Origin of the sequence: Terracoccus luteus (assembly GCF_003635045.1) — a bacterium.
Classification (GTDB): domain Bacteria; phylum Actinomycetota; class Actinomycetes; order Actinomycetales; family Dermatophilaceae; genus Terracoccus; species Terracoccus luteus.
Window position 1 is genome coordinate 1,824,976 of the sequence record NZ_RBXT01000001.1, and the last position, 115,343, is coordinate 1,940,318.

Annotated in this window: 96 protein-coding genes and 3 rRNA genes (1 of these 99 running past the window's edge); 38 read left to right on the plus strand and 61 right to left on the minus strand. The window is 72.9% G+C overall.

Annotated elements, in window-relative coordinates:
• On the plus strand, positions 1-654 hold the 3' portion of the coding sequence (locus DFJ68_RS08350; RefSeq protein WP_121032337.1) for a glycosyltransferase family protein. The gene continues 147 nt to the left of window position 1, outside the view; 654 of the gene's 801 nt are visible here — the last part of the coding sequence; its start codon lies beyond the left edge, outside the window; its stop codon occupies positions 652-654.
• Positions 655-719: 65 nt separating this feature from the next.
• Entirely contained in the window at positions 720-1,670 is a 951-nt protein-coding gene (locus DFJ68_RS08355; RefSeq protein ID WP_211333295.1) for a glycosyltransferase, read from the plus strand.
• 72 nt (positions 1,671-1,742) lie between these two features.
• On the opposite strand, the gene DFJ68_RS08360 is transcribed toward DFJ68_RS08355, so the two are convergent.
• From DFJ68_RS08360 to efp, 3 genes are read right to left on the minus strand one after another with little or no spacing between them, the layout of a single operon-like run.
• Positions 1,743-2,699, minus strand: a complete 957-nt coding sequence (locus tag DFJ68_RS08360) for a 2-hydroxyacid dehydrogenase (protein WP_245963542.1) — start codon at positions 2,697-2,699, stop codon at positions 1,743-1,745.
• A 45-nt stretch (positions 2,700-2,744) separates the two neighbouring features.
• Entirely contained in the window at positions 2,745-3,176 is a 432-nt protein-coding gene (gene nusB / locus DFJ68_RS08365; RefSeq protein ID WP_121032340.1) for a transcription antitermination factor NusB, read from the minus strand.
• Between the two features lie 5 nt (positions 3,177-3,181).
• A complete protein-coding gene (gene efp, locus DFJ68_RS08370; RefSeq protein ID WP_121032341.1) occupies positions 3,182-3,745 on the minus strand; it encodes an elongation factor P in 564 nt (187 codons plus the stop codon).
• Between the two features lie 238 nt (positions 3,746-3,983).
• Here efp and DFJ68_RS08375 point away from each other — a divergent pair, with 238 nt between their 5' ends.
• A complete protein-coding gene (locus tag DFJ68_RS08375; RefSeq protein ID WP_245963543.1) occupies positions 3,984-6,182 on the plus strand; it encodes a HelD family protein in 2,199 nt (732 codons plus the stop codon).
• Positions 6,183-6,196: 14 nt separating this feature from the next.
• Here the strand turns inward: DFJ68_RS08375 and aroQ are convergent, their stop codons facing one another.
• The 15 genes from aroQ to DFJ68_RS08450 form a co-directional block, all read right to left on the minus strand.
• Positions 6,197-6,634 (minus strand): type II 3-dehydroquinate dehydratase, encoded by a 438-nt coding sequence (gene aroQ, locus DFJ68_RS08380; RefSeq protein WP_121032342.1) that lies wholly within the window; start codon positions 6,632-6,634, stop codon positions 6,197-6,199.
• A 57-nt stretch (positions 6,635-6,691) separates the two neighbouring features.
• A complete protein-coding gene (gene aroB / locus DFJ68_RS08385) occupies positions 6,692-7,819 on the minus strand; it encodes a 3-dehydroquinate synthase (protein WP_211333297.1) in 1,128 nt (375 codons plus the stop codon).
• Positions 7,816-8,418, minus strand: a complete 603-nt coding sequence (locus tag DFJ68_RS08390) for a shikimate kinase (protein ID WP_121035222.1) — start codon at positions 8,416-8,418, stop codon at positions 7,816-7,818. The genes aroB and DFJ68_RS08390 overlap by 4 nt, the downstream gene beginning before the upstream one ends.
• Positions 8,415-9,635: a chorismate synthase gene (aroC, locus tag DFJ68_RS08395; RefSeq protein WP_121032343.1), complete on the minus strand. Its 1,221-nt coding sequence runs from the start codon at positions 9,633-9,635 to the stop codon at positions 8,415-8,417. Before aroC ends, DFJ68_RS08390 begins: the two co-directional genes overlap by 4 nt.
• A gap of 248 nt (positions 9,636-9,883) precedes the next feature.
• Positions 9,884-10,606 (minus strand): A24 family peptidase, encoded by a 723-nt coding sequence (locus tag DFJ68_RS08400; protein ID WP_121032344.1) that lies wholly within the window; start codon positions 10,604-10,606, stop codon positions 9,884-9,886.
• A gap of 9 nt (positions 10,607-10,615) precedes the next feature.
• Positions 10,616-11,494 carry a shikimate dehydrogenase gene (locus DFJ68_RS08405; protein WP_338067414.1) on the minus strand — a complete coding sequence of 293 codons (879 nt, stop codon included), beginning with the start codon at positions 11,492-11,494 and terminating at the stop codon, positions 10,616-10,618.
• Positions 11,488-12,723: an endolytic transglycosylase MltG gene (gene mltG, locus DFJ68_RS08410; RefSeq protein ID WP_121032345.1), complete on the minus strand. Its 1,236-nt coding sequence runs from the start codon at positions 12,721-12,723 to the stop codon at positions 11,488-11,490. The genes DFJ68_RS08405 and mltG overlap by 7 nt, the downstream gene beginning before the upstream one ends.
• On the minus strand, positions 12,720-13,310 hold the full coding sequence (ruvX, locus tag DFJ68_RS08415; RefSeq protein WP_121032346.1) for a Holliday junction resolvase RuvX: 591 nt from the start codon (positions 13,308-13,310) through the stop codon (positions 12,720-12,722). The genes mltG and ruvX overlap by 4 nt, the downstream gene beginning before the upstream one ends.
• The gene (gene alaS, locus DFJ68_RS08420) at positions 13,307-15,979 is read right to left on the minus strand and encodes an alanine--tRNA ligase (RefSeq protein ID WP_121032347.1); all 2,673 of its coding nucleotides are present in this window, start codon (positions 15,977-15,979) and stop codon (positions 13,307-13,309) included. The genes ruvX and alaS overlap by 4 nt, the downstream gene beginning before the upstream one ends.
• An 862-nt stretch (positions 15,980-16,841) precedes the next feature.
• Positions 16,842-17,939: an ABC transporter ATP-binding protein gene (locus DFJ68_RS08425; protein ID WP_121032348.1), complete on the minus strand. Its 1,098-nt coding sequence runs from the start codon at positions 17,937-17,939 to the stop codon at positions 16,842-16,844.
• Positions 17,936-19,006, minus strand: a complete 1,071-nt coding sequence (locus DFJ68_RS08430) for an ABC transporter ATP-binding protein (RefSeq protein WP_121032349.1) — start codon at positions 19,004-19,006, stop codon at positions 17,936-17,938. The genes DFJ68_RS08425 and DFJ68_RS08430 overlap by 4 nt, the downstream gene beginning before the upstream one ends.
• On the minus strand, positions 19,003-19,989 hold the full coding sequence (locus DFJ68_RS08435) for an ABC transporter permease (RefSeq protein ID WP_245963544.1): 987 nt from the start codon (positions 19,987-19,989) through the stop codon (positions 19,003-19,005). Before DFJ68_RS08435 ends, DFJ68_RS08430 begins: the two co-directional genes overlap by 4 nt.
• Positions 19,990-20,117: 128 nt before the next feature.
• Positions 20,118-21,872 carry an ABC transporter substrate-binding protein gene (locus DFJ68_RS08440; RefSeq protein ID WP_121032350.1) on the minus strand — a complete coding sequence of 585 codons (1,755 nt, stop codon included), beginning with the start codon at positions 21,870-21,872 and terminating at the stop codon, positions 20,118-20,120.
• 71 nt (positions 21,873-21,943) lie between these two features.
• Complete coding sequence (locus tag DFJ68_RS08445) at positions 21,944-22,954, minus strand: ABC transporter permease (RefSeq protein ID WP_245963545.1); 1,011 nt, start codon at positions 22,952-22,954, stop codon at positions 21,944-21,946.
• A 338-nt stretch (positions 22,955-23,292) separates the two neighbouring features.
• Complete coding sequence (locus DFJ68_RS08450) at positions 23,293-24,780, minus strand: replication-associated recombination protein A (RefSeq protein WP_420823655.1); 1,488 nt, start codon at positions 24,778-24,780, stop codon at positions 23,293-23,295.
• A 17-nt stretch (positions 24,781-24,797) separates the two neighbouring features.
• Here DFJ68_RS08450 and DFJ68_RS08455 point away from each other — a divergent pair, with 17 nt between their 5' ends.
• Together DFJ68_RS08455 and DFJ68_RS08460 are read left to right on the plus strand one after the other, a co-directional pair.
• Positions 24,798-27,053: an MMPL family transporter gene (locus DFJ68_RS08455; protein ID WP_245963546.1), complete on the plus strand. Its 2,256-nt coding sequence runs from the start codon at positions 24,798-24,800 to the stop codon at positions 27,051-27,053.
• Positions 27,050-27,895, plus strand: a complete 846-nt coding sequence (locus tag DFJ68_RS08460) for a GNAT family N-acetyltransferase (protein WP_121032352.1) — start codon at positions 27,050-27,052, stop codon at positions 27,893-27,895. The genes DFJ68_RS08455 and DFJ68_RS08460 overlap by 4 nt, the downstream gene beginning before the upstream one ends.
• Positions 27,896-28,173: 278 nt before the next feature.
• On the opposite strand, the gene DFJ68_RS08465 is transcribed toward DFJ68_RS08460, so the two are convergent.
• From DFJ68_RS08465 to aspS, 3 genes are all read right to left on the minus strand, one after another.
• Positions 28,174-29,586: an NAD(P)/FAD-dependent oxidoreductase gene (locus DFJ68_RS08465; protein WP_121032353.1), complete on the minus strand. Its 1,413-nt coding sequence runs from the start codon at positions 29,584-29,586 to the stop codon at positions 28,174-28,176.
• Positions 29,587-29,632: 46 nt separating this feature from the next.
• Positions 29,633-31,384: a peptide-N4-asparagine amidase gene (locus DFJ68_RS08470; protein WP_211333298.1), complete on the minus strand. Its 1,752-nt coding sequence runs from the start codon at positions 31,382-31,384 to the stop codon at positions 29,633-29,635.
• A 96-nt stretch (positions 31,385-31,480) separates the two neighbouring features.
• Complete coding sequence (gene aspS / locus DFJ68_RS08475; RefSeq protein WP_121032355.1) at positions 31,481-33,280, minus strand: aspartate--tRNA ligase; 1,800 nt, start codon at positions 33,278-33,280, stop codon at positions 31,481-31,483.
• A 187-nt stretch (positions 33,281-33,467) separates the two neighbouring features.
• Between aspS and DFJ68_RS08480 the strand changes: the two genes are divergently transcribed.
• The 3 genes from DFJ68_RS08480 to DFJ68_RS08490 are packed head-to-tail and all read left to right on the plus strand — an operon-like array spanning position 33,468 to position 36,417.
• On the plus strand, positions 33,468-34,619 hold the full coding sequence (locus tag DFJ68_RS08480; RefSeq protein WP_121032356.1) for a transcriptional regulator: 1,152 nt from the start codon (positions 33,468-33,470) through the stop codon (positions 34,617-34,619).
• Positions 34,616-35,605: an ABC transporter ATP-binding protein gene (locus DFJ68_RS08485; protein WP_121032357.1), complete on the plus strand. Its 990-nt coding sequence runs from the start codon at positions 34,616-34,618 to the stop codon at positions 35,603-35,605. Before DFJ68_RS08480 ends, DFJ68_RS08485 begins: the two co-directional genes overlap by 4 nt.
• Positions 35,605-36,417 carry an ABC transporter permease gene (locus tag DFJ68_RS08490; RefSeq protein ID WP_211333299.1) on the plus strand — a complete coding sequence of 271 codons (813 nt, stop codon included), beginning with the start codon at positions 35,605-35,607 and terminating at the stop codon, positions 36,415-36,417. The genes DFJ68_RS08485 and DFJ68_RS08490 overlap by 1 nt, the downstream gene beginning before the upstream one ends.
• A 136-nt stretch (positions 36,418-36,553) precedes the next feature.
• On the opposite strand, the gene DFJ68_RS08495 is transcribed toward DFJ68_RS08490, so the two are convergent.
• Positions 36,554-37,393, minus strand: coding sequence for a lipase family alpha/beta hydrolase (locus DFJ68_RS08495; protein WP_170165725.1), 840 nt, complete (start codon positions 37,391-37,393; stop codon positions 36,554-36,556).
• Between the two features lie 140 nt (positions 37,394-37,533).
• Between DFJ68_RS08495 and DFJ68_RS08500 the strand changes: the two genes are divergently transcribed.
• The 3 genes from DFJ68_RS08500 to DFJ68_RS18250 are packed head-to-tail and all read left to right on the plus strand — an operon-like array spanning position 37,534 to position 38,962.
• Positions 37,534-38,022, plus strand: coding sequence for a VOC family protein (locus DFJ68_RS08500; protein ID WP_121032359.1), 489 nt, complete (start codon positions 37,534-37,536; stop codon positions 38,020-38,022).
• Between the two features lie 59 nt (positions 38,023-38,081).
• The gene (locus DFJ68_RS08505; RefSeq protein WP_147431531.1) at positions 38,082-38,801 is read left to right on the plus strand and encodes a class E sortase; all 720 of its coding nucleotides are present in this window, start codon (positions 38,082-38,084) and stop codon (positions 38,799-38,801) included.
• A complete protein-coding gene (locus tag DFJ68_RS18250; RefSeq protein ID WP_170165726.1) occupies positions 38,801-38,962 on the plus strand; it encodes a hypothetical protein in 162 nt (53 codons plus the stop codon). The genes DFJ68_RS08505 and DFJ68_RS18250 overlap by 1 nt, the downstream gene beginning before the upstream one ends.
• Before the next feature lie 27 nt (positions 38,963-38,989).
• Here DFJ68_RS18250 and DFJ68_RS18685 read toward each other — a convergent pair whose 3' ends face one another.
• The 10 genes from DFJ68_RS18685 to DFJ68_RS18690 form a co-directional block, all read right to left on the minus strand.
• Entirely contained in the window at positions 38,990-39,280 is a 291-nt protein-coding gene (locus DFJ68_RS18685) for a BldC family transcriptional regulator (protein ID WP_121032361.1), read from the minus strand.
• 149 nt (positions 39,281-39,429) lie between these two features.
• A complete protein-coding gene (locus DFJ68_RS08515; protein ID WP_121032362.1) occupies positions 39,430-39,831 on the minus strand; it encodes a YchJ family protein in 402 nt (133 codons plus the stop codon).
• Positions 39,828-40,529: an NUDIX domain-containing protein gene (locus tag DFJ68_RS08520; protein ID WP_121032363.1), complete on the minus strand. Its 702-nt coding sequence runs from the start codon at positions 40,527-40,529 to the stop codon at positions 39,828-39,830. Before DFJ68_RS08520 ends, DFJ68_RS08515 begins: the two co-directional genes overlap by 4 nt.
• A 3-nt stretch (positions 40,530-40,532) precedes the next feature.
• Positions 40,533-42,323, minus strand: a complete 1,791-nt coding sequence (locus tag DFJ68_RS08525; protein WP_121032364.1) for a CTP synthase — start codon at positions 42,321-42,323, stop codon at positions 40,533-40,535.
• Between the two features lie 62 nt (positions 42,324-42,385).
• Complete coding sequence (gene recN, locus DFJ68_RS08530; RefSeq protein ID WP_211333301.1) at positions 42,386-44,272, minus strand: DNA repair protein RecN; 1,887 nt, start codon at positions 44,270-44,272, stop codon at positions 42,386-42,388.
• 122 nt (positions 44,273-44,394) lie between these two features.
• Entirely contained in the window at positions 44,395-45,318 is a 924-nt protein-coding gene (locus DFJ68_RS08535; protein ID WP_121032365.1) for an NAD kinase, read from the minus strand.
• Entirely contained in the window at positions 45,315-46,103 is a 789-nt protein-coding gene (locus DFJ68_RS08540) for a TlyA family RNA methyltransferase (protein WP_121032366.1), read from the minus strand. The genes DFJ68_RS08535 and DFJ68_RS08540 overlap by 4 nt, the downstream gene beginning before the upstream one ends.
• Positions 46,100-46,465 carry a hypothetical protein gene (locus DFJ68_RS08545; protein WP_121032367.1) on the minus strand — a complete coding sequence of 122 codons (366 nt, stop codon included), beginning with the start codon at positions 46,463-46,465 and terminating at the stop codon, positions 46,100-46,102. The genes DFJ68_RS08540 and DFJ68_RS08545 overlap by 4 nt, the downstream gene beginning before the upstream one ends.
• A 64-nt stretch (positions 46,466-46,529) precedes the next feature.
• Positions 46,530-47,660, minus strand: a complete 1,131-nt coding sequence (locus tag DFJ68_RS08550) for an HAD-IIA family hydrolase (RefSeq protein ID WP_245963547.1) — start codon at positions 47,658-47,660, stop codon at positions 46,530-46,532.
• Entirely contained in the window at positions 47,653-48,705 is a 1,053-nt protein-coding gene (locus DFJ68_RS18690; protein WP_147431532.1) for a tetratricopeptide repeat protein, read from the minus strand. Before DFJ68_RS18690 ends, DFJ68_RS08550 begins: the two co-directional genes overlap by 8 nt.
• Here DFJ68_RS18690 and DFJ68_RS08560 point away from each other — a divergent pair.
• Positions 48,694-49,278 (plus strand): hypothetical protein, encoded by a 585-nt coding sequence (locus DFJ68_RS08560; protein WP_121032370.1) that lies wholly within the window; start codon positions 48,694-48,696, stop codon positions 49,276-49,278. The genes DFJ68_RS18690 and DFJ68_RS08560 overlap by 12 nt on opposite strands.
• 195 nt (positions 49,279-49,473) lie before the next feature.
• Here the strand turns inward: DFJ68_RS08560 and rrf are convergent.
• From rrf to DFJ68_RS08610, 10 genes are all read right to left on the minus strand, one after another.
• A 5S ribosomal RNA gene (gene rrf / locus DFJ68_RS08565) occupies positions 49,474-49,590 on the minus strand.
• A gap of 208 nt (positions 49,591-49,798) precedes the next feature.
• A 23S ribosomal RNA gene (locus DFJ68_RS08570) occupies positions 49,799-52,927 on the minus strand.
• A gap of 437 nt (positions 52,928-53,364) precedes the next feature.
• A 16S ribosomal RNA gene (locus tag DFJ68_RS08575) occupies positions 53,365-54,895 on the minus strand.
• Together the 16S, 23S and 5S rRNA genes form the textbook arrangement of a ribosomal RNA operon.
• A 476-nt stretch (positions 54,896-55,371) precedes the next feature.
• Entirely contained in the window at positions 55,372-56,661 is a 1,290-nt protein-coding gene (locus DFJ68_RS08580; RefSeq protein ID WP_121032371.1) for a thymidine phosphorylase, read from the minus strand.
• A gap of 170 nt (positions 56,662-56,831) precedes the next feature.
• Positions 56,832-57,296, minus strand: a complete 465-nt coding sequence (locus DFJ68_RS08585; RefSeq protein WP_121032372.1) for a cytidine deaminase — start codon at positions 57,294-57,296, stop codon at positions 56,832-56,834.
• On the minus strand, positions 57,293-58,573 hold the full coding sequence (locus DFJ68_RS08590) for an ABC transporter permease (protein WP_245963548.1): 1,281 nt from the start codon (positions 58,571-58,573) through the stop codon (positions 57,293-57,295). The genes DFJ68_RS08585 and DFJ68_RS08590 overlap by 4 nt, the downstream gene beginning before the upstream one ends.
• Positions 58,570-59,688 carry an ABC transporter permease gene (locus DFJ68_RS08595; protein WP_121032376.1) on the minus strand — a complete coding sequence of 373 codons (1,119 nt, stop codon included), beginning with the start codon at positions 59,686-59,688 and terminating at the stop codon, positions 58,570-58,572. Before DFJ68_RS08595 ends, DFJ68_RS08590 begins: the two co-directional genes overlap by 4 nt.
• Entirely contained in the window at positions 59,685-61,292 is a 1,608-nt protein-coding gene (locus DFJ68_RS08600; protein ID WP_211333302.1) for an ABC transporter ATP-binding protein, read from the minus strand. Before DFJ68_RS08600 ends, DFJ68_RS08595 begins: the two co-directional genes overlap by 4 nt.
• 273 nt (positions 61,293-61,565) lie before the next feature.
• A complete protein-coding gene (locus DFJ68_RS08605) occupies positions 61,566-62,633 on the minus strand; it encodes a BMP family lipoprotein (RefSeq protein ID WP_121032380.1) in 1,068 nt (355 codons plus the stop codon).
• Positions 62,634-62,745: 112 nt separating this feature from the next.
• Positions 62,746-63,936, minus strand: a complete 1,191-nt coding sequence (locus tag DFJ68_RS08610) for an amidohydrolase (protein WP_245963549.1) — start codon at positions 63,934-63,936, stop codon at positions 62,746-62,748.
• A 138-nt stretch (positions 63,937-64,074) separates the two neighbouring features.
• Between DFJ68_RS08610 and DFJ68_RS08615 the strand changes: the two genes are divergently transcribed.
• The 5 genes from DFJ68_RS08615 (at position 64,075) to DFJ68_RS08635 (ending at position 70,666) form a co-directional block, all read left to right on the plus strand.
• Positions 64,075-64,815 carry a (2Fe-2S)-binding protein gene (locus DFJ68_RS08615; RefSeq protein ID WP_147431533.1) on the plus strand — a complete coding sequence of 247 codons (741 nt, stop codon included), beginning with the start codon at positions 64,075-64,077 and terminating at the stop codon, positions 64,813-64,815.
• A 77-nt stretch (positions 64,816-64,892) separates the two neighbouring features.
• Positions 64,893-66,743, plus strand: a complete 1,851-nt coding sequence (locus DFJ68_RS08620) for a methylmalonyl-CoA mutase family protein (protein WP_121035231.1) — start codon at positions 64,893-64,895, stop codon at positions 66,741-66,743.
• Positions 66,740-68,962, plus strand: coding sequence for a methylmalonyl-CoA mutase (scpA, locus tag DFJ68_RS08625; protein ID WP_121032384.1), 2,223 nt, complete (start codon positions 66,740-66,742; stop codon positions 68,960-68,962). The genes DFJ68_RS08620 and scpA overlap by 4 nt, the downstream gene beginning before the upstream one ends.
• Positions 68,959-69,966 carry a methylmalonyl Co-A mutase-associated GTPase MeaB gene (gene meaB, locus DFJ68_RS08630; protein WP_121032386.1) on the plus strand — a complete coding sequence of 336 codons (1,008 nt, stop codon included), beginning with the start codon at positions 68,959-68,961 and terminating at the stop codon, positions 69,964-69,966. Before scpA ends, meaB begins: the two co-directional genes overlap by 4 nt.
• 61 nt (positions 69,967-70,027) lie before the next feature.
• Positions 70,028-70,666: a mycothiol transferase gene (locus DFJ68_RS08635; protein ID WP_121032388.1), complete on the plus strand. Its 639-nt coding sequence runs from the start codon at positions 70,028-70,030 to the stop codon at positions 70,664-70,666.
• 16 nt (positions 70,667-70,682) lie between these two features.
• Here the strand turns inward: DFJ68_RS08635 and DFJ68_RS08640 are convergent, their stop codons facing one another.
• Entirely contained in the window at positions 70,683-71,249 is a 567-nt protein-coding gene (locus tag DFJ68_RS08640) for a GbsR/MarR family transcriptional regulator (RefSeq protein WP_245963550.1), read from the minus strand.
• Here DFJ68_RS08640 and DFJ68_RS08645 point away from each other — a divergent pair.
• Genes DFJ68_RS08645 through DFJ68_RS08655 form a run of 3 tightly spaced genes read left to right on the plus strand, consistent with a single transcriptional unit; the run spans position 71,248 to position 74,949 of the window.
• A complete protein-coding gene (locus DFJ68_RS08645) occupies positions 71,248-72,219 on the plus strand; it encodes an ABC transporter ATP-binding protein (RefSeq protein ID WP_121032392.1) in 972 nt (323 codons plus the stop codon). The two genes, DFJ68_RS08640 and DFJ68_RS08645, sit on opposite strands and share 2 nt — an antisense overlap.
• The gene (locus DFJ68_RS08650; protein WP_121032394.1) at positions 72,216-73,817 is read left to right on the plus strand and encodes an ABC transporter permease; all 1,602 of its coding nucleotides are present in this window, start codon (positions 72,216-72,218) and stop codon (positions 73,815-73,817) included. The genes DFJ68_RS08645 and DFJ68_RS08650 overlap by 4 nt, the downstream gene beginning before the upstream one ends.
• A 31-nt stretch (positions 73,818-73,848) precedes the next feature.
• Positions 73,849-74,949, plus strand: coding sequence for a mannose-1-phosphate guanylyltransferase (locus DFJ68_RS08655; protein ID WP_121032396.1), 1,101 nt, complete (start codon positions 73,849-73,851; stop codon positions 74,947-74,949).
• 52 nt (positions 74,950-75,001) lie between these two features.
• Here DFJ68_RS08655 and DFJ68_RS08660 read toward each other — a convergent pair whose 3' ends face one another.
• Complete coding sequence (locus tag DFJ68_RS08660; protein WP_121032399.1) at positions 75,002-76,165, minus strand: nucleotide sugar dehydrogenase; 1,164 nt, start codon at positions 76,163-76,165, stop codon at positions 75,002-75,004.
• A gap of 218 nt (positions 76,166-76,383) precedes the next feature.
• Here DFJ68_RS08660 and DFJ68_RS08665 point away from each other — a divergent pair, with 218 nt between their 5' ends.
• The 5 genes from DFJ68_RS08665 to DFJ68_RS08685 all read left to right on the plus strand — a co-directional run bounded on the left by DFJ68_RS08665 (position 76,384) and on the right by DFJ68_RS08685 (position 83,187).
• Positions 76,384-77,586: a glycosyltransferase family 4 protein gene (locus DFJ68_RS08665; RefSeq protein WP_121035232.1), complete on the plus strand. Its 1,203-nt coding sequence runs from the start codon at positions 76,384-76,386 to the stop codon at positions 77,584-77,586.
• 233 nt (positions 77,587-77,819) lie between these two features.
• Positions 77,820-78,473 (plus strand): succinate dehydrogenase cytochrome b subunit, encoded by a 654-nt coding sequence (locus tag DFJ68_RS08670; RefSeq protein WP_121032401.1) that lies wholly within the window; start codon positions 77,820-77,822, stop codon positions 78,471-78,473.
• Positions 78,474-78,476: 3 nt separating this feature from the next.
• Complete coding sequence (locus tag DFJ68_RS08675) at positions 78,477-80,531, plus strand: fumarate reductase/succinate dehydrogenase flavoprotein subunit (RefSeq protein ID WP_221186054.1); 2,055 nt, start codon at positions 78,477-78,479, stop codon at positions 80,529-80,531.
• A 61-nt stretch (positions 80,532-80,592) separates the two neighbouring features.
• Complete coding sequence (locus tag DFJ68_RS08680) at positions 80,593-81,336, plus strand: succinate dehydrogenase/fumarate reductase iron-sulfur subunit (protein WP_121032403.1); 744 nt, start codon at positions 80,593-80,595, stop codon at positions 81,334-81,336.
• 156 nt (positions 81,337-81,492) lie between these two features.
• Positions 81,493-83,187, plus strand: a complete 1,695-nt coding sequence (locus tag DFJ68_RS08685; RefSeq protein WP_121032405.1) for a D-alanyl-D-alanine carboxypeptidase — start codon at positions 81,493-81,495, stop codon at positions 83,185-83,187.
• Here the strand turns inward: DFJ68_RS08685 and DFJ68_RS08690 are convergent.
• Together DFJ68_RS08690 and DFJ68_RS08695 are read right to left on the minus strand one after the other, a co-directional pair.
• Complete coding sequence (locus DFJ68_RS08690) at positions 83,162-84,313, minus strand: YihY/virulence factor BrkB family protein (RefSeq protein WP_121032407.1); 1,152 nt, start codon at positions 84,311-84,313, stop codon at positions 83,162-83,164. The genes DFJ68_RS08685 and DFJ68_RS08690 overlap by 26 nt on opposite strands.
• Positions 84,310-84,849, minus strand: coding sequence for a 2'-5' RNA ligase family protein (locus DFJ68_RS08695; protein WP_121032410.1), 540 nt, complete (start codon positions 84,847-84,849; stop codon positions 84,310-84,312). The genes DFJ68_RS08690 and DFJ68_RS08695 overlap by 4 nt, the downstream gene beginning before the upstream one ends.
• Before the next feature lie 103 nt (positions 84,850-84,952).
• Between DFJ68_RS08695 and DFJ68_RS08700 the strand changes: the two genes are divergently transcribed.
• Entirely contained in the window at positions 84,953-85,312 is a 360-nt protein-coding gene (locus DFJ68_RS08700) for a GntR family transcriptional regulator (protein WP_121032411.1), read from the plus strand.
• On the plus strand, positions 85,305-86,267 hold the full coding sequence (locus tag DFJ68_RS08705; RefSeq protein WP_121032413.1) for a DUF1648 domain-containing protein: 963 nt from the start codon (positions 85,305-85,307) through the stop codon (positions 86,265-86,267). The genes DFJ68_RS08700 and DFJ68_RS08705 overlap by 8 nt, the downstream gene beginning before the upstream one ends.
• A gap of 47 nt (positions 86,268-86,314) precedes the next feature.
• Here DFJ68_RS08705 and trpS read toward each other — a convergent pair whose 3' ends face one another.
• On the minus strand, positions 86,315-87,343 hold the full coding sequence (trpS, locus tag DFJ68_RS08710) for a tryptophan--tRNA ligase (RefSeq protein WP_121032415.1): 1,029 nt from the start codon (positions 87,341-87,343) through the stop codon (positions 86,315-86,317).
• Between the two features lie 66 nt (positions 87,344-87,409).
• Between trpS and galK the strand changes: the two genes are divergently transcribed.
• On the plus strand, positions 87,410-88,582 hold the full coding sequence (gene galK / locus DFJ68_RS08715; protein WP_121032417.1) for a galactokinase: 1,173 nt from the start codon (positions 87,410-87,412) through the stop codon (positions 88,580-88,582).
• A gap of 87 nt (positions 88,583-88,669) precedes the next feature.
• Positions 88,670-89,806, plus strand: coding sequence for an LCP family protein (locus tag DFJ68_RS08720; RefSeq protein WP_121032419.1), 1,137 nt, complete (start codon positions 88,670-88,672; stop codon positions 89,804-89,806).
• Positions 89,807-89,866: 60 nt separating this feature from the next.
• Here DFJ68_RS08720 and DFJ68_RS08725 read toward each other — a convergent pair whose 3' ends face one another.
• Both DFJ68_RS08725 and rfbA read right to left on the minus strand, forming a co-directional pair.
• Positions 89,867-90,478 (minus strand): dTDP-4-dehydrorhamnose 3,5-epimerase family protein, encoded by a 612-nt coding sequence (locus tag DFJ68_RS08725; RefSeq protein WP_121032421.1) that lies wholly within the window; start codon positions 90,476-90,478, stop codon positions 89,867-89,869.
• Positions 90,478-91,368 (minus strand): glucose-1-phosphate thymidylyltransferase RfbA, encoded by an 891-nt coding sequence (gene rfbA / locus DFJ68_RS08730; protein ID WP_121032423.1) that lies wholly within the window; start codon positions 91,366-91,368, stop codon positions 90,478-90,480. The genes DFJ68_RS08725 and rfbA overlap by 1 nt, the downstream gene beginning before the upstream one ends.
• A gap of 79 nt (positions 91,369-91,447) precedes the next feature.
• Between rfbA and rfbB the strand changes: the two genes are divergently transcribed.
• Both rfbB and rfbD read left to right on the plus strand, forming a co-directional pair.
• A complete protein-coding gene (rfbB, locus tag DFJ68_RS08735) occupies positions 91,448-92,458 on the plus strand; it encodes a dTDP-glucose 4,6-dehydratase (protein WP_121032425.1) in 1,011 nt (336 codons plus the stop codon).
• Positions 92,455-93,306 carry a dTDP-4-dehydrorhamnose reductase gene (gene rfbD, locus DFJ68_RS08740; protein WP_276330698.1) on the plus strand — a complete coding sequence of 284 codons (852 nt, stop codon included), beginning with the start codon at positions 92,455-92,457 and terminating at the stop codon, positions 93,304-93,306. Before rfbB ends, rfbD begins: the two co-directional genes overlap by 4 nt.
• Positions 93,307-93,477: 171 nt before the next feature.
• Here the strand turns inward: rfbD and DFJ68_RS08745 are convergent, their stop codons facing one another.
• The 3 genes from DFJ68_RS08745 to DFJ68_RS08755 all read right to left on the minus strand — a co-directional run bounded on the left by DFJ68_RS08745 (position 93,478) and on the right by DFJ68_RS08755 (position 97,216).
• Positions 93,478-94,689: an O-antigen ligase family protein gene (locus DFJ68_RS08745; RefSeq protein ID WP_147431534.1), complete on the minus strand. Its 1,212-nt coding sequence runs from the start codon at positions 94,687-94,689 to the stop codon at positions 93,478-93,480.
• Positions 94,690-94,787: 98 nt separating this feature from the next.
• Entirely contained in the window at positions 94,788-95,981 is a 1,194-nt protein-coding gene (locus DFJ68_RS08750; protein ID WP_121032429.1) for a glycosyltransferase family 4 protein, read from the minus strand.
• Positions 95,978-97,216 carry a lipopolysaccharide biosynthesis protein gene (locus DFJ68_RS08755; RefSeq protein ID WP_121032431.1) on the minus strand — a complete coding sequence of 413 codons (1,239 nt, stop codon included), beginning with the start codon at positions 97,214-97,216 and terminating at the stop codon, positions 95,978-95,980. Before DFJ68_RS08755 ends, DFJ68_RS08750 begins: the two co-directional genes overlap by 4 nt.
• A gap of 210 nt (positions 97,217-97,426) precedes the next feature.
• Here DFJ68_RS08755 and aqpZ point away from each other — a divergent pair, with 210 nt between their 5' ends.
• The 4 genes from aqpZ to DFJ68_RS08775 all read left to right on the plus strand — a co-directional run bounded on the left by aqpZ (position 97,427) and on the right by DFJ68_RS08775 (position 100,869).
• Positions 97,427-98,242, plus strand: a complete 816-nt coding sequence (gene aqpZ, locus DFJ68_RS08760) for an aquaporin Z (protein ID WP_121032433.1) — start codon at positions 97,427-97,429, stop codon at positions 98,240-98,242.
• Positions 98,243-98,287: 45 nt separating this feature from the next.
• Entirely contained in the window at positions 98,288-98,974 is a 687-nt protein-coding gene (locus DFJ68_RS08765; protein WP_121032435.1) for a SatD family protein, read from the plus strand.
• Positions 98,975-98,984: 10 nt separating this feature from the next.
• Entirely contained in the window at positions 98,985-99,803 is an 819-nt protein-coding gene (locus tag DFJ68_RS08770) for a hypothetical protein (RefSeq protein ID WP_121032437.1), read from the plus strand.
• A gap of 64 nt (positions 99,804-99,867) precedes the next feature.
• Positions 99,868-100,869 carry a malate dehydrogenase gene (locus DFJ68_RS08775; protein ID WP_121032439.1) on the plus strand — a complete coding sequence of 334 codons (1,002 nt, stop codon included), beginning with the start codon at positions 99,868-99,870 and terminating at the stop codon, positions 100,867-100,869.
• 213 nt (positions 100,870-101,082) lie between these two features.
• Here the strand turns inward: DFJ68_RS08775 and DFJ68_RS08780 are convergent, their stop codons facing one another.
• The 4 genes from DFJ68_RS08780 to DFJ68_RS08795 all read right to left on the minus strand — a co-directional run bounded on the left by DFJ68_RS08780 (position 101,083) and on the right by DFJ68_RS08795 (position 104,202).
• On the minus strand, positions 101,083-101,409 hold the full coding sequence (locus DFJ68_RS08780) for a DUF3017 domain-containing protein (protein WP_121032441.1): 327 nt from the start codon (positions 101,407-101,409) through the stop codon (positions 101,083-101,085).
• 39 nt (positions 101,410-101,448) lie between these two features.
• Complete coding sequence (locus DFJ68_RS08785) at positions 101,449-102,309, minus strand: bifunctional methylenetetrahydrofolate dehydrogenase/methenyltetrahydrofolate cyclohydrolase (RefSeq protein ID WP_121035235.1); 861 nt, start codon at positions 102,307-102,309, stop codon at positions 101,449-101,451.
• A gap of 65 nt (positions 102,310-102,374) precedes the next feature.
• Complete coding sequence (locus DFJ68_RS08790) at positions 102,375-103,655, minus strand: NAD(P)/FAD-dependent oxidoreductase (RefSeq protein WP_121032443.1); 1,281 nt, start codon at positions 103,653-103,655, stop codon at positions 102,375-102,377.
• Between the two features lie 58 nt (positions 103,656-103,713).
• Positions 103,714-104,202 (minus strand): MarR family winged helix-turn-helix transcriptional regulator, encoded by a 489-nt coding sequence (locus DFJ68_RS08795; RefSeq protein WP_147431535.1) that lies wholly within the window; start codon positions 104,200-104,202, stop codon positions 103,714-103,716.
• Positions 104,203-104,287: 85 nt separating this feature from the next.
• On the opposite strand from DFJ68_RS08795, the gene DFJ68_RS08800 reads away from it, so the two are divergent.
• Entirely contained in the window at positions 104,288-105,511 is a 1,224-nt protein-coding gene (locus DFJ68_RS08800) for an aminoglycoside phosphotransferase (protein ID WP_121032447.1), read from the plus strand.
• 54 nt (positions 105,512-105,565) lie between these two features.
• Here the strand turns inward: DFJ68_RS08800 and DFJ68_RS08805 are convergent, their stop codons facing one another.
• On the minus strand, positions 105,566-107,533 hold the full coding sequence (locus DFJ68_RS08805) for an ABC transporter ATP-binding protein (protein ID WP_121032449.1): 1,968 nt from the start codon (positions 107,531-107,533) through the stop codon (positions 105,566-105,568).
• Entirely contained in the window at positions 107,530-109,557 is a 2,028-nt protein-coding gene (locus DFJ68_RS08810; RefSeq protein ID WP_211333303.1) for an ABC transporter transmembrane domain-containing protein, read from the minus strand. Before DFJ68_RS08810 ends, DFJ68_RS08805 begins: the two co-directional genes overlap by 4 nt.
• A 64-nt stretch (positions 109,558-109,621) precedes the next feature.
• On the opposite strand from DFJ68_RS08810, the gene DFJ68_RS08815 reads away from it, so the two are divergent.
• Positions 109,622-111,130, plus strand: a complete 1,509-nt coding sequence (locus tag DFJ68_RS08815) for a uracil-xanthine permease family protein (RefSeq protein WP_245963551.1) — start codon at positions 109,622-109,624, stop codon at positions 111,128-111,130.
• 14 nt (positions 111,131-111,144) lie between these two features.
• Here the strand turns inward: DFJ68_RS08815 and DFJ68_RS08820 are convergent, their stop codons facing one another.
• Positions 111,145-111,384 carry a DUF6458 family protein gene (locus tag DFJ68_RS08820; RefSeq protein ID WP_121032453.1) on the minus strand — a complete coding sequence of 80 codons (240 nt, stop codon included), beginning with the start codon at positions 111,382-111,384 and terminating at the stop codon, positions 111,145-111,147.
• 218 nt (positions 111,385-111,602) lie between these two features.
• Here DFJ68_RS08820 and DFJ68_RS08825 point away from each other — a divergent pair, with 218 nt between their 5' ends.
• On the plus strand, positions 111,603-112,592 hold the full coding sequence (locus DFJ68_RS08825) for a helix-turn-helix domain-containing protein (protein ID WP_121032455.1): 990 nt from the start codon (positions 111,603-111,605) through the stop codon (positions 112,590-112,592).
• 2 nt (positions 112,593-112,594) lie between these two features.
• Here DFJ68_RS08825 and DFJ68_RS08830 read toward each other — a convergent pair whose 3' ends face one another.
• Both DFJ68_RS08830 and purH read right to left on the minus strand, forming a co-directional pair.
• Complete coding sequence (locus tag DFJ68_RS08830) at positions 112,595-113,548, minus strand: DMT family transporter (RefSeq protein WP_121032457.1); 954 nt, start codon at positions 113,546-113,548, stop codon at positions 112,595-112,597.
• Positions 113,549-113,620: 72 nt separating this feature from the next.
• A complete protein-coding gene (gene purH, locus DFJ68_RS08835) occupies positions 113,621-115,258 on the minus strand; it encodes a bifunctional phosphoribosylaminoimidazolecarboxamide formyltransferase/IMP cyclohydrolase (RefSeq protein ID WP_121032459.1) in 1,638 nt (545 codons plus the stop codon).
• Positions 115,259-115,343: the final 85 nt, after the last annotated feature.

The window sequence follows — 115,343 nt, forward strand, 5'->3', positions numbered from 1 at the left end:
CCGTCGTCCGCCACCGGCGTGGAGCGGTACCGACCCGGCCGCAACCTGCGGTGGATCGGCAGCACCGACTGGGCGCTGCGCACCGCCGCCGCCGAGGGTGTCGACGCGTGCGTCGTGCTCAACAACGACGTCCGGCTCTCGCGCCACTTCCTCGACGCACTGGTCGCACCGCTGCTCGAGCCCGACGTCGTCGTGACCGCGGCCTGCTACGACGACTTCTGGCTGCACCAGCGGGCCGGCGTCATCCCCCCGGCGGCCGAGCAGTACGAGCCGGTCGACCGCGTCCGGGACGTCCCCTTCTGCGACGGCACCGCCATCGCCTTCGCGGCCGCCGAGGTCGTGGCCCTCGGCGGGCTCGACCTGGACGCCTTCCCCCGACACGGCTACGGCTCGGACATCGACCTCGCGCTCCGGGTCCGCGCCGCCGGCCGACGCTGCGTCGTCACCGAGCGCGCGTACGTCTCGCACCTGCGCCGGGCGACGATGGACCGCGTCGGGGACAGCGCCGAGGGCAACCGCGCCGAGATCCTCACCGGGCTCGACCGGCTGTGGGGCGACACGTGGCGGGCCCGGGCCGGCCTCGGCCCGGGGGCGTTCCCGGCCCACAACACCGGCAGCGCCCGGTCGTGGTACCTCGACCCCGACCGGTGGTGACCTCCCCCGGGCGGGTCGTCTACGCCGGCTTCGCCACACCGAGGCACAGCGGCGGGGTGCACGTCATGACCGAGCACGTGCGGATGCTGCGCGCGGCGGGTCACGAGGCCTGGCTCTGGCTGCCCGTGAGCGGCGACGCGCCGGCCTGGATGGGGACCGACCTGCCGGTGCTGACCGGCGCCACGACCGACGTGGGGGCCGACGACCTGCTCGTCCTGCCGGAGGCCCCGGTGGTGCCCGGACGCGACCCGGCCCCGGGCGCCCGCAAGGTGGTGCTCAACCAGAACCACTTCTACACGTTCGCAGCCGGGCGACCGGACCCGGCCGGCGGTGCCTTCCCGGGCTGGTCGCCCCCGCCGCCCGTGTGGGCGGTGTCGGCCGAGAGCCGCGACGTCCTCGCCGCCGCCCTGCCGCACCTGCGCGTCAGCCTGGTCCCGAACGCGGTCGACGGGTCGCTCTTCGCGCCCCGCCCGACCGACCGGGCCCGCGTGACGTGGTTCCCCCGCAAACGCCCGCGCGAGGGCGCACTGCTGCGCGCCGTGCTGGCCGCGGACGACCGCACAGCGGACCTCGACGTCGTCGAGCTCGTCGACGCGACCCGCGCGGAGGTGGCCGCCACGCTCGCCACGACGACCGTCTTCGTCGCGCTCGGGCACTCCGAGAGCTTCGGGCTGCCCGTCGCCGAGGCCCTCGCCGCCGGGTGCCTCGTCGCGGGCTACGACGGCGGGGGCGGACATGACCTGTTCACGGCCCCGGGCGCGTGGGCCGTGCCCGAGCAGCGACCCCTGCTGCTGCGCGACCGGGTGCTCGACCTGCTCGCGCGGGCCGACTCGCTCGGGCCGGTCCGGGCCGCCAACCGGGCCTGGGTGCTCGAGCGCCACTCCCCCGAGGTCGCCCGGACGGCGTTGCTCACCGCCGCGTCGGCCGCCTTCGACGGGCCCGGTGGTCGCTCGGTCGCCACCCACCCCGCCGCGTGGCTCGACACGCTCGGGCCGAGCTTCACCGCCTGGGCGTGATCCCCGGTTCCGTCGTGACCGGCGCGACGGATGCCGACGCGAGGGATGCCGGGGCGACGGATGCCGGCGCGGTCAGTAGTCGCCCTCGACAACGTTCTCGAGCGGCTCGCCCTCGACGAACCGGCGCAGCTGCTCACGCACGAGCGCGAAGGCGCGCGGCCCGGCCGCGCTGACGTGGCCGGCGGCGTGGGGGGTCAGGACGAGACCCGGCGCCGACCACAGCGGGTGCCCGGCCGGCAGCGGCTCGGGCTCGACGACGTCGAGCGCGGCGCGCAGCCGCCCGGACTCGAGCTCGGCGAGCAGCGCCGCCGTGTCGACGACCTTGCCGCGGGCCACGTTGACGAGCAGGGCACCACGCGGCATCCGGGCCAGGAACGCGGCGTCGACGAGGCCGGTCGTCTGCGGGGTAAGCGGCAGGGTCAGCACGACCACGTCGGCCTCGGGCAGCAGCTCGGGCAGCTCGTCGGTGGAGTGCACCCCGTCACGGGCGGTGCGGGCCACGAGGGTGGGCACGGCGTCGAAGGCCTCCAGCCGCCGGGCGGTCTGCTCCCCGAGGTCACCGGCGCCGACGACGAGCACCCGCTTGTCGCGCAGGTCCTCGCCCTGCACGAGGCTCCACTCCCCCTCGCGCTGGGCGTCGATGAAGTGCGGCAGCCGGCGGTAGGTGGCCAGCACGAGCGCCAGCACGAGCTCGGCGACCGAGCTGCCGTGCACGCCCCGCGCGTCGCAGAGGCGCACGCCGTCGGGCACGTGGCCGACGACGTCCTCGACGCCCGCGCTCGTCAGCTGGACGACCTCCACACGCGGCATGGCCTCGAACTTCGCCTCGAGGTCGTCGGAGTCCTCGACCTGCGGCACCCAGAACGTCGTGTCGGCCAGACCGTCGGGGTGCGGCCCGGTGCCGTCCCAGACGACGACGCGCACCCCGTCGGGCACGTCACCGAGGAGGTCGACGGCGTTCTCATCCGGCAGGCAGACCGTGGCCCGCACGGAGTCGTCGCGGGAGGGGGCGGGGGCGTCGGGAGTCACCCGACCACCGTAGGCCGCCGCCCCGCCTGCGCGTCGATCGGACGGTCAGACGATGGTGGCCTTGACCTCGGCGATGCGGCCGAGCAGGCCGTTGACGAAGGTGGGCGAGTCGTCGGTCGACAGGTCGGTGGCCAGGGCGACCGCCTCGCTGATCGCGACGGCATCCGGCACCTCGTCGTTGTAGAGGACCTCCCACGCGCCGAGTCGCAGGATGGCGCGGTCGACGGCGGGCATCCGGTCGAGCGTCCAGCCCTGGCTGTAGTCGGTGAGGGCGGCGTCGATGTCGTTCCAGCGCGCGACGACCCCACGCACGAGGTCGGCCGTGTAGGGGTTGTTGCCCGCCCGCGACTGCAGCCCACCGGGCTCGTCGGCGTCACCGAGACGCTGGTCGAGCAGGGTCTCGGCGTTGACGCCGCGCTGGTCGGCCTCGAAGAGGATGTCGAGGGCCCGCGAACGGGCCTTGGTGCGGGCAGCCACGGTCGTCAGTCGTTGACGCGGCCGAGGTAGCTGCCGTCGCGCGTGTCGACCTTGATGCGGGTGCCCTGCTCGAGGAAGAGCGGCACGTTGATCTGCGCGCCGGTCTCGAGGGTGGCCGGCTTCGTGCCACCGGTCGAGCGGTCGCCCTGGAGGCCCGGCTCGGTGTACGTGATCTCGAGCGTGACCGAGGCGGGCAGCTCGACGTAGAGCGGCGCGCCGTCGTGGGTGGCGACGATGGCGTTCTGGTTCTCGAGCATGTAGTCGGCGGCGCCGCCGACGACCGTCTCGGACACGTTGAGCTGGTCGAACGTGTCGGTGTCCATGAAGACGAAGTCGTTGCCGTCCTTGTACAGGTACTGCATCGTGCGCTTGTCGACGTTCGCCGTCTCGACCTTGGTGCCGGCGTTGAACGTCTTGTCGACGACCTTGCCCGACAGCACCGCCTTGAGCTTCGTGCGCACGAAGGCGGGGCCCTTGCCCGGCTTCACGTGCTGGAACTCGACGACGGACCAGAGCTGCCCCTCGAGGTTGAGCACGAGGCCGTTCTTCAGGTCGTTGGTCGTTGCCATGTGGCGCAGTCGCTTTCGTCGTCGGTCGGTCGGTGGGCGCAGCACGCCGCCGACGTGCAGGAGCGTGCTTGGACGTGCGGCGGGGCCCTCGACGACCGGGTGTCAGGGGTGCCGGCAGAGTCTATCGGTGGCCCCTGCCGATCGAGGAATCGCCGGATGCCGGCGGGCTCGGTGGGCGTGTAGCCTCGACCCCTTTGGCGTCCTCGCGACGCGGCGGCGAGAGGTGGGGGTGGGGGCGGTGGGAGCGACCACGGGCGACGAGGCGCGGGACCTGCAGGACGAGCTGGCGTCGGAGCAGGCGTACCTCGACCACGCCCGGGCCGAGCTGGCCCGGATGCGTGAGCTGGCGGAGTCGCTCGACGCCGCCAAGGCCAGCGACGCCGTCTCGGCCGAGGCCCTCGGCGTGGTGCTGGCCAGACGGATCGCCTCGCTGCAGGACGACCCCCGCACCACGCTCTTCTTCGGGCGCATCGACGTCGGGGTGGGCTCCCCGTGGGTCGGTGACGACGCCGGCGTCCCCGGCGCCGCACCCACGGCTCGGGTGCCCGACCTCGCCCCCGGTGCCGTCGCCGCCTTCCACGTCGGCCGTCGTCACGTCGGCGACGAGTCGGGCGACCCGGTCGTCGTCGACTGGCGAGCACCGGTGTCGACGGCCTTCTACCGCGCCTCCCCCGCCGAGCCCCTCGGCGTCGTGCGTCGCCGGCGGTTCGGCGTCGACCGCGGCCGTCTGACGGCCATCGAGGACGAGCGCGTCGGCGGCCCGGACGGCCCGGACGGCCCGGACGGCCCAGACGGCTCAGGTGGCGACACGCCTCGGGACGTGACCGAGGGTGCGGGCGACCCGGCATCCACCGGTGGCTCCCTGCTCACGGCCGAGATCGAGCGCCCGCGCACGGGGCCGATGCGCGACATCGTCTCGACGATCCAGCCGGAGCAGGACGAGATCGTGCGCAGCGACCTCGGGGTGACGGTGTGCGTGCAGGGTGCGCCGGGCACGGGAAAGACCGCCGTCGGGCTGCACCGCGCCGCCTGGCTGCTCTACTCCTTCCGCCGCCGGCTCGAGCGCACCGGCGTGCTCGTCGTCGGCCCGAACGCCGCCTTCCTCGACCACATCGGCGCGGTGCTCCCGGCCCTCGGCGAGGTGCGGGTGCGGCACGCGACCATCGAGACCCTGCTCGCCCACGGGCGCGTGCGCGCCGTCGACGAGCCGGCCGTCGCGACGCTCAAGGGCGACGCCCGCCTCGCCACGGTGCTCGGACGTGCCGTGTGGTCGCACGTGGGGCGCCCGGACGAGGCCCTCGTCGTGCCGCGCGGCGTGCGCCGCTGGCGGGTGCCCGCCTACGAGGTGGCCGGCGTCGTCGACGACCTGCGCCGGCGCGACGTGCGCTACGGCACGGCACGGGACCTGCTGCCGCAGAGCCTCGCCCACCACGTCCTGCTCGTCATGGAGCGCGCGGGTGAGATCACCGACGACCGGGTACAGGACGCGGTCGCCCGATCGGCACCGGTCAAGGCGTACGTCAAGACGATCTGGCCGGCCCTCGACGCGGCCGGCGTGCTGCACCGGCTGCTGTCCGACGCCGACGCCCTGGCGTCGGCGTCCGACGCGGTACTGACCGACGAAGAGCAGCGGATGCTGTTGTGGGACAACCCTGCTCGCACGAAGGGGGCCGCCAAGTGGTCGGTCGCCGACCTCGCCCTGCTCGACGAGCTCGTCGACCTCATCGGTCGCACCCCCGGCCTCGGCCACGTCGTGCTCGACGAGGCCCAGGACCTCTCGCCCATGCAGCTGCGGGCCGTGGGGCGTCTGGCCGCGAACGGCTCGCTGACGGTGCTCGGCGACATCGCCCAGGGGACGACGCCCTGGGCCACGCCCTCGTGGGAGGTGGCGATGGGCCACCTCGGCAAGACCGAGCACGACCTCGTCGTGCTCGACCGCGGCTTCCGGGTACCCGCCGCCGTCATCGACTTCGCGGCCCGGCTGCTCCCGCAGGCCGCGCCCGGCCTCGGCGCCCCGGTGTCGGTGCGCGACGACCCCGGCCGGGTCGTGCTCGAACGCGTGCCGGCCGACGACCTCCCGGGCGCGGTCGCCCGCGCCGCCACGAGGGCATCCACGTCGCCAGGCTCGGTCGGGGTGATCGCCCCCGACGCGATGGTCGACGCTCTCTCGCGCGCCCTCACGGCGGCGGGCGTCGGCCACGGCCGCCTCGACGCCGGCCACGGCGACGACGAGGACCACCAGGTCGAGCTCGTCCCCGCGACCGTGGCGAAGGGCCTCGAGTTCGACCGCACCGTCGTCGTCGAGCCCGCCGCCATCGCCGCGGCCGAGCCCGACGAGCGCACGGGCCTGCGACGGCTCTACGTCGTGCTCACGCGAGCGGTGTCCGAGCTGACGGTCGTGCACGCCGAGCCGCTGCCCGACGCGCTGCAGGGGTAGGCGCCCGACCGGCCTCAGACGAGGGCGCGCAGGGCCAGCAGGTACGACTGCAGGCCGAACCCGGCGACGGTGCCCGTCGCGACGGGGGCCACGACCGAGACGTGCCGGAACTCCTCGCGCGACGCGGGGTTGCTCAGGTGCACCTCGACGAGGCTGCGCCCGCTCGTCGTGACGATGGCGCACGCGTCGCGCACCGCGTACGAGTAGTGGGTGAACGCGCCGGGGTTGAGCACGACGTCGGCGCCGGCGTCGACCGCCTCGTGAAGCCAGTCGATGAGCTCGCCCTCGTGGTTGGTCTGGCGACAGTCGGCCACGAGACCGAGCTCGTGCGCCTCGCGCTCGACCGCGGCGTGCACGTCGTCGAGGGTGTCCGACCCGTAGACCTCCGGCTCGCGCGTGCCGAGCCGGTTGAGGTTCGGGCCGGAGAGCACGAAGACCGTGGGTGCCGTCATGCGCCGGAGTCTAGTGACGCCCGCCGGGGTGGGCCGGGTGCCGCCGCCCCCACGCGCTCAGCCGCTGACGAGGGCGTAGGCCCGCTCGAGCAGGTCGTCGCCGGGCCCGGTGAGTCGGGCCGGTCGGGCCGGGCCGTCGAGCACGACGAAGCGCAGCTGGGAGCCGCGCGACTTCTTGTCGCGGCGCATCGCCGTGAGCAGCTCGGGCCACCGGCCCCCGTCGTAGCGCGTCGGGAGCCTGAGGGACTCGAGGATGCCGTGGTGCCGGGCCACGAGGGCGTCACCCTCGGCGCCCGTGAGGTGACCCGCGAGCCGGGCGAGCTCGGCGACGTAGACCATGCCCACGGAGACGGCCTCGCCGTGCCGCCAGGAGTAGCGCTCCACCTGCTCGACGGCGTGGCCGAACGTGTGGCCGTAGTTGAGGATCTCGCGCAGCGAGCTCTCGCGCAGGTCGGCGGCGACGACCTCCGCCTTGACCCGCACCGCCCGCTCGACCAGCTCGCGCAGGCTCGGGTGGGTGGCGGCGTCGGGGCCACACAGACCCGCGGGGTTGGCCTCAACGAGGTCGAGCACGACCGGGTCGGCGATGAAGCCGCACTTGACGACCTCGGCGAGCCCGGCGGTCAGGTCGGCCGGCGGCAGGGTCGCGAGCACGTCGAGGTCGCACAGCACCCCGGCCGGAGGGTGGAAGGCACCGACGAGGTTCTTGCCCTCGGCGGTGTTGATGCCGGTCTTGCCACCGACGGCCGCGTCGACCATGCCAAGCAGCGTCGTCGGGACCTGCACGACAGCCACGCCGCGCAGCCACGTGGCGGCGACGAACCCCGCGAGGTCGGTCACCGACCCGCCCCCCAGGCCCACGACGGCATCCGTGCGGGTGAACCCCTCGCGGCCGAGCCGGCCCCAGAGGCGGGCGGCGACCTCGGCGGTCTTGGCCGCCTCGGCGTCGGGGACCTCCTCGGTGACGACGGTCAGGCCGCGGCGCTCGAGGGCCGCGGTGAGGCGCTGCGTCAACGCGTCGATGGTCGGCGGGTGCACGAGCAGGACCCGCTCGACCGCCTCGCCGAGCAGGCCGCCGAGCCGGGCGTCGGCGTCGGCGCCCGAGATGAGCCCGTGGCCGACGAGGACGTCGTAGTCGTCGCCGACGGGGATGCGGGTGGCCGACTGGTCGATCGAGTCGCTCATGCGGGGGCGTTCGGGGCGTCGGGGGCGTCGGGCGTCGCCGTGAGCCCGAGGGCCGTGAGGACGGCGTCGACGACCTCGTCGGGGGTGCGGCCTGCGGTGTCGACGCGGTGCGTGGCGACCTGCTGGTAGGTCGGGCGGCGCGTGTTCATCATGGCCGTCCACGACGCCCGGGGGTTGACCGACAGGAGGGGCCGCGAGCGGTCGAAGCCGATGCGGCGGCTGGCGTCGGCGATGGTGACGTCGAGGAAGACGACGACGTGGCCCTTGAGCGCCTGCTGCGTCTCGGGCGTCATGACCGCACCGCCGCCGAGGGCGAGCACGCCCCGCTGCTCGGCGAGGGCGCGGGCGACCTCGTCGCGCTCGAGCTCGCGGAACACCGGCTCGCCGTCGTCGACGAAGATGTCGCTGATCGACCGGCCTTGCTGCTGCTCGATGGCGAGGTCGACGTCGTGGAACGGAACCCCGAGCCGGTCGGCGAGCGCCGCCGCGACGGTGGTCTTGCCGGCGCCGGGCGGCCCGACGACGACGGCGACGGGGCGCGGGGCGGTGGCGGCGTCGGTCGCGTCGGCGCTGGTCGGGTCGAGGGCGTCGCTGGTCACCACGAGCGCAGCCCCTCACGGATGCCGTCGAGGTAGCCGCGGTGGTTGCGCGCGGTCTCGGTGACGGAGTCGCCGCCGAACTTCTCGAGGCAGGCCTCGGCGAGCACGAGCGCGACCATGGCCTCGGCGACGACGCCGGCGGCGGGCACGGCGCACACGTCGGAGCGCTGGTGGATGGCGGTGGCGGCCTCCCCCGTCGCGACGTCGACGGTGGCGAGCGCCCGGGGCACGGTGCTGATCGGCTTCATGGCCGCGCGCACGCGCAGCACCTGGCCCGTCGACATGCCGCCCTCGGTGCCGCCGGCGCGCCCGGTGCGACGGGTGATGGTGCCGTCGACGAGGTCCATCTCGTCGTGCGCCTGTGAGCCGCGGCGGCGGGCGGTCTCGAAGCCGTCGCCGACCTCGACCCCCTTGATGGCCTGGATGCTCATGAGGGCGGCGGCGAGACGCGCGTCGAGCTTGCGGTCCCAGTGGACGTGCGAGCCGAGGCCCGGGGGCAGCCCGTAGGCGAGCACCTCGACGACCCCGCCGAGGGTGTCGCCGTCCTTCTTCGCGGCGTCGACCTCGGCCACCATCGCGGCGGAGGCCTCGGCGTCGAAGCCGCGCACGGGGTCGGCATCGAGGGCCTCGACGTCGTCGGGAGTGGGCAGGGCCGTGCCGGGCGCGACCGCGGCCGTGCCGATGCTGACGGTGTGTGACACGAGGCGGATGCCGTACGCCTGCTCGAGCAGGCGGGCGGCGACCTCGCCGAGCGCCACCCGGGCCGCGGTCTCGCGGGCGGAAGCGCGTTCGAGCACCGGTCGGGCGTCCTCGTAGCCGTACTTCTGCATGCCGACGAGGTCGGCGTGCCCGGGGCGGGGCCGCGTCAGGGGTCGGTTGCGGGCCACCTCCTTGTCGGCGTTGACGTCGTTCGCGGCCGCGTAGGCCTCGTCGCTGACCGCCTCCGGGCTCATGACGGTCTGCCACTTCGGCCACTCGCTGTTGCCGACGCGCACCGCGAGGGGCGAGCCCATCGTCACGCCGTGGCGCAGCCCGCCGAGGAACTCGACCTCGTCCTGCTCGAACTTCATGCGTGCCCCGCGGCCGTAGCCGAGCCGGCGGCGGGCGAGGGCGGCCTGCAGGTCCTTGGCCGACACCTCGACCCCGGCCGGAACCCCTTCGAGCATCGCCACGAGGGCGGGACCGTGCGACTCACCGGCGGTCAACCAACGCAACATGCCCGCAGTCTCCCACGCAGGGCAGGAGCGCCTCCGGGGCGTCCCACGCCAGCGGGCCACCCGGCATCCGGCCGCCCTTCGTCCCGCCACGGCCCGATCCTGGACACGTTCCCGGCCGAGAACCCCCCTTTTTCCCGCCACGGCCCGATCCCGGACACCGCCCCGGCCGAGACCCCGCCCCTTTTCCCGCCACGGCCCGATCCCGGACACTCCGCCGGATGCCGGCTGGCCGGCGCCCGCACGCGCCCTCAGAAGAGCGGCGGGACCTCGACGAGCAGGGCGACGTGGGCTCCGGCCAGCAGCCACGGACCGAACGCGATCGCCGTCCGGCGGCCCGCACGCCGGGTCAGCAGCCGTCCGAGGGCCCACAGGCCGCCCAGCCCGAAGGCGGCGTAGACCGCGACGACGGGACCCCAGACCGAGACGTGGCCGGTCACGAGCCCGAGCAGCAGGCCCAGCCTCACGTCGCCGAGACCGAAGGCCGACCCGACCACGCTCGCCGCCAGGGCCAGCGCGAGCAGGACACCGGCGAGCGCGACCCCCGCGACGACCCCGCGCACGAGCGGCCCGGCGTCACGGGTGACCACGGCCGAGAGCACGAGCTGCGCGGCGACGAGCGCCGTGGCCGGCGTCAGCAGACCGGTCGGCAGCCGGTGGACGTCGGCGTCCATCCAGGTGAGCGCCACCGAGACGGTGGTGAAGGTGAGCAGGGCCGGCAGCAGCGTCCACTCCGCGGTGCCCCCGACGCGCCAGGCGAGCAGGGCCCACAGCGCCGCGGTCACGACCGGCACCACGACCCGGCCGCCGGCCGCCCACCGTGGCGCGCGCCGGTCGTGCTCCTCGTTGAGCCGGTAGCCGAGGCCGACCAGTCGCGGTGCCAGCAGAGCCCCGACCACCGCCCCGGCGACGCCGATGACGACGACCGCCCACCACGGTGCGGCCGGATCGCCGAGCCCCTGCGACCACCCCATCGCGAGCCCTCAGCCGCGCCGGGCCAGCTCGGCCCGCAGCGCCTCGCGCATGGCCTCGACCGGCGCCTCGGACCCGGTCATGAGGCGTACCTGCTCGGTCGCCTGGTGCAGCAGCATGTCGACCCCGGGGGCGACGGACCACCCCGCGGCCGCGGCGGCGTCCTCGAGCGGGGTGCGTCCGCCGCCGTAGACGACGTCGAGCAGCACCGTGCCCGAACCACCGGCCGGGGGCATGCGGTCGAGCCCGCCCACGGCAGGCGGCGGGACCGTGCTGACGACGACGTCGGCCCGGCGCCAGTCGCCCAGCGTGACGACGTCGACCGTCAGCCCGGACCGTCGCGCCTGCTCGACCGTCTCGGGTCGGGGCTGCGCCCGCACCATGAGGGTCACCCGTCGCACGCCCATCGTCGCGAGCGCCGCCACCGCGGAGCGAGCCGTGGCGCCGGAGCCGACCACGACGGCATCCGTCACCTCGCGCGCACCGGCGTCGGCCAGCGCACGCACGATGCCGACGACGTCGGTGTTCTCGGCCGCCCAGCGCCCGTCACCGCCGGAGCCACCGCCGGAGCCATCGCCGATCCGCACGAGCGTGTTGGCGGCACCGGTCGCCCGCGCCGTCCCGCCGACCGTCTCGGCGGCCGCGAGGGCGGCCTCCTTGAGGGGCATCGTCAGGGACAGCCCGCGCCACGAGGCGTCGAGGCCCGCGAGGGCGGCGTCGAACCCGTCGACGTCGACGTCCCGACGCTCGTAGCCCCACCCCGGCAGACCCAGGGCCGCGTAGGCGGCACGGTGCAGCACCGGTGAGAGCGAGTGCGAGACGGGATGACCCCACACCGCACACCGGTGCGGGTGGGTGCCCCCGGCATCCGGTGGGGCGTCGCTCAGCACTGGCCCTTGTTGGCCTGGCACCAGGCTTGGAACTCCTTGACGTTGGCGAGGTGCTGGTTGTAGTCGTTCGTGAACTTCGTCGCGCCGGACGACGGGTTGACGGTGACGAAGTAGGTCCAGTTCCCCGCGGCCGGCTTGGCGGCGGCCTCGATGGCGCTCTCGCCCGGGTTGTCGATCGGCCCGGCCGGCAGCCCGTCCTTGAGATAGGTGTTGTACGGGTTGTCGTCGGCCCGCTCGGCGTCGGTCGTCGTCACGCTGCGACGCCCGACCCCGTAGCTGACGGTCGAGTCGAACTGCAGCCGCATGCCGTCGGCGAGCCGGTTCTCGACGACCCGCGCGACCTTGGGCCGGTCCGCGTTGTCACGCGACTCCGCCTCGACGAGGCTGGCGATGATGACGACCCGCTCCATGTTCGCGGGGCTGACGCCGAGGGCCTCGAGGCGCTTGACCGACTCGGCCACCATCGTCTTGAGCTGCTCGGCGGCGGTCGTGTCGGAGTCGAACTCGTAGCTGGCCGGGAAGAGGTAGCCCTCGACGTTGCCCTTGGCCGACGGCGGCAGGCCGAGCGCGGAGGCGTTCTTGGCGGCCGCCGTGTACTGGGCGACGGGGACACCGGTCGCCTGCGAGAGCTTGGCGTAGATCTCCTTCGCCCACAGGCCCTCCTGGATCGTCACGCGGGTGACGTCGCGGTTCGCGGGGTCGACGAGCACCGCGAGGGCGTCGGAGGCCTTCATCTGCTTCTTCAGCGTGTAGCTGCCGGGCTGGATGCCGGCGCTGCGCGGGTCGTTGCTCGCGGCCTCGTTGAAGGCCTTGGTCGACTTGATGACGTCCTGCGACAGCAGCTGACGCGCGATGGCCGAGCCGTTCGCGCCGGTCGCCACCTTGATCACGACCTCCCCCGAGCCGGGGCCCGGGTAGTCGTTCGACTCCAGCGCCCCCTCGACGACGGGCCGCAGCACCGTGAAGGCGGCGAAGGCGCCGCCGCCGACGACGGCGAGGGCGAGCACGATGACGAGCAGCCGGCGCCACAGGGGCGGCTTGGTCCGACCGTGGCGCCGCTCGGCGCGACGCTCGCGCCGGCTCAGCGGCCGGCGGTCGTCGTGCCCGTCGTGGTCGTGGTGCCCTCGGTCGTCGTGGCCGTGGTCGTCGTGGTCGGGATACCCCGAGCCGCCCCCACGGTGGCTCCGGTCGGTGTCACCGAAGATGGATGACTCGAGGTGGTCGGTCATCGGTGGCGTTCCTTCTTTGTGCGCGGTTTGCGGGTGCCCGGCACGAGCTCTCCGGGTGGCCGGCCCGACGTCCCCTCCGCGTCGAGTGCCGTCTGCAGGATCAGGACGGCGGCAGCCTGGTCGACGACGGCCCGCTGTCCCCGACCGGGCACGCCGCTGTCGCGTAGTCTGCGGTGCGCATCGACCGTGGTCAAGCGCTCGTCGACGAGACGCACCGGTGTCGGGCCGAGCGTGCGGGCCAGCCGACGGGCGTAGTCGCGGGCCTTCTCGGCCGCCGCACCCTCCAGACCGGACAGCAGCCGGGGCAGCCCCACGACGACCTCGAGGGCCCGTCGCTCGGCCACGAGGGCCGCCAGCTCGGCCACGTCGGCGTCCCCGTCGGCGTCGCGGGCGAGCGTGGCGACGGGGTGCGCGAGGATGCCGGAGGGGTCGCTGGCGCTCACTCCCACACGGACGTCACCGACGTCGACCCCGACCCGCACCCCGGGACGCCGGGTGGGCGGCTCGACGTCGGGGTCGGGAGCCGAGGTGGTCGACCGCTCGGCGGGTGTGCCGGTGGTCGGGATGCCGGTGGGCGGCTCGGTCATGCCCCGCGCGTGCGCAGGGCGTCCTCGACGGCACCCAGGGCCGCCGGGACCGCGGTCGCGTCGCTGCCGCCACCCTGCGCGAGGTCGTCCTTGCCGCCGCCACCGCCGCCGAGGGCGGTCGCGGCCAGCTTGACGAAGGCCCCGGCCTTGAGGCCCTGCTCGCGGGCGCGCTCGTTGGTGGCGACGACGACGACCGGACGCCCGTTGGCGACGGCCGACATCGACACGAGGCTGGGTCGGTCGTTGCCGAGGCGGTTGCGCACGTCGAGGACGAGGGCCCGCAGGTCGTCGGGGGTCACGCCCTCCCCCGCGTCGTGGCTGACGAAGCTGACGCCGCCGAGGTCGCGGGCGGTCGCGACGAGCGCCGTTGCGGCGCCGAGCACCTGACCCTGACGCACGGTCGCGATCGCCTTCTCGGCCTCGCGCAGACGCGCGACGAGACCGGCGATGCGCTCGGGGAGCTCTTCGGGCCGGACCGCGAGGGTGTCGGTGAGCTGGCTGACGAGCGCCGCCTCGCGCGCGAGGTGCTGGTAGGCGTCGGACCCGACGAGGGCCTCGACCCGGCGCACGCCGGAGCCGATCGAGCTCTCGCCGAGCAGCTTGACGACGCCGATCTGCCCCACCCGGGGGGTGTGCGTGCCGACGCACAGCTCGCGCGACCAGTCGCCGATGGAGACGACCCGCACCCGCTCGCCGTACTTCTCGCCGAACAGCGCCATCGCCCCGGTCTTGCGGGCGGCGTCGAGCGACATGATGTCGGCGGTGACCGGCAGGTCGTCGAGCAGCACCGCGTTGATGCGGGCCTCGATCTCGGCCATCGCCGCGGCGGGCACGGCCTGCAGCGACTTGAAGTCGAAGCGCAGCCGGCCGGGCGAGTTCTCCGAGCCCGCCTGCGTCGCGGTGGGGCCGAGCTCGTCGCGCAGCGCCTGGTGCACCATGTGCGTCGCCGTGTGCGCCCGCGAGATGGAGCGGCGGCGGGTGACGTCGACCTCGGCCTCCGCCGTCTCGCCCGTGCGCACCTCGCCCTCGAGCACCGTCGCGCGGTGCACGACCAGGCCCGTGATCGGGCGCTGGACGTCGAGCACCTCGAGCAGCGCGCCGTTCTGCAGGCGGATGCGGCCGTGGTCGGCCTGCTGGCCACCGGACTCGGCGTAGAGGGGCGTGCGGTCGAGCACGACCTCGACGGTGTCGCCGACGACCGCGTGGTCGACGACCTCGCCGTCGCGCACGAGGCCGCGCACCGTCGCCTCGGTCGCGACCTGGTCGTAGCCGGTGAACTCGACGTCACGACCGAGCGCGTCGGCCAGCCCGCGGTAGACGAGCGTGTCGCCGTGCGCGGCCTTCTTCGCCTTCGCGTCGGCCTTGGCGCGGCCGCGCTGCTCGTCCATGAGCCGGCGGAAGCCCGCCTCGTCGACCTGAAGGCCCTGCTCCGCCGCCATCTCGAGGGTGAGGTCGATCGGGAAGCCGTAGGTGTCGTGCAGCGCGAACGCCTCGACGCCACCGAGCCGGCTCGAGCCCGACTGCTTCGCCTTGGCCACCGACACGTCGAGGATCGTCGTGCCTGCCGCGAGCGTGCGTCGGAACGCGTCCTCCTCGCCGTAGGCCACCTGACCGATGCGGTCGAAGTCGCGCTCGAGCTCGGGGTAGCTGCTCTTCATCCGGCCCATGCTCACGGGCAGCAGGTGCTCGAGGGAGGGCGCGTCGACACCGAGCAGGCGCATCGAGCGGACGGCGCGACGCAGCAGCCGGCGCAGCACGTAGCCGCGGCCCTCGTTGCCGGGGGTGACGCCGTCGCCGATGAGCATGAGCGAGCTGCGCACGTGGTCGGCGACGACCCGGAAGCGGACGTCGTCGCCGTGGTCGGCGCCGTAGTGCCGCCCCGAGAGCTCCTCGGCCGCCTCGATGACGGGGTAGACCTCGTCGGTCTCGTAGATGTTGTCGACGCCCTGGGTGAGGAACGCGACGCGCTCGAGGCCCATGCCGGTGTCGATGTTGCGCTTCGGGAGGTCGCCGACGATGTCGAAGTCCTCCTTGCTGCGCACGTTCTCGAGCTCGTACTGCATGAAGACGAGGTTCCAGAACTCGAGGTAGCGGTCGCCCGCCTCCCAGTCGCCGTCGGCGCCGAACTCCGGGCCGCGGTCGAGCAGGATCTCGGAGCACGGACCACCGGGGCCCGCCACCCCCATGTGCCAGTAGTTGTCCTTCTTGCCGAGGCGCACGATGCGGCTCTCAGGCAGCCCGGCGACCTTGCGCCACAACGAGATCGCCTCGTCGTCGTCCTGGTAGACCGACGCGTAGAGGTCCTTCTCGTCGAAGCCCAGACCACCGTCGCGCTGGCTCGTCGTCAGCAGCTCCCAGGCGAGCTCGATGGCGCCTTCCTTGAAGTAGTCACCGAAGCTGAAGTTGCCCTGCATCTGGAAGAAGGTGCCGTGACGGGTCGTCTGGCCGACCTCCTCGATGTCGAGGGTGCGCACGCACTTCTGCACGCTCGTGGCCCGCTGGTAGGGCGGGGTCTCCTGCCCGAGGAAGTACGGCTTGAAGGGCACCATGCCGGCGTTGACGAAGAGCAGGTTGGGGTCGGCGTGCACGAGCGGCGCGCTCGGGACGACGGTGTGACCGCGCTGCTCGAAGAACGCGAGCCAGCGACGCCTGATCTCGGCGGTTTCCATCCTGGTGTCCTTGCCTTCCATGGTGCGGCGCCCCTCGGATGCCGCGTGCTGCCGCGGGTGCCCGCGCGCCGGTGGCGGTGGGGTGTCGCGGGTCGTCTGAGCCCGTCAACCCTAACCGCTGGGACCGGGACCGCGCCCGCAGGTATCCACGGACCCCGACCCGGCCGGCATCCCACCCCGCCCACGCCCGCCACGGCTGGCAAACGGACAGGCCCAACCGGCATCCGACGTCTCGACGCCCGCCACGGCTGGCAAACGGGCAGGCGCGACCGGCATCCGACGTCTCGACGCCCGCCACGGCTGGCAAACGGACAGGCCCAACCGGCATCCGACGTCTCGACGCCCGCCACGGCTGGCAAACGGGCAGGCGCGACCGGCATCCGACGTCTCGACGCCCGCCACGGCTGGCAAACGGGCAGGCGCGACCGGCATCCGACGTCTCGACGCCCGCCACGGCTGGCAAACGGGCAGGCGCGACCGGCATCCGACGTCTCGACGCCCGCCACGGCCGGGAAACGGGCAGGCGCGACCGGCATCCGACGTCTCGACGCCCGCCACGGCCGGGAAAGGAGCGGGCGCGACCGGCATCCGACGTCTCGACGCCCGCCACGGCTGGCAAACGGGCAGGCCCGACCGGCATCCGATCAGCCAGACCCCCGCCACGGCTGGCAAACGGACAGGCCCAACCGGCATCCGGCCCCCCTACCGCGCGCCACGGCTGGGAAAGCAGCACGCGCCGCGTCCGAGATCGGGCCGCGGCGCGGTCAAGGCCCGCCACCACAGAGATCTGCGCCCACCCGCCCGGGTGTCCCCGGTCGGGTGGGCGCAGGTAGGGCGCAGGTACGACGCGCGGAGCCTCGGCTCAGGCCTCGGCCGGCACCTCGGCGACGAGGTCGGTCTTGGCCTCCGGGAAGTGGCAGGCCTGCAGGTGCAGGCCGCCCTCGCGGCGGCGGCGGGTCGCGACGTCGGACTCGGCCGCCACGAGGGGCGGCTCCTGCTGGGCGCAGATCTCCTGTGCCTTCCAGCAGCGGGTGCGGAATCGGCAGCCGCTCGGCGGGTCGATCGGGCTCGGCACGTCACCGACGAGGCGGATCCGCTCCTTCGGCGCGACCCCGCGGGCGACGTTGATGTCAGGGGCGGCCGACAGCAGCGCCTGCGTGTACGGGTGCTCGGGCGCCTCGTAGATCTTCTTCTTGTCGCCGTACTCGACGATCTTGCCGAGGTACATGACCGCGACCTGGTCGCAGAAGTGACGCACGATACCCAGGTCGTGGGCGACGAAGATGAACGCGAGGTCGAGCTCGTCGCGCAGCTTGGCGAGCAGGTTCATCACCTGCGCCTGGATCGACACGTCGAGGGCCGAGACCGGCTCGTCGGCGATGATGAGCTTCGGCTCGACGGCGAGGGCCCGCGCGATGCCGATGCGCTGGCGCTGACCGCCCGAGAACTCCGACGGGTAGCGGTTGATGTGCTCAGGGTTGAGGCCGACGAGCTCGAGCAGCTCCTGGACCCGCTGGCGCTCCTTGCCCTTGTGCAGCCCGTGCACGCGCAGCGGCGTCGTGAGAATGGCACCGACCGTCTGGCGGGGGTTGAGCGAGCTGTACGGGTCCTGGAAGATCATCTGCACGTCACGCCGGATGCCGCGCAGCTGGCTCTCCTTGAGGTGCGTGATGTCGCGCCCCTCGAAGGTGATCGAGCCGCCGGTCGGCTCGTCGAGGCGCGTGATGAGCCGCGACGTCGTCGACTTGCCGCAGCCGGACTCGCCGACGAGGCCGAGCGTCTGGCCCTGACGGACCTCGAAGCTGATGCCGTCGACGGCCCGCACGGTGGCCGAGACCATCTTCAGGCCCTGCACCTCCCGGAACGGGAAGTGGCGCTGGAGGTCCTTGACCGTGAGCAGCGTCTCCGCCGAGCTCGCCCCCGTCGGGGTGCCGGGTCGGGTGTCGGTCGCGGTGCTCATCGAGCCCCCTCGTCTGCCTGGAGCGTCGCCACCGGGTCCTCGAGGTGGCAGCGGATCTGTCGGTTGGCCATGCCGGGGGTCGGGCGCCACTCGGGCAGCACGGTCCAGCACGCGTCGCCGTCGACCTGCGTCTTGAAGTCGCAGCGCGGGTGGAACGAGCAGCCGGGAGGCAGGTTGAGCAGGCTGGGCGGGGCGCCTTGGATGGCCTTGAGCTCGTCGAGGTCCTCGGAGTGCGAGGGCAGCGACTGCAGCAGGCCGTACGTGTAGGGGTGCGACGGCTGGGCCAGCACCTCCTTGGCGTAGCCCTTCTCGACACCACGACCGGCGTACATGACGACGATGTCGTCGGCCGTCTCGGCCACGACCGCGAGGTCGTGGGTGATGAGGATGACCGCGGAGCCGAACTCCTTCTGCAGGTCGTTGACGAGGTCGAGGATCTGCGCCTGGACCGTCACGTCGAGCGCGGTCGTCGGCTCGTCGGCGATGAGCAGCTTCGGGTTGTTGACCAGGCCCAGGGCGATCATCGCGCGCTGGCGCATGCCGCCCGAGAACTCGTGCGGGAACTGGTTGGCCCGCCGCTGCGGGTTGGGGATGCCGACGAGGTCGAGCATCTCGACGGCCCGCTTCTTCGCGACGGCCGAGCTGACCGAGTTGTGCGCCCGGTAGGCCTCGGCGATCTGCTTGCCCACCTTGTGGAACGGGTGCAGCGAGCTCTGCGGGTCCTGGAAGACCATCGCCGCCTTGCTGCTGCGGATCTTCTGGAAGGTCGACTGCGGGGCGCCCACGAGCTCGATGCCGTCGAGCTTGATGCTGCCGGTGATCTGGGTGCGCTTCATGTTGTGCAGGCCGAGGACGGCCATGCTCGACACGGACTTGCCCGACCCCGACTCGCCGACGATGGCGAGGGTGCGCCCGAGGCGCGCCTGGTAGGTGAGGTTGGAGACCGCGCGGACCTCGCCCTCCTCGGTCGGGAAGACGACGCTGAGGTCGTCGACGTCGAGGACGACGTCCCCGGCATCCTTCGCCTCGGCGCCCTGGGAGGCGATGCGGTCGCTCGTGACGGTCATGACAGCCTCACTCGAGGGTCGATGTAGGAGTACAGGATATCGACGACCAGGTTGGCGATCACGACGGCGGCGGCGGCCACGAGGACCGTGCCGAGGATGACGGGCAGGTCGTCGGCGCGAAGCGCGTCGAGCGCCTGCTTGCCGATGCCGTCGACGTTGAAGATGCGCTCGGTGACGAGCGTGCCGGCGAGCAGGCCGGCGATGTCGAGGCCGAGGATGGTGACGATGGGGCTCAGCGCGGCGCGCAGGCCGTGCTTGAGCAGCACGCTGCGCTCGTTGATGCCCTTCGAGCGCGCGGTGCGCACGTAGTCCATCGACAGGGTCTCGATCATCGAGTTGCGGGTGTAGCGCGCGTAGGACGACGCGTACACGACACCGAGGATGATGGCCGGCGCCAGCATGCCTGCGAGGTACGTGACGGGGTTGCTCCCGAACGGGACGAACGCCGGTAGCACCGGGTAGAGCACGACGAGGTAGAGCGAGAAGAGCAGCGCCAGGATGTAGTACGGGATGGCCCCGAGCACCTGCGAGCTGCCGATGAGCACGCGGTCGGTCTTGCTGCCGCGGCGGGTCGCGGCGATGATCCCGACGGTCACGCCGATGACGACGAAGATGACGGCCGCCATGAGGGCGAGCACGACGGTGTTGGGGAACCGGGTGAAGATCATCTCGCCGACGGGCAGGCGGGTGCGGAACGAGAACCCGAGACACGGGGCGCCGCAGTCGATGGTCTGGCCGGCGTACTCGTACCGGCGGCCGACGAACAGCCCACCGAAGTAGTCGGTGAACTGCTGGGTCAGGGGTTTGTCGAGGCCGAGGCTCTTCGTAATCTGCGCGAGACGCTCGGCGTTGCACCGGGTCTCGGGACACATGGCCTGGGCCGGGTCGGACGGTCCGGCGAAGAAGAGCAGGAACGTCGACACCAAGGTGGCGAGGATGACGCTGAGCGCCAGCGCCAGCCGCCTCAGGATGTAGATGAGCACGTACGGGGACCTTCCACGGGGCGGGGCGAGCGGCGGCCCGGCTGCCTGCGAGAGCGTGCAGCCGGGCCACCACCACCGATGACGGGCGCGTGCGGTGACGCCGTCACGAGGACGGCGTCACCGGTACGTCACTGGTCGATCCAGATCTTCGTGATCTCGGGCATGCCCTTGTTGGGGTTGTTCATGACGTTCTTGACCTTGGTGCCGAACACCGAGTTGCCCTTGTCGTAGTACGCGGGCATGGCGTAGAAGTACTTCTCCGTGAGGAGCTTGTCCATCTTGCCCCACTCGGCACCCTGCTCCTCGATCGGGAGCTGGAGGACGCGCTTGATTTCGTTGTCGATCTCCGGCGTCGAGGTGTTGCCGAAGGTGGTACCACCCTGCGACAGCGCCGTCGTGCCGAAGGTCGGCGGGATGATCGAGTCGGCCGACGGCCAGTCGAAGCACCAGCCGGCGGGGCTCTGGAGCATGTTGTACTTGCCGTTGGGCTTGCCGACGATGGCGCGGCGCTCCTTGGCGGGGGCACCGATGTCGTTCACCTTGAAGCCGGCCGCCTCGAGGGCCTGCTTGCGCACCTGGTTGACCTTCTGCGCGGTGTCGTCGTCGTTGGTGTAGTAGTACGACAGCTCGAAGCCCTCGGCACCGGCGGCCTTGAGCATCTCCTTGGCCTTCGCCGGGTCGCCGTCGCCCTGGCCGTTGAAGTTCTCGAACGTGTAGTCGAGACGGCCCGCGATCTGCGGCGGGATGACGGTGCTGGCCGGGGTGAACGAGTGCGAGGTCTCGCCGGCGGCCTTGTGGATGGACTCGAAGGGCCAAGCCGTACCGATGGCCTTGCGGACGTTGATGTCCTTGATCTTGGTCGCGTCGAAGTTGATCATGAAGACGCACGAGGAGGGGCCCTCCTCGAACTGCGCCTTCTTGTCGCCCTCGATCTGCGGCACGAGCGAGGAGTCGATCGCGTCCCAGTTCAGCGTCGTGGCGTCGTCACCGTTGCTGGCGAGGATGGCCGTCTGGGTCTTGATGATGTCCTGGCCGAAGTTGAACTTGAACGCGTCCGGGTAGGCGTTGCGCGCCGGGTCGGTGTTGGGGTCCCAGTTCGGGTTGCGCTTCATCGTCAGCGAGGTGCCCGGGATGTACTGGTCGAACATGTAGGGGCCCGTGGCCAGCGGGTGACGCTGGTACTCGCCCTTGGTGTCCTTCGCCTCGGGGATGGGCGTGAACTGGTTGAACGACACGAAGTAGGGAAGCGTCTCGAAACGCTTGGCGAGCTTGAAGACGACGGTCTTGTCGTCGGGAGCGGAGACGCCGTCCCAGTTCTTGTCACCCTTGAACGGGCCCTGGTACTCGGCGCCGCCCTTGAAGAACTCGCGCTGGTAGGTCGGGCCGTTGGCGGCGAGGTCGGGGTCGAACGAGCGCTTGGCGGCGTGGACGATGTCGGCGGCCTTGACCTCGGTGCCGTCCTCGTACTTGATGCCGTCCTTGAGCTTGAACGTCCAGGTGAGGCCGTCCGCCGACGCGGTGCCGAGGTCCTCGGCGAGGTCCGGGACGAGCACCATCTTGCCGTCCTTCATGGTGAAGGTCGTCAGGGCGCGGTGCGACAGCGTGAAGATGACCGCGGTGTCCTGGTAGAACTGGTCGCTCGGGTCGAAGTTCGCGGGGGTCGTGTTGTACGACACCGTGAGGGTGCCGCCCTTCTTGGCCCCCTCGACCTCGGGCGCCGGACCCTTGGCGGTCGGGTCGAGGCCGGCCTCGGCGCCGGCGATCTGGCCGTTGCCGCTCTGGCCCGGCGTGTTGTTGCCGGGGTTGCTCGCAGGCGCGCCGCAGGCGGTGACGAGACCCAGGGAAGCCACGGCTCCGAGGGTCAGGGCTTTGGTCCAGCGCATTGTGTTGCTCCCTATTTGTGCGTGACCCGGCGGTCTTGCCGGGTACATCTGGTGGGCCGTAGCAGGTTGGGCTAGCGGCGGCTGGTCGGGTCGAAGGCGTCGCGGATCGAGTCACCCAGCAGGCTGAGGGCGAGCACGAGCGCCGAGAGCGCGATGACGGAGGGCCACAGCCACAGCGGGTAGATCGCGAACGAGTTCTGCGCGTCCGAGATCGTGCGTCCCCACGACGCGGTGGGCTCGACGAGCCCGGCACCGAGGTAGCTGAGGGTGGCCTCGAAGGTGATGTAGGCCGGCACGGCGATCGACGCCGAGACGATGATCGGGCCCACGAGGTTCGGCAGGATCTCGCGGAAGAGGATCTGCCGGGTCGGCACGCCGATGGCGCGCGCGGCCTGGACGAACTCGCGCTCGCGCAGGCTCTTGACCTCACCGCGGACGAGACGGGCCAGACCCATCCAGCCGAAGGCGACGAGGACGGCGATGATGACCCAGAAGCGGATGTTCGAGGTCGCCTCGGCGGAGAGGTCGCCGCCGCTCGCGGCACGCTCCTGCATGATCGGCACGATCGCGATGACGAGCAGCAGCAGCGGGAGGCTGAGGAAGAAGTCGGTGAACCAGGAGATCACCTTGTCGACGACGCCACCGAGGTAGCCGGCGAGCAGGCCGAGGGTCACGCCGATGATCGTCGACGCCGCCGCGGCGACGAAGCCGATGACGAGTGACGGTCGCGCCCCGTAGGCCCAGCGGGCGAAGAGGTCACGGCCGAGACGCGGCTCGACGCCGAGCCAGTGCGCGGCGCTCGTGCCGATGGTCGGACTGCCGTTGATGTCGACGAGCTTGGTGTTCGTCGTCGACGGGTCGGCCTTGAGGCCGGTCGTGGGGTCGACCGACTGCAGGGAGACCCAGAGCGGTGCGAAGAGAGCGATGAGGACGAAGAAGAGGACGATGGCGAAGCAGACGATCGCCAGCTTGTCCTTCTTGAGCCGGTCCCACGCGACGCGACCCGGCGAACGACCGGTGCGCCTGTCGGTGTGGACGGGACCCTTCTCGACGACATCCTCCCTCTCCAGGGCCTCGCTCAAGGGCTCGGCCGTGGGCCCGGGCACTGCGTTCAACGCGTCGTCTCCATCTACGAATCGGGTACGCCAAGGCCGGCTTCGTTGCGTCGACCCTCCCGGGGCGGGTGGCGCGGCACTCGTCCGCGCCCCTCCCCCGCCGGGACGTCGTCACCCTGCCACACGATTTCGACGTGTCCAAGCAACGAGACGGCCATGGATGACAAATCGTTACCGTCACCGGTCGTTCATCCAGAATTGCCCGCCGAAGCGCAACACGACCGAAACATTTGCCCACGGATGCCGCCCTCCCGCCGTCATCGGGTTGTCACACGGACGGGGCGGGAACTCGTGTCCCGCAGCCGCTATGAGGGGGTCTCGGCGGGATCGTCCGCCTCGGCCGGGGAGGCCCCGGTGTCGGCCGTCGCCTCGTCCTCCGTGCGCCGGACCCGGCGCCCCAGCCGCTCGTCGAGCCACCGCAGGCGCGCCTGCAGCCGCTGCTCGAAGCCGTTGCCGGTGGGGCGGTAGTAGACCGCGCCGGTGAGGTCGTCGGGGAGGTACTGCTGGCGGGCCACGGCATCCGGCTCGTCGTGGGCGTAGACGTAGCCGCGGCCGTGACCGAGGCGCTCGGCACCGGCGTAGCCGCTCCCCCGCAGGTGGGGCGGCACGGCCCCCCCGCGGCCGGCGCGGACGTCGGCGATGGCGGCGTTGACCCCGCCGTAGGCCGCGTTCGACTTCGGCGCCGTCGCGTTGTGCACGACCGCCTGCGCGAGGATGATCCGCGCCTCGGGCATCCCGATCTGGGCCACGGCGTGCAGCGCCGCGACCGCCGTCTGCAGCGCGGTGGGGTCGGCGAGACCGACGTCCTCGCTCGCCGAGATGACGATGCGACGGGCGATGAACCGCGGGTCCTCCCCCGCCTCGAGCATGCGGGCGAGGTAGTGCAGGGCGGCGTCGACGTCGCTGCCGCGCATCGACTTGATGAGGGCGCTGGCGACGTCGTAGTGCTGGTCGCCCGCCCGGTCGTAGCGCACGGCCGCCTGTGCCACCGCCTGCTCGACGTGCGCGAGGGTGATGGCGACCGGGCCGTCGACGTCGGCCCCGGGGGCGACGGCGTCGAGCGACACCCCCGCGGCCGCCTCGAGCGAGGTGAGGGCCCGGCGGGCGTCGCCGCCGGCGATGCGCACGACGTGCTCGAGGGCGTCGTCGTCGATCGTGTGCGCGCCGGCCAGCCCTCGCTCGTCGACGAGGGCGGAGCGCACCACCTCGCGCACCTCGGCGTCGCCGAGCGAGGTGAGGGTGACGAGCACCGACCGCGAGAGCAGCGGCGCGATGATGCTGAACGAGGGGTTCTCGGTCGTGGCCGCGACGAGGATGACGGTGCGGTTCTCGACACCGGGCAGCAGGGCGTCCTGCTGGGCCTTGGTGAAGCGGTGGATCTCGTCGAGGAAGAGGACGGTCTGGCGGTCGTACAGCTCGCGGTCGCGCACGGCCGCCTCCATGACGGCGCGCACGTCCTTGACGCCGGCCGTGACGGCCGACAGCTCGACGAAGCGGCGGTCGGCCGCCGTCGCGACGAGGTGCGCGAGGGTCGTCTTCCCCGTGCCGGGCGGCCCCCAGATGATCGCCGAGAGAGGGCCGGCCGCGCCGCCGGCGCCCTCGATGAGCCGTCGCAGCGGGCTGCCGGGCCGCAGCACCGAACGCTGACCGCGCACCTCGTCAAGGGTGCGGGGGCGCATGCGCACCGCCAGGGGCGCACCACCGGATGCCGGTACGCCACCGGCGCGCCCCACGGCGCCCCCGGGTTCGGCCACGGCCCGCGCGGCGGCACCGAAGAGGTCGTCACTGGTCACTGTGGAAGGCTAGTCGGGTGCGTTCCCCCTCCTCCGCCGCGGCCACCGACCGCGGCTCGGCACCCGGTGCCGCCCCCGACGCGTCGGGCTCCCCCTCCCCTCGTGGGCCGCTGACCCGGCTCGGCGGCACCATCGGCCGCCACCCGCTGCGGTGGGTGCTCGCCTGGGTGCTCGTGGCGGTCGCGTCGTTCGCCGTCGCCGTGGGCGGCGTGACGGGCGAGTCGCTCTTCGACCGGCTGCAGTCGGGCGCACCCAGCGTCGACAGCGAGGCCCAGCGGGCGAACGACGTCATCGCGTCGGTCGAGCCGACCCTGTCGACCCTCACCCTGCAGGTGAGCGGCGCCGACCTCACCGACCCGGCCGAGGTGCGCGCGGGCGCGCAGGCCACGGCCGCGATCCGCGACATCCCCGGCGTGGCCGGCATCCAGTCGCCGCTGCTCGCGCAGGGCGGGCCCGACGACCCGTCGGTGCGCAGCCTCGTCGGTGACGGCCGGGTCGACTCGGGCAGGTTCGCCACCGTCGTGCAGTTCGACGAGGGGCTCGACGCCGACCGGCAGGCGACCGCCGAGGCCGAGGCCGAGAAGGCCCTCCTCGGCGTCGCCGACCGCATGGGCGCCGAGGGCCAGGTCGGCGGCCTCGGCAAGGTGCTCGACGCCATCACGAGCACGATCGAGCGCGACCTGGTCCGCGGCGAGGGCATCGCCCTGCCGCTGACGTTCGTCGTCATGTTCTTCGTCTTCGGCGGCTTCGTCGCCGCAGGCATGCCGATCGTCGGGGCGGTCGTCTCGATCGGCGGAGCGCTGCTGTCGCTCTTCGGCTTCTCGCACCTGCTCGACCTCGACGCGACCGTCGTCAACATCGTCACGCTGCTCGGCCTCGGGCTGTCCATCGACTACGGGCTGCTCACGGTGAGCCGGTTCCGCGAGGAGCTCGTCGCGGTGCGCCGCCACCGCGTGCCCGACCGCGACGACGTCGTGCGCGCCGCCGAGCGCACGGTGGCGACGGCCGGGCGCACCGTGCTCTTCTCCGGCCTCACCGTCGCCATCGCCCTGTCGGGGCTGCTCGTCTTCGAGGCCGACATCATGAAGGCCCTCGGCCTGGCCGGCGTCAGCGTCGTCGTCGTCGGCATGGTCGTCTCCGTCACGCTCGTCCCCGCCCTCGCCGTGCTGGGAGCCAGGCGCCTCGCCCGCAACGCCACCGTGACGGCATCCGACACGGGGGTGTTCTCGCGGCTGGCCCACGGGGTGCAGCGACGTCCGGTGCTCGTCATCGTCGGCTGCGTCGCCGTGCTCGTGACGCTCGCGCTGCCGACGCTCGGCATCAAGCTGACGTCGTCGGGCACCGAGCTGCTGCCCCGCGACGCCCAGATGCGCGTCTTCTTCGACCGGCTCGAGGCCGACTACCCGGCGCTGTCGGCGCCCGCGGTCACCGTCGTCGCCGAGACCGCCGACACCGCCGCCGTGACGCGCTGGGCCCAGGACGACCTGCGCGACCAGCCTGGCGTGACCGGCGTGACGGTGCGCCCGCTCGGCGGCCGGTACACCCTCGTCGGGGCGCAGGTGCAGGGCGAACCGCTCTCTCAGCAGGCGCAGGACGTCGTGCACCACGTGCGCGAGACGCGCACCGACTTCCCCACCCTCGTCACCGGCCAGGCCGCCGGGCAGATCGACTTCCTCGAGTCGATGGGGCACCGCGCGCCCTACGCGGTGCTGCTCGTCGTGCTCGGCACCTTCGTGCTGCTCTTCCTCATGACGGGGTCGGTCGTCGTGCCCGTCAAGGCCCTGGTGCTCAACGTCATCTCGCTCGGGGCGGCGCTCGGCATCGTCGTCTGGATCTTCCAGAGCCCACACCTCGAGGGGCTGCTCGCGTTCTCGTCGGTCGGTGCCGTCGAGTCGCTCGTCCCCTTCCTCGTGCTCGCCTTCGGCTTCGGCCTGTCGATGGACTACGAGGTCTTCCTGCTCTCCCGCATCACCGAGTACCACCACCAGGGGTTCGAGAACGACCGCGCCGTGTCGCTCGGGCTGCAGCGCACCGGGCGCATCATCACGTCGGCGGCCCTGCTCATCGTCATCGTCTTCGCCGGGTTCATCGCCGGCGACATCCTCATCATCAAGGAGATGGGTCTCGCCCTCGTCGCCGCCGTCGTCGTCGACTCGACGATCGTGCGCATGCTGCTCGTGCCCGCCACGATGACGCTCCTGGGCAGCTGGAACTGGTGGGCTCCCGCGCCGCTCAAGCGGATCCACGCCCGTTTCGGGATCAGCGAGACGTGAGCGACGGCACCACCCCGGCGGCGGGCACGGCCCCGTTCGTCACGCGGCACGGCCACGCCGCCCTGCTCGAGGCCACCGGCGACCACCCGTTCGTGCGCTACGACGTCCCCTCGGCGCTGGCCGAGACGTGGTGGCAGAGCGCGGAGGCCGGTGGGCCGGGTGCCGGCGCGGGTGGTCGTCCGGGCGCGGTGGCGTTCCGTCGGACGCGGCACACGGGTCGGCACCTCGTCAGCCTGCTCGGCGACGACGCGGGCGTCGCCCGCCTCATCGACGCGCTGCCCGAGCTGGCGCGCGAGGCCCGGCTCTCGCCCGACGGGCGGGGCGCGGTCGGGGTCAGCGTGCCCCAGCACTTCGAGGCGCTGCTGACCCGTCGCTACCGGGTGCTGCCCGGGGGTGACTGGGAGTGGTTCTGGACCGACTCGCCCCCGCCGCCGGACGGTCGCGCGGCTGCCCGGGTCGTCCCGCTCGACGACGTCGCCCGCCGGGACGAGGTCACGGCCTTCCTCGCTGCGCACTCCCCCACCGCCGACACCGCGCCCGGGGGCGGCGAGCGGTGGTTCGCCGTGCTGTCGGGCGCCGGGTCGCTCGAGGCGGTCGCCGCGCTGGGACGCACCTCCGCCGGGGCGCCGCACGTCTCGTCGGTCGCGGTCGACGGTGCGCTGCGCGGGCGAGGCCTCGGCCGCGCCGTCGTCGCGGCGGTCACCCGGGTGGCGGTCGAGGAGTCGGGCGTCTGCACCCTCGGCATGTACTCGCACAACGTCGTCGCCCGAGGTCTCTACCGGTCGCTCGGCTACCACGACGCGTGCGCCTGGGCCGGGCGGTCGGTCGTCCTGCCCGACTGAGCGCTGACCGGCATCCGGCCCGCTCGTCTCCGTCAGCGGCGCGCGCGGTACCGGTCCGTCAACTGGCCGATCAACTGGCAGACGCTGCTGCCACGACGACACCGGATGCCGGTTGATCCGCCAGCTGATCGCAGGCGCCGACTGATGTCGCATTTCATGTCGCACGTCATGTCGCGCCGTCCGGCGTCAGAACCCCACCCACCGCGACATGACCCGCGGCATGACCTGGGACGTCACGCACACCGGGCCAGGGCCCGACACCGGACAGACGCGGTCGGTCAGGCGTGCTCCTGCCGGCCGCCGAGCGGCTCGGCGCCGGTGACGCGCGCCTCCTGGCGGTCGACCATGCCGAACGAGACGTCGTCCGGATGCCGGCCGGCGAGCGCCCAGTCGGTCAGCAGCCGGGCGCGGCGCTTCGCCGTCGGGAGGGCGTACCAGTGGTAGCCGACCGTGACGAGCTTGGCCAGCCGGCCCTTGAGCGCGATCCCCAGCGGCCGGGCCGCGGCGTCAGGGCCGCCGAGGTCGACGACAAGGCCGAGGTCGCGGTGCCGGTAGGGCGTGCGCAGCTGTCCGGCGAGGTCGGCGAGCACGTTGCGGGCGACGGCGTTGCCCTGCCGCATGGCGTGCTGGGCCGTCGGGGCGCAGAGCGGGCGCTTGCCGTCGTCATCGCGGTCAGCGGTGACGTCGGGCACGGCCGCCGCGTCGCCGATGGCGTAGATCTCGGGGTGGCCGGGCACGCCGAGGTCGGTATCGACGACGAGGCGGCCCTTGGTCGTCGGCAGCCCGAGCGTCGCGACGAGGGGGTTGCCGGTGACCCCGGCGCACCAGACGACGGTCGAGCACTCGAGGGTCGAGCCGTCGGTGAGGTCGACGGCGTCCTCCCGGACGTGGGCCAGGCTCGTCTCGAGCCGCACGTCGACCCCGCGGCGCTCGAGCAGGGCGAGGGCGTCGTCGCCGAGGTGCTGGCCTAGCTCGGGCATGACCTTGGGCGCCATGTCGAGCAGCACCCAGCGCACCTCGTCGTCGCCGATCATCGGGAACACGGGGCGGAGCCCGTCGGTGAGCAGCGCCATCTGGGCGACGAGCTCGGTGCCCGCGTAGCCGGCTCCGACGACGACGAAGGTCAGCAGTGCCCGGCGCTCGTCGGGCGTGCGCAGCTCGCTCGCCGCCTGCAGCCGGCCGAGCACGTGGTCGCGCAGGAACATCGCCTGGGCGACGGTCTTGAAGCCGATGGCGTGCTCCGCGAGGCCGGGCACGTCGACGAGCCGCGACACCGAGCCGGGGGCGAGCACGAGGATGTCGTAGTCGACCTCGGTGCGCTGGCCCGAGGCCGCCTCGACGACGAGACGCCTGTTCTCGACGTCGACCTCGGTGGCGAGTCCCCGACGGACCCGCACACCGTCGAGCGTCGTCGTCAGGGGCACGGCCACCGTGCGCGGCTCGACATTGCCGACGGCGACGTCGGGCAGCAGCGGCTGGTAGAGCATGGCGTCGCCCTCGCTGACGAGCTCGACCACCGCGTCGTGCTCGCGCGCCTTGCGGCCGAGGCGCCGGGCGGCGAAGTAGCCGCCGAAGCCACCGCCGACGACGACCACCCGCCGGCGCCGGGTGGCCTCGGCAGCGGAGGTGCCGACGGCCACGGGGGCGTCGTCATGGTCGGGCTCGGGCGAGGTGCTGCGCTCGTCGGTCACGGTCCGGTCGTACCCGCCGGACCGTCCGACGGGTCGGCCCGTCTCGTCAGGGGCGCAGCGTGTCGGCGACGAACACGCCGTTGACCGAACGCAGCCGACGGTCGTAGGTCGACGTCGTCCCGTCGGCCGAGCGCGTCACCACCCGCGCCTGGCTCCTCGTGTCCGCCGTGGCGTGCCGCTCCTCGCGGGGGCCGCCGTAGATCCACGCGGCCTCACCCGAGTACCAGCTCGTCTCGAGCCGCGAGTCGACCAACGCGCCCGAGCGACGGCTCTCGGCGCTCTCGCGCCACAGGATCGTGAGGTCCCCCGTCACGTCGTAGGCCCCGTCGATGCCGGGGTGCGGGTGGAAGCCGAGCGTGCCGTCCTTGGTGTAGCGCCGCTCGACCCGCTCCACGACCGGGGCGCCGCCCCCGGTGCGCGTGCTGACGGTCTGGCGGTCGAGCCACGAGGCCTTGAGCACGTCGTCCTCCTCGCCCGCCGTCCACGTGTGGTCGGAGCGGTTCTCGAGCGACCGCTGGACCGACGTGGTGACGACACCGGCGCTCGTCGAGAGGGTCCCGATGGCGGTGAACGCCCGGGTGCCGGTCAGCGCGACCGAGCCGCCCGAGCCCGCCTCCCCCGTCACCGTGGCGTCGACGCGCGGGTCGGCGGGAGGCGCGACGGCGGTCGTCCCGGTGACGACGCGGCTGCCGGCATCCCGCCACACCTTGAAGCGTGGGCTGAGGGTCCAGCCCGACTGGCCCTCGGGCAGGCCGACGACCGACACCCGCACGTCGTGCGCCCGGCCGTCGTTGAGCCGCGCGAGGAACGGCGTCAGGTCGTAGCCCAGCGGCGGGATGTCGAACGCCTTCGGCGATGGCGTCGTGTACCAGAGGAAGGGGTTGCTCCACCCGCCCGTGTAGACGACCGGGTAGGGCGCGGCGACCCCGGCCAGCTGCCCGTCGATGCTGACGTCGACCTCGCGGTACGGCAGGCCGTCGGCGCACGAGTAGCCCGTGCCCGCAGGCGCGCTCGTGTCCCAGAACTCCTCGCACCCGCCGCCCGACCCGGTGGCGAAGACCTCGGCGACGAGTCGCGTCGAGTTGCGCGGGACGGTGACCCTGCCGGTGAGGTCGGTGCCGTCGCGACCCTGGTCGGCCAGCGGCAGCACGCGGTCAGCCGTCTGCGCCTTCGGAGCGCCGCGGCCGGTGACGTAGAAGTCGAGGTCGACGGTGACGTCGAGCACGCCCGTGTACGTGTCGTCGACGACGTTGCCGATGAACATCGACACCTGCTGCGGCGAGCGCAGCAGCGGCACGAGGTCGGTGACGTCCTTCTCGACGTCCCACGTGATCCCGGTCGGGCTGGGCTCCGGGGTCGAGAGGGTGAGGGCGCGCACGCCGCCGATGTCGAGGTAGCCGAGCCGGTCGAACTGACGCCCGGCCACGGACCCCTGCAACCGCATGACGACCTTCGACCACCCGCCTGCGCACGCCGCCGGCGGGGTGAAGTCCTGCGTGAAGACGTCGAAGTTCGTGAAGGCGTGGTCGACGATGCGCACCGTGCACCTCCGCGTGCCCGGCACCGCGACCGGCGGCTCCGGCGTGCGCGGGTCGTCCCACGCCGCCGCGTACTCCGGTGGCGGGGTGACCCGAGCCGAGGATGCCGGGTGGCCCGGCGCCGTCGCCATCGCGTTCGGCGGTGGGCTTGAGTCGGACGGCGCCGCGCTGGCCGCAGCGGGCACCAGGCCGGCGGCGGCCACGACCGCAGCGGCAGCGACGACCAACGACGACAACCGGACCCGCGCGCTTCGACTCACGGTCGCAACGTAGACCCGACCGGCGACACCCGCGACCCGAGCGGCCGCGGGTGTCGTGACCCGACCTCAGCCGGCCTGAGCCGACCTCAGCCGACGTCAGCGGGCGTCGGGCTCCGGCGACGGCGCCAGCTCCGGCTTCGCGTCGACGCCGGCCTCCTTGCGCTGCAGCGGCGTGATCGGCGCCGGCGCGGCGGTCAACGGGTCGTAGCCGCCACCCGACTTCGGGAAGGCGATGACCTCGCGAATCGAGTCGGCCCCGGCCAGCAGCGCCGTGATGCGGTCCCAGCCGAAGGCGATGCCGCCGTGCGGCGGGGCGCCGAAGGCGAAGGCCTCGAGCAGGAAGCCGAACTTCTCCTGCGCCTCCTCCTCGGACAGGCCCATGACCTTGAAGACCCGCTCCTGCACGTCGCGGCGGTGGATACGGATCGAGCCGCCACCGATCTCGTTGCCGTTGCAGACGATGTCGTAGGCGTAGGCGAGCGCCGGGCCCGGGTCGGTGTCGAAGGTGTCCATGAACTCGGCCTTGGGCGAGGTGAAGGCGTGGTGCACGGCGGTCCACGCCCCGGCCCCGACGGCGACGTCACCGGAGGCCACGGCGTCGGCGGCGGGCTCGAAGAGCGGCGCGTCGACGACCCAGAGGAAGCTCCACGCGCTCTCGTCGATGAGGCCGCAGCGGTGGCCGATCTCGAGGCGGGCGGCCCCGAGCAGCGCGCGCGAGGCCTTGGCGCCCCCCGCGGCGAAGAAGATGCAGTCGCCGGGCGCCGCGCCGACGTGGGCCGCGAGACCCGACCGCTCGGCATCCGAGAGGTTCTTGGCGACGGGGCCGGTCAGCTCGCCGTCCTCCTGCACGAGCACGTAGGCCAGGCCGCGGGCGCCGCGCTGCTTGGCCCACTCCTGCCACGCGTCGAGCTGCTTGCGCGGCTGCGAGGCGCCGCCCGGCATGACGACGGCACCGACGTACTCGGCCTGGAAGACGCGGAACGTCGTGTCCGAGAAGAAGTCCGTGCACTCGGTGAGCTCGTGGCCGAAGCGCAGGTCGGGCTTGTCGGAGCCGAAGCGGGCCATCGCGTCGGCGTACGTCAACTGCTGGAACGGCGCGTCGAGCTCGACGCCGATGAGCTTCCAGAGGGCGCTGACGATCTCCTCGCCGAGGGCGACGATGTCGCTCTGCTCGACGAAGCTCATCTCCACGTCGAGCTGGGTGAACTCGGGCTGGCGGTCGGCGCGGAAGTCCTCGTCGCGGTAGCAGCGGGCGATCTGGTAGTAGCGCTCCATGCCGGCGACCATGAGCAGCTGCTTGAACAGCTGCGGGCTCTGCGGCAGGGCGTACCAGCTGCCCGGGCGCAGGCGCGCGGGGACGAGGAAGTCGCGGGCGCCCTCGGGCGTCGAGCGCGTCAGGGTCGGGGTCTCGATCTCGACGAAGTCGTGGCGGCCGAGCACCTCGCGGGCGGCGGCGTTGACCTTCGAGCGCAGGCGGATGGCGGCGCCCTGCTCGGGGCGGCGCAGGTCGAGGTAGCGGTACTTGAGGCGGGCCTCCTCGCCCACCGTCACGCGCTCGTCGATCTGGAACGGCAGCGGCGCCGACTCCCCCAGCACCTCGAGGGCGCTGACGACGACCTCGACCTCGCCCGTGGGCAGGTCGGGGTTCGTGTTGCCCTCGGGGCGCACGCGCACCTCGCCGGTCACCTTGACGCAGTACTCGTTGCGGACGTCGTGGGCGCCGCCCTCGGCGAGCACCTCGTCGCGCGCGACGACCTGGGCCACGCCCGAGGCGTCGCGCAGGTCGAGGAAGGCCACCCCGCCGTGATCGCGGCGACGCGCCACCCAGCCGGTGAGCGTGACGGTCTGGCCGGCGTGGTCGGCACGCAGCGTGCCGGCCTCGTGAGTGCGGAGCACGGGAGGTCCTTCGGTTCTGGCGGGGCGGTGGTCGGTGCCGGTCGCGCGGGCGGCCGAGCGCCCCCAATAGTACGGACGCCCACCGGCCCCCACGAACCGCGCGGCGCCCGCTCACGAAACGCTCACGATCGTGGCCCCGCGTCGGTCGCCGGGCGGTCGCGCGCCGGCCCTGACGTAGCGTGCCGACATGGAGCGCGCGTGGCGGTGGGGCGTCGTGGCCGCCGTCGTCGCGGCCCTCGTCGCGCTGCCGTCGGCCGTCGGCGCGTGGCCCGCTGGACAGGGTGAGCCGGATGCCGGCCGCCTCCTCGAGCGCGTCCGCGCGGCCTCGGGCTCCCCCTACGAGGGCCTGGCCGAGACCACCGGCGCCCTCGGGCTGCCCGTCACCGACGGCCTCGCCGACGTCGCCTCGCTGCTCGGCGGGCGGACGCAGCAACGGGTGTGGTGGCGCTCGGCCGACGACTGGCGCAGCGACGTGCTGACCCCCACGGGCGAGGAGAGCACGCGCGAGACCGCGACCGGTCGCGTCGTCTGGGACTACGAGGCGAACCGGGCGGTGGTCGGCGACGGCGTCGGCAGTGGGGGCACTGCGGGCGGCCGGGGCTCCCCCGGCACCGCGTCGGTTCGGCTACCCCGCGCGGCCGACACCCTGCCGCCGTCGCTCGCCGCCCGGCTGCTGTCGGACGCGACGGCCGGGCAGGTGGGCACGCTGCCGTCGGCGTTCGTGGCCGGCCGGGCCGCCGACGGGCTGCGCCTGACGCCCGGCGAGCCGCTCGGCAGCGTCGACCGGGTCGACGTCTGGGCCGACCGCGCGTCGGGCGTGGCCGTGCGCGTCGAGGTCTACGGCCGGGGTGCCGACCGCCCCGCCCTCGCCTCGACCTTCCTCGACTTCTCCGACGCGCGACCCGCTTCCGCGACGACGGCCTTCACCCCTCCCCCCGGCGCTCGGGTCCGCCAGGCCGTCGACACCGGCCTGTCCGACCTGCTCGGGTCGAGCTACGGCTGGACCCGGGGCGGCGAGCTGCCCGAGCGGCTGGCCGGCTTCGCACGCGTGACCTCGACCGGCGGTCTCGAGCGGGTCGGCGAGTACGGCCGCGGCGTGACCCGGTTCGCCGTCGCCCTGCTGCCCGACCCGCAGGCGTCGTCGCTGCGGCGGCAGCTGCTCGCCGTCCCCGGTGCCCGCCGGCTCGAGGGCGGGGTGGCTGTCACCGTCGGCCCGGTCGGCCTCTTCCTCGGTGCCTCGAGCGGGTCCGGCGAGTCGCCCGTCATCACCGGCACCCTGACGCCCGAGGGCCTGGCCCGCGCGGCCGCCGAGCTGGCCGACCGCGTGGCGTCGTCGTGAGCGCCGCCCCGCCCGACGGCACGCTTGACGAGGGTGCGACCACGCCCGGCGATAGCGTCGTCCGCACCACCGGCCTGACCAAGCGGTACGGCGCGCTCACCGCCGTGGATGCCGTCGACCTCGACGTGCGGGCGGGCGACGTCTACGGCTTCCTCGGGGCCAACGGCTCGGGCAAGACGACGACGGTGCGGTGCCTGCTCGGCCTCGTGCTGCCGACGTCGGGGCGGGTCGAGCTGCTCGGGCGCGCCATGCCCAGGGCGGCCGCCGAGGTGCTCCCCCGGGTCGGCGCCCTCGTCGAGGGACCCGCCGCCTACGGGCACCTGTCGGGCCGGGCCAACCTCGAGCTGTCCGACGCCTCCGGTCGCCGGTCCGGGGGCGAGGGCGGGCGGCGGGCCCGACGCAGACGGGCCGACGAGGCCCTCGACCGGGTGGGGCTCGGCGCCGTGGGCCGTCGGCCGGTGCGCGCCTACTCGCTCGGCATGCGCCAGCGGCTCGGCCTCGCCGCGGCCCTCATGCGCCGGCCGCGCCTGCTCGTGCTCGACGAGCCGACGAACGGCCTCGACCCGCAGGGCATCCGCGAGATCCGTGAGCTGCTGCTCGAGCTCAACCGCACGGGCACGACCGTCTTCCTGTCGAGCCACCTCCTCGCCGAGGTCGAGCAGCTGTGCACCCGCATCGGCCTGCTCGACCGGGGCCGCCTCGTGCTCGAGGAGCGGCTCGACGTGCTGCAGGCCCCGACCGGTCGGGTCGCCGTCGAGACCACGGACGCCGAGGGCGCCGACCGCGCCGTCACCCTGCTCGGCGACGCGGTCGTCTCGCGTACCGGGGTGCGCCTGCTCGTCTCCGGCGCCGACCCGGCCACCGTCACCGAACGCCTCGTCGGGGCGGGCGTGCGCGTACAGGCGGTGGGGCCCGAGCGGCGCTCGCTCGAGCAGGTCGTGGAGGAGCACACCCGGGCGCGCGCGGCGCAGGAGGTACCGACCTGATGCTCGTCGAGCTCGGCAAGCTCTTCGGCCGCCGCCGCACGTGGGCCGCGGTCGTGCTGCTCAACGTCCTGCCCACCATCGTCGCGGTGACCCTGGCCTGGACCGGCATCGCGCCGCGGCCCGGCTCCGGCCCGGCGTTCCTGTCGGCGGTGCTCGCCGACGGCACCCTCTTCGCCATCGCCGCGCTCGCCATCGTGCTGCCCCTCTTCCTGCCCGTCGCCATCGCCGTCGTCGCCGGCGAGTCGATCGCGGGCGAGGCGCAGGCCGGCACCCTGCGCTACCTGCTCGTGCGGCCCGTCGGGCGCACACGTCTGCTCGTGCGCAAGCTCGGCGCCGTCGTCGCCTTCACCCTCGTCGCCGTGCTGTCGGTCGCCGGTGTGGGCTACGTCGTCGGGCGGCTGCTGCTCGGTGACGCCCCGGCATCCGGCTCGTTGCTCTCGCTGTCGGGCACCGCACTGACCCCGACCGAGGTCGCCTGGCGCACGGCCGTCGCCATCGGCTACATCACCGTCTCCATGCTCGGCGTCGCCGCGCTCGCCCTCTTCCTCTCCACCCTCACCGACTCACCGCAGTCGGCGAGCCTCGGGGCGATGGCCTTCCTCATCGGCAGCTCGCTGCTGCTCACGGTCGACGCCGCGCGGCCGCTGCAGCCGTACCTGCCGACGCGGTACTGGCTCTCGTTCGTCGACCTCTACCGCGACCCCGTGCTCTGGAGCGCCATCGAGCGCGGCCTCGCGCTGCAGGCGGTGTACGTCGGCGTGTTCCTGCTCGCGGCGTGGGCCAACTTCACGACCCGCGACGTCACGAGCTGACGGATGCCGTGGGGCGGGTGCCGCCTCCGGGTGGCCGCCTCCGGGTGGCCGCCTCCGGGTGGCCGCCTCCGGGTGGCCGCCCGCGAATGGCCGCCCGCGGCCGGGCGGCGCAGCGAGGTCGCGGCGGTGCGTCGGCTCAGGCGGCGCGCAGCCGGGCGCAGTCGACGGGTCGCCAGTCGGGCACCGGCCCGGCGCCGAGCGCCCCGGCGACCATCCCCTGCACCTGCCGGTCGGCCGGCAGGCCACCGTGTCGCACCCGCGACGAGGGGCAGATGCTCTGCAGCGACGGGCTGTCCGCGCCGTCGACGACCGCCGTGCTGGGAGGGACGACGACCTCGTCGGCGTTCGACCACAACGACACGAGCACGGTGCCCTCGGGCAGCGGCTCGCGGTCGAGCCGGGTCAGCAACGGGCTGTCGGGCACGAGCTGCCGGCAGGCCACCCCGCAGCTGTCCCCTCCGACGAGCGCACCGAGAGCGGCGAGATCGGTGCCGTGGTGGGGCGTGCCGAGGGTGACGAGCCGGCGCACCCGGCCCGCCCCCTCGCCGACGGTCCAGAGCCGGGCGACGACGCCGCCGGCCGAGTACCCGACGAGGTCGACGGTCGCGGCGGCCGTGCGGCTGCGCACGGCGTCGACGGCCCGCCCCAGGGCGACCGCCTGCTGCTCGAGGTCGTCGAGGGCGTCGTCGGGTAGCGCCACGACCGTGACGTCCTTGCCCTCCGCCCGCAGCGACCGGGCCAGCGGCTCGACCGACTGGCGTGACCCGCCGTAGCCGGGCAGGAGCAGCACCGGCCCCGGCACGACCCGGTCGCTCGTCGGCACCGCCGCCACTCCGGTCGGGCCGGTCGGGCCGGTCGTGCCGCCGCGCGAGGCGTTCACCGCCACGGCCACGACGATCGCGACGAGGGCGGCCACGAGCAGGGCGACGACACCGACGACGAGGCGGCGCCGGGCGGGGGCGAGGTGGCCGAGCACCCCTCCATCCTGCGCCACCGTCGGCGCCGAAACGGCTGGCGCCCGCCCGGCCGGGTGCGTCATGCTCGTCGGTGCACACCGCACCGGGACCCGGTCGCCGCCGCGTCCGCGCCGGTGCCCGCCCGTCCTGGAGGTGCCCGATGCCGTCGTTCGCCGGAGTCAACCACGTCGCCCTGACCGTCACCGACCTCGAGCGCAGCACCCGGTTCTACGCCGACGTGCTCGGGCTGCTGCCCGTGCTCGACCTCGGCCACGGCCGGGTGCTGCTCGACCGACGCAGCGGGTTCAGCGTCGGCCTGCTGCGGCACCCCGACGCCGAGGGCGGCGCCTTCACCGAGCTGCGCACCGGCCTGGACCACCTCGGCCTGACGGCCACCGACCGGGACGAGCTGGTGGCCTGGGAGCACCACCTCGACTCCCTCGGGGTGGACCACTCCCCCATCACCGACACGGCGCTCGGCTCGCACCTCAACCTCCGCGACCCCGACGGCATCGCCCTCGAGCTGCAGGCCCCCACCGCGGTCTACGTCGCCCTGGTCCAGCAGCTCGGCAGCGGGGAAGTGCCCGACGACGTCCTGCGCGACCAGGCCGAGGCGCTGCTCGGGCCCGGACTCGTCATCCGTCCCTGACCCAGGGCGCGCCGGCGTGGTTCACTGGCCGCGACGAGGGCCGGCGGAGGTGGTGACGGGTGCGCAGAGCGGTCGGGGTGACCGGTGAGCTGCTGCTCACGGCCGGGCTGCTCGTGCTCCTCTTCGTCGTCTGGCAGATCGGTGTCATGGGCGTCGTCGACGGTCGCCGCCAGGCCGATCTCGTGGGCGGCATCGAGCGGGGCTTCGCCGCCGCGCGAACCGGCTCACCGGCATCCGGTCAGGACACCCGTCCGACCGACCGGCCCCCGGCCGAGGGCTCCCTCGCCGACCTCGACCCGGGCGGGCCGTTCGGGGTGCTGCGCGTGCCGCGGCTGGGCGGCAGCGAGTGGGCCAGGCCGGTGCTGCAGGGCGTGGGTCTCGACGTGCTCGCGAGGGGGCTCGGTCACTACGCCGGCACCGCGCTGCCGGGCCAGGTCGGCAACCTCGCCATCGCCGGTCACCGGTCGGGGCACGGCAACCCGCTGATCGACATCGACGCCGTGCAGCCCGGCGACGCCGTCGTGCTCGAGACGCGGGCGGGCTGGTACGTCTACCGGGCCGTGCGCCACGACGTCGTCGCCCCCGACCGCTCCGACGTCGTGGCCCCCGTCCCCGAACGCCCCGGGGTGCGCCCGACCGAGCCCTGGCTCACCCTCACGACGTGCAGCCCGCGGTACGGGTCCACCTCGCGCTACGTCGTGTTCGCGCGCTTCGAGACGCTCGTACCGCGTGCGGCCGGACGGCCCGACGCCGTGCTCGCCGACCCGAGGGAGCTCTGATGTACGCCACCCTCTGGCGACGGCTGCCCGGCCCGACGGCGCTCCGCCTGCTCCTCTGCCTCGTCCTGCTCGCCGCGGTCGTCGCGGTGCTCTTCACGTGGGTGTTCCCGTGGGTGCAGACGCTGCTGCCGACCCAGGACGTCACCGTCCCGAGCGGGTGACGCGCACCGGGTCACACTCGGCGGGCGTCAGCCGTTCGCCGGGTCGCCCGTCTCGGTCCCCGCTGCCCCCGACGTGGCCGTCCCGTCCCCCTCGGACGGGGATGCCGGGGTGTCGGCCGGGTGCTCACGGCCCGTCGTGCTGGAGAGCAGGGCGCGCACCTCGTGGTCGTAGAACCGCCGATGGCCGCCGAGGGTGCGCAGCTCGGTGAGGCGCCCCTCCTTGGCCCACCGCGACACCGTCTTGGGATCGACGCGGAAGATCCGGGCCACCTCCCCCGGGGTGAGCAGCCGCGGGGCGTCGATGGGTTTTCGGGTCATTCAGGTGCCGTCCTCTCAGTCCCCCCGAGATGACGGCACCCAGTAAACCGCGACCGGCACCGCCAGGGGCGGTTCCCGGGTGACCGGTTGTCGACGTCGGCCAGGACGTCGACGGTGGTCTCGTCCCCCCGCTCACGTCGACGCCGACGTCAGGGGCGCACGTCGCCGTCGACGTAGAACCAGCGACCGGCCCGCCGGGCGAAGCGGCTCACCTCGCGCAGGCGCCCCCGCCGGCCGTCGCCTCCCTCGCGGTACGAGGCGACGAACTCGACCACACCGGTGTCGTCGTCGGGCCCGCCGGCCTCGGTGCGCCTGACGTCCAGGCCGGTCCAGACCGTGTGCTCGTCCGCCGCCACGTCGGGCGGCCGGGTCGAGGGGTGCCACGTGCGCCACAGGTGGTCACCGTCTCCGACCACGAAGGCGCTGTAGCGCGAACGCATGAGCCGCTCGGCGGTGTCGGCGACGCGGGCGTCGGCGAGCACCGGGGCGCAGCACCTCGCCCACGGGCTGCCGCTGCCGCAGGGACAGGGCTCCGCGTCGCCGGGGTTCACGCGCCGGCAGCGCCGCGGTCGCCCTCGGCGGGACGCCGCTGGGCGTCGCGGGCCGGCCACACGGCATCCTTCTCGCGCAGGCTGGCCCAGCCGCGCGAGCGCGACGCGTGCGCGGCGAGCAGACCGACGACCGCGTGCGCGTTGCTGATGGAGCCGGCGAGGACGGCGTCGAGCGCGTCGTCGAGGGGCACCCAGAGCGGCTCGATGCCGCGTTCCTCGGCGTCGCGCTCGTGCAGGTCGCGCTCGGGCACGTCGTGCAGCCCACGGGCGAGGAAGGTGCGGATCGTCTCGGGCAGGATGCCGGGTGACGAGACGTCGTCGGCCAGCACGTGCCACTCGTCGGCGACGAGGTCGACCTCCTCGACGAGCTCACGCGCGGCCGCCTCCCACGGCGGCTCGCCGTCGACGTCGAGCAGGCCGGCCGGCAGCTCCCAGAGGTCACCGTGGGCGGCGTGCCGGTACTGACGGATGAGCATGACGTGGTCGACGCCGTCGAAGGGGTGCAGCGCGACGACGGCGACCGCACCCGGGTGACGGATGTAGTCGCGTGTCACCACCTCGCCGTCGCCGAGGTCGACACGGTCACGCTGCACGTCGAAGATGAGACCTTCGAAAACCGTTGTGCTGTCGACGATCTCGTGAGACCGCCACCGCTCGACGAGGTCGGCGGTGCCACCGCGAGGCGAGTCGAGGCCCACGGGTCAGTCTGCCTCGGTCGTGCCGCCGACGCCCGCCGGCACCGTCTCCGGCTGAGCACCGTCGGGTCCGGCGGACCCGTCGGCGGTCGGCGATCCTGCACCCCCCGCGCGCTGCTCCTGCAGGGCGCGCTGGCGCTCGACCTCGACGAGGCGTCCCGCCCGCTGGCGCTCGAGGGCGGCGCCGACGAGGCCGGCGAAGAGCGGGTGGGCGCGGTTGGGGCGCGAGAGGAACTCGGGGTGCGCCTGGGTCGAGACGTAGTACGGGTGCACGTCGCGGGGCAGCTCGACGAACTCGACGAGGGTGCCGTCGGGCGAGGTGCCGGAGAAGACGAGACCGGCGGCCTCGAGGTCGTCGCGGTAGCGGTTGTTGACCTCGTAGCGGTGGCGGTGGCGCTCCTGCACCTGGGCCTGGCCGTAGGTCTCGCGCACGACGCTGCCCTCGCGCAGGGCGGCCGGGTAGAGGCCGAGGCGCATCGTGCCGCCGAGGTCACCGGCGCCCTCGACGAACGCCTTCTGCTCCTCCATCGTCGCGATGACGGGGTGCTCGGTGTCGGCGTCGAACTCGGTCGAGCTCGCGTCGGCGTTGCCGACCACCGAGCGCGCGTACTCGATGACCATGCACTGCAGGCCGAGGCAGATGCCGAGGGTCGGTACCTGCTTCTCACGGGCCCACGTCAGCGCCCCGAGTTTGCCCTCGATGCCGCGCACGCCGAAGCCGCCGGGCACGAGCACGGCGTCGACACCGCCGAGGGCCTTCTGCGCCCCGGCCGGGGTCTGGCACTCGTCGCTCGCCACCCACCGCAGGTTGACCTTGGCGTCGTGGTGGAAGCCACCCGCGCGCAGGGCCTCGGTCACCGAGAGGTAGGCGTCGGGCAGGTCGATGTACTTGCCGACGAGCGCGATCTCGAGGTCGTGCTCGGGGTCGTGCACGCGCTGCAGCAGCTGGTCCCACTCGGTCCAGTCGACGTCACGGAACGGCATCCCGAGGCGGCGCACGACGTACGCGTCGAAGCCCTCGCGGTGCAGCACCTTGGGGATGTCGTAGATGCTCGGCGCGTCGACGCAGGCGGCGACCGCCTCGACCTCGACGTCGCACATGAGCGAGATCTTGCGCTTGATGGGCTCGGGGATCTCGCGGTCGGCGCGCAGCACGAGCCCGTCGGGCTGGATGCCGACCTGGCGCAGGGCCGCGACGGAGTGCTGCGTCGGCTTCGTCTTCAGCTCGCCGCTCGGGGCGAGGTAGGGCACGAGCGAGACGTGGAGGAAGAAGCTGTTGTCGCGCCCGATGAGGTGGCGCACCTGGCGGGCCGCCTCGAGGAAGGGCAGCGACTCGATGTCGCCGACGGTGCCACCGATCTCCGTGATGATGATGTCGGGCGCGTCGGGGCCGCCCGTCGCGAGCGCCCGCATGCGGGCGACGATCTCGTTGGTGATGTGCGGGATCACCTGCACGGTGTCACCGAGGTACTCGCCGCGGCGCTCCTTGGCGATGACGTTGTTGTAGACCTGGCCGGTCGTGACGTTGGCCTGGCCGACGAGGTTGACGTCGAGGAAGCGCTCGTAGTGACCGATGTCGAGGTCGGTCTCGGCCCCGTCGTCGGTGACGAACACCTCTCCGTGCTGGAACGGGTTCATCGTCCCCGGGTCCACGTTGATGTAGGGGTCGAGCTTCTGCATGGTGACCCTGAGGCCACGCGATCGCAGGAGCCGCCCGAGGCTGGATGCCGTGAGGCCCTTGCCGAGCGAGGAGGCGACGCCCCCGGTCACAAAGATGTGTTTCGTCGTGTCCACCACGGGCTTTTACTCTACGTCATCGCTGCGGCGGCTCGACATACCGGTCTCGCCGGCGCGGCGCCTCATGCCCCGGCGACGCGGACCGCGCGCCCGCCCGCCCGCTTCGTGCCGGTTGCCCGGCCGGCCGCACGCGTGGCCGTGGCCCTGCCCGACGTGGTGGCCTTGGTGGCCTTGGTGGCCTTCGTCGACAACGCACCGGCCTCGGTGGCCGTCTGGGCAGCCTGGGCGAGGAGGTCGCGGGCGTGGGCGAGGCCGGCGTCGGAGTCGGGGTCGCCACCCATCATCCGCGACAGCTCGCGCAGCCGCTCGTCGCCGTCGACGACCGTGACGTCGCTCGAGGTGACCGCCCCGTCGTCGGACTTGTGCACGACGAGGTGCCGGTCGGCGAAGGCGGCGACCTGGGCGAGGTGGGTCACGACGATGACCTGCGACTGCCGGGCCAGCCGGGCCAGCCGGGCACCGACGTCGACGGCGGCGCGGCCCCCGACCCCGGCGTCCACCTCGTCGAAGACGAACGTCGGCGGCCCGTCGGCGCCACCACGGGCGGCCCCGACCACCTCGAGGGCGAGCATGACGCGCGACAGCTCACCGCCCGAGGCCGACCGGGCGATGCTGCGGGGGCTGGCCCCCGGGTTGGCGGCCATGAGGATCTCGACGTCGTCGGCGCCGGTGGGCGACACGCGCACCCGGGAGCCGTCGGGGCACGCCACCCCGTCGGGGTCGAGGCGTGGCCGCACCTCGACGACGACCTGTGCGCGCCCCATCGACAGGTGTGCCAGCTCGGCGCAGACGTCGTCGCCGAAGTGGCGGGCGGCCTCGGAGCGGGCCTGCGACAGCGCCGCCACGGCCTCGCCGAGCTCGGCCTCGGCGGTACCGACCCGGTCGCCCAGTGCGTCGACGCTGCCGTCGGCCGTGACGAGGCCGTCGAGGCGGGCGGCGGCCCGGCCGGACCACTCGAGCACCTCGTCGACGGTGTCGCCGTACTTGCGGGTCAGGCCGGCCAGCGTGGCCCGTCGCTGCTGCACGAACTCGAGCCGTCCCGGGTCGAGCTCGACGTCCGTCACGTACGCGGACAGGTCGGCGGCGAGCTCGGTGACGAGGGTGCCCACCTCGTGGAGGCGCTCGTCGAGCTGGCGCAGCTGCTCGTCGTGCTCGGTCCCGGGGGCGAGCGCCGCCCGCGCCCCGGCGAGCAGCTCGCGGACGTCGGCCCGCGACTCCCCCGCCAGGTCGTCGCCGCTGAGCAGCTCGAGCGCGCCCGCGGCGGCGAGGCGCAGGGTGTCGGCGTGGGCGAGGCGCTCGTCCTCGGCGCGCAGGGCGACGTCCTCCGCGGGCTGCGGGTCGACGGCCTCGATCTCCTCGAGGGAGGCGGTGAGGGCGTCGATGTCACGGGCACGCTCGCGGGCCTGGGCGACGAGGGCCTCGTGCTCGGCCTTCAGCGTCCGCCAGCCGTCGTACGACGTGCGCACCCGCTCGCGCAGCGTGAGCACGTCGGACCCGGCGTAGTCGTCGAGCACCTCGCGGTGCGCGTCGCCCTGCTTGAGGCGCCACTGGTCGGCCTGCCCGTGCACGGCGACGAGCAGACGGCCGAGGTCGGCGAGCACGCCGACGGGTGCGGTGCGACCGCCGACGTGGGCGCGGGAGCGGCCGGCGGCCGTCAGTGTGCGGGCGACGACGAGCTCGCCGTCGTCGTGCTCGGCCCCCGCCTCGTCGGCGCGTGCGAGGGCCGGGTGGGTCGAGGCCAGCTCAAGGACCCCCTCGACGCTGGCGCTCTCGCGACCGGTGCGCACGAGACCGCTGTCGGCCCGCTCGCCGAGCAGCAGACCGAGACCGGAGACGACCATCGTCTTGCCCGCGCCGGTCTCGCCCGTGACGACGTTGAGCCCCGGGCTCAGCTCGAGCACCGCGTCGTCGATGACGCCGACCCCGCGGATGCGCATCTGGGTGAACACGTGTCCACCCTAGGGGTGGCCACGGACAGTGCTCCCGCGCCGTGCACCGGATGCCGGCGGGCCGGCATCCGGTGGAGGTCCGGTGAGCGGGTGGCCGGGCTCCGCTGTGTGCGTCGACGGGCTCAGTCGAGCGTCGCGCTCCCGGTGCCGCGCCATCCCTCGACGGAGAGGTGGAACTTCGCCACGAGCCGGTCGGCGAAGGGGGCCGACGACAGGCGCGCGAACCGGATGGGACGCTCGCTGCGACGCACCTCGACCCGCGCTCCCGGGGCGAGGTCGACATGCCGCCGGCCGTCGCACCACAGGACCCCGGTGCCGTCGTTGTCCTCCTCGATCTCGATCGCGAGGTGGGTGTCGGGGCCGAGCACGAGCGGGCGCGCGAAGAGGGCGTGCGCGGAGTTGGGGACGACGAGGATGGCCTCGACCTGCGGCCACACCACGGGTCCGCCGGCGGAGAAGGCGTAGGCGGTCGAGCCGGTCGGCGTCGAGACGATGATGCCGTCGCAGCCCCAGCTCGACAACGGGCGGCCGTCGACCTCGAGCGTCGTGCGCAGCATCCGCTCGCGCGACGCCTTCTCGACGCTCATCTCGTTGAGGGCCCAGCTCGAGGCGACGATCTCCTCGCCGCGGCGCACGGTCACCTCGAGTGTCATGCGCTCGTCGACCTCGTACTGGTTGCGGGCGATGTGCTCGACGGTGGCGCCGAGGTCGTCGCGCTCGGCCTCCGCGAGGAAGCCGACGTGCCCGAGGTTGACCCCGAGCAGCGGCACGTCGACGCTGCGCGCGAACTCGGCGCCGCGCAGGATCGTCCCGTCGCCGCCGAGCACGACGACGAGGTCGCAGCCCTCGGCGACGAGCGCCTCGGGGGCGCTGTCGTCGGCGGCGATGTGCACGCGTGAGGAACGGGTGAGGTCGAGGGCCTGCGCCTCGTCGGCCTGGAGCGAGACCTCGATGCCGAGCGCGGTGAGGCGCTCGATGACCCCGCGGGCCACGGCGATGGCCTCCGGCCGGCGGGGGTGGGCGACGAGCAGGATGCGGCGCGTCACTGGTCTGCCTCCGGCTGCATGCGTTCCAGCATGTCACCCGGGTCGGTCGCCCCCGGGCGGGGGGCGAGCCACAGGAGGAACTCGCGGTTGCCGTCGCCGCCCGCGATGGGGCTCGGCGCCAGGCCGTGCACGTGGAGCCCGGCCTGCTGGGCCGCCCCGACGACGTCGCGCAGCACCCGGCGGTGCTCGTGCCGGGAGGTGACGACCCCCCGCCGGCCGAGACGTTCACGGCCGACCTCGAACTGGGGCTTGACGAGCACGACGAGGTCACCGTCGTCGTGCACGAGGGAGCGGAGCACGGGCAGCACGAGGGTGAGCGAGATGAAGCTGAGGTCGCACACGAGCAGGTCGAACGGTCCGCCGAGCTGCTCGGGCCCGACGTCGCGCACGTTCGTGCCGGGCAGGTCGGTCACCCGGGGGTCGGCGGCCACCGAGGCGACGAGCTGCCCGTGACCGACGTCGAGGGCCGTCACGTGGGCGGCGCCCGCCTCGAGCAGCACCTGGGTGAAGCCACCGGTGCTCGCGCCCACGTCGACACAGCGTCGCCCCTGGACCGTCAGCGGCCACAGCTCGAGGGCGCGGAGCAGCTTCAGGGCCGCCCGACCGACCCAACGGTCTGGCTCACGCGTGAGACTGACGACCGCGTCGTCGGCGACGGGGGTCGACGGGCGGGTGACGGCCCGACCGTCGACGAGCACGGAGCCGGCGACGACGAGCTCACGCGCCTGGGTGCGGGAGCGGGCCAGCCCGCGGGTGACGAGGGAGACGTCGAGGCGGGTGGTCACGCCCGGCCGAGGTCGCCCAGACGACCCTGCAGGAGCCGGTGCACGCGCTCACCGGTGTCGACGCGCTCCTCGAACGACCGGTTCTGCGCCTGGGCCAGCTCGCCGAGAGCCGCGTCGAGGTCGTCGTCCCCCGTCGCCGGCGGTTCCTCCACGGGCTGGTCACCGAGGTCCTCGTGCCGCTCGTCCACCGGCAGCCGGGACGGCTCGGACTGCCCCGTCGACCCGGACGGCGGGGACGGCCGGTTGGTCGAGCCCGCCGGGCCGTGGGGCGACACCGCTCGGGTCTCGTCGACATGCGGTGGTGACGGCACCGGCGCCGGCGCGATCTCGTGGGCGTCGTGGGCGTCGTCGGTGCTGCTCATGGCGACCTCCTGGGTGGACGGTGGTGCCCGTCACCGTACCCGGGCCGCCCCCGACGGACGGCGCTCAGGTGCGGCGGTCGGACGTGTCGCCGGTCGCCCGGTCGGACGGGTCGGTGGCAGCCGGCACGAGCGCGTCGAGCACCGAGGCCAGGGTGACGAGCCGTTCCAGGGCTTCACCTTCAGGTGAAGCGTGAGCCTGTGTGGCGGCGTCACGCCGCTCCAGCAGCAGCGCCAGACCGGCCCGGATCGCCTCCGAGGGATGCCCGTCCTCCCCCTCGAGCACCAGGGCGTCGTCCTGCACGCGCGCGGTGACGGGTCCGCAGCGCCACGTCCCGTCCGACCCGTCCACGCGGACGGGGTCGACGTAGCGCTGGTGCAGCTCACCGAGGTGGCCGATGACATAGGTCGGCGGGGTGGTCGACACGGCGCGGACGAGGTCGCTCGGCGCGTCGACGCCGGTGAGCACCCAGGCGCTGTCGATACCGGTCCTCCCGGCGCCGTCGATGTCGGTGTCGAGACGGTCACCGACGGCCAGGGTCCGGGAGCGGTCGGTGCCGAGGCGGTCGGCGGCGAGCTCGTACAGCGGCGGATGGGGCTTGCCGACGACGGCGTCGGGCTCTCGTCGTGCAGCACGGCCGACGAGCGCCACGTAGGCGCCGTTGCCGGGGGCGTCTCCCCACTCGAGCGGGAGGGTGGCGTCGCCGTTGCTGGCGACCCACGGCACGCCACGCGCGACGTGGCGGGTGGCCACCTCGAAGTCCGTGACCGTCAGCTGCCGGCCCAAACCCTGCAGCACGGCGTCGACCGTCACGTCGTGGTCGGCGGCGTCGGAGGGCGCCACGGCCGTCAGGCCCGCCTCGGTGATGGCGGCCGTGGTACCCGGCCCACCCACGGCCAGCACCCTCACGCCGGGCGACAGCCGTTCCGCGAGGTGTGCGGCGCCGGCCTGAGCGCTCGTCACGACGTCGTCGACCTCGCACGGGGCGCCGAGGCCACGCAGCTGGTCGGCGATGTCCGACGGCATCCGGGACGCGTTGTTCGTCGCGTAGACGATCCGGCGACCGGATGCCACCACGTCGCTCAGTGCCTCCGGGGCCCCTGGAACAGCGCCGTCGCCCCGGTAGACCACCCCGTCGAGGTCGCAGACGACCCCGTCGTAACGGTCCAGCAGCGGCCGCCCGCCCGCGTCAGTCACGCCGGCCGTCGACCTCGCGCTCGTCGTCGCTCCGGGTGTCATCGGCGTCATCGCCGTCAGCGGTCTGCGGCCGGCCGTCGAGGAAGGTGGGGGCGAGGTCCGACCGGGAGTCCGAGCCGTCCACCCGGTCCGGTTCGGTCAGGGCCGTCTGAGGGTCACCCTCGTCGAGCTCGTCGTCCTCCGCGTCGTCCTCGTCGTCCTCGTCGTCCTCGTCGTCCTCGTCGTCGGCGTCCTCCTCGAGGTCACCGTCGTCGTCCTGGTCGTCGTCATCCGCGTCGTCAAGGTCCTCGTCGTCGAGGTCGTCGTCGTCGAGCTCGCCATCCTCGTCGGCGTCGTCCTCGTCGGCAGCACTCAGGTCGCCATCGGTCATGAGCTCGTCGTCGTCACCGAGAAGGTCGGTCACCTCGACCCCGTCGAGCTCGTCCAGCCGCTCAGCGGCGTCCGTGGTCAGCTCGTGGTCGGCGTCGGCCGCACGGGAGAACCACTCCCGCGCCCCCTCCACGTCTCGGACAGCGAGCTTGGCGTCCGCGTACGCGTAGTAGAGGCGGGCGGCCGACGGCCGGTTGGGGCTGATGCGGCGCGAGAGATCCGCCAGGCCGGCCACGGCGGCGTCCGACTGACCGAGGTCACGACGGATGCCGGACACGACGATGGCCAGCTCGACGCGGTCGTCGATGGCGAGCGTGCTCGTCTCCGGGGACTGGGCCAGCTCGAGGGCCTTGTCGTGCCGGCCGAGGGCCCGCTCGCAGTCGACCATGAGGGGCAGCAGGTGGTTGCTGCCAGACAGCCGACGGACGGTGCGGAACTCCCCGAGCGCCCGGGCCCAGTCACCGAGCCGGTAGGCCACGAGACCGAGCGCCTCGCGGGCGGCCGGGACGCGGCCGGCGCGACGCACGGCCGTCTCGGCGTGAGCAAGGGCGGCCTGTGCGTCGACGTCGAGCAGCTCGGCAACCATGACGAGGTGCTGGGCGACGCCCTCGGCGTTCTCCTTCGAGAGGGTCCGCAGCTGGTTCTTCACGCCGCGGTCGACCTCGTGGCCGGTCACACCCTCACGGATACGGGGCTCGGGCAGGCGCGGCGACTTGGGCGTGAGCATCTGACCGCCGCGCTGCTGGCGGTCGCGGCCGGCTCCCCCGCGCGGACCGTCGTCGCGACGCGGACGGTCACGGTCGAACGAACGCGAGCCGCCGCGGTCGTCGCGCTGGGGGCGGTCACGATCGAAGGAACGCGGACCGCTCCGGTCGTCGCGACGAGGGCCGCCACGATCGTCGCGCTGGGGGCGGTCACGATCGAAGGAACGCGAGCCACCGCGGTCGTCACGACGAGGGCCGCCACGATCGTCACGCTGGGGACGGTCACGATCGAAGGAACGCGGACCGCTCCGGTCGTCACGACGGGGGCCACCGCGGTCGTCACGCTGCGGACGGTCACGATCGAAGGAACGCGGACCGCTCCGGCCGTCACGACGAGGGCCACCGCGGTCGTCACGCTGCGGACGGTCACGATCGAAGGAACGCGGACCGCTCCGGCCGTCACGACGGGGACCACCCCTGTCGTCACGACGGTCGCGGTCGAACGACCGCGCGCGGTCGTCGCCGGGCCGGCGAGGGTCGTTTGACCGCGCACGGTCAAACGTCCGGCGCGGGCGGCGCTCGTCGTCCCCGCGCTCGCGGTCGGGCCTGTCCTGGTCGTCGCTCATGAATCCATCATCCTCGTCGTCGAGCCCGAGTGACACCATCGGCCGTGCGGGCACAAAAAAAGAGCGCCCCCGACGAACCGTTGCGGTGTCGTCAGGGGCGCTCCTGTAATGGTTGTCCGGCTGCGTCCTACTCTCCCACACCGTCACCAGTGCAGTACCATCGGCGCTGAAGGGCTTAGCTTCCGGGTTCGGAATGGAGCCGGGCGTTTCCCCTTCGCTATGGCAGCCGTAACTCTATGGAGATGTCCACCCACCAGATTCGGCCGCCGTGTGTCGCGGGGCCGTGGTGGTGGGGGTGTTTCTCAGTTCTTGGGTCCCCTGGACCGGTACGTGTGGGGGCTGTGGCTGTAGCCAACCCACACCCGGTCAAGGGTTGTTGTGTTGTCAGTTCGCCGTTTGTGTATCGGGAACTGCACAGTGGACGCGGAGCATCTTCGTGGTTATCAAGTTATCGGCTTATTAGTACCGGTCAGCTCCACACATTGCTGTGCTTCCACATCCGGCCTATCAACCCAGTCGTCTAGCTGGGAGCCTCTCACCCTCGCGGGTCTGGAAACCTCATCTTGAAACGTGCTTCCCGCTTAGATGCTTTCAGCGGTTATCACTTCCGAACGTAGCTAATCAGCGGTGCCCTTGGCAGAACAACTGACACACCAGAGGTTCGTCCATCCCGGTCCTCTCGTACTAGGGACAGCCTTTCTCAAGTTTCCTACGCGCACAGCGGATAGGGACCGAACTGTCTCACGACGTTCTAAACCCAGCTCGCGTACCGCTTTAATGGGCGAACAGCCCAACCCTTGGGACCTACTCCAGCCCCAGGATGCGACGAGCCGACATCGAGGTGCCAAACCATGCCGTCGATATGGACTCTTGGGCAAGATCAGCCTGTTATCCCCGGGGTACCTTTTATCCGTTGAGCGACGGCGCTTCCACAAGCCACCGCCGGATCACTAGTCCCGACTTTCGTCCCTGCTCGACATGTCTGTCTCACAGTCAAGCTCCCTTGTGCACTTACACTCAAAACCTGATTACCAACCAGGCTGAGGGAACCTTTGGGCGCCTCCGTTACCTTTTAGGAGGCAACCGCCCCAGTTAAACTACCCACCAGGCACTGTCCCTGATCCGGATCACGGACCGAGGTTAGATATCCAGAACGACCAGAGTGGTATTTCAACGTTGACTCCACCAGCACTGACGTGCCAGCTTCACAGTCTCCCACCTATCCTACACAAGCCGTACCGAACACCAATACCAAGCTGTAGTAAAGGTCCCGGGGTCTTTCCGTCCTGCTGCGCGTAACGAGCATCTTTACTCGTAGTGCAATTTCGCCGAGTTCGTGGTTGAGACAGTGGAGAAGTCGTTACGCCATTCGTGCAGGTCGGAACTTACCCGACAAGGAATTTCGCTACCTTAGGATGGTTATAGTTACCACCGCCGTTTACTGGCGCTTAAGTTCTCAGCTTCGCACTTGCGTGCTAACCGGTCCCCTTAACGTTCCAGCACCGGGCAGGCGTCAGTCCGTATACATCGTCTTGCGACTTCGCACGGACCTGTGTTTTTAGTAAACAGTCGCTTCTCCCTGGTCTCTGCGGCCGATCACGCTCAGCCAGCTAGTGGCGTCACGATCAGGGCCCCCCTTCTCCCGAAGTTACGGGGGTATTTTGCCGAATTCCTTAACCACGATTCACTCGATCGCCTTGGTATTCTCTACCTAACCACCTGAGTCGGTTTGGGGTACGGGCGGCTCGAACCTCGCTAGAAGTTTTTCTCGGCAGCATAGGATCACCCTCTTCCCGCATTCGCGGTCACTATCAGGTCTCAGGCTGTGTGCGGTCCGGATTTGCCTGGACCGCGCCCTACACCCTTGGACGTGGACAACCATCGCCACGCGGAGGCTACCTTCCTGCGTCACTCCATCGCTTGACTACTACCAGTTCGGGTCATGCGCTCCACACACCGGTGGGACCGAAGTCCCGGTGGCGTGCTTCAGGCACTTAGCATCACAAGGTTCATCATGGGCGGTCCTTCGCCGGTTCCGGAATATCAACCGGATGTCCATCGACTACGCCTGTCGGCCTCGCCTTAGGTCCCGACTTACCCAGGGCAGATTAGCTTGACCCTGGAACCCTTGGTTATTCGGCGGACGGGTTTCTCGCCCGTCATTCGCTACTCATGCCTGCATTCTCACTCGTGTCGCCTCCACGGCTGGATCACTCCGCCGCTTCCCTGGCGACACGACGCTCCCCTACCCATCAACACGCCTGGACACCGAACCCGCAGGTGTCGGTGCCGAGCAATATGTCAATGCCACAGCTTCGGTGGTGTGCTTGAGCCCCGCTACATTGTCGGCGCGGAATCACTTGACCAGTGAGCTATTACGCACTCTTTGAAGGGTGGCTGCTTCTAAGCCAACCTCCTGGTTGTCACAGCAACTCCACATCCTTTCCCACTTAGCACACGCTTAGGGACCTTAGCTGGTGATCTGGGCTGTTTCCCTCTCGACTACGGAGCTTATCCCCCGCAGTCTCACTGCCACGCTTAAACTTACCGGCATTCGGAGTTTGGCTAACGTCAGTAACCTGGTGAGGCCCATCAGCTATCCAGTAGCTCTACCTCCGGCAAGAAACACGTGACGCTGCACCTAAATGCATTTCGGGGAGAACCAGCTATCACGGAGTTTGATTGGCCTTTCACCCCTACCCACAGCTCATCCCCTCAGTTTTCAACCTAAGTGGGTTCGGTCCTCCACGCAGTCTTACCTGCGCTTCAACCTGGCCATGGGTAGATCACTCCGCTTCGGGTCTAGACCCAGCGACTATATCGCCCTATTCGGACTCGCTTTCGCTACGGCTTCCCCACACGGGTTAACCTCGCCACTGAGCACTAACTCGCAGGCTCATTCTTCAAAAGGCACGCCGTCACCCCACACACCCAATGGTGGGAGGCTCCGACGGATTGTAGGCACACGGTTTCAGGATCTATTTCACTCCCCTCCCGGGGTACTTTTCACCTTTCCCTCACGGTACTTGTCCGCTATCGGTCACCAGGGAATATTTAGGCTTAGCAGGTGGTCCTGCCAGATTCACACGGGATTTCTCGGGCCCCGTGCTACTTGGGATCCCCATCTGGAGTCCACACCATTTCGTCTACGGGGGTCGCACCCTCTGTGCCGAGCCATTCAAGACTCTTCGACTATGACGCAGATTTCTTACTCCATGCCGGCATGTCAGCACCGACTGATAGGTCCCACGACCCCGGACATGCAACGCCTGACAGCTATCACACACGCCCGGTTTAGCCTCATCCGCTTTCGCTCGCCACTACTCACGGAATCACTGTTGTTTTCTCTTCCTGTGGGTACTGAGATGTTTCACTTCCCCACGTTCCCTCCACACACCCTATATATTCAGGTGCGGGTGACTGGACTTGCCTCCAGCCGGGTTTCCCCATTCGGAAATCCTCGGATCACAGTCTGGTTATCGACTACCCGAGGCTTATCGCAGATTCCTACGTCCTTCTTCGGTTCCTGGTGCCAAGGCATCCACCGTGTGCCCTTAAAAACTTGAGCCACAAAGATGCTCGCGTCCACTGTGAAGTTCTCAAAACACAACCGGCACCCCACCACCCGAACACGTCCATACGAACGCGCCGGCACGTGAAGCCCGAACCAACCAGAGTCACCGACACCCACCACGACCCCCCCGGCAACCACACGAACCAGACCACAAGGCCTGACCCGCACAGCTACCAGAAACATCCCTGGCAGGGCCCGATTCCTCAGGACCCAACAACGTGTCACGACACCCCCCGGGATTCCCCACCGGCCGCGTTCCCCAACCCCACCCCACCGACCACGCCGAAGCGAGGACACGAGGAGGAGGTTCGTACTGACGACCAGGCACGAGACCCAGACGATGCCCATCATTGATGTTCCACCCATGAGCACCTGCCGTCCCACACTCGGGGACAGACCAGGCTCACCAGCAACAGCTGGCAGCTCCTTAGAAAGGAGGTGATCCAGCCGCACCTTCCGGTACGGCTACCTTGTTACGACTTAGTCCCAATCGCCAGTCCCACCTTCGACGGCTCCCCCTGCACAAGGCAGTTGGGCCACCGGCTTCGGGTGTTACCGACTTTCGTGACTTGACGGGCGGTGTGTACAAGGCCCGGGAACGTATTCACCGCAGCGTTGCTGATCTGCGATTACTAGCGACTCCGACTTCATGGGGTCGAGTTGCAGACCCCAATCCGAACTGAGACCGGTTTTTTGGGATTCGCTCCACCTCGCGGTTTCGCAGCCCTTTGTACCGGCCATTGTAGCATGCGTGAAGCCCAAGACATAAGGGGCATGATGATTTGACGTCATCCCCACCTTCCTCCGAGTTGACCCCGGCAGTCTCCCATGAGTCCCCAACCACCGAAGTGTTGCTGGCAACATGGAACGAGGGTTGCGCTCGTTGCGGGACTTAACCCAACATCTCACGACACGAGCTGACGACAACCATGCACCACCTGTACACCAGCCCGAAGGAACACCCATCTCTGGATGCGTCCGGTGTATGTCAAGCCTTGGTAAGGTTCTTCGCGTTGCATCGAATTAATCCGCATGCTCCGCCGCTTGTGCGGGCCCCCGTCAATTCCTTTGAGTTTTAGCCTTGCGGCCGTACTCCCCAGGCGGGGAACTTAATGCGTTAGCTGCGGCACGGATCTCGTGGAATGAGACCCACACCTAGTTCCCAACGTTTACGGCATGGACTACCAGGGTATCTAATCCTGTTCGCTCCCCATGCTTTCGCTTCTCAGTGTCAGTAATGGCCCAGAGACCTGCCTTCGCCATCGGTGTTCCTCCTGATATCTGCGCATTCCACCGCTACACCAGGAATTCCAGTCTCCCCTACCACACTCTAGTCTGCCCGTACCCACTGCAAGTCCGGGGTTGAGCCCCGGATTTTCACAGCAGACGCGACAAACCACCTACAAGCTCTTTACGCCCAATAATTCCGGACAACGCTCGCACCCTACGTATTACCGCGGCTGCTGGCACGTAGTTAGCCGGTGCTTCTTCTGCAGGTACCGTCACTTTCGCTTCTTCCCTGCTGAAAGAGGTTTACAACCCGAAGGCCGTCATCCCTCACGCGGCGTCGCTGCATCAGGCTTTCGCCCATTGTGCAATATTCCCCACTGCTGCCTCCCGTAGGAGTCTGGGCCGTGTCTCAGTCCCAGTGTGGCCGGTCGCCCTCTCAGGCCGGCTACCCGTCGTCGCCTTGGTGAGCCACTACCTCACCAACAAGCTGATAGGCCGCGAGCCCATCCCAGACCGAAAAACTTTCCACACCCAGCACATGCGTGCGAGTGTCATATCCGGTATTAGCTCCGGTTTCCCGAAGTTATCCCAGAGTCTGGGGCAGGTTGCTCACGTGTTACTCACCCGTTCGCCACTGATCCGACCAAGCAAGCTTGATCATCACCGTTCGACTTGCATGTGTTAAGCACGCCGCCAGCGTTCGTCCTGAGCCAGGATCAAACTCTCCGTTGAAAAAACACCCAACAAAGGGCTCAAAACCCAGCTGAAAAACCGAACAACCAGCAAAAAAACTGATCATCAGTCAAATCAACTCAAAGAAACATCCCAACCAGAACCCACGCACACCCACCACAACGGCAGACCCACGCAAGCCCCAGCCAACGGGACAAAAAAATGGCATCAATAATGTGACACGCTGTTGAGTTCTCAAGAATCGGACGCACACCGTCCCGCGGCTCAGCGAGCCATGTTCCCGGGGCTGGTCCTTCTAAGTTAGCCGCTCTCCAGCTTGGGAGTCAAACCCGTGAACCGCCTCTTGGAGGGGCCGGATCTGCTCGCTTGGTTTCCCGCGGCAGTGAGAACATTACATGGGTTGTGGCCCAGCGCCTAATCGCCTCCCGGGACGAGGCCCGTCAGGCCTCTGACCTGCGACGATGCGCCCGCGGTGCCGCGCGAGCGCCGTGCCGCCCCTGCCACGAGGCGGGGTCTCAGGCGACCCGGTCGACCACCACGGGGAGCAGATCGGGGCGTGATCCCTCAGGCGCGAGCGTGTACCCGCCCTCCAGCGCCTCGAGGGCACGCTCGAACCGCTCCGGGGTGTCGGTGTGCAGCGTCATGAGCGGCTCTCCCCCACGCACCACCGCACCGGGCTTGGCGTGCAGCTCGACGCCGGCGCCGGCCTGCACCGGGTCCTCCTTGCGGGCCCGACCCGCGCCGAGGCGCCACGCCGCCACCCCGACGGCGAGGGCGTCGAGCCGCACGAGCACCCCGTCGGCCGGTGCAAGCACGGTGTGGGTCTCCGCCGCCGTCGGCAGCGCGGCGTCGGGGTCGCCCCCCTGGGCCCGGATCATCCCGCGCCACACGTCCATGGCCCGTCCGCTCGCGAGGACGTCCGCCGGGTCGACCCCGTCGACGCCCGCCCCGGTGACCATCTCCCGGGCCAGGGCGACGGTCAGCTCGACGACGTCGGGCGGCCCCCCGCCCTGCAGCACCTCGACCGACTCGCGCACCTCGAGGGCGTTGCCGGCCGTGAGCCCGAGCGGGGTCTGCATGTTCGTCAGGAGCGCGACGGTGCGCACCCCGGCATCCGTGCCGAGGGCCACCATCGTCTCGGCGAGCTCCCGGGCGCTGTCGACGTCCTTCATGAACGCCCCGCTGCCCACCTTGACGTCGAGCACGAGCGAGCCGGTGCCCTCGGCGATCTTCTTGCTCATGATCGAGGTCGCGATGAGGGGGATGCACGAGACCGTCCCCGTCACGTCACGCAGGGCGTAGAGCTTGCGGTCCGCCGGGGCGAGCCCCGTGCCGGCCGCGCAGATGACCGCTCCGACGTCGTCGAGCTGGGCCCGCATCTGCTCGTTGGAGAGGTTCGCCTGCCACCCGGGGATCGACTCGAGCTTGTCAAGGGTGCCCCCCGTGTGCCCGAGCCCGCGCCCGCTCAGCTGCGGCACGGCCACTCCGCAGGCCGCCACGAGCGGAGCCAGCGGCAGCGTGATCTTGTCGCCGACCCCGCCCGTCGAGTGCTTGTCGCTCGTGGGCCGCGAGAGCCCCGAGAAGTCGAGACGCTCACCGGAGCGGATCATCGCGTCGCACCACCGCGCGATCTCGCGGCGGCTCATTCCGTTGAGGTAGACCGCCATGGCGAGGGCGGACATCTGCTCCTCGGCCACCACCCCCCGGGTGTACGCGTCGACCACCCAGTCGATCTGCCCGTCGGACAGCTCCTCGTGGTCGCGCTTGGCAGAGATGACGTCGACGGCGTCGAAGGCTTGGCTCACGCGCCCATCATGGCCCAGCACCCCCGTGCGGTGGGTGACCGGCGACCCGGTTCCGCCGTCGGCGTGACGACCTCGCCGACTGCCCCCGGGGACCCACGGCGCCGCCGCGAAGGCGAGGATGCCGGTCGGCCGGGTCCGTGGGCGACGTCGCCCCGTGCGGGGGGCGCGGGTCAGCGGGCGGCGTCGAGGTCGTGCGCTCCGAACGCCTGGGGCAGCACGGCGGTCATCGGCAGGACGCCCTCCGGCGTCATGACGAGACACTCCGGCCCGCCGTTCTCCCAGAGCAGCTGCCGGCACCGGCCGCAGGCCATGAGCGGCTGCCCGTCGCCACCGACGCAGTAGACCGCCACGAGGCGGCCGCCACCGGTGGCGTGCAGCTCGCTCACCATGCCGCACTCGGCGCACAGGGCCACGCCGTAGGCCGCGTTCTCGACGTTGCAGCCGGCCACGACGCGCCCGTCGTCGACGAGCCCGGCCACGCCGACGGGGAAACGCGAGTACGGCGCGTAGGCCCGTCGCATCAGCTCGACGGCCCGCTCGTGCAGGGCCTCCCAGTCGACGGCGACGGACGCCGCCCCGGGCGCGGTCGCCGCCCCCGGCCCACCGGCATCCGGCCCGGGTGGGTGGGAGGTCACGACGCCTCTCCCTTGCGGTAGACCGCCCCGTCGGCGGCCGGCATCCGGAGTCGTTGGGAGGCGAACGCGAGCACGAGGAGGGTGGCGACGTAGGGGGTCATGCCGGTGAACTCGTCAGGCACGCTCGAGCTGAGCAGGAACCACAGCAGGGCGAGCACGCCCATGACGACCATCGGCACGCCCTTCATGCGCTTGCCCGCGCGACGGCGCAGGTACTGCCACACCCCCCAGGCCACGAGCAGCAGCCCGATCGGCAGGAGGTAGGCGCGGATGACGTCGCCGCCGCTGCGCAGCTGGACGGCGTCGGCGTAGCCGAAGAGCGCCGCGCCCCCGGCCAGACCGCCGGGCCGCCAGTTGCCGAAGATCATGGCGGCGAGGCCGATGTAGCCGCGACCGCCCGTCTGGCCCTCGCGGTAGAGGTTCGAAGCGACGAGGACGAGGAACCCACCGGCGAGGCCGGCCATGCCCCCGGAGACGAGCACCGCCGTGAACTTGTAGCGGTAGACGTTGACGCCGAGGGTCTCGGCCGCCTGGGGTGACTCGCCGCAGGCGCGCAGGCGCAGCCCGAACGCCGTGCGCCACAGGACGAACCACGTCAGCACGAGCAGGGCGACCGCGACGACGACGAGCACGTTGACCCGGGTCGTCAGGGCGCCGACGATGCCGGCGAGGTCGGAGACGAGCCACCACTGCTTGGCGGCGAGGTCCTCGAGGGGCTGCTCGAGGCCGGGGATGCCGATGAACGGCAGCTGCTGCAGCGGCGGCGACTGGGTGGGCCCACCGCCGGGCAGGCCGGTGAAGGTGCGCACCGCGAGGTAGGCGCCCGCCCCTGCCCCCAGCAGGTTGATGGCGACGCCGGACACGATGTGGTCGACGCCGAAGACGACGGTGGCGAGGGCGTGGATGGCGCCGCCGACGACGCCGAGCAGCAGGGCGCCGAGGATGCCGGCCCACGGACCGTAGTGGTAGCCGACGAACGCGCCGCCCCACGTGCCGAGGATCATCATGCCCTCGAGGCCGATGTTGACGACGCCCGCGCGTTCGCTCCACAGACCGCCGAGGCCGGCGAGCCCGATGGGCACGGCGAGGCCGATGGCGGCGCGCAGCGCGCCGGTCGAGTCGATGTCGTTGGCGCCGGTGAGCACGCGCACGGTCGAGATGACGACGACGGCGCCGAAGACGACCGCCGCCCAGAACCACCACGGCCGGGTGCGGCGCGAGCGTGCCGCCTCGGGCTCGCGCACGACGTCGGCGGCCTGCAGGCCCGCGGCGCTCACGCGGCCGCCCCCTCGGTCGCGGGCTGGCGTCGGGCGAGCTCGGCGGCGACGCGGCGCTGCTCCATCGCGATGCCGGCCCGGCGCACGACCTCGTAGGCGATGACGACCGACAGCACGATGACTCCCTGGATGACGAGGACGAGGCGGTCGCTGACGCCGGCCGTGATCTGCAGGCCGTTGCCCTGCGCGTCGAGGTAGGCCCAGAGCAGGGCCGCGAAGGCGATGCCGACCGGGTGGTTGCGCCCGAGCAGGGCGATGGCGATGCCCGCGAAGCCCAGGCCGGCCTGGACGGTGTCGCCGTAGACGTAGTCCTGGCCGAAGAGCAGCGGCATGCCGACGAGGCCGGCGGCGGCGCCCGAGATGAGCATCGAGGTCAGCACCATGCGCTTGACCTTGACGCCGCTCGCGACGGCGGCCGACTCCGAGCGGCCCGTGGCGCGCAGGTCGAACCCGAACCGGGTCTTGTTGAGCACGAACCAGTAGGCGAACCCCACGACGACGGCGAGCACGATGAGCCCGTACACGCGGCTCGGGGTGGCGATGATGCCGTCGAGCGAGATGCCGGGGACGCGCGAGTCGTCGGGCAGCGGCTTCGTGTTCGTCGCGTTGCTCCCCTGCACCCGCTCGGCCGTCTTGCCGAGCAGGAAGGCGACGAGGAAGGTCGCGATGGCGTTGAGCATGATCGTCGAGATGACCTCGGACACGCCGCGGGTGATCTTCAGCAGGCCCGCGATGCCGGCCCAGACCGCACCGGACGCCATGGCCACGAGCAGGGCCACGATGACGTTCAGCCAGCCGGGCAGCCAGCCCTGGCCGGCGAAGAGGGCCGCGGCGAAGCTGGCGACGCGGTACTGGCCGTCGACGCCGATGTTGAACAGGTTCATCCGGAAGCCGATGGCGACCGCGATGGCCGACAGGTAGTAGACCGTCGCCGCGTTGACGATGGCGATGATCTGGCGCGGCAGCGGCACCTTGAACAGCTGGCTCCAGACGGCGCCCACCGGGTCGCCGGCCACGAGCAGGATGACCGTCGTGACGAGCACCGCCACGACGATCGCGAGCAGGGGCGCCGCGGCCGCCATGCCGAGGCGCCGGGGGTCGAGCCGGGCGCTCATCGCGACCCTCCGTCCGTGGGCGTGCCGGCTGCGCCGGTGTGGTCGGTGCCAGTCGGGCCGCCGGCGGCGGTCGCGCCGGTGGCGCCGGTCGCGCCCGTCATCGCGGCGCCGAGCTGCTCGCGGGTGACGACGTCGGGGTCGAAGTCGCCCGACAGCCGCCCGCGCAGGATGACGCGGATCGTGTCGGACAGACCGACGAGCTCCTCGAGGTCGGCCGAGATGAGCAGCACCCCGAGCCCCTCGCGGCGGGCCTGCTTGATGTGGTCCCAGATCGCCGACTGGGCGCCCACGTCGACGCCGCGCGTCGGGTGGGCGGCGACGAGCACCCGCGGGTTGCGGCGCATCTCGCGGCCGATGATGAGCTTCTGCTGGTTGCCGCCGGACAGCGAGCCCGACGTCACGTCGATCGACGGCGTGCGCACGTCGAACTGCTCGACGATCTCGCGGGTCTCCTGCTTCGCGGCGGCGGCGTCGATGAGGAGGCCGCCCGGCCCGGTCAGGTTCGCCCGGTCGGTCTGGTGGCCGAGGATGACGTTCTCCCACAGCGGGGCCTCGAGCAGCAGGGCGTGCCGGTGACGGTCCTCGGGGATGTAGCCGATGCCCGCCTCGCGGATCTCGCGCACCTGCCAGTCGGACGTGTCGACGTCACCGAGCAGGATGCGGCCCGAGCTGGGCTCGCGCATGCCCATGATGACCTCCACCAGCTCGGCCTGCCCGTTGCCCTCGACGCCGGCGATGCCGACGACCTCGCCGGCGTGGATGACGAGGTCGATGCCGTCGAGCAGGGCGCGCCCACCGGCCGGGTCGGCGAGCGAGGTGCCCTCGATGGTGAGCAGCGGCGTGTCCGTCACGGTCGACTCGTCGGTCGAGGGCGAGGGCAGCTCGGAGCCGACCATGAGCTCGGCGAGGTCGCGGGGGGTGACGCCCTTCGGGTCGACCTCCGCGACGGTCGAGCCGCGCCGGATGACGGTGATGGCGTCGGCGACCTTGAGCACCTCGTCGAGCTTGTGCGAGATGAAGACGACGGTCAGGCCCTCGGCCTTGAGCTCGCGCAGGTTGCCGAACAGCTCGTCGACCTCCTGCGGGACGAGCACCGCGGTGGGCTCGTCGAGGATGACGATCTTCGCGCCGCGGTAGAGCACCTTGAGGATCTCGATGCGCTGGCGGGCGCCGACCCCGAGGTCGGCCACGAGCGCGTCGGGCTCGACGCCGAGGCCGTACGACGTCGAGATCTCACGGATGCGTCGCCGGGCGGCGTCGCCGATGCCGTGCAGCTTCTCGGCGCCGAGGACGACGTTCTCGAGCACGGTGAGGTTGTCGGCCAGCTGGAAGTGCTGGAAGACCATGCCGATGCCCGCGGCGATCGCGTCGGACGGCGTGCGCAGCGTGCGCACCGTGCCGTCGACGGTGATCGTGCCCTCGTCGGGCTGTTGGACGCCGTAGAGGATCTTCATGAGCGTCGACTTGCCGGCACCGTTCTCGCCGACGATGGCGTGGACGGTGCCGCGGTCGACCGTGAGCTCGATGTCCTTGTTGGCGACGACACCCGGGAAGCGCTTCGTGATGCCGTGCAGCTCGACTGCGGGGGTGCCGTGATGGGTCACTCGATGGGTCACGGCGGCGCCGCCGCCCGCCCCGACGGCATCCGCGGGGACGTCGGTCGGGCCGGGGTGGCTCGCCTTCGGGTCGTTGACGATGACGCACGCTCCTACTCGGGGTGACGAAGGTCTCGGGACCGACAGGCAGAACCTACACAGTGGAGCCCACGCGCAGGCTCACCCTGGGTCCGCCCAGGGGCCCGCACGGGAACGGCCCGGACGACGCGGAGGCGTCGACCGGGCCGTACGCACCCGTGGGGGCGTGGTGGTCGGCAGCGATCAGGAGCTGGGGACGGTGATCGACCCGTCGATGATCTGCTGCTTGTACTCGTCGAGCTTGCTCTTGATGTCGTCGACCTGGCCACCGGTCGTCGAGTAGTCGACACCGCCCGCCTTGAGGTCGAAGACCTTGTTGCCGGCCTTGAACGAGCCGTCCTGGACCGCCTTGATGAAGTCGAAGACGCCGACGTCGACCTTCTTGACCATCGAGGTCATGATGACGTCGCGCACGTCGGCGGGAGCGGTCTTGGCCTGGTCGGAGTCGACACCGATCGCGAGCTTGCCCGCGGCCTTGGCGGCGGTGAAGACGCCTCCACCCGAGCCACCGGCGGCGTGGTAGACGATGTCGGCGCCGGACTGGTACATGCCCTCGGCGGCGGCCTTGCCCTTGTCGACGGACGCGAAGCCCGAGAAGTCCGGCGGCTGCGTCAGGTACTTGACGTCGATCTTGATGTCGGGCTTGACGGCCTTGGCGCCGGCCTCGTAGCCGACCTCGAACTTCTTGATGAGGTCGGTCTGCACGCCACCGACGAAGCCGATGCGGTTGGTCTTCGTCTTGAGCGCGGCGGCCGCACCGACGAGGAAGCTGCCCTGCTCCTCGGCGAAGGTGATCTGCTCGACGTTGCTGCCGGCCGAGTCGGGTGACGCGTCGTCGATGATGGCGAACTTGACGTCGGGGTTGGCCTTGGCGGCTTCGCCGACCGACTTGGCGTAGGCGAAGCCGACGGCGATGACGTTGGTGTAGCCGGCGTCGATGAGCTGCTGCAGGCGCTCCTTGCGGGCGGACTCGGCCTCGCCGTTGACGGCGGCGGCCTCCTTGCCCTCCACCCCGAGCTCGCTCTTGGCCTTGTCCAGGCCCGCGGCGGCGGCGTCGTTGAACGACTGGTCGCCGCGGCCACCCACGTCGTAGGCCATGCCGACCTTGAGGCCGGCTCCCCCACCGCCCGCCGTGCTGCCCGCGGTGCTGCCGCTGCCGGATCCGGGGGCCGTGTCAGTGCTGCTGCCGCAGGCCGCGAGGCCCAGTGCAGCCGCCGCGACGACGGCCGCGACCTTGGTTGCGTGACGCAAGGTGGTGCTCCTTCAAGTCTTCGGACCGACGACGACATCGGCCCACATGGCACGGAACTGTAACCGTGGCGACCGCAGGATCTACCAGCGTTCGGGGATCCTGCCGGAAGTGTTACCGATCCGCGACCGCGGCGACGACGCATCCGGCGAGGGTCTTCGCACCCACCGCGATGGCGCCCTCGTCGACGAGCAGGTCACCCCGGTGCAGGTCGAACGTGGCGCCCCCGGGCACCCGGGTCCCGAGGCGTGCCATGGCCCCGTTGACCTTGGTGAGGTACCAGGCGAAGTCCTCGCCCCCGAGTGACTGCGGGGTCGGCGCGACCGTCGCCCCGGCGCGGGTGACGGCCTGCGTCAGCACGTCGATGCACGCCGCCTCGTTGACCACCGGCGGCACGCCCTTGGTGATGTGGACGTCGGCGGTGACGAGGTACGGGGCGACGACGGCGTGGACGATCTCCTCGACGAGCCGCTCGGAGCCCTCCCACGCGGTGGCGTCGAGCATGCGCAGGGTGCCGAGGGCCTTGCCCGTCGCCGGGATGACGTTGTGCGCGCCGCCGGCGTGCACCGCGCCCCACACGAGCGCGGCCGCCGCGCGCGGGTCGAGGCGGCGCGAGAGTGCGGCGGGGACGTCGGTGACGACCTTGGCGAGCGCGTAGGTGAGGTCCTGGGTGAGGTGCGGCCGCGAGGTGTGCCCGCCCCGCCCCGTCAGGGTGACCTCGACCTGGTCGGCCGCCGCCGTGATCGGCCCGACCCGCAGGCCGACCTGGCCCACGTCGAGGGAGGGGTCGCAGTGGAGGGCGTAGATGCTGTCGACGCCGGCGAGCCCGTCCTGCGCGACGACCTCCTCGGCGCCGCCGGGCATGAGCTCCTCGGCGGGCTGGAAGACGAGGCGGGCGGCGACGCCGGCGTCGACGAGCACGGGCTCGACGGCCTTGAGGGCGAGCGCGGCGCCGAGCAGCGAGGTGGTGTGCACGTCGTGCCCGCACGAGTGGCTGACACCGTCGGTGGTCGAGGCGAAGGGCAGCCCGGTCTGCTCGCGGATCGGCAGGGCGTCGAGGTCGCCGCGCAGGGCCACGCGTCGGACCGGCTCGGTCGCGCCCAGCTCGGCGACGAGACCCGTCCCGCGCAGCCGCCGGACGGCGATCCCCGCCCGCTCGAGGCGGGCGGCGACGGTGGCGGTCGTGCGCACCTCGCCGTGGCCGAGCTCGGGGTGGGCGTGCAGGTCACGGCGCAGCGCGACGAGCTCGTCGGCGTGGGCGTCGACCACGCGCACGATCTCGGCGGAGGCCTCGGACTGCGTCACGAGCACCGGATCCTACCGACGGTGGCCGGGACCGCCGACCACGACGGCGCCGACGGCGTGGGTCATGCTGTCCGTCCGAGCGTCGTCGAGGCACGGGGACGGCGCCGGACGGGCGACCGAGGACCGGGAGGACGCGGAGTGGGCGGGACGGTGGACGGCACGCGGCCGGATGCCGGGACGCCCCCTGCCGTGCCCACGGTGGCCGAGGTCGTGCGCCGGGTCGACGGCGCCACGCCCTTCGTCTCGGTCGTCACCTCCTCCCCCGGCCCGACCGTTCGCCTCGACGAAGTCGCGGCGCACGTGGCGGCGGGGTCGGACCCCTTCGCGCCGTGGCGTGGCGAGCTGAACCGTCGGCAGGAGGCGAGCGCGGGACGGCCCGTGCCACCGCACGTGCCGGCCGCCTTCGTGCTGCAGTGGTGGTGCGAGGTCGTCGCCACGCCGCTCGCCGGCGCCGTCGCCACCGGGCCGTGGGTGCTGTCGCCCGCCCCCGTCGCGGCCGGGCGTGAGACCGCGTCGGTCGGGCTGGGCTTCGAGCTGGCCCCGGCCCTGCACCCCGCGCGGGTGGTCGTCGACGCCGACCGGTGGGAGGTACGGCCCGAGCCCGACCGCGCCCACCGGGAGGCCGTGGCCCGCGAGCTGTACGTCGAGATCGCCTCGCCGGTCGTGGCCGCCTTCGCGCCGGAGGTGCGCATGGGGTCGCGGCAGCGGTGGGGCGTGCTGCACGACACCTGGGGCACGGCCGTGCGCCGGGCCGTCGGTGCAGCGGGAGGACAGGTCGGGCCTGAGCCGTGGCGGCGGTCCTGCTGCTTCGTCTACCTCCTCCCCGGGGCGCACGAGTGCGCCGCCTGCCCGCGTCGTCAGCCGCCGCGCGGCCGCTGACGACACCCCGCGGGGCCCTCGGCAGGGCCGTCCGGGGGGCCGTCGGCGGCGCCGCCGCCTGCACCTATCCTGCGGGCATGACCTCAGCCACCGGAGGCGGTCCGCTGCCCCTCGCCGACCCCGACGACCGGCACGACCGGCGGGACTGGGAGGCGGCCGCCGCGGCGGTGCTGCGCAAGGCCCGCCGGCTGGGGCCTGACGACCCCGACGCCGCGGTGTGGGACGCTCTTACGACGACCACCGCGGACGGCATCCGGGTGAGCCCGCTCGGCACGGCGGACGACGTGGCCGACCTGCCCCCGACCGGCGTCCCCGGCGAGTTCCCCTTCACCCGAGGGCGGTTCGCGGCTAGGCCCGACGGGTGGGACGTCCGTTCGCACGTCGGCGGGCTCGACGCGGTGGCGGCGAACCGTGAGGCGCTGCTCGACCTCGAGAACGGCGTGACGTCGCTCTGGATTCACGTCGGCGGCCCACTCGCAGCCGACGACCTCCCCCGGGCCCTCGACGGGGTGCTGCTCGACCTCGCCCCCGTCGTGCTCGAGGCGCCCGACGACCCGGTCGGCGCGGCACGGGCGCTCGTCGAGCTGCTCGACGCCCGCGGCACGACGCCCGCACCGGGGACCGGGCTGGGCGGCGACCCGGTGTCGGCAACCCTGCGCCGCGGCGAGCCCGACCTCGGCGGCGGGAGCGCGCTCGATCCGGAGGCCGCCGCCGGTGACGTGACCGCGCTCGCCGAGATCGCACATGGCAGAGGGCTGCTCGCCCTCACCGTCGACGCGACCGTCGTGCACGACGCCGGCGGCACCGACGCGCAGGAGCTGGGGTACGCCCTCGCGCTGGGCACCCACTACCTGCGGGTGCTCGTCGACGGCGGGCTCGACGTCGACGACGCGCTGGCCCTGCTCGAGTTCCGCCTCGCCGCCACGGACGAGCAGCTGACCACCATCGCAAAGCTGCGGGCCGCCCGGCGCACGTGGGCCCGGGTCGCCCAGCTGTCGGGAGCGAGTCCGCAGGCGTCGGCCCAGCGGCAGCACGCCGTCACGAGCCGGGCCATGACCTCGACCCGGGACCCCTGGGTGAACATGCTGCGCGGCACCGTCGCCGCCTTCTCCGCGGGTGTCGCCGGCGTCGACGCCTTGACGGTGCTGCCGTTCGACGCCCCGGCCGGCCGTCCCGAGGCCCTGGGCCGTCGGACCGCCCGCAACACCTCGGCCCTACTGCTCGCGGAGTCGCACGTCGGTGTCGTCGCCGACCCGGCCGGCGGGTCGTACGCGGTCGAGGCCCTGACCGACGCGACGGCCCGAGCCGCCTGGGCCGAGCTCGACCGCACCGACGCGGCGGGTGGCGTGCTCGCCGCGCTCGCCGACGGCTCCCTCGCGGAGCGGGTGCGCGACGCCGCCGCCCGCCGCGACGTCGAGGTCGCCCACCGACGCCGTCCGCTCACCGGCCTCAGCGAGTTCCCCGACGCCGACGAGGCGCCGCTGCAGCGCGAACCGGACCCCAGCGCACCCCCGGTGCGCCGGTGGGGCGCGGCGTTCGAGCGCCTGCGCGAGACGCCCGCGACGAGCCCGGTGCTGCTGGCGACCATGGGCCCGGTGGCGGCGCACACGGCGCGGGCGACGTTCGCGCAGAACCTCTTCGCCGCCGGCGGCGTACCGGTACGGGTGGTCGGCGCGACGGCCGGCGTCGACGACCTCGTCGCGGCGTGGTCCGGCGAGCGCGTCGTGTGCCTCTGCGGCAGCGACGCCGCCTACGCCGACTGGGGCGCCGCGGCGGCGGCGGCGCTGCGCGAGGCCGGCGCGACCCGCGTCGTGCTGGCCGGGCGCCCCGGCCCGCGCACGCTCGACCCGTCACTCGTCGACGACGCGGCGGCCGTGGGTGACGACGCCGTCGCCTTCCTCACCCGCACCCGAGAGGCCCTGTCGTGACCGTCCCCCGCAGCTTCGCCGGCCTCCCGCTCGACGGTGGGACCCCCACCCCCACCCCCGGCCTGGCCCCGACCGCCGACGCCGGAACCACTGCGGCGCAGGGTGATCCGACGACCTCGCCCGCCTGGACGGCCCCCGAGGGCATCGACGTCCTGCCCGCCTACGGGCCCGAGCACCTCGAGGGTCTCGACGCCCTCGACACGTGGCCCGGCCTGTCGCCCTTCCTGCGCGGGCCCTACCCGACGATGTACACGACCCAGCCCTGGACGGTGCGCCAGTACGCAGGCTTCTCGACGGCGCAGGAGAGCAACGCCTTCTACCGCCGCAACCTCGCCGCCGGTCAGAAGGGCCTCTCCGTGGCCTTCGACCTCGCGACCCACCGCGGCTACGACTCCGACCACCCGCGGGTGCGCGGGGACGTCGGCATGGCCGGGGTCGCCGTCGACTCGATCCTCGACGCGAGAACGCTCTTCGACGGCATCCCCCTCGGCGAGATGTCGGTGTCGATGACGATGAACGGCGCCGTGCTGCCGGTGCTCGCGCTCTACGTCGCGGCCGCGGAGGAGCAGGGGGTCGCCCCCGAGCAGCTGACCGGGACCATCCAGAACGACATCCTCAAGGAGTTCATGGTCCGCAACACCTACATCTACCCGCCGGCGCCGAGCATGCGGATCATCGGCGACATCTTCGCCTACACGGCCCGCCGGATGCCGCGCTTCAACTCGATCAGCATCTCCGGCTACCACATCCAGGAGGCCGGGGCGACGAACGACCTCGAGCTCGCCTACACCCTCGCCGACGGGGTCGAGTACATCCGGTCGGGTCTCGACGCCGGCCTCACCATCGACGAGTTCGCGCCGCGCCTGTCGTTCTTCTGGGGCATCGGCATGAACGTCTTCATGGAGATCGCGAAGCTGCGGGCGGCTCGCGCGCTCTGGTCACGGCTCGTGCGCGGCTTCGGGCCGACGAACCCGAAGAGCCTGTCACTGCGCACGCACTCGCAGACAAGCGGCTGGTCGCTCACCGCCCAGGACGTCTTCAACAACGTCCAGCGCACGTGCCTCGAGGCGATGGCCGCGACCCAGGGCCACACGCAGTCGCTGCACACCAACGCGCTCGACGAGGCCATCGCCCTGCCGACCGACTTCTCGGCCCGCATCGCGCGCAACACCCAGCTGCTGCTGCAGCAGGAGTCGGGGACCACGGCGGTCATCGACCCGTGGGCCGGCTCGTACTACGTCGAGCGCCTGACCCACGAGCTGGCCGAGCGGGCCTGGGCCCACATCGAGGAGGTCGAGGCCGCCGGCGGCATGGCCCGGGCCATCGAGCAGGGCATCCCGAAGATGCGCATCGAGGAGGCCGCCGCCCGCACCCAGGCGCGCATCGACTCCGGCACCCAGAAGGTCGTCGGCGTCAACACCCTGCGCCTCGACGCGCGGCAGGACGACCACCCGCTCGACGTGCTGCGCATCGAGGGCGACGAGGTCTACCGGCAGCAGGTCGCCCGGCTCGAACGGCTGCGGGCCGACCGCGACGACGACGCGGTGCGCCGCGCGCTCGACGCCCTCACCGCCGCGGCGGCGTCCGAGCCCACCCGCGGGTCGCTCGACGGCAACCTGCTCGCCCTGTCCATCGACGCTGCCCGGGCGCAGGCCACGGTGGGCGAGATGTCGCTCGCGCTGGAGAAGGTGTGGGGCCGTCACCGGGCGGTCGTCCGTACGATCAGCGGCGTGTACCGCGACGAGTCGAGGCAGGCCGGTGACGCCCGCGTCGCCGAGGTGCTCGAGGCGACGGCCCGCTTCGAGCGGCTCGAGGGCCGCCGGCCCCGCATCCTCGTCGCCAAGATGGGCCAGGACGGCCACGACCGGGGGCAGAAGGTCATCGTCACGGCCTTCGCCGACCTCGGCTTCGACGTCGACGTGGGCCCGCTGTTCTCGACGCCGGAGGAGGTGGCCCGTCAGGCCGTCGACGCCGACGTCCACGTCGTCGGCGTCAGTTCGCTCGCCGCCGGCCACCTCACGCTCGTCCCCGCCCTGCGCGAGGCGCTCGTCGAGCTCGGGCGCCCCGACGTCATGGTCGTCGTCGGTGGCGTCATCCCGCCCGCCGACGTGCCGACGCTGCGCGAGATGGGGGCCGAGGCGGTCTTCCTGCCCGGCACGGTCATCGCCGACTCCGCCCTCGAGCTGCTCGAGAAGCTCTCGGCGCGGCTGCACGGGTGAGCCCCGTCGACGTCGCCGCCCTCGCCGCCGGGGTGCTCGCGGGCCGCCGGGCCGAGCTGGCCCGGGCCATCACCCTCGTCGAGTCGACCCGGGCCGACCACCGCGCCCTCTCCCGAGAGCTGCTCGACCGGCTCGCGACCGGCGCCGGGCCGGACGGCGGCGCCCGGCCGCCGTCGGTGCGGGTCGGCGTCTCGGGCGTACCGGGCGTCGGCAAGTCGACGTTCGTCGAGACCCTCGGCGGGCACCTCACCGCCGACGGCCACCGGGTCGGCGTCCTCGCCGTCGACCCGTCGTCCGTGCGCACGGGCGGGTCGGTGCTCGGCGACAAGACCCGGATGCCGTCCCTGGCGGCCCACCCGGACGCCTACATCCGCCCCTCCCCCTCGGCCGGCACCCTCGGCGGCGTGGCCCGCGCGACGGCCCAGGCGATGACGGTGCTCGAGGCGGCCGGCTACGACGTCGTGCTCGTCGAGACGGTCGGCGTCGGCCAGTCCGAGGTGACGGTGGCCGGCATGGTCGACACCTTCCTCTACCTCACCCTCGCCCGCACGGGCGACCAGCTGCAGGGGATCAAGAAGGGCATCGTCGAGATCGCCGACGTCGTCGCCGTGAACAAGGCCGACGAGGAGCGTGAGGGTGACGCCCGGGTCGCCGCCCGCCAGCTCGCGGGCGCCCTGCGCCTCGTCCGCGCGCCCGGCGACTGGGCCCCGCCCGTCGTCACGTGCTCGGCGCTGATCGACACGGGGGTCACCGACGTGTGGCGCGGCGTGCTGGCCCACCGCGACCACCTGGGGACGGAGGGGCTCGCCCGGCGCCGGGCCGCCCAGCAGCTCGACCTCACGTGGGCCTTCGTCCGCGACGAGCTCGACCGCCGCCTCACCTCGTCGCAGGCGGTCGCCGCCGTCCGCGAGCAGGTACGCGACGACGTCCTCGCGGGGCGCCTCGGCGCGGCGGCCGCGGCCGACCTGCTGCTCCGGGCGTGGGACGCGGATCCCCGCTCCTGACACCCCCGTCACGCCGCACGGGCCTTCCGCGTGTCGGCGCCCGGCCCTAGGGTGCCGGGGCATGGACGACGTCACCGGTGCCGAGCAGACACGAGCGACGAGCCCGGATGCCGGTGGGCCGGCACCGCGGCGGGTCGCCCCACCGTGGGAGCCGCCGATGGCGGGCGACGAGGTCGCCCACCTGCTCGGCAGCCTCGAACGGATGCGGGCGACCTTCCGCTGGAAGGCGGACGGCCTGGACGCGGACGGCCTGCGGACCCGCGTCGGCGCGTCGGCGCTGACCCTCGGGTCGCTGCTCAAGCACCTCGCCCTCGTCGAGGACCTCTACTCGACCGTGAACCTCGACGGGTCGTCGCCGGGCCTGCCCTGGACCGAGGTCGACTGGGAGGCCGCCCCCGACTGGCCCTTCAGCTCGGCCGCCGACGACCCTCCCGCCGAGCTGTACGCGCTGCACGACGCCGCCGTCGACCGGGCCCGCGGGCGGTACGCCCGCGCCCTGTCCGCGGGCGGGCTCGACCAGGCGGTCGCCGTCTCCGACGACGCGGGCGAGCACCCGAGCCTGCGCCGCATGCTGCACGACGTCCTCGAGGAGTACGCGCGGCACGTCGGCCACGCCGACCTGCTCCGTGAGGCCGTCGACGGCCGGGTCGGCGAGGACCCGCCCGACGACTGGCGACCCGGTGGGGCGCAGGAGGCCTGAACGGGGTCGCACGTCGTCACCCGTCGGCGGGCCACCCGGCCGTGACCACGGCCTTGCGCCGCTCCCACTCCTGCCCCATCTCCGCGAGCGACGCGCCGAGGAACTCGAGGAACTCGAGCGAGAGCAGAAGGCGTCGGCCGGCGGGCGTGGCCTCACCCCCGGCCGCGGCCACCCCGGCGCGCATCCCCGCCTCGAGGCGGCCCAGCAGCCGGTCACGGCTGAGCAGGGCGTCGTGCCAGGCGTCGGTCTGTACGACGTACACGTCACGACGCGACCCGCGCTCCCGCTCGCGCCCGATCATCGAGACGTGCGCGAGGTAGCCCACGGCGCCCGACACGGCGGCCGGGCTCACCTCGAGCGCCTCGGCCAGCTCGGCCGCCGTCATTCGCCCGTCGTCGTCGGCGAGCAGCCGGGCGAAGACCCGGGAGGCCAGCCGGGGCATGCCGGCGTCGGTGAGCGTGGCCCCGAGGTGCTCGACGTAGCGGCCCACGGCGGCGTCGTCGCGCGTCGACGGCATCCGGCCTCCTCCTGTGACGTACAGATCATTCACGATCTCGTGAATGATCTGTAGCGTAGGTGACATGGACCTCATCGTCGACGTGGCGGGGCTGCGCAAGTCCTTCGGTCGCACGGTCGCCCTCGACGGGCTCGACCTGCGGGTCGCACGCGGGCAGGTGCACGGCTTCCTCGGCCCCAACGGCGCCGGCAAGTCGACGACCCTGCGCATCCTGCTCGGGCTCGTGCGCGCCGGCGGCGGCTCGGCGCGACTGCTGGGCGGCGACGCCTGGGACGACGCCCGCCGGCTGCACGGGCGGCTGGCCTACGTCCCCGGTGACGTCACGCTCTGGCCGAGCCTCACCGGCGGTGAGGTCATCGACCTGCTCGGCTCGGTGCATGGCGGCCTCGACCCCCGTCGGCGTGCCGAGCTCGTGGAGCGGTTCGAGCTCGACCCGACGCGTCGGGCGCGCACCTACTCCAAGGGCAACCGCCAGAAGGTGGCCCTCGTCGCCGCGCTCGCGGCGGACGTCGAGCTGCTCGTCCTCGACGAGCCGACATCGGGGCTCGACCCCCTCATGGAGCTCGCGTTCGAGCAGACGGTGCGCGAGGCCGCCCGGGACGGCGCCACCGTGCTGCTCTCGAGCCACGTCCTCGCTGAGGTCGAGGCCCTGTGTGACCACGTGAGCATCGTGCGCGCCGGCCGCACCGTCGAGTCGGGCTCGCTCGACGAGCTGCGTCACCTCGCCCGCACGTCGGTGACGGCGACGCTCGAGCGCCCGCCGGACGGGCCCGCCGTCACCGCCCTCTCGACGCTGCCCGGCGTGCACGACCTGGTCGTCGACGGCGACCGGCTGCAGTGCGCCGTCGAGCCGGAGGGACTGGGCGCGCTGCTCGGACGGGTGGCCGCCCACGGCATCCGTTCGCTGACGAGCACGCCACCGACGCTGGAGCAGCTCTTCGTCGAGCACTACCGCCCGGAGGGAACCACCGCCGGGGCCCCCGCCCCGCTCCCGCACGGTGCGGGCACGGCCCCGACGACAGGGGCGTCGCGATGACCGAGGCGGCCGGTGTCGGCACCCTCGTCCGGCTCGGCGCCCGGGTCGACCGCGTGCTGGTGCCGGTCTGCGCGCTCGGTCTCGCCGTGCTCGTCGCCGGCTCCGCGCGGGCGACCCTCGCCCTCTACCCGGGCCCGGACGGCGCGAACCGGGCGCTCGCCGCCCTCGGCCCGACCCTCGACAACCCGGCCCTGCTCTCGTTCTACGGGCCACTCTCGGGCACCGGGCTCGGGGCGCTCGCGACGTTCAAGACGGTGCTGCTCGGTGCCGTGCTGCTCGCCGTGCTCGCCCAGGTCGTCGTCCGTCGGCACACGAGGGCGGAGGAGGAGGCAGGCCGCCTCGAGCTCGTGGCGGCCGGCCGTGTGGGCCGGACCGCCCCGCTCGTGGCGGCCCTCGTGCTCGGCACGGCGACCGTGCTGATGACCGCCGCCCTCGGCGCCGCCGGCGCGGCGGTCACCGGCCTGGAACCGGCCGGGTCGCTCGCGCTCGGGGCGGCGTGGGCGACCGCCGGCCTCGTGTGGGTGGGCCTCACCGCCGTCGCCGCCCAGCTGTGCACGACGGCGCGGGCCACCACCGCGCTCTCGCTCGGGGCGCTCGCCGTGGCCTTCGCCGCCCGCGCCGTCGGCGACGCGGTGCCCGGCGCCTCGTGGCTGACCTGGCTCTCGCCGCTCGGCTGGAGCGAGCACGTCGCCCCCTTCGGGGCCGACCGCTGGGGGCCACTCGCCCTCGGCGTCGTGTCCTGGGCGGTGCTGGGAATCATGGCCCTGCGGCTGCAGCAGGGTCGCGACCTCGGTGCCGGGCTCGTCACCCCTGCACCCGGACCGGCGACCGGAGCCCTGCGCAGCCCGCTGCAGCTGACGCTGCGCCTGGCCCGCGGGCCGGTGGCGCTCTGGGGGGTCGCCTTCGTGCTGCTCGGTCTCCTCGTGGCCGGGCTCGCCTCGAGCGTCGGGGCTTTCGTCGACTCGCCCGAGACCGCCCGCCTGCTCGCCGAGCTCGGCGGGTCGCAGGGCAGCCTCGTCGACACCTTCTACGCCACCGAGCTCGGGGTGGCCGCAGCCGCTGCGGCGGCGCTCGGGGTGTCGCTCGTGCTGCGGGCCCCGGCCGAGGAGGCCTCGGGACGCGCCGAGCTGCTGCTCGCGGGCACCGGCGCCCGTTCCCGCTGGCTGGCCGGGCAGGTCGCCGTCGCCCTCGCGGCCCCGCTGCTCGTGCTCACCCTGCTCGGGGTGGCGGCCGGCGTCGTCGACGCGCTGCGCACCGGTGACGGCACGGCCGCGGTGGCGCGGCTCGTCGCCGCCGCGGTCGCGACCGTGCCGGCGGCGTGGGTCTGCGTCGGCGCCGCCGTGCTGGTCGTGGGTGCCGCCCCACGGGCCGCGGGCGCCGCGTGGGCGGTGCTCGTCGCCGCCGTCGTCGTCGGCACCTTCGGGGCGGCCCTCGGCCTGCAGGATGCCGTCGTCGCCCTCTCGCCGTTCGGGCACCTCCCGCACCTGCCGGGCGGGACGGCCGGCGTCGTCGGCACCCTCGCCCTCGTCGTCGTGACCACGGGCCTCGTCGCCATCGGCCTGCTGGCCGGTCGCCGGCGCGACCTGCGGACCGGCTGAGCCGCCCCCGGCCGCCCCATAAGGTGTGGCCATGGACGACGCGACGGGGCACATCGACGGACTCTGGGCGGTCATCCCCGCCGGCGGCGCCGGGACCCGTCTGTGGCCCATGTCGCGCCGCACCTCCCCGAAGTTCCTGCACGACCTCACCGGGTCGGGGCAGTCGCTGCTGCGCGAGACGTGGGACCGCCTCTCCCCCCTCGTCGGCGACCGCATGCTCGTCGTCACGGGCGCGGCGCACGAGGACGCGGTGCGCGCCCAGCTGCCCATGCTCGGGCGCGACGCCGTCGTCGGCGAGCCCTCGCCGCGCGACTCGATGCCGGCCATCGGCCTCGCGGCCGCCATCCTCGAGCGCCGTGACCCCGAGGCGCTGCTCGGCTCCTTCGCGGCCGACCACGTCGTCACCGACCGCGCCGCCTTCCGCCGGGCGGTGGAGCAGGCGGTGGTGCTCGCGCGCGGGGGCGAGCTCGTCACGATCGGCATCGAGCCGACCCACCCGTCGACGGGCTTCGGCTACATCCGTCTCGGCGACCCGCTCGGAGTCGACGGCGCCGAGCACGGCCGCCGGGTGCGCGAGTTCGTCGAGAAGCCGGATGCCGACACCGCCCGGACGTACGTCGACAGCGGCGAGTACCGCTGGAACGCGGGCATGTTCGTCGTCGGCGCCACGACGCTGCTCGAGCTGCTCGCCGAGGGGCACCCGGAGATGGTGCTCGCGCTGCGCACCGTCGCCGCCGAGCCCCACCGGATGCGCGAGCTGTGGCCCAGCATCACGAAGATCGCCATCGACCACGCGGTCGCCGAGCCGGCCGCGGCCGCCGGCCGGGTCGCCGTGGTGCCGGCCTCGATCGGCTGGGACGACGTCGGCGACTTCGCCGCCCTCGGCGGCCTCGTGCCCGACCACCCCGAGCACCCGGGCCTGCGCCTCATCGGCGACCCGGCGGACGTGCTGGCCCTCGACGCCACCGGTCTCGTCGCGACGAGCGGACGGACCGTCGCCCTCATCGGGGTGCACGACCTCGTCGTCGTCGACACCCAGGACGCCGTGCTCATCACGACGCCCGAGCGGGCGCAGGACGTCAAGAAGGTCGTCGAGCAGCTGACGAAGGCCGGGCGCACCGACCTCACGTGACCCGCCCGCGGGCCACCCGGCATCCTGGCGGCCCTGACGAACGGTCGGGGGCTCAGTCGCGGCGGTAGATGTCGCGCGTGTAGACCTTGTCGGCCACGTCGGCCAGCTCGTCGACGACGCGGTTGGCGACGATGACGTCGGACACCGACGTGAACTCGGCGAGGTCACGCACGACGCGCGAGTGGTAGAACTCGGCGTCGTCGAGGGTCGGCTCGTACACGACGACCTCGATGCCCTTGGCCTTGATGCGCTTCATGACGCCCTGGATGCTCGAGGCGCGGAAGTTGTCGCTCCCCGTCTTCATCGTCAGGCGGTAGAACCCGACCACCTTCGGGGCGCGCGCGAGGATCTCGGTGGCGACGAAGTCCTTGCGGGTCGTGTTGCTGTCGACGATGGCGCGGATGAGGTTCTGCGGCACCTGGTCGTAGTTGGCGAGCAGCTGCCGGGTGTCCTTGGGCAGGCAGTAGCCGCCGTAGCCGAACGACGGGTTGTTGTAGTGGCTGCCGATGCGCGGGTCGAGCCCGACGCCCTCGATGATCGAGCGGGTGTCGAGGCCGTGGATGGCGGCGTAGGTGTCGAGCTCGTTGAAGTACGCGACGCGCATGGCGAGGTAGGTGTTGGCGAAGAGCTTGACGGCCTCGGCCTCGGTCGAGCTCATCTCGAGCACCGGCGCGTCGTCGTCGGCGCCCTGGAGCAGCAGCTCGGCGAAGAGCTTCGCGTCGGGCCCGGCGTCGCCGACGATGATGCGGCTCGGGTGCAGGTTGTCGTGCAGCGCCCGACCTTCGCGGAGGAACTCCGGCGAGAAGACGATGCGCGCGCCCGGGTGGCGGGCCGCGAGACCGGCGGTGAAGCCGACAGGAACGGTCGACTTGACGACGACACACGCGTCGGGCGCGCGGCGCAGCGCCTCGGCCGTGACCGCCTCGACCGAGGAGGTGTCGAAGTAGTTCGTCTCGGGGTCGTAGTTCGTCGGGGTGGCCACGACGACGAAGTCGGTGCCTTCGTAGGCCTCCGCGGGGTCGAGCGTCGCGCGGAGGTCGAGCTCGACCTCGGCGAGGTACTGCTCGAGCTCGGCGTCGACGATGGGTGAGCGGCGCGCGTTGACCTGCTCGACCCGCTCGGGCACGACGTCGAGGGCGACGACCTCGTTGTGGCGCGCCAGCACGGCGGCGTTGCTGAGGCCCACGTACCCGAGCCCGACGACGGTGATCTTCATGGCGCCAAGGGTAGGCGGCGCAGGCGTCCTGCGTGACCAACTCGGACGAATCCGGCGTGCCCGAGGTCGAGGCGCCGGTCACACCTCGACCTCACCCCGACCTCACCCCGACGAGGCGGTGCAGCGGGCGCGCGGCGCACCCGGTCGTCACCTCGACTTCACCCGCCACCCCCGTCGGCGTCGCCGGCCGCTCGCCCCGGCACGGCAGCTTCGTCCTCGTGCGAGTCGCGATCGTGACCGAGACCTTCCTGCCCAGCTACAGCGGCGTCACCACCAGCGTGTGCCACGTCGTCACCGAGCTGCGGGAGAAGGGACATGAGGTCGTCGTCGTCGCACCGGGCGCGCGGCGGACGCGGGAGCAGGGCCCGGCGGAGTTCGCCGGCGCCCCGGTGCACCGCATCGCGTCGGTGCCGCTGCGACAGTTCGACGTCGGGCTGCCCTCGCCCGAGATCGAGCGGGTGCTGCGCGACGCCGACCCCGACGTCGTGCACGTCGCGAGCCCGTTCGTCGTCGGCGCCCGGGGTCTCGCCGCCGCGCGGACCCTCGGGCTGCCGACCGTCGCGGTCTTCCAGACCGACATGGCCGCGTACGTCCGGCTGCACACGCCGGGCCCGGCCGGGGTGCCTGCGGCCTCGGCGGCCTGGCGGTGGATCCGGCGGGTGCACTCGTGGGCCGACCTCACCCTCGCCCCGTCGGGGCCGTCGCTCACCGACCTGCGCGACCACGGGGTGGGGCGGACGGCGCTGTGGCGTCGCGGGGTCGACACCCGGCGCTTCAGCCCGGTCTGGCGTGAGGACGCGCTCGTGCGAGCCCTGCGCCGAGAGCTCGCGCCCGAGGGTGAGCGGCTCGTCGGCTACGTCGGCCGGCTCGCCCCCGAGAAGGAGGTGGAGCGGCTCACCGAGCTGGCCGGCCTGCCGGGGACCCGCCTCGTCGTCGTCGGCGACGGCCCCTCCCGCGCCGCGGTCGGGGCGAGGCTGACGGAGGCCGTGGCCGGCGTCGCCGGCCGACCCAACCGACCGCCCGTCTTCCTCGGCGCCCGGCACGGGGACGACCTCGCCCGCGCCTACGCCTGCCTGGACCTGTTCGTGCACACCGGCACGAGCGAGACCTTCGGCCAGACCCTGCAGGAGGCGGGGGCCTCGGGTCTGCCCGTCGTCGCCCCGGCCCGCGGCGGGCCGCTCGACCTCGTCACCGACGGGGAGAACGGGTACCTCTTCGACCCCGCGACGCCGGGGTCGCTGCGCCGCGCCGCGGAGCGGGCGACGGTCGAGGAGTCGCACCGGGCCGCCCTCGGCGAACGGGGCCGCCGGCGGGTGGCGGGGCGGTCGTGGTCGGCGGTCGTCGACGAGCTCGTCGCCCACTACCGGTCGGTGCAGCCGGTCACCGGGCGGAGGCCGGAGGGCGCGGTGGTCGCGGCCTGAGCCACCCGGCATCCGGTGCGGGGTGCGACGGGCACCACCGGTCGCGAGGGGGCACGGGGGCGCCGAGGGGCGGCGGCGAGCATGGGTGCCCGCTGGGGTGCGAATAGTCACAACCGTGCGTACCGACCGGTACGTGGACGGCCGCTGTCGCCCCCCGGCGATAGTGTTTGCAGGTGGCCACCAAGACTCTCCCAAGGACGGGAGCAGCGACGGCGCGACGCACGACGGTCTTCATGAAGCTCGTGATGGCCCTCTCCGGCGCGCTCTTCGTCTTCTACGTCCTCGCGCACATGTACGGCAACCTCAAGATCTTCGCGGGGGTCGAGGCGTACGACGACTACGCCCTGCACCTGCGCACGCTGCTGACGCCGGTCCTGCCCTTCGGCGGGTTCCTCTGGCTGTTCCGCGCGGCGCTGCTCGTCGCGCTCGTGGCCCACGCGTACTCGGCGTTCTACCTGTGGCGCAAGGCGAACGCGGCCCGGCCCACCCGCTACGTCGCGAAGGCGGCCGCCAGGGCGACGCTGCGCTCGCGCACGATGCGCTGGGGTGGCGTGGCCCTGCTCGCCTTCCTCGTCTGGCACCTCATCCACTTCACGTGGTTCAAGGTCAACCCCGGGCCCGACGCCGTCGGCGACAGCGCCGGCCTGCTCTACATCTCGAGCTTCAAGGTGTGGTGGGTCGTGCTCATCTACGCCGTCGCGATGTTCGCCCTCGCCATGCACCTGTGGCACGGCGTCTGGAGCGCGTCGCAGACCCTCGGCTGGGCCACCTCACGGCGCGCCCGCACCAACGCGCGGGCGATCGCCACGACGATCGCCGTCGTCACCTCGGTGGGCTTCATCCTGCCGCCCCTGCTCATCCTCGTCGGAATCGTGAAGGGAAGCTGACCGATGACCACGACCGCACCGGCACCCACCACCACCCCCACCACCCCGGGCGCTGACCCCGCAGCGCCCAGCGAGGCGCGACGCGAGCCCAACGCCGGCGTCGTGCACGGCCTCTACACCGAGGGCTCGAGCATCGCCGACACGAAGGCCCCCAAGGGCCCGATCTCGGGTCGCTGGAACCAGCGCAAGTTCGACTCCGCGCTCGTCAACCCGGCCAACCGCCGCAAGCTGTCGGTCATCATCGTCGGCACCGGGCTCGCGGGCGGCGCCGCCGCCGCCACGCTCGGCGAGGCCGGCTACCACGTGAAGTCCTTCTGCTACCAGGACTCCCCGCGCCGCGCGCACTCCATCGCGGCCCAGGGCGGCATCAACGCGGCCAAGAACTACAAGGAGGACGGCGACAGCACCTACCGCCTCTTCTACGACACCGTGAAGGGCGGCGACTACCGCTCGCGCGAGTCGAACGTCTACCGCCTCGCCGAGGTCAGCGCCAACATCATCGACCAGTGCGTCGCGCAGGGCGTTCCGTTCGCCCGCGAGTACGGCGGCCTGCTCGACAACCGCAGCTTCGGCGGTGTCCAGGTCTCGCGCACGTTCTACGCCCGCGGCCAGACGGGCCAGCAGCTGCTGCTCGGCGCCTACCAGGCCCTCGAGCGTCAGATCGAGGCCGGCACGGTCGAGATGTTCAACCGCCACGACATGCTCGAGCTCGTCGTCGTCGACGGCCGGGCCCGCGGCATCGTCGCGCGCGACCTCGTCACCGGTGAGGTCGAGACGCACCTCGCGGATGCCGTCGTGCTCGCCACCGGCGGCTACGGCAACGTCTTCTTCCTGTCGACCAACGCGATGGGCAGCAACGTCACGGCGACGTGGCGCGCCCACCGCAAGGGCGCCTACTTCGGCAACCCCTGCTACACGCAGATCCACCCCACCTGCATCCCGGTGAGCGGCGAGCACCAGAGCAAGCTGACCCTCATGTCGGAGTCGCTGCGCAACGACGGCCGCATCTGGGTGCCCAAGAACGCCGAGGACTGCGACAAGGACCCGCGCGAGATCCCCGAGGAGGACCGCGACTACTACCTCGAGCGCATCTACCCCTCGTTCGGCAACCTCGTGCCCCGCGACATCGCGAGCCGCCAGGCCAAGAACGTGTGCGACGAGGGTCGCGGCGTCGGCCCCAAGGTCGGCGACTTCCGCCGCGGCGTCTACCTCGACTTCACCGACGCCCTGCAGCGCATGAGCGCCGAGACGGTCGCGGAGAAGTACGGCAACCTCCTCGACATGTACCAGCGCATCACGGGTGAGAACCCGTACGAGGTGCCGATGCGCATCTACCCCGCCGTGCACTACACGATGGGCGGCCTCTGGGTCGACTACGACCTGCAGTCGAGCATCCCCGGCCTCTTCGTGGCCGGCGAGGCGAACTTCTCCGACCACGGCGCGAACCGCCTCGGTGCCTCGGCCCTCATGCAGGGCCTGGCCGACGGCTACTTCGTCCTGCCCAACACGATCCGCGACTACCTCGCCAAGGGGCCCTACCCCAAGGTCGACGAGAAGCACGAGGCGGTCACCGAGGCGCGCGCGTCGGTCGACCACCGCCTGCAGAAGCTGCTGTCGATCAACGGCGAGCGGTCGGTCGACTCCTTCCACAAGGAGCTCGGCCACATCATGTGGGAGTACTGCGGCATGGAGCGCTCCGAGGAGGGGCTGCTCAAGGCGGTCGACCTCATCCGCAGCCTGCGTGACGAGTTCTGGCGCAACGTCCGCGTGCTCGGCGCGGCCGACACGCTCAACCAGAGCCTCGAGAAGGCCGGCCGCGTGGCCGACTTCCTCGAGCTCGGCGAGCTCATGTGCATCGACGCGCTCCACCGTCGCGAGTCGTGCGGCGGCCACTTCCGGGCCGAGTCGCAGACCGAGGACGGCGAGGCCCTGCGCCACGACGACGAGTACGCCTACGTCGCGGCGTGGGAGTGGGGCGGCGACAGCGGCACCCCGGTCCTGCACAAGGAGGACCTCGTCTACGAGTTCGTCGAGCTGAAGCAGCGCAGCTACAAGTGAGCGCCGCCCGCCGACCCGCCCCCACCTGCCACACCGCTCATCTCGACCTGCGGAGAACCCGATGAACCTCACTCTGAACATCTGGCGCCAGTCCGGACCCTCCGACAAGGGCGAGATGCGGACCTACCCGGTCAGCGACATCTCCGAGGACATGTCCTTCCTCGAGATGCTCGACGTCCTCAACGAGGAGCTCAACGCCAAGGGCGAGGAGCCGATCGCCTTCGACCACGACTGCCGCGAGGGCATCTGCGGCTCGTGCGGGCTCATGATCTCCGGACAGGCGCACGGCCCCGAGGTCACGACGACCTGCCAGCTGCACATGCGCTCGTTCAGCGACGGTGACGAGATCACCGTCGAGCCGTGGCGTGCCGACGCCTTCCCGGTCATCAAGGACCTCGTCGTCGACCGTGGCAGCTTCGACCGCATCATCCAGGCCGGCGGCTTCATCAGCGCCAACACCGGCTCGGCCCCCGAGGCGCACTCCGTCCCGGTGCCCAAGCCGGCCGCCGACCGCTCGTTCATGGCGGCGGCCTGCATCGGCTGCGGTGCGTGCGTGGCCGCGTGCCCGAACGCCTCCGGCATGCTCTTCATGGGCGCCAAGATCACCCACCTCGGCGAGATGCCCCAGGGCCAGCCCGAGCGCGACGCGCGCGTCGTGCAGATGGTCAACACCCACGACGAGGAGGGCTTCGGCGGCTGCACCAACGTCGGTGCGTGCGCCGAGGCGTGCCCCAAGGAGATCCCGCTCGACGTCATCAACCAGCTCAACCAGGACCTGCGCCGTGCACTGACGCACGGGCGCTGACCGACAGGTCCGACCCCGCTCCACACGACGGCGGCGGCCCCCGGGAGACCGGGGCCGCCGCCGTCGGCGCGTCCACGGTCCTCGCGGGCGCCGGTCGTGAGACCGGTCCTGAGAGCCGGGTGTGACAGCCCGTCGCCGGGTTAGTCTGGGCCGGTCATGGCCGACCCCACCCGTTCCCGACCCCTGCGCGGGAGCGTCGCGCCGCACCTCCGGGCACGGGCCGCCCTGGTCATCGGCACCGTCGCCGGCCTCACCGGCCTGGTCGTGCCGGCTGCGGTGACGGCCCCGGCCGCGAGTGCGTCCCCTCCCGCGGCGGCGCTGGTCGTGGCGGCACCCGCCCTCGCGCCGGCCGCGGACCCCACGTGCCGCCCGTGGCAGACGCCGACCCGGGTGCCCGGCGGCGTGACCCTCACCCCACGCGTCTTCCCCACCCCGAGCGTGGGCGTCGCCCCGAAGCCCACGCCGCGCCCGGCCGTGACGACGCCGCGGCCCGCCGGCACCACGTCGCCCGGTCCCCGCGGGTCGAGCGCCCCGGCCCCGCCGCCGCGCACGGTGTGCCGCAACGCCCCGCCCACCCCGTTCACCCACCCGGCCTGGGACCCGCAGAGCGTCGTCGGGGGCCCGCGTCTCGGCGGCGACGGGGTCCTCACCGACCTGCCCGACGGCGTGCCCGCTCCCCCGGCCGTCTACGACGTGTCGTACGTCGTGGCCGACCTGACGAGCGGGGAGATCCTCGCCGCCAAGTCGCCGCACGCCTGGCTGCGCCCGGCCAGCACCCTCAAGACCCTGACGGCCCTCACCCTGCTGCCGCGGCTCGACCCGCGACGCACCGTCGTCGCGGGGCCCGACGCCCAGCGCGCGGCCGGCACGCGCGTCGGCATCCTCGCCGGCAACCCCTACCCCGTCGGCAGCCTCTTCGACGCGCTGCTCATGTTCTCGGCCAACGACGCCGCCTACGTGCTGGCCGACGCGGCGGGCGGCTACGAGCGCACCGTGACGCTCATGAACGAGCGGGCGACGGCCCTCGGGGCGCACGACACGCTCACCGTCGACCCGAGCGGTCTCGACGAGGGCGCGCAGCGGTCGAGCGCCTACGACCTCGCCGTCATCGCGCGGGCGGCGATGCGGCTGCCGGCCTTCCGGGCCACCGTCGCCCGGCGCACCGCCACCTTCCCCGGGGGCAAGGACAGGACCGGGCGCACCTACCCCGCCTTCGAGATCCACACCATCAACGACCTGCTCGACCACTACCCGGGCGCGGTGGGCATCAAGCCGGGCCGCACCGACCGCGCCCAGCACACCTTCATCGGCGCGGCGACGCGCGGCGGCCGCACCCTCGTGGTCGCCCAGATGGGCAGCGTCACCGGCGCGTGGCAGCCGACCGCCGCCCTGCTCGACTGGGGCTTCGCGCACGCCGACCGGGTGCGGCCCGTCGGCCGTCTCGTCGAGCCCGGCGAGGCCGCTCCCCCTCGCGCCGACGCTCCTGACGCCACTGACGACACGACTGACCACACCACCGCGGATGCCGGGTCGCCCCGCCCGCCGACGAGCGGTCCCACCGCGCCCGTGGCCACGCGCTCGGGCGCCGGCGGCCTCGCGGGTCTCGACGAGGCGCCCACCGGTACACCGGGCACGAGCTCGTCGGGGGCCGGAGTGGCCACCACCGGTCCGCGCGACCGACCACCACCCGTCGCGGGCCCGGCTCCGGCCGGCGGCGCCGACCGGAGCTCTGCACCGTGGGCCGGGGCGGCCGTGCTCGCCGTGGGGTGGCTCGGCCTCGCCGCCCTCGCCGGCCTGGTGGTCCGAGGTCTGCGCCGTCGTCGCCTCAGCGGCGGCGACGCAGGGTCCTGACGACGCGGCTCGCGACGCCGGCGGCCGCGGCCCCGACGACGGCACCCGACGCGAGGTCGACGCGGTCGCGCGACCGAAGCCCACCGGCATCCGGCCGCGTGTCGACGGCGACGGCACCCTGCTCTCGCGCGGCGGCGGCCCGCCCGGCCCGCGGCGGCCCGCCCGCGTAGGGCACGAGGGCCACGTCGGCGTCGGGGCGCAACGTCGTCACGAAGGCCGGGCGCACGATGCGGGCGAACGGCCCCACGGCCTGGTCGTCGACGAGGGTGGGGATGTCGACGTGGATGGCCGCCCACGCCGCCGACAGCAGCACCGCTCGGGCCATGAGGTTGAGCCAGAAGAGCAGGCCGACGGCGACGGCGACGGCCCCCAGCAAGGGGTTGTCGGTGGCGTTGGCGATGAGGCTCGCGCCGAAGACCTTGAGCACCGTGAGCAGGGTCGCCCCGAAGAGCGCACCCTGGAGCAGGTTGCGCCCGGGCAGGGGCACCCCGGTCAGCAGCCGGAGCATGACGACCATGATGAAGGTGTCGAAGACGACGCCCATGACGATCCCGACGAGGGTGACGACCCAGTCGGCGCCGTCGAGACCGACCCACCCGGCCACCGTGTCGGCGAGACCGCCGGCGACGGTCGTCAGCAGCGCGGACACCGCGATGCCGATGCCGAGCAGCAGCAGCACGCCGAGGTCACGCAGCTTCGTCGTCACGGCGTTGCCGGGCGAGGACGTGAGACCGAAGATGGTGCGCATCCCCGTGCGCAGCGCCCCGATCCAGCCGAGGCCGGCGAGCAGGAGGGTGACGAAGGCGACGACCCCCGTGATGGTCAGCGTCAGCGTGTTGGGAGCCGAGATGCTGATGAAGCCGCTGTCGGGGTTCTCCTGCGTGCGGATCATGTTCGGCAGCACCCGGTTGAGCGAGCTCGCGATGGTCTCGATGAGGTCGGGGCGGCCCTGGAGGAAGAAGCCGAAGACGGCGAAGGCCAGCGCGACGGCGGGGAAGACCGAGAAGAACGAGTAGTAGGCGACCCCGGAGGCGAGCAGGTCGCCGTTGGCGTCGCCGTAGCGCTTGTAGGCGGTGTAGGGCCGGTGCCGCTGGATGCGCTCCCACAGGCGCATCACCGCGTTCACGACCCCTGCCCCCCGAGCCGGAAGTCGAGCTCGGGCCGCCACGTCTGGTCGGTGCCCAGCTCGTAGAGGGTGAAGTGCTCCACGGCGAAGGTGACCGAGAAGTCGGCGAGCTCGTCGAAGGCGCGGTCGAGGTGCACCGGCGCGACGTTGTGCGCGACGGTGACGTGCGGGTGGTAGTAGAAGTCGAGGGCACGGGTGACCGGGCCCGACCGCAGGGCCATCTCGAGGCTCTCGCAGGACGAGACGCCCTGGGCCACCTGGATGAAGACGACGTCCGACAGCGGGCGGAAGGTGCCGGTGCCGCGCAGCACGACGTCGAAGGCGGCCTCCGCGGCGGCGACCGTCGCGCAGTGCTCACGGAAGGCGGGGTAGTCCGCGACGCCGACCTCGGTGGGGGGCAGCAGCGTGATGTGGGCCGGGATCTGCCACGCACCCGGGTCGCCGAACTCGGCCCGGCGGGCCTGCAGGAACTCCCCGTGCGGCGAGGGGATCGGGATGGAGACGCCGATCGTCGTGGTCTGCCGCGCTGGGGTCACGCCCCTGAACCTACCGAACCCACCGGCCCCCACCCACGACCCACCCGCCGAGGACGCCGTCGGCTCGCTCGACAGACGACATAGTTCTAGTTAAACTAGAACTATGTTGTGGCAGGTCGACCCGGCGAACCCGGTCCCCCTCTTCGAGCAGGTCGCCGCGTGCGTCCGGCGCGGGCTCGTCTCGGGCTCGCTCGACGCGGGCTCGCGGCTGCCCTCGGCCAAGGAGGTGGCCGGCATCCTCGACGTCAACCTCCACACCGTCCTGCGGGCCTACCAGCTGCTGCGCGACGAGGGCCTCGTCGAGCTGCGCCGGGGGCGGGGGGCCGTCGTCACGGGCGCCGACCCCGCCGGCTCGGCCCGACTGGGCACCCTCGTCACCGAGCTCGTCGGTGAGGCCCGACGCCTGGGCACCTCGCACGACGAGCTGCGAGACCTCATCGAGAAGGAGTACCGCCATGCGTGACCGCACCACCTCGTCCCTCGTCGTCGGCGCCCTGGCCGGGCCGGTGCTGGCCCTGGTCGGCGTCGCCGTCACCGCGTCCCGGTCGGGCCGGCTGCCCGAGACCGTCGCGACGCACTGGGGTCCGGGCGGTGAGGCCGACGGCTTCATGTCGCGCACGTCGGCGGTGGTCGTGGCGGCGCTCCTCACGGCCCTGCTCCCCCAGCTGCTCACCGTCGTCGCCGTCGTCAGCCACCGCACCACCCGAGGCCTGCTCGCAGGTGTCGCGACCGGGACCGCCGCCCTGCTCGCCGTCGTCGGCTTCGGCACCCTGCTCGCGCAGCAGGGACAGCCGGCGCCGGGCGGTGACGTCTCGCCGGGTCTCTTCGTCGCCGTCGGCCTCGTGGCCGGCCTGGCCTCGGGCCTGCTCGTCGCCCGGCTCGGCCAGGCGCCGCGTGACCCCGCCGACGGCTCCACCTCGCGACCGACCGACGGCCCCACCCTCGACGTCGCCCCGACCGCGCGGCTGGCGTGGACGGGGCGCGCGGGGTCGGCCCCGGCCCTCGTCGCGGGCGTCGTCGCCCTCGCGGCGGTACCGGTCGTGCTCGTCCTGGGCGCCGGCTGGGTGGTCGTCCCCCTGGCGCTGGTCGCCCCGCTGGCCCTCGTGACCGCCACGGCCCACGTCGTCGTCGACCAGCAGGGGCTGCGCGTGACGGCTGTCGGGCTCGCCTGGGCCCGGGTGCCCCTCGACGAGGTGGCCTCGGCCGGGCCGGGCACGGTCAGTGCCCTCGGCGACTTCGGCGGCTGGGGCTGGCGCCACGGCCGCGACGGTCGCACCGCATGGGTGACCCGGTCGGGGCCGGCGCTCGTCGTGCAGCGCGTCGACGCCCCCGACGTGCTCGTCACCGTCGAGCGCCCCGACGAGGCGGCGGCGGTTCTCAACACCCTGGCCGCACGCCGGAGGACGGCGCACCGCTGACCGTGCGCGCGCCGCCCTGGGCGCCGCCCAGCCCCGCGCAGGCGCGGTCAGGCGCGGGCGGACGACGGCAGCAGGCCGACCCGGTCGTAGACGCGGCGGACCGTCGCCTCCGCCACGGCGCGGGCCCGGTCGGCCCCGTCGGCGAGGATGCGGTCGAGCTCGGCGCGGTCGGACATCAGCTCGAGGGTGCGCTCCCGGAACGGCGTCGTCGTCGCGACGACGACCTCCGCCACCTCCGTCTTGAGGTCGCCGTAGCCGCGGCCGTCGAAGGCCACCTCGAGCTCGGCGACCGGGGTGCCCGACAGGGCGGAGTGGATGGCGAGCAGGTTGCTCACTCCGGGCTTGTCGACGACGTCGTGGCGGATCTCGCGCCCCGTGTCGGTGACGGCCGACTTGATCTTCTTCACGATGCGCTTCGGGTCGTCGAGCAGGCTGACGAGCCCGGCGTCACTCGCGGCCGACTTGCTCATCTTGGCCGTCGGCTCCTGCAGGTCCTGGATCTTCGCCGTCTCGCGCATGATGTGCGGCGAGGGGACGACGAGGGTGTCGCCGAAGCGCTGGTTGAAGCGGGTGGCGAGGTCGCGGGAGAGCTCGAGGTGCTGGCGCTGGTCCTCGCCGACCGGCACGACGTCGGCGTCGTAGACGAGGATGTCGGCCGCCTGCAGCACCGGGTAGGTGAAGAGCCCGACGTTGGGGCCGGACCCCTTGGCCGACTTGTCCTTGAACTGCGTCATGCGGCTGGCCTCGCCGAAGCCGGTGAGACAGCTGAGCACCCACGAGAGCTCGGTGTGCTGCGCGATGTGGCTCTGCACGAAGAGCACCGACCGCTGCGGGTCGACCCCGCCGGCGATGAACTGGGCCGCCGTCAGCCGGGTGCGCTCGCGCAGCACCTCCGGGTCGGGCGAGACGGTCAGCGCGTGCAGGTCGGCCACGAAGTAGTAGGCGTCGTGGGTCTGCTGCAGCCGCACCCACTCCACGAGCGCGCCGACGTAGTTGCCGAGGTGCAGCGAGTCGCTCGTCGGCTGCATCCCCGAGAGGCTGCGGGGGGCGGTCGAGGCGGTGGCGTCGTCGGGCATGGGTGCCATTGTGGCCCACCGCACGGGGGCCGCCGGATGCCGGGTGCCCGTGGGATATTGGGCCCGATGACCACGACACCTGCCGACCTCACCGCGGCCGCCCGCGACCTCTTCGACGCCAGCTTCGGGGGTGAGCCCGACGGCGTGTGGTCGGCGCCCGGGCGCGTCAACCTCATCGGCGAGCACGTCGACTACAACGGCGGCCTCGTCCTGCCCATGGCGATCCCGCAGCGCACGCACGCCGCCGTGGCCCGCCGTGACGACCGCACGGTGCGGCTCGTCTCCGGCGACAGCGACGTGCAGACCGTGCAGCTGGATGCCGTGGGGCCGGGCACGCCGGGCGACTGGCCCGCGTACGTGGTCGGCGTCCTCTGGGCCCTCGAGCAGGCGGGCCACACCGTCGGCGGTGCGGACATCGCCATCACCTCCGACGTCCCGTCGGGCGCGGGGCTCTCGAGCTCGGCGGCCATCGAGGCCTGCGTCGCCCTCGCCGTCGACGAGCTGTGGGGCCTGGGCCTCGGTGGCGACGACGCCGGCCGACGCGAGCTCGCCACCGCGTGCCAGCGCGCCGAGAACGAGGTCGTCGGCGCCCCCACCGGCGGCATGGACCAGGCCGCCTCGCTGCGGGGGCGCGAGGGCCACGCCCTCGAGCTCGACTGCCGCACCATGGAGGTCGAGCACGTGCCGTTCGCGCACGAGCTGCTCATCATCGACACCCGTGCCCACCACGCCCTCGTCGACGGCCAGTACGCCGCCCGCCGCCGGCAGTGCGAGGAGGCGGCCCACGACCTCGGGGTCGAGCTGCTCGCCGACGTGCCCGCCGACGGCCTCGACGAGCGCCTCGAGGCGGTCAGCGACCCGGTCGCCCGACGGCGGGCGCACCACATCGTCACCGAGATCGCCCGCGTGGAGCGGTCGGCGGCGATCCTCGCGCAGGGGCCCGACGCCGACCTCGCCGAGCTGGGCCGGCTGTTCACGGCCTCGCACGTCTCGCTGCGCGACGACTTCGAGGTGTCGTGCGACGAGCTCGATGTCGCGGTCGACGCCGCCCTGTCCGCCGGCGCCCTCGGGGCCCGGATGACCGGCGGCGGCTTCGGCGGCTCGGCCGTCGCGCTCGTTCACCCCGGCGAGAGCGGGCCGATCGTCGACGCCGTCGTCGCCGCCTACCGCGAACGCGACTGGACCGCCCCGCGCACCTTCCTCGTCACCGCCGGCGCGGGGGCGTCACGCGACGCGTGACCCCGCCCACCAGCATCCGTTTCATCCTTTTCCTCCACATGCGTGGGAAACGCCGTGGACGTCCGCCGGCGAACCTATGATGACCGGATGAGCACGACCGGACCCCGTGGCACGCGTGTGCCCCTCGGCGACCACGACGTCGACGAGCGCTTCGACGACCACGGCGAGGTCGACCCCGACGACCGGCTCGACCCGCTCGGTGACCCGAGCGACGGGGGCGACGGGGGTGACGACGACCGCGACGACGTCGACACCGAGCGGCGGCACCGCCGACGCAACCGTCGGGTGCTCGTCGCCGCGCTCGTGCTCCTGCTCGTGCCGGTGCTGGCCGTCGGGGGCTACCTCGGCTACCTCAACCACGTCGTCACGAACAACGTCCGGCAGGAGACGCTGCTGCCGCAGACGGGCCCGACGGGCGACGACGGCCAGGCCGTGTCCCAGCCCGCGGGCAACGGCACGAACTACCTCATCATCGGCAACGACGCGGGGCCAGGTCGCGAGGGAGCCCGCTCCGACGTCATGGTCATCGCCCATGTACCCGACGACCACAGCGCGGTGACCCTCATCCACTTCCCCCGCGACCTGTGGGTGCCGATCCCCGGCCACAAGGACGCCAAGCTCAACGCCGCGTACGCCTACGGCGGCGCGCCGCTGCTCGTGCAGACGATGCAGAACCTGCTCGGCATCGACGTCGACCACGTCGCGATGATCGGCTTCGAGGGCTTCAAGGCGATGACGGATGCCGTCGGCGGCGTCGACGTCAACGTGGCCGAGGCCTCGACCGAGACCGTCGGCAGCACGACCTACGACTTCCGCGAGGGCACGATGCACATGGACGGCGACATGGCCCTCGCCTTCGTGCGCCAGCGCAAGCAGCTGAGCCAGGGCGACATCTCCCGCGGCCAGCGGCAGCTCGCCTTCATCAAGGGCCTCATGCTCAAGACGCTCTCGCCCTCGACGCTCGCCAACCCGGTCACGCTGTCGGGCTTCCTCGACGCCGCCACGAGCAACCTCACCGTCGACGACAAGCTCGACGTGGGCACGATGCGGTCGGAGGCGTTCGCGCTGCGCGGCCTGCGCGGCAACGACATCCGCTTCATCACGGCGCCGTTCAGCGGCTTCGGGACCAGCGCCGACGGGCAGTCGATCGACGTCGTCGACGACGCGAAGATGGACGCCCTGGGCGCGGCGATCCGCGACGACGCCCTCGACACCTACCGCTGAGCCTCCGCCGAGGTTCGCGCCGAGACTCGGGGCGGGCCCCCTCTGTGGCGGCCCGTCCGCTCAGACGGGGCGGCGGTCGGCCTGCGCGCCGTACCAGGCCGTGCAGGCCTCCCACGTCGGCAGGAGGCCCGACTCCACGGCGGCCGCGAGGGTGGGCGCCGCGGCATCCTTCGGCGACAGCAGCGGCTCGACGCCGTCGGGCAGGGTGAGGCCCACGTCTGGGTCGAGCGGGTTGATGCCGTGCTCGCCCGTCGGGTTGTAGGCCGACGAGCAGAGGTAGTGCGCGGTGGTGTCGTCCTCGAGGGCGCAGAAGGCGTGACCGAGACCCTCGGCGAGGTACAGCGCACGCCGGTCGACCGAGTCGAGCACGACGGAGTCCCACTCGCCGAAGGTCGGCGAGCCCACGCGCAGGTCGACGACGTAGTCGACGAGCGCGCCCGTGACGGCGGTGACGTACTTCGCCTGGCCGACGGGCACGTCCGCGAAGTGGATGCCGCGCAGGGTGCCGCGCGACGACACCGAGACGTTGGTCTGCACGACGTCGAGGCGGTGGCCGGTGTGCTCGGCGAGCCGGTCGCCCCGGAACGACTCGAGGAACACGCCGCGGTCGTCGGGGAACTGGCGGGGCGTGATCACGAAGGCGCCGGCGATGCGCAAGGGGCGGACGTCCATCAGTGACCCCGCTGCCGCGACTCGTGACGCTCGGCGAGCAGGCCGTGCAGGTAGACGCCGTAGCCGCTCTTGACCTGGTCGTCGGCGTGCCGACGCAGGCCGTCGTCGTCGAGCCACCCGTTGCGCCAGGCGATCTCCTCGATGCAGCCGATCTTCTGCCCCTGCCGGGCCTCGACGGTGTGCACGTACGAGCTGGCGTCCATGAGGCCGTCGAACGTGCCGGTGTCGAACCACGCGGTGCCGCGGGGCAGCACGCTGACGGTGAGGTCGCCGCGACGCAGGTAGGCGTCGTTGACCGCCGTGATCTCGAGCTCACCGCGGGCGCTGGGCGTCAGGCCACGGGCGATCCCGACGACGTCGTTGTCGTAGAAGTAGAGGCCGGGCACGGCGTAGTTCGAGCGCGGCCGCTCGGGCTTCTCCTCGATGGAGATGACCGTGCCGTCGTCGTCGAACTCGACGACGCCGTAGGCGGTCGGGTCGCTGACGCGGTAGGCGAAGATGTGCCCGCCGGTGACGGCCGTGTTGTCCGTGAGGCGCGACCCGAGGCCGGCGCCGTAGAAGATGTTGTCGCCGAGCACGAGCGCGACGGTGTCGCCGCCGATGAAGTCGGCACCGAGGATGAAGGCCTGGGCCAGGCCGTCGGGGCTGGCCTGCACGGCGTAGGAGATCTCCATGCCCCACTGGGCGCCGTCGCCGAGCAGGCGCTCGAACTGGTCGGCGTCCTGCGGGGTGGTGATGACGAGCACCTCGCGGATGCCGGCCATCATCAGCGTCGACAGCGGGTAGTAGACCATCGGCTTGTCGTAGACGGGCATGAGCTGCTTGCTGATGCCGCGCGTGATCGGGTGCAGGCGGCTGCCCGTCCCGCCGGCCAGGATGATCCCCTTCATGGACGGTCAGCCTAGGGTGCGCCTGCGTGACCGACGAATCGGTCAGATCGGAGCCCCGTCGGCCGATACCCTGTCGCCCATGCGTGTTCTCGTCACCGGCGGTGCCGGCTTCATCGGCTCCAACTTCGTCCTGCGACTGCGCGAGACCCGGCCCGACTGGCAGGTGACGGTCATCGACTCGATGACGTACGCGGCCAACCGCGAGTCGCTCGCCCCCGTCCTCGACGAGACCGGTGACGGCAGCGTACGACTCGTCGAGGCCACCATCGCGGAGGCCGGTGTCGTCGACCCGCTCGTCGCCGAGTGTGACGTCGTGGTGCACTTCGCCGCGGAGTCGCACAACGACAACAGCCTCGACAGCCCGTGGCCGTTCGTCGAGAGCAACGTCATCGGCACCTTCACGCTGCTCGAGGCCGTCCGCCGGCACGACAAGCGGCTGCACCACATCTCCACGGACGAGGTGTACGGCGACCTCGAGCTCGACGACCCGAACCGCTTCACGGAGGCGACCCCGGTCAACCCGTCGAGCCCCTACTCGGCGACGAAGGCGGGCGCTGACCTGCTCGTGCGCGCCTGGATCCGCTCCTTCGGCATCAAGGCCACGGTGTCGAACTGCTCGAACAACTACGGCCCGCGCCAGCACGTCGAGAAGTTCATCCCGCGTCAGATCACCGGCATCCTCGAGGGGACCAAGCCTAAGCTCTACGGCTCGGGTCTCAACGTGCGCGACTGGATCCACGTCGACGACCACAACGACGCCGTCGTGGCGATCATCGAGCAGGGCCGCCTCGGCGAGACCTACCTCATCGGCGCCGACGGCGAGCGCAACAACCGCGAGATCGTCGAGCTGCTGCTCGAGCTGACGGGCAAGCCGGCCGACTGGTTCGAGCACGTCAACGACCGACCCGGCCACGACCTGCGCTACGCCATCGACTCGAGCAAGCTGCGGGCCGAGACCGACTGGCGCCCCCGCTACGACGACATCCGCGCCGGCCTGGCGGCGACCATCGACTGGTACCGCGACAACCCGCAGTGGTGGAGCAGCGCCAAGGTCGACGCCGAGCGCACCTACGCTCGGCTCGGACGGTGACCGACCAGCCGAAGCGCGTGCTCGTCACGGGGGCGGGCGGCATGCTCGCCCTCGACCTCGTGCGCGCCCTGCGCGACGCCGGCCACGCCGTGACGGCGCTCGGTCGCCCCGACCTCGACATCACCGACCCGGCACTGTGCCGGGCCGGGGTCACCGGTCACGACCTCGTCGTGAACGCCGCCGCCTTCACCGCGGTCGACGACGCCGAGACGAACGAGGCGGCGGCCTTCGCGGTCAACGCCGTCGGGCCGGCCAACCTCGCGCGGGCGGCCCACGCCACCGGCGCACGGCTCGTGCAGGTCTCGACCGACTACGTCTTCGACGGCTTCGCCACGGAGCCCTACACCGAGGACCACCCGGTCGCGCCGCGCTCCGCCTACGGCCGCACCAAGGCCGCCGGCGAGTGGGCCGTGCGGGCCCACTGCCCCGACTCCTGGGTGCTGCGCACGGCGTGGCTCTACGGCGCCGGCGGGCCGAACTTCGTCTCGACGATGCAGCGCCTCGCCGGTGAGCGCGAGACGCTCTCGGTCGTCGACGACCAGCACGGTCAGCCCACGTCGACGGTCGACCTCAGCGACCTCGTCGTGCGGCTCGTCGAGGCCGACGCCCCGGCCGGGACCTACCACGCCACCGCGACCGGCGAGACGACGTGGCACGGCTTCGCCCGCGCCGTCTTCGAGCACGAAGGCCTCGACCCCGAGCGGGTGCAGCCGACGACGACCGAGGCCTTCCCGCGACCGGCCCCGCGCCCGGCCTGGAGCGTGCTCGGTCACGCCAGCCTCGAGGCGGCCGGCGTCGCCCCCATCGGTGACTGGCGCACCGGCCTCGCCGCCCACCTCGCCCGCTGACCCGCGGTTCGGGTCGGCCCCCGCACCCGCTCCGGACCCCCGCACCCGCGAAGGATGCCGACACACCCTCCTGGGCGGGCCGGCATCCTCAGCGCGTGCGTCCGTCCCCGAGCCGAGGCCCAATGCTGCAGGGTCGTGAAGGATTCAGGCCCCCTGGAGGGCCCGAACCCTTCACGCCCCTCGGGCTGCCAGCCGTCGGCGGTCGTCGACTCGACGCGTCCTGCCCGGTTGCGGATCTGCGGCGGCTCGTCTCCCGGAGGACGCCTCGATGGCTCCGAGGAAGAGGAAGAACCACAGGAACCGGGTGTCGTAGTAGTCGCCGGAGAACAAGCTGGCGACGCCGATGAGGGTGGCCGCAGCCAGGTAGAACACCCGTGTGGCGGTCAGGCCGGCTCGTACCGTGGTCCAGAAGGGCACGGTGAGGGCGCCGAGGAAGAGCAGCCCTCCGACGAGCCCTGACTCTGCCAACGTGGCGATGACGAGGTTGTGCGGGTACTGGTAGCCGGCGAACTGGCCGACGAGGCCGTAGTAGCCGTCGAGTCCCGCACCCGCGACGGGGAATCGGGTGAACAGGTCGACGGCTCCGGCGAGGATCTCGGTGCGCCCGGAGTCGTAGCCCTGCTCCAAGGTCTGGTCGACGATGCGCTGGTAGACGACGCCGTCGAAGGAGAGCCGGAGGCCGGAGGCCGCCACGGCGCCGAGAGCGAGCACCGCGAGGAACACCAACGTGTGCCGGAGCCCCCGGCCGAGCTGCCTCCAGAGCCGGCGCCCGAAGAGGAGCGCCACCGCGAGCAGGGCCACGAGTCCTCCCCTCGACCCGGCCAGCAGTGAGCCGACGATGAGAGGGGGCACGGCGACGAGAAGGAGACGGCGCTTCTTCACGATCGCCAGGTAGAAACAAGCGAGGACGGCCAGGATCATGACGCGGACGAAGACGTTGGGGCCTCCACCGAAGGCGGCGTAGCGCCCCTGCGCTCCCGGCCCGGCGACGAGTGCCCCCACCAGGTACAGGGCTCCCGTCACGACGAGACACGTCCACACGACGTCGAGCGACCCGGTGGGCAGCCGTCGCGCAGTGGCCACCGTCAGGGCGGCGAAGGCGACGAGCAGGACGAGGTCGACGACCGCGTCGGAGGCCCGCGACCCCGGAGGTGCCCAGAGGGCGGAGACCGCGAGCCAGCCGGACCACCCGACGAACCACGTGAAGCCCGCCACCGGCGACGCCGTGACCCGACGTCCGTACGTCATGTGCTGCGTCCGCCACCACGCATAGCCCAGCCCGCACAGGCCGAGCGCCCCCCAGCGCAGGTCGAAGTCCGGCAGCCCGTCACCCAGGCGGTCCAGGCTGAAGCGACCGGCCAGCAGTGACAGGTACAGGGCCACGAGCAGCGACTGTCCGAACCGGTCCGTCCCCGAGGCCTGGGTGTCACTCCCCCGCGACCGTCGCCCCACGGTGTCGGGCTGTCGGACGCCCACGGTGCTCACCGGCGTGCGCCCGTCGGCTCACCGGCATCCGTCAGCACGTCGCGGAAGGTGCCGTACAGCGTGTCTCGGGCGAAGTGCTCGGAGGCGACCGCTCGGGCCCGATCGACGGCCCGCCGGTAGCGCAGGTCGTCGGTCAGCAGGTCGAGGACCTGTCGGACGGCGGTGTCGGCGTCGACGTCCCCGACGTAGAGCCCGGCACCCTCGTCCGTGACGAGGTCGGTGAGCCACCCGCGGTGGTTGAACACCACCGGTCGGGCGGCGGCGAGGCCGTCGAACACCTTGTTGATCGAGGCGGGCTCCAGCACGGGGGCATCGACGACGCTGGAGACCACCGCGTCTGCGGCGGCGACGAGGCCGGCGACCTCGACCTTCGAGCGCGGGCCGACGAAGACTTCGTCGGGGTCGATTCCACTGTCGCGCAGTCGTGCTCGCGCCGCGGGCAGCTCGGAGCCGTCGCCGACGACGACGACGCGCAGCCCCTGACGGCGCGCGGCCAGGGCGAGGCCGGCCAGCCACGGGACGTCGTAGATGGCGCCGAGGGAACCGGCGTAGACGAGCACCCGGTCGTCACCCCACCCCTCGCGCTCGCGCACCGTCGCCCGGTCGGCGGGGCTGAGGTCGAACAGCTCGATGTCGCACGCGTTGGGCACCACGTCGACCCGCTTGCCCGGCACCACCCGCGACACCCCGGCGGCCATGCCCGGCGAGAGCGCGATGACGCGGCGGGCCCGCTGGTAGGCGGTGCGCTCGAGACGCAGCGCGAGGCCGATGACGGGCCGCGAGCGCAGGTACCCGAGGGCGACCGGTGCCTCGGGCCAGAGGTCTCGCACCTCGAGCACGAAGGCGCTGCGGCGCAGCCGGGTCGAGACGAGCGCGGGCACCGCGACCGTGAGCGGGGTGCTGGAGGCGAGCACGACGTCCCCGCGGTCGGCGTAGGTCGCCGTCGTGGCCAGCTGCATGAAGCGCGCGAAGGCGACGAGCCGCCGCCAGGGGGCCATGGCGTTGGCGTAGCGCACCGGCAGCTGAACGACGGTGAACCCGGCTTCGGTATAGGTCGCCCGCTCCGGGCCGCCGCAGATCATGGTCACGGCGTGGCCGTCGGAGACCAGCCGCCGGGCGAACTCCCACGAGCGGGTCCCGCCTGCCTGGTCCGGCCGTTTGAAGTGCTGGTGGATGTAGGTGATCTTCATGGCTCGGCTCTCGCTGGCTGGGTCACGGGGAGGGCGGGGGCGGCGACGGTGCCGCGGGGGTCGGAGAGCACAGGCCCCTCGACGGGGCGCGAGGGGACGGCCGGCGCGAGGCCGCGCCCGGCGGCACGGCTGACGAGCAGACCGACGAGGTAGACGACGGCCGAGCCCCAGGCCGCCCCGGCGGCGCCCCACCGGGTCACGGCCACGACGTACACCGGCAGGGCGACGGCCGCGGTGGCCAGCTCGACGACGCTCGCCCGCCGGGGCGACGCCGAGCGCACGAGGGCGGCGACCCCCTGGCGGTAGAGCGCGAGCAGGATGCCGGCGACCCCGAGCGGGACGATGAACGCCTTCGCGGGCGCGAACTGCGGCCCGAAGAGCGGCTCGACGGCGAACCACAGCGCGACCGAGAGCACCGTCGAGGTGGCCGTGAAGACGGCGACGTCGGCCGCCAGCCGCCCCGTGCGGTCATGGGCCGTCGAGCTGCGACGGTCGGCGAGCGCCTGCGAGATCCAGAACACCGGCTCGGTGGCGGTGGCGACGGTGACGTAGAGGCCGAGCTCGTAGGCGCCGCCCAGCGACCCGAGCAGCACCCGGTCGACCCGCGTGACGACGAGGGCCGCGACCGCCCCCGGCAGCAGGGTGAGGGCCAGCCGGCCGACCGGCAGCGCGTCCCGGCGCAGGGCGCTCCGCAGCTCGACGACGGCGAAGACGGGGGCGGAGAGGCAGTAGCCGAGCGCCCACAGCCGCCAGTCGGTGACGCCGGCCACGAAGAGCCCGACCGACGTGAGCAGGATGCCGGCCTGCTGGCTCACGAAGAGCAGCGCGAAGGTGCGCACGTGCCCCGAGTGCAGCGCCCGGGCGCGGGCGACGACCGTCATGGCCCCGCAGAGGCTCACGGCTCCCACGACGACGGCCGACCAGCCGAGCACGATCGACAGCCCGGCGGCCGCGACGACGTTGAGGACGAGGACGTAGCCGCCGAGGTGGGCGGGTCCGACCCCGCCCTGGCGCAGAACGAGCCGGTCGACGCCGAGCAGGGTCACCGGCGTGACGAAGTACGCGACCGACAGCAGCAGGGCGACGTCACCGCGACTGTCGGGGCCGAGCGAGCGGGCCATGAGCAGGTTGACGGCGAAGGCGACGCCGGCGGCGAGCACCGAGCTGGCCGACACGACCGCCCCGGCCCGCCCGAGGGTGGCCGAGAAGCCCGACCGCAGGCGCTGCAGCGGCACGACGACTCCTCACGCTTTTCCCGTTATGTCCGACCTGCGGAAACGGTAGTGCACGAAGGCTCGGCTCGCCCGCCGGGACGCGCAGGGCGGTTCGTGCAGGGCGGTGCATGCGGCCCCCGGGGCGCGTCCGGCCGACCCGCGGGCGAGCGGTCCAGTACGCTGCCGAGCGAGCACGGACCCCGGCTCGTTCGCACACCGCGGAGGCGACCTGTGTACACCCCCAAGCTGACCTCGCGCCTCGCCGTAGAGGCCCTGGGCACCTTCTGGCTCGTCTTCATCGGCTGCGGGTCGGCGATCTTCGGCGCGAAGTTCGTCACCCAGTCGCTCTCGGACCCGGCGCCGGTGCAGCTCGGCATCGGCCACCTCGGGGTGGCCATCGCCTTCGGCCTCGCCGTCACGACGATGGCGTACGGCATCGGGCACGTCTCCGGGGCCCACTTCAACCCGGCGGTCACGATCGGCGTCGCGGCGGCCAAGCGGTTCCCGTGGAAGGACGTGCCGCTCTACGTCGTCGCCCAGCTCGTGGGTGGGCTGCTGGCCGGCGGTGCCCTCGCCGGGGTGCTGTCGTCGACGGGGCTGCCGGTCACGGGCAACCTCGCGGCCAACGGCTTCGGTGAGCACTCCCCCGGCGGATTCGCCCTGGGCGCAGTACTGCTCGTCGAGGCGCTCGTCACCGCATTCTTCGTCTACATCGTGCTCGGCGTGACGAAGGCCGACGCCCCGGTCGGCTTCGCGCCGCTCGCCATCGGGTTCGGCCTGCTGCTCGCACACCTCATCGCCATCCCGGTGAGCAACGCCTCGGTCAACCCGGCCCGCTCGACCGCGGTCGCCTTCTTCAACGGCGAGGGCGCCCCGGGCCAGCTGTGGGCGTTCTGGGTCGCGCCGGTCGTGGGCGCCCTCATCGCCGGCTCGACGTTCTCGTTCATCACCGGCGAGGACAAGGCCGAGCTCGACATCGACGGCACCACCTCGGATGCCGGGAACGCCGAGCTCGACGCGGAGGGTCGCCCCGTCCTCGACTCGTGACACCCTGAGGGCTTCATCCGGCCGTTATGAAGGTAATATCTTCATATGAGCCAGAAGAAGACTCAGGCTTCACCACCCGGGGTGACCGACCCGCACGGGGCGGACGACGTCGTGCTCATCGGCGACGTGGTCGCGTCGCGCCGGGCGCCCGACCGGCTCGCCCTGCACGACACGCTCGCCCGGGTGATCGACCACGTCAACGGCGACGTGACGGCGCTGGACCCCCTCGTCGTCACGGTCGGCGACGAGTTCCAGGGCCGCTTCGCCACTCTCGGCTCCGCCCTGGCGGCGTGCTTCGGCCTGCGCCTGCGGCTCGCCCCCGACGTCGACGTCCGCTTCGGCCTCGGCCGCGGTGCCACCCAGACGCTCGACGCGCGGCACGGCATCCACGACGGTCCGGCGTACTGGGCGGCGCGCTCCGCCATCGAGCGCACGAAGGAGCGGGCCTCGCGCGCGCAGACGCGCACGGCACGCACGACGTACGAGCCGCCAGAGGGGGACGCACTCGGCGTGGGGGTCGCCGTGCAGTCGGCCCTCGACTGTCTGGACCTCGTGGTTGGCTCTCTCTCGACACAGTCGACGACCATCCTCGGGGGGCTCATGGACGGGCGCACGCAGCACGAGATCGCCGCCGACCTGGCCGTCTCGCCCTCCGCCGTGTCGCAGCGGGTGCGCCGCGACGGGCTCGGCGTCGCCGTCGACACGATGACCTCCCTGAGCCGGATGCCGTGAGGCCGGCACCGTGACCTGGCTCGCCATCGTGCTGCTCGGGGCAGGGGTCGCCGACCTCGTTCGCTCCTCGGTCGGGCGCCGGGGCCGCGTCGCGGCCCACGTGGCCGCGCCCGTCACCGTGGCCCTCGCCGCGGTGCTCACCGACGTCGACGGCTGGGCCGACGTGCTCGCCCTCGCCGTCGGGGCGGCCGGGCTCGCCGCCTGGACCGAGCTGTCGCGTCGGGCGCAGCGCACCGGCCTGCAGGCGGTCGGGGCACTGGCCTCCCTGCTCGCCACCCTCGCGGTGCTCGTCGCGTTCTCGGGGGCCGCGTCGACGGCGGCCGGTCCGCTGCAGCGCTGGCTCTACTGGGCCGACCTGCCGGGCGCACCGGCTTCGGCCGGACGGGTGCTGCTCGTGGCCGCCCTCGTCCTGTTCAACGTCGCCACCGCCAACGTCATCGTGCGGCTCGTCCTGCTCGCCATCGGTGCGCTGCGACCCGACCAGGTCGCGGCACCTCACGGGCGGGCCCCGCAGTCGGGCTCGCAGTCGGGCCCGCAGGCCGCCGACCGGCTCAAGGGCGGCCGGCTGCTCGGGCCGATGGAGCGCCTCGTCATCCTGGGCCTCGGCCTCGCCGGCGAGTTCGGGGCCGCGGGTCTCGTCATCGCGGCGAAGGGGCTGCTCCGTTTCCCCGAGCTGCAGGCATCGGGCCGGGCGAGCCTCTCCGGGCCGACCGGGGGCAGCCGCGGAGGCCCCGTCGGCATCGACGACGTCACCGAGTACTTCCTCGTCGGCAGCTTCGTCAGCTGGCTGCTCGCCCTGCTCACCCTGGCGCTCTCGGTCGCCTCCTGAGGTCGCAGCGCCCACTGATAGCGTCGGATCGACCAGCGTCCCACCGATGTGAAGGGCCTCAACCGTGAGCACAACCCCGTCCGCCGCCCCCGTGAAGGTCGCCGTCACCGGCGCTGCCGGCCAGATCGGCTACAGCCTGCTGTTCCGCATCGCGAGCGGCGCCCTGCTCGGCCCCGACACCCCGGTCGAGCTGCGGCTGCTCGAGATCACGCCGGCCCTCAAGACGCTCGAGGGCGTCGTCATGGAGCTCGACGACTGCGCGTTCCCGACGCTCACCAAGGTCGAGATCGGCGACGACCCGACGAAGGTGTTCGACGGCGTCAACCACGCCCTGCTCGTCGGCGCCCGTCCGCGCGGCCCGGGCATGGAGCGCGGCGACCTGCTCGAGGCCAACGGCGGCATCTTCGCCCCGCAGGGCAAGGCCCTCAACGAGGTCGCGGCCGACGACGTGCACATCACGGTCACCGGCAACCCGGCGAACACCAACGCCCTCATCGCCATGAGCAACGCGCCCGACATCCCCACCGAGCAGTTCTCGGCCCTGACGCGCCTGGACCACAACCGCGCCATCAGCCAGCTCGCCGCCAGGCTCGGCGTGCCGGTCACCGACATCACCAAGATGACGATCTGGGGCAACCACTCGGCCACCCAGTACCCCGACCTCTTCCACGCCGAGGTCGCGGGCCGCAACGCCGCCGAGGCCGTGGGTGACCAGGACTGGCTCGAGAACACCTTCATCCCGACGGTCGCCAAGCGCGGCGCCGCCATCATCGAGGCCCGTGGCGCCAGCTCGGCCGCCTCCGCCGCCTCCGCCACCATCGACCACGCCCGCACCTGGGTGCAGGGCACGCACGAGGGCGACTGGGTCTCGATGGCCGTGCGGTCCGACGGTTCCTACGGCGTCGAGGAGGGTCTCATCTCGAGCTTCCCCGTCACCGTCGAGGGCGGCCGCTGGAGCATCGTGCAGGGTCTCGACATCGACGACTTCTCGCGCGCCCGCATCGACGCCTCCGTCAAGGAGCTCGCCGAGGAGCGCGACGCCGTCAAGGGCCTCGGTCTCATCTGACGCCACAGACGCCACTGACGTCTCCGCGTCACGCGGTCACCGGCGCCGGTCACCTTCGGGTGGCCGGCGCCGTCGCATGTCCGAGGGGCCGGATGCCGGGGAGTGGCCACGTGCGCGCACGACCGCGCCACCCGGCATCCGGGGCCGTCGCGGTGACCTCTCGACGGGGTCTGTCTGACCTCTCGACGGGGTCTGTCTGACCTCTCGACGGGATCAGGGGGTGGGAAGGCCGGTGCGGCCGGCGGGGCGGTCGGCGCCGCCCGGCTCGAGGTTGACGGTGGCCGAGGCGACGAGCACCCCGATGCCGAGGGCGAGCAGCACGACGACGTCGAGCGCCCGCGAGCGCACCGTGAGGCCTCCCGCCCGCCGCGCCGGGCGCGCGAAGAGGCGCACGACGGCCGCGACGACGAAGGCGGCGAAGACGACCTGCCCACCGACGCGGATGTGTCCCAGGCCGATCGCGGCGACACCGGCCGCGACGACGAGCGCCACGAGCCACCAGACCCCGAGCACGACGAAGCCGCTCCCCCGCCACCTCATGAGGGCCGGGCCTGCCGCCGGGCGGTGGGGCGTGTCACGTCAGGCCGCGTCGGCGGCGGCCGCCCGCGCCTCGGCGGCGGCGACGATGTTGGTCAGGAGCATGGCGCGGGTCATCGGCCCCACGCCGCCGGGGTTGGGGCTGACCCAGCCGGCGACCTCGGCGACGTCGGCGGCCACGTCACCGGCGATCGCGCCGTCGACGCGGCTGACCCCGACGTCGAGCACGGCGGCGCCGGGCTTGACCATGTCGGCGGTGATGACGTTCGGCACCCCGGCGGCGGCGACGACGACGTCGGCGCGCCTCACCTCGGCGGCGAGGTCCTTCGTGCCGGTGTGGCACAGGGTCACCGTCGCGTTCTCGCTGCGACGGGTGAGGATGAGCCCGAGCGGGCGCCCGACGGTGAGGCCGCGGCCGACGACGACCACCCTGGCGCCGTCGAGCGGCACGCCGTGGTGGCGCAGCAGCTCGACGCAGCCCATCGGGGTGCACGGCAACGGGGCGGGGCGGCCGAGCACGAGCCAGCCGAGGTTCATCGGGTGCAGGCCGTCGACGTCCTTCTCCGGCAGCACCCGCGAGAGCAGTGCCATCTCGTCGAGGCCGGTGGGCTGCTGCACGAGGAAGCCGGTGCACGCGGGGTCCGCGTTGAGCTCGTCGATGACGGCCTCGACCTCGGCCTGCGTGGCCGTCGCGGGCAGGTCGCGGCGCAGGCTCGTGATGCCGAGGTCGGCACAGTCACGGTGCTTCGCCCCGACGTACCAGTGGCTGCCGGGGTCGTCACCGACCAGCACGGTGCCGAGACCGGGGGTGACGCCTCGGGCGGTGAGCGCCTCGACCCGGGCTCGGAGATCGGTCTTGATGCTGGCGAGCGTCGCCTTGCCGTCGAGGATCTGTGCCGTCACGCGCCACATCCTGCCACCCGGCCGCACCCGGGCGTCGGCGCCGCCCGCGGACGGACGGGCGGGGGTCAGGAGGCGTCGGGCGCGGGCACGCCGGCGAGCTCGGACAGGTCGGCGTCGGGGTCTGCGAGCCGCTCGCGGTCGACCGGGGTGCGGTCGCGGACGAGGGCCTGCACGGCATCCATCGTGTCCCAGACGTTGACGTGCATGCCGGCGAGCACCCGCACGCGGCCGTCCGCACCTTCGGCGGGGACGACCCAGAACGCCATGAACTCGTCGGTCGACGGCTCGCCGCGCAGCACGACCTCGGGGTCGACGTCGGCCGGCACGTACCCGGCGTACTCGAGTCCGGCGTCGTACTGGTCGGAGTAGAAGAAGGGGATGGGGTCGTAGGCCTCGTCGCTGCCCGCCATCGACCGGCCGGCCGCGTAGCCGCCGTCGTGGGCGTTGGCCCAGTGCTCCACGCGCACGTGGGTGTCGAGGGCCGTGCTGCGCCAGCTCGCGACGTCGCCGGCGGCGAGGACGCCGTCGGCCGAGGTGTGCAGGTGCTCGTCGGTGCGGATGCCGTCGTCGACCGTGATGCCGGCGCCCTCGGCGAGTCCGGTGTTGGGGGTGATGCCGACGCCGACGACCACGACGTCGGCGGGCAGGGTCTCTCCCCCCTCGAGCACGACGCCCTCCGCCTTCGTGTCGCCCGTGATGCGCTCGACGCCGGTGTCAAGACGCAGGGTGACCCCGTGCCGGCGGTGCAGGTCGGCGAACCAGCCGCCCACCTGCTCCCCCACGACCCGCACGAGGGGTGCGGCCTGCGGTTCCACGACGGTGACGGAGCAGCCGGCCTCGCTCGCGGCGGCGGCCACCTCGAGACCGATCCAGCCGGCCCCGACGACGACGACCCGCGCCCCGTCGGTGAGGCGCTCGCGCAGCGCCGACGACTCCCCCTTCTCCCGCAGGTAGAGCACGCCGTCGAGCTCGGCGCCGGGCACCTCGAGGGCCCGCGCCGAGCTGCCGGTGGCGAGCAGTAGCCGGTCGAAGGCCACCTGCTCGCCGCTGCGGAGCGTGACGGTGCGCGCGGCGGCGTCGAGCGAGGTGGCGGGGTCCCCGACGTGCAGCTGCACGTGCTGCTCGTCGTACCAACCACGGTCGTGCGGGTAGACGGAGTCGGGCTCGTCGTCGCCCTTGAGGACACCCTTGGACAGCGGCGGTCGCTCGTAGGGGATCTCGTCCTCCTCGGTGACGAGGACGATCGGGCCGCGCTCGTCGATGCTGCGGACCCCTTCGACGGCGCGGGAGGCGGCGAGGCCACCCCCGACGATGACGTACCGGCGTTGGCTCTCGTCCGTGCTCATGCCACCACCCTCACACGGCCGGGGGTCCGCGTCGAGGGCATCGCCGGCGGCCCGGCGGTCAGAGCTCGACGTCGCGGGCCAGCCGCCGCATGGTCTCGACCATGGCGTCGTAGCGCCGGGCTCCCACGTCGTCACGCAGCGCCTGCTCGGCGGCCGCGATGGCGCGCGTCACCTCGGCACTCGCCGCCTCGCCGGCCGGGTTGCGTCGCACGAGACGGACGCGGGCGTCGGCGGGGTCGGTGACGCTCTCGACCAGGCCCATGCCCTCGAGCACGTCGACGAGCTGGCCCAACGCCTGCCGGGTCGTGCGGGCGCGGTCGGCGAGCTCGCTCGCCCGGAGGCCGTCCGGTGGGATGAGCTGTAGCAGCCGGGCACGGCGACCGGTGAGCCCGGCCAGGGCGGGGTCGGCCGCGACGCCCATCTCGTGGGCGAGCCGCCGGGACAGCGCCTCCGACCACCGAAACAGGTGGTCGGGCAGCGTCTCGTCGTGGTGTGCCCCACGGCCGTCCCGAGGGCTACGGCCCGAAACCCTCTTGCCGCCGCTCACCGGACCACCCTAACCTCAAAGAGGTAAAGGTGCTTTACCACCTGGCGGGGCGGCGCGAGACCGTCCGGCCGTGCGAGGAGGAGCCATGACCGACGCCGACCCCTGGACCGCCCAGTCGCTGACCGACGCCGTCGCTGACCGCGCCGCTCGCCACCTCGGGGTCGACCGGGCCCACGTGCACCTCACCCCGGTCGACTACGCGTGGGGCTCCCCCGCCACCGCCGGACTGTGGAAGGTCGAGGCGGCCGCGGAGGGCCTCGGCGCACAGCAGTCGCAGCCGGTCACCCGGTTCGCCAAGCTGCTGCGGCACCCACGGCACTGGCCGGGGCTGCGCACCATCCCGGAGGGGGGCGCTCGCGACTTCTTCCTCGAGCGCTTCCCCTGGCGGTTCGAGCTCGACATGGCGCTGTCGGGCATCGACGCCGTCATGCCACCGGGGTTGCGCACCCCCGTGCTGCACGACCAAGACCCCCTCGACGAGGATCACGTCCTGCTCTGGTGGGAGCTCGTCGACGAGCGTCCTGGACCCTGGTCGACAGCCGAGCTGGCTGACACCGCAGGCCTGCTCGGCCGGCTGGCTGCCCGGCGACGCGAGGGCGCCGCCGTCAACGCCGCCCTCCCGGAGGTGTGCCACCAGCTGCCGCGCGGCGCGGCCCTGCGCCTCTTCTCCGAGCCCCGGGTGCTGCTCTTCGCGCGCGCCGAGCTCGCCCCCGACGGGCCGTGGTCGCACCCGCTCGTGGTCGAGACCTTGCGCGACCTCGGCGACGACGGCCTGCGGGCCGAGCTGCTCGGCCTGGTCGACCTCGTCCCCGCCGTGCTCGACGCCCTCGACGACCTGCCCCAGACCTACGCCCACGGCGACGCGAGCGTGCAGAACCTGCTGCGCTCCCGCGCCGGCGGCGACGTCGTCGTCATCGACTGGGGCTTCGGCTCGCTGCTCGCGGTCGGCTTCGACCTCGGCCAGCTGCTCGTCGGGCCGATGCACGCCGGCCTCACCTCGGCCGACGACGTTCCCGCCATCGACGCCGCCATCCTGCCCGCCTACGTCGCCGGTCTCGGCGAGGAGGGCTGGACGGTGCCGACCCACCTCGTGCGCTTCGGCCACCTCGGCTCCCTCTTCGCGCGTTCGCTGTTCACGGCGCTGCCCGTCGACGCCCTCCCCGACCCGGCGGGCGGCACCGGCCGGGACGACGGGCACGCCGCGGCACGGGCCCTGCTGCGGGAGCGGCTGACGCTGACCCGCGCGATGCTCGACCTCACCCTGCCCGTGGTGCGCGAGCACCTCGCGGGTGTCACGAGCCGGTCGTGATCGCCTGGCCGCCGTTCGTCAGGGCCGTCGCCTCGGGCCGACCGGCCGGCGCGGTCAGGACGTCCACGCCCGCCACAGCGCCGCGTACTCACCGCCGTGGGCCACGAGCTCGTCGTGGCTCCCCAGCTCGGCCACCCGACCGTCGATGACGACGGCGATGCGGTCGGCGTCGTGCGCGGTGTGCAGCCGGTGCGCGATGGCGACGACGGTGCGGCCGGTGAGCAGGGCGTTCATCGAGCCCTCGAGGTGGCGGGCCGTCCGTGGGTCGATGAGCGAGGTCGCCTCGTCGAGCACGATGGTGTGCGGGTCGGCGAGGATGAGCCGCGCCAGGGCGACCTGCTGGGCCCGACCCGGGGTCAGGGCGAGGTGCCCCGAGCCCAGCTGGGTGTCGAGCCCCTCGGGCAGGCGGTCGACCCACTCGAGCGCGTCGACGGCACCGAGCGCCTGACGGACCTGCTCGTCGTCGCTGCCCTCACGGGCGAGCACGACGTTGTCACGCACCGTGCCGATGAAGACGTGGTGCTCCTGCGTGACGAGCGCGACCTCGGTGCGCAGCGTCTCGAGGGGCAGTCGCGTCAGCTCGACGCCGCCGACCTGCACCGTGCCCGTTCGGGGGCCGTGGATGCCGGACAGCAGCCGTCCGAGGGTCGACTTGCCCGACCCGCTCGGGCCGACGACGGCCAGCCGTTCACCGGTGCGCAGGTCGAGGTCGATGCCGTGCAGGACGTCGTGCCCGTCGCGGTAGGCGTAGCGCAGGTCGTGGGCGAGCAGGTCGCGCCCCTGCGGGACGCCCTCGCCGGCCTCGCGGTCGGGCGGGACGGTCGCGATGCCGAGCAGGCGGGTGGTCGAGGCCATGCCCACCTGCACGCGGTCGACGGTGCTGACGAGCATGTCGAAGGGGCCGTAGAGCGCCTCGGCGTAGAGGATCGCGGTCGTGATCTGACCCAGGCTGGCCCAGCCCTGCACGTAGCCGACGGCGCCGAGCAGCAGCACGAGCACGCGCGGCAGGCTGAAGGCGACGTCCATGATGAGGAAGAGCAGGTTGCGCAGCGTCATCGTGTAGCGCTCGGCCTGGCCCGACACCTCGATGTCGTCGTCGCCCCGGCGCAGGCGGCGACCGGCGAGCCCGAGCGCCTCGACGGTGCGCGCCCCCTCGACGGTCTCGCTCAGGGTCGTGTTGATGCGGGAGTAGGTGCCGCCCTCGGTGAGGTAGCCCTTGGGGGCACGGGCGAGGTAGCGGCGCACCTGGAAGCTGGCGAGGGCCATGAGCACGAGGGAGGGCACCGAGAGCTGCCACGAGTTGCTCACCATGGCCACGAGCGTCAGCACGACCGTGATGAGCGCGACGATCGACTCGGGCAGGGCCCAGCGCACGCTCTCGCTCATCGTGCCGACGTCGCGGGTGACGCGGGTGACGAGGTCACCGGTGCTGGCGCTCTCGACCCTCGACAGCGGCAGGCGCAGGATCGCGTGCACGACGTACTCGCGCGCCCGGGCCAGGACGTCCTGCCCGAGCACGGTCGAGCTCAGCTTGGCCGCGAAGGTGACGAGACCCTGCACGACGACGAGGCCCGCGACGACGAGGGCCACGGTGTTGGCGCCGGCGAGGGCGGCGTCGACGCGACCCGCCTGCACGTCGGCCACGGTCGAGTCGACGAGCTCGCCGAGCAGACGAGGCACGAGCAGGCCCGCGAGCGCGGCGAGGGCGTTGAACCCGACGACCGCGACGACGAGACCGCGGCGCTCCCCGAGCAGCCGGCCGACGAAGCGCACGACGCTACGGGCGTCGGCGACCGGCAGTCCGGTCGTCGCGTTCATCGTGTCGGCGACGAACTCCTGCGCTCGTCGCTCGCGCAGCAGGTGGCGACGGCGCAGGGCGACGAGCCGCTCTCGGGCGCCGGCCCGGGCCGGCGGGCGCAGCTCGACCGGCACCGGCGGTGGACGGTGGGCGGCGTCCCACGTGCGGGCCGACTCGGCCGCGAGGTCGGCGCGCAGGTCGACGACGAGGTCGGTGTCGCTCATCGGGTGGCCTCCGCCCCGGTCACGGCGGTCCAGTGGGCCGTCTCGGTCTCGAGCTGCTCGGTCGACGGGCCGGTCGACGAGCCGGACGTCGGGTCCGACCCACCCGCCGCACCCTCGTCGGCGGGCGTGGCCGCGGCGGACGCGGCCACCTCGCCGCGCACGACGACGGAGCGGTAGGCCTCCGAGCGGGACAGTAGCTCGGCGTGCCGGCCGCGGTCGACCTCCCGGCCGTCGACCATCAGGGCGACCTCGTCGGCGTGGTGCAGCAGCAGCGGCGAGGCGGTCATGACGACCGTCGTGCGCCCGGCCCGGTGCGGGCCGAGCCGCTCGGCGATGCGTGCCTCGGTGTGCGCGTCGACCGCCGACGTCGGCTCGACGAGGACGAGCACCTCGGGGTCGACGGCGAGGGCGCGCATGAGCACGAGACGCTGGCGCTGCCCGCCGGACAGGCCGCGGCCCCGCTCGTCGAGCTCGCCCTGCCAGCCACCCGGGAGGGCGTCGAAGACGTCGTCGGCGGCGGCGGTGAAGAGCGCGCGCTCGGCCTGCTCGCGGGTGAGCCGGTCGTGCGGGTCGACGGCCTCGCGCAGGGTCCCCTTGAAGACCTGGGGTGCGGTGTCGCTGACGAAGATGTGGCGACGGACCTCGTCGAGCGGCACGTCGGACAGGTCGACGCCCCCGACGGTGACGCCCCAGGGCTCGCTCGCCCGCTGCTCGTCGCTCGCGGCCTGGGCGGCGCGGGCCGCCTCACGCTCGGCTCGCGCGGCCCGGGCCGCGCGGCCCTTGAGCCCCTCCGGCAGCTCGGCGCTGACGAGGGGGTCCTGGTCGCCGGAGAGGTAGCGACCGAGCCGGTCGGCGAGGGCCGCCGAGTCGTCGGGCACCGACGAGACGACCATCGTCAGCCGGCCCGGGGCGACGTGCACCCCCGAGGCCTCGTCGACCACGACGGCATCCGACCGCAGGTGCTTCGGGTCGACCGGGTCGCGCCACGGCGAGCGCTGCTCGTAGACCGCGACCGCCTTGCGGGCCGAGACGACCGAGCGCGTCCACTTCTGCGCGAACTCGACGAACGTGCGCATCGGCTGCACGAGGAAGAGGCCGTAGCCGAGGAAGCTGACGAGCTCGCCAACCGTGAGCCGGCCGACGGCGACCTCCCGCGTGCCCAGCCACAGCAGCGCGACGACGAAGCCACCGGACAGCAGCACGCCGACCGACTCGACGGCCGCCAGCCAGCGGCCGCCCATGACACCGGCGCGGCGCACCCCCTGGGACTGGCCGGCGTAGTTGCCGCCGAACGTCTCCTCCCCGCCGATGCCGCGCAGGATGCGCAGGCCCGCGACGATGTCGGTGGCCATCGAGGTCAGCTCGCTGTTGCGGGAGCGCTCGACGCCCTGCCACCGCTGCATCGGACGCAGCAGGGGCGCCCCGAGCAGCACGAGCAGCGGCGCCGACACGAGCACGAGCAGGCCCATGCGAACCGACGTCGAGAGCACGATGCCGGCGACGACGAGGTAGGCGAGCAGCTGCGAGACGGCCCGCGTCGTGATCTCCATGAGGGCGCCGAACTGGTCGCCGTCGCTGCCCGAGACCGACAGCACCTCGCCGGTCGGGGTGCGGCGGGTCAGCACGTGGCCGAGCTGCAGCGCCTTGCGGGTGACGAGCTGGGTCGTGCCGTAGAGGGCGATGAGCCACTCGCGCACGATGACGGTGTGGAAGAAGACGCCGCTGAGGGCGCCGCCCACGGTGACGACGCCGAGCACGACCAGCCAGCGCGTCGTCTCGCCCTGGTCGCCCGCGACGATGCCGGTGTCGATGGCCCGCCCCACGATCCAGGGGCCGAGCGTCTGGGGCACCATCCAGATGACGGCCACGAAGAGGCCGAACCAGAACAGGCCCCCCTGCTGGCGCACCATCCAGGCGAGGAAGGCCCTCGGGGTGCGCGTGTCGGGCTCGTCGACGTGGCCGGGTGAGCCGGCGTCGGACGAGCTGCTGCCGAAGGCCCGGGTCACGGGTGGGAAGTCTCGCATCGCGTGGTCCACCCTAAGCGGGCGCACCGACAGCGCCCCACTGCTTTTCCGCTACCTTGCCCGCATGGCTCGAGACGGCGCGCGGATGTTCGGCTGGACCCTCCACGGCGACGGGCGCACGCTCGGCCCCGACGACGTCGTCGCCCCGCACGAGAGGCTCTCGTGGGGGCGCACGATCGGGCTCGGCGGGCAGCACGTCGTGGCGATGTTCGGGGCGACGTTCGTCTTCCCGCTGCTCATGGGGCTCAACCCCCAGCTCGCGATCATGATGAGCGGCGTCGCCACCATCCTGTTCCTGCTCGTGGTCAAGGGCATGGTGCCGAGCTATCTCGGCACGTCGGCCTCGTTCGTCGCGGCGGCCGCCGCCATCCGCGCCCAGGGCGGCACCTCCCAGGACGTCACCGGCGCCGTGCTCGTGTCCGGCCTCGTGCTCGTCGTCGTCGGAGTGCTCGTGCACGTGCTCGGCTCCGGCCTGCTGCACCGACTGCTGCCACCCGTCGTCACCGGCGCGGTCGTCATGCTCATCGGCTTCAACCTCGCCCCCGTGGTCTCGGGCACGTACTGGCCGCAGGACCAGTGGGTAGCCCTGTTCGTCATGGCCTTCACCGTCGTGTGCGCCGTCGCGTTCCGCGGGTTCGTCTCGCGCATCGCCGTCTTCCTCGCCCTCGTCGTGGGCTACGTCCTCTCGTGGCTGCTCGACCGTGTCTTCGGGCAGATCACGTCCTACGACGCCGCCGCGGGCGCCGTGACGACCCACTGGCGCACGAGCTTCGACGGGGTCGCGGATGCCGCGTGGTTCGGTCTGCCCCCGACGACCGGCACGCTCGGCCCTGACGGCCAGCCCCTGGTCGGCCTGCACCTGCCGTCGTTCTCGGCCGCGGCCATCCTGCTCGTGCTGCCCTCGGTCATCGCCCTCGTTGCCGAGAACACCGGCCACGTCAAGGCGGTCGCCGAGATGACACGCACCGACCTCGACCCCTACATGGGCCGTGCCATCGCCGCCGACGGCCTCGGCACCGCGCTCGCGTCGTCGATCGGCGGCTCGCCGACGACGACCTACGCCGAGAACATCGGCGTCATGGCCGCCACCCGGGTCTACTCGACGGCGGCCTACTACGTCGCCGCCCTCGTGGCGCTCGTGTTCGGCCTGTCGCCGAAGTTCGGCGCCCTCGTCTCCTCGGTCCCCGGTGGCGTGCTCGGCGGCATCACCGTCGTGCTCTACGGCATGATCGGCCTGCTCGGGGCCAAGATCTGGGTGCAGAACCGGGTCGACTTCGGCAACCCGCTCAACCTCGTGCCCGTCGCCGCCGGCGTCATCATCGGCATCGGCCACGTGCAGCTGCGCTTCACCGACGAGTTCGTCCTCGGCGGCATCGCCCTCGGCACCGTCGTGGCCATCGCCGGGTACCACCTCGCGCGGGCCCTGGCCCCGGCCGACCTGCGCCGACGCGCCGACCGCCCCCTCGGCGGGGTCGACGGCGGCGAGACGGGCGACCCCGGCGGCAGTGTCGTCACCGTCGGCCACGACGAGTACGGCACCGACCGGCATCCGGAGGCCACGCGCGAGCGGTGACCGGCCGCGCGCGGTCAGTGGCGGGTGTCGCGCTCCTCGACGGTCTTGCGCACGACGGGGCGCTGGCCGCCCGGGTCCTCGATGCGCGTCACGGTGCGCTCGCTGTGGGTCGTGCGCTTCGCGTTGAGGATGAGGCCGGCCCCGGCAACCATGAGGATGACGCCCACGGTCGGCAGGCTGATGCCGGGCGGGTCGGCACTCACCGCGAAGGTGAGGATGGCGCCGATGACGGCCAGCAGCACGCCGATGCCCACCTCGGAACCTCCCGTCGGCCGCGTCGTCGGCCCTCCGTGGGCCGGTCGTCGGCCTCGACACGACTGTACCCGCGCGGATGCCGGCCGGCACCGTCCCGGGGACGGTCACTCATCGGGGCGCCCGGGCGGAGGGACACTGCGGTGTCGCGGGTGGAGACCTGCGACACCGCCCAGCATGCCGACCATGCCGAGCACACCAACCGACGACAGGAGCACCCGTGCTGGAGGCCATCGGGCTGGACGAGCAGGAGGAGGCGGTCTACGGGCTGCTCGTGACCCTCGGCTCCGAGACCGCCGGCGACCTCGGGCGCCGGCTCGGGATGCCGGTGGGCGAGGTCGAGACGGCCCTGCGGGCGCTCGAGCGGCACGGCCTCGTCGCCCGTCCCGTCGGCCGCCCGGAGCCGTCGGGTGGCCGCTGGATGGCGGCCCCGCCCGCGGTGGCGCTGCGGGCCCTCGTCAACGAACGCCGGCACGGTCTCGAGCAGGCGGAGGTCGGCGTGGCCCGCCTCATGGCGGCCTTCCGGTCGGACGCCCCCGCCTCCGAGCTGCACGAGCTCGTCGAGATCATCGTCGGCGCCGAGGCCGTCGCCCAGCGCTTCCGGCAGATCCAGCTCGGTGCGGTGCGCACGGTCGACGCTCTCGTCACGAGCACGCCCGTCGCGGTCACGGGCGAGGAGAACGACGCGGAGGAGACGGCCACCGGCCGGGGCGTGCGCTACCGCGTCGTGCTCGAGCGCGAGTCGCTCGAGGCCCCGGGCGCCATCGCCACGGTGACGTGGGGCCTCGGCCGGGACACCCTCGTGCGCGTCGCCGACCGGGTGCCGACCAAGCTGCTCGTCACCGACGGGGAGGCGGCGATGGTGCCGCTGCTCACCGACGGCTCCGACCCGTCGGCGCTCTTCGTCCGCGCCAGCGGGCTGCTCGCGCCGCTGCAGGCGCTCTTCGAGGCGGTGTGGGACGCCGCCGTGCCGCTGCACCTCGTCGACGGGCGCGTCGTCGAGCAGCCCGAGGGGCCCGACGAGCTCGACCTGCGCATCCTCTCGCTGCTGCTCGCCGGCCTCACCGACTCGGCCGTCGCCAAGGCCCTCGACCTCGGTCTGCGCACGGTGCAGCGACGGGTCAGCGGCCTGCTCGACCGGGCCGGCGTGACGTCGCGCCTGCAGCTCGGGTGGCAGGCGCGTGAACGGGGCTGGGTCACCCGCCCCTGACCTCAGGGCGTGGTGGCGAGCACCCGGTCGGGGTCGGGCGCCTGGACCGACGGGCGCCGCGACCGCTGCTCGTGCACGGCGAGGGCGACCACAGAGGCGAGCACGACGGCGAAGCCGACCCACTGCGAGGGCGTCAGCCGACCGTCGAGGGCGAGCACGCCGACGAGGGCGGCCGTGAGCGGGAAGGCGAGCTCGGCGAGGGTCGCGCGCGAGGCCGGGGTGCGGCCGAGGGCCCGGTAGTAGAGGAGCAGCGCGAGCAGCCCGGGGAGGAGCGCGAGCAGCAGGATGTTCGGGACGGCGTCGAGCCCGACGGCCAGGGGCGTGGCCGTGGCCCCCGCGAGCGCGAGCAGCGTGAGCAGGCCGACCCCGAAGCGCAACGCCGTGATGTCGGCGAAGCGCAGCTCGGCGCTCGCGGCGCGGCCGAGCACCGTCCCCGCGGCCCAGAGCGCGGCGGCCCCGACCGCGAGCAACGCGGCCTGCGCGCTGCTCACGCCGACGTCGAGCGGGCTCGCGAAGGCGAGCAGCCACGCGCCGACGAGGGCCGGCACGGCGAAGAAGGCGTAGCGCGCGCTGAGCCGCTCGCCGAGCACGACGGCGGCGAGCGCCACGGCGATGACGGGCTGCAGCTTCTGCAGCACCTGCGGCGTGATCGGGTCACCGACCCGGAACGCGGCGGTGAAGAGGGTCGTGGCGAGGGCCGACGAGCCGGCGCCGATGACGAGCACGCTGAGCTTCGTGCGCCGGCTCGTGCGCAGCAGCCGGCGCACCGCCGGCACGAGCCAGGGGCTGACGAGCAGGGTGAGCACGAGGTGTTCCCAGAAGACGACGGCGAGGGCCGGGTACTCCTTCGCCAGCGGCCCGCGCCACAGCGCCGACAGACCCCAGAAGGAGGCGGCCAGGGCGACGAGCCAGGTGCCGTCACGAGTCGGGCCGGTCCGGGCCGCAAGGGTTCTCATGGGGTCAGGGTGTCACCTGAGGGCACCGACCGGCATCCGGGGCCCCCGTCCGGATGCCGGTGGGCGCGCCGGTCAGTGGAAGAAGTGGCGGGTGCCGGTGAAGTACAGCGTCACGCCGGCGGCCTCGGCGGCCGCGACGACCTCCTCGTCGCGGATCGAGCCACCCGGGGCGACGACCGCACGGACCCCGGCGTCGAGCAGGATCTGCAGGCCGTCGGCGAAGGGGAAGAAGGCGTCGGAGGCGGCGACCGAGCCGCGGGCGCGATCCTCCCCCGCCCGGCGCACGGCGAGGTGGCAGGAGTCGACGCGGTTGACCTGGCCCATGCCGACCCCGACGGCAGCGCCGTCGTGGGCGAGCAGGATGGCGTTGCTCTTGACGGCGCGGATGGCGCGCCACGCGAACTGCAGGTCGGCGAGGGTGGCCTCATCGGCGGCCGCCCCGGCGACGAGGCGCCAGGCCGAGGCGTCGTCGCCGCCGGTCACGGCTCCCTCGTCGTCACGCACCACGGCGTCGACCCGGTCGACCGACTGCAGCAGCAGACCGCCGCTGACCGGCCGCATCTCGACGCCCGCGTCGTCCGGCTGGCCGCCGCCGCTCCACCCGTCGGGCAGGCGCAGCACGCGCAGGTTCTTCTTGGCGGTGAGGACCTCGAGCGCCTCGGGCTCGTAGTCGGGCGCGATGACGACCTCGGTGAAGACTGGCTTGGCGGCCCGGGCCATCGCGGCCGTGATGGTGCGGTTGGCGGCGATGATGCCGCCGTAGGCGCTGACCGGGTCGGTGGCGTGGGCGCGCTCGTACGCCTGCTCGATCGTGTCGCCGACGGCGATGCCGCACGGGTTGGCGTGCTTGATGATCGCCACGGTCGGCCGGTCACCGTGGTCGTGGGCGGCGCGCACCGCGGCGTCGGTGTCGACGTAGTTGTTGTACGACATCTCCTTGCCGCTCAGCTGCTCGGCGCTCGCGACGCCCTCGTCGAACGAGCGGTAGAGGGCGGCCCGCTGGTGCGGGTTCTCGCCGTAGCGCAGCACCGCACCGCGCTCGTAGTCGGCGCCGACCCAGGCCGGGAACCCGGTGCCGCCGCTCGTGTCGGTGTACGCGTTGCCCATCCAGCTCGCGACGGCGACGTCGTACGAGGCGGTGTGCACGAAAGCCTCGGCCGCGAGGCGGCGACGCTGCCCGAGGGTGAACCCGCCGGCGGCGACCGACTCCGCGACCTCCCCGTAGGCGGCGGGGTCGGTGACGACGGCGACGCTCGGGTGGTTCTTCGCCGCGGCGCGCACCATCGACGGCCCGCCGATGTCGATCTGTTCGATGCACTCGTCGGGGCTCGCGCCCGACCCGACCGTCTCGCGGAAGGGGTAGAGGTTGACGACGACGAGCTCGAACGCCTCGACCCCGAGCTCGGCGAGCTGCTCGAGGTGGTCGGGCTTGCGCGTGTCGGCGAGGATGCCGGCGTGCACCTTGGGGTGCAGCGTCTTGACCCGGCCCTCGAGGCACTCCGGGAAGCCGGTGACCTCCTCGACCGGGGTGACGGCGACGCCGGCGGCCGCGATGGTCCTGGCCGTCGAGCCCGTGGAGACGATGGCCACCCCGGCGGCGTCGAGCGTCCGCGCCAGCTCGTCGAGCCCGGTCTTGTCGTAGACGGAGACGAGCGCCCGACGGACCGGGCGGCGCCCCTCGTCGGTGGTCGTGGTGGGGGCGTCGGTCATGGCTGCACTCCTGGTTCGCGCTCGCGGGACGTCGGTGAGGGCGGTGCCGTGGCACCCCGGTTGGGGGCGACCCGGCATCCGCTCT

Coding starts and splice junctions, on each gene's coding strand:
- DFJ68_RS08700 (WP_121032411.1), top strand. CDS start 84,953: ATGTTGTGGCAGGTCGACCCGGCGAACCCGGTCCCCCTCTTCGAGCAG.
- DFJ68_RS08545 (WP_121032367.1), bottom strand. CDS start 46,465: ATGAGCAGCACCGACGACGCCCACGACGCCCACGAGATCGCGCCGGCG.
- DFJ68_RS08620 (WP_121035231.1), top strand. CDS start 64,893: ATGACCTCAGCCACCGGAGGCGGTCCGCTGCCCCTCGCCGACCCCGAC.
- aroC (WP_121032343.1), bottom strand. CDS start 9,635: ATGTTGCGTTGGTTGACCGCCGGTGAGTCGCACGGTCCCGCCCTCGTG.
- DFJ68_RS08780 (WP_121032441.1), bottom strand. CDS start 101,409: ATGAGGTGGCGGGGGAGCGGCTTCGTCGTGCTCGGGGTCTGGTGGCTC.
- DFJ68_RS08810 (WP_211333303.1), bottom strand. CDS start 109,557: ATGCGAGACTTCCCACCCGTGACCCGGGCCTTCGGCAGCAGCTCGTCC.
- DFJ68_RS08490 (WP_211333299.1), top strand. CDS start 35,605: ATGCTCGTCGAGCTCGGCAAGCTCTTCGGCCGCCGCCGCACGTGGGCC.
- DFJ68_RS08655 (WP_121032396.1), top strand. CDS start 73,849: ATGGACGACGCGACGGGGCACATCGACGGACTCTGGGCGGTCATCCCC.
- DFJ68_RS18250 (WP_170165726.1), top strand. CDS start 38,801: ATGTACGCCACCCTCTGGCGACGGCTGCCCGGCCCGACGGCGCTCCGC.
- trpS (WP_121032415.1), bottom strand. CDS start 87,343: ATGCCCGACGACGCCACCGCCTCGACCGCCCCCCGCAGCCTCTCGGGG.
- DFJ68_RS08800 (WP_121032447.1), top strand. CDS start 104,288: ATGACCGACGCCGACCCCTGGACCGCCCAGTCGCTGACCGACGCCGTC.
- DFJ68_RS08440 (WP_121032350.1), bottom strand. CDS start 21,872: ATGCGCTGGACCAAAGCCCTGACCCTCGGAGCCGTGGCTTCCCTGGGT.
- DFJ68_RS08680 (WP_121032403.1), top strand. CDS start 80,593: ATGAACCTCACTCTGAACATCTGGCGCCAGTCCGGACCCTCCGACAAG.
- DFJ68_RS08765 (WP_121032435.1), top strand. CDS start 98,288: ATGAGCCAGAAGAAGACTCAGGCTTCACCACCCGGGGTGACCGACCCG.
- efp (WP_121032341.1), bottom strand. CDS start 3,745: ATGGCAACGACCAACGACCTGAAGAACGGCCTCGTGCTCAACCTCGAG.
- aroQ (WP_121032342.1), bottom strand. CDS start 6,634: ATGACGGCACCCACGGTCTTCGTGCTCTCCGGCCCGAACCTCAACCGG.
- DFJ68_RS08650 (WP_121032394.1), top strand. CDS start 72,216: ATGACCGAGGCGGCCGGTGTCGGCACCCTCGTCCGGCTCGGCGCCCGG.
- DFJ68_RS08830 (WP_121032457.1), bottom strand. CDS start 113,548: ATGAGAACCCTTGCGGCCCGGACCGGCCCGACTCGTGACGGCACCTGG.
- DFJ68_RS18685 (WP_121032361.1), bottom strand. CDS start 39,280: ATGACCCGAAAACCCATCGACGCCCCGCGGCTGCTCACCCCGGGGGAG.
- aroB (WP_211333297.1), bottom strand. CDS start 7,819: ATGAGCGACTCGATCGACCAGTCGGCCACCCGCATCCCCGTCGGCGAC.
- DFJ68_RS08790 (WP_121032443.1), bottom strand. CDS start 103,655: ATGAGCACGGACGAGAGCCAACGCCGGTACGTCATCGTCGGGGGTGGC.
- DFJ68_RS08705 (WP_121032413.1), top strand. CDS start 85,305: ATGCGTGACCGCACCACCTCGTCCCTCGTCGTCGGCGCCCTGGCCGGG.
- purH (WP_121032459.1), bottom strand. CDS start 115,258: ATGACCGACGCCCCCACCACGACCACCGACGAGGGGCGCCGCCCGGTC.
- DFJ68_RS08430 (WP_121032349.1), bottom strand. CDS start 19,006: ATGACCGTCACGAGCGACCGCATCGCCTCCCAGGGCGCCGAGGCGAAG.
- rfbB (WP_121032425.1), top strand. CDS start 91,448: ATGCGTGTTCTCGTCACCGGCGGTGCCGGCTTCATCGGCTCCAACTTC.
- DFJ68_RS08725 (WP_121032421.1), bottom strand. CDS start 90,478: ATGGACGTCCGCCCCTTGCGCATCGCCGGCGCCTTCGTGATCACGCCC.
- DFJ68_RS08720 (WP_121032419.1), top strand. CDS start 88,670: ATGAGCACGACCGGACCCCGTGGCACGCGTGTGCCCCTCGGCGACCAC.
- DFJ68_RS08815 (WP_245963551.1), top strand. CDS start 109,622: ATGGCTCGAGACGGCGCGCGGATGTTCGGCTGGACCCTCCACGGCGAC.
- alaS (WP_121032347.1), bottom strand. CDS start 15,979: ATGGAAACCGCCGAGATCAGGCGTCGCTGGCTCGCGTTCTTCGAGCAG.
- DFJ68_RS08660 (WP_121032399.1), bottom strand. CDS start 76,165: ATGAAGATCACCGTCGTCGGGCTCGGGTACGTGGGCCTCAGCAACGCC.
- rfbA (WP_121032423.1), bottom strand. CDS start 91,368: ATGAAGGGGATCATCCTGGCCGGCGGGACGGGCAGCCGCCTGCACCCG.
- DFJ68_RS08685 (WP_121032405.1), top strand. CDS start 81,493: ATGGCCGACCCCACCCGTTCCCGACCCCTGCGCGGGAGCGTCGCGCCG.
- galK (WP_121032417.1), top strand. CDS start 87,410: ATGACCACGACACCTGCCGACCTCACCGCGGCCGCCCGCGACCTCTTC.
- DFJ68_RS08805 (WP_121032449.1), bottom strand. CDS start 107,533: ATGAGCGACACCGACCTCGTCGTCGACCTGCGCGCCGACCTCGCGGCC.
- mltG (WP_121032345.1), bottom strand. CDS start 12,723: ATGACCGACCACCTCGAGTCATCCATCTTCGGTGACACCGACCGGAGC.
- DFJ68_RS08480 (WP_121032356.1), top strand. CDS start 33,468: ATGGAGCGCGCGTGGCGGTGGGGCGTCGTGGCCGCCGTCGTCGCGGCC.
- DFJ68_RS08640 (WP_245963550.1), bottom strand. CDS start 71,249: ATGTCACCTACGCTACAGATCATTCACGAGATCGTGAATGATCTGTAC.
- DFJ68_RS08425 (WP_121032348.1), bottom strand. CDS start 17,939: ATGAGCACCGCGACCGACACCCGACCCGGCACCCCGACGGGGGCGAGC.
- DFJ68_RS08645 (WP_121032392.1), top strand. CDS start 71,248: ATGGACCTCATCGTCGACGTGGCGGGGCTGCGCAAGTCCTTCGGTCGC.
- ruvX (WP_121032346.1), bottom strand. CDS start 13,310: ATGACCGAGCCGCCCACCGGCATCCCGACCACCGGCACACCCGCCGAG.
- DFJ68_RS08670 (WP_121032401.1), top strand. CDS start 77,820: ATGAAGCTCGTGATGGCCCTCTCCGGCGCGCTCTTCGTCTTCTACGTC.
- DFJ68_RS08355 (WP_211333295.1), top strand. CDS start 720: ATGACCGAGCACGTGCGGATGCTGCGCGCGGCGGGTCACGAGGCCTGG.
- DFJ68_RS08500 (WP_121032359.1), top strand. CDS start 37,534: ATGCCGTCGTTCGCCGGAGTCAACCACGTCGCCCTGACCGTCACCGAC.
- DFJ68_RS08400 (WP_121032344.1), bottom strand. CDS start 10,606: ATGGGGTGGTCGCAGGGGCTCGGCGATCCGGCCGCACCGTGGTGGGCG.
- DFJ68_RS08675 (WP_221186054.1), top strand. CDS start 78,477: ATGACCACGACCGCACCGGCACCCACCACCACCCCCACCACCCCGGGC.
- DFJ68_RS08595 (WP_121032376.1), bottom strand. CDS start 59,688: ATGAGCGCCCGGCTCGACCCCCGGCGCCTCGGCATGGCGGCCGCGGCG.
- DFJ68_RS08750 (WP_121032429.1), bottom strand. CDS start 95,981: ATGAAGATCACCTACATCCACCAGCACTTCAAACGGCCGGACCAGGCA.
- DFJ68_RS08635 (WP_121032388.1), top strand. CDS start 70,028: ATGGACGACGTCACCGGTGCCGAGCAGACACGAGCGACGAGCCCGGAT.